This window comes from Lactobacillus xylocopicola, from assembly GCF_033096005.1.
In the GTDB taxonomy this organism is placed as follows: Bacteria; Bacillota; Bacilli; order Lactobacillales; family Lactobacillaceae; genus Lactobacillus; species Lactobacillus xylocopicola.
On record NZ_AP026803.1, the window covers coordinates 867,499 to 982,841 of the forward strand.

Consider the following 115,343-nt stretch of genomic DNA (forward strand, 5'->3'; position numbering starts at 1 on the left):
AAAACAGTAAAAAATTGAGCTCTTTTTCCATCGAAGAAATAGTTTGTGAAACTGCTGATTGAGACAAGTTCATTTGTAAGGCAGTGCGCGAAAAGTTTAAGGTTTCAGCTAAATTTACAAAAACAGCTAAGTGGTCATAATTCATTTTGGTTACCTTCTACATCCTATATATCAGTAAAACTTATAAACAATCATATTCTTGATTAATTGTGCTCCTTTAACCAATGTTATATTAAGATCATAAATATTAACAGAACAATTGCAACTTTTTAAGGAGAAAAATTATGAAAAAATTGCGAGCTGGACGTTACGCTGTTATTGCACAAGAATATGAAAAAGAAACGATGCCACTAGAAGTTGAAATTACTGATAATCAGATTAGCCAGATACTTCCACAGGAGCCAATGATTCCTGGCAGTTTGGAAGAAAGTGTTTTTACTAAGGTACCCCAAGAAATCATTCAAAAGCAAAGTATTGACGTCGATGCGATTACTGGTGCAACCCATTCCGTTAACGGCTTAATTCAAGCCGTGAGCACTGTAATTGAACAGGCCGGAGGAGATCCTGCTGACTTTAAGTTACACTCAAATAGCAAAAATAGTGACCCGTCATCAAAAACACCAGATTTAGCTGATCCGCAAAAAACTTTTGCTAGCTGGCGTAATAAACCTGAACAAGTCGTAAAAGAATATCATACCGATTTTTTAATTGTTGGTGCTGGTATTGCAGGACTTGCAGCAGCAGTTCAAGCTCGTCAATTAGGAATGGAAACAATTGTAATTGAAAAAAATGGCTTTGTCGCTGGCAACGGTGGCGGAGTTGAAGGCATTTTTGGGATTAACACCAAAATGCAAGCAGCCGCTGGAATACATGCCGAACCAGAAGACATTATTACCAAAGAAGCAGAACTAGGACAATACCGAGCAGATGGCTCTTTTTGGGTTGATTTAATTAATAATTCCGCTGCCAATATTGACTGGCTAGTAGATTTAGGGGTGCAATTAACTAATGTTGATGATTACCACGGCACCTGCATGTTTCCAACTTTTCACTGGTTTAAGGGGGGCTTTGCTTCAGTTGGGTATGCCCCTTACATGAAAAAACAGGCTGATAAACTCAAAGCACAATTCTTACTTGAAACAGCTGCTACCAGTATTATTTACGAAGATGGCATAGTCAAGGGCGTCTACGCTAACACACCCGCAGGCAGCATTAAAATTAGTGCCAAGGCTACCCTGCTAGCAACTGGTGGCGTAGGGCACAACCCTAAATTACTCGAAGCCCAAGGCTGGTCGACTAAAAATATTCATTATTGCTCCATGCCCAGCAACACAGGTGACGGTTATCAAATGGCTATGTCCGTTGGCGCAAAAGACTTTTTAAAAGAGTCACCCGAGTTTATGATGAACTATATTCAAGCTCTGCCACACGAAGGTGTACACTTGTACATTGATCCAATTAATGGCTTTATGTCTCTACCAGCAGGTGGACCAGTTGTGTTCGTTAACCAAGACGGGCGCCGTTTAGTTAACGAAAATGTCAAAAAAGATAACCTGCTCTACCAACGAATGGCAATTAAATCAACTCGAGTTACGTATGAAATTTTCACCCAGAAAATTTATGATCAAATTACAAAAGACGTCCCTAAGGCAGACCAAATACTAGCCCAAGCAGTTAAAACAAACGATGGTGATTCGCTCTTTAAAGCAGATTCATTCGCTGGTCTAGCGCAAGCCGTTGGCTTACCAGAAAATGTTTTAGTTGAAACCATGGAAAACTACAATTCATACTGTGAGCGTGGACACGATTTGGAATTTAACAAGGATAAAGATATGCTGCTGGCGATGAAAGAAGGCCCTTATTACATCGCTCGCCTTGATCCCTCAAACTTAATCGGGATTGGTGGAATTGGTTCAAATCAAAAATTCGAAGTTATTACTAACGACTTTACTAAAATCCCTGGTTTATATGCTGCCGGAATGGATTCAACGATGCAATATCGGGATGTCTATACGATTACTTTAGGTGGTTCAGCCTGTGCCCATAATGTTAATTCTGGCCGACACGCTGCCATACATGCGCAAGAATATCTTAAGCAGAATAACTAATTTAGCTAAAAAAACCTAGAAAAAAGTCTAATCTACCCAAAAAAGACTGACATATCACGTTAACAAACGTTGAATTGTCAGCCTTTTTAAATTGTGGGATTTTTTTGTTTAAGTTAAAAAGCACTTTTCTCCCAGACTCTTTTCTAAGCTTTTTTAGTTGCAACCAGCCTGGTGCCATGTAGTTGTTCTACATTTAACCTGTTTGCAATAGTAGCGCAATTGGTAGCCGTAATACCACCACCCGGTAAGATTGCAATGCGCTGGCCAGCCCATTCCATAATTTTTTTTAAGTGTGGTATTGTGGCTAAAATTGGTTGATCCAGACTCCCGCCATGCGTCAAAATACGACAAACGCCACTGGTTACCAACCAGTTGAGTGCTGCTTGCTGATCTGCAGCTGGAATGGCATCAAAGGCCATGTGCATGACAACCTCAAGGCCCAAATTTCGTGACAAGTTAATCAAGCGTTTCATTTGAAGTTGGTTGAGCTGGCAGTCCTTAGTCAAGCAACCAAACGTGACCGCGTCAGCCCCGGCCAAACTGGCAACTTGTATGTCACTTACCATGATGGCAAGTTCAGCTTCATCATAGACAAAATTACCACCTCGCGGCCTAATCATCACCACAACCGGAACGTTATGGTGGTGGGCGTAATCAACCGTTTTCTTAATCAAACCAAATGATGGCGTTGTTCCGCCAGTACTTAAGTCACTATTTAGCTCAATTCGTCCAGCGCCAGCTGCAATCATTTGAGCAGCGCTGGCAAAATCTTCAACACAAGCTTCTTTCAACATTTATCTTTTCCTTCTGTACTAGTTATGCAACTTAACCGTCACCTAATCAAGGCTAATCCCATTTTGCTTTTCATACTCATCAAACCACGCTGATGAAACTGCTTTGATTGGGGTTACTCCTGCTTGACCAGGCTGGGCAAAGTAAATCTGAGCTCCCCCTTCAGCCGTGGCCACGCAGAAAGGAAATTCCACATTCGTGGCCACGCCCCATGCGCCCTGCTTATTCAGCGCAATCAAGGAGATAGCGCCAGTCTGACCAGAGCGTTTTTTTAGCTTGGCAATAAAGTGATAAAGGGTCGCATCACAAGCTGCTTGCGGGGACTTGCCCTCCGCCATCTGCCTAACAATTTCATAAGACAAGCAGCCCTTCATAATATCCTCGCCTAAGCCAGTAGCCGCAGCGCCGCCAATTTCACTATCAACATAAAAGCCTGAACCAGATAACGGAGAATCGCCCGTGCGACCGCTCTTCTTCATAAACAGACCAGAAGTAGACGTGGCTGCTGCCATCGAGCCAGCCTGGTCAAGTATAATGGCACCGACCGTGTCGTGACCATCATAGGGCTTTAAGTCTATATTTGGTGTTGACTTGCGCCTGTCTTGCCAGCTTGCTTTAGCCGCTGTGGTTAGCATGTTAGTCATTTCAAAACCAGCCTGCATCGCAAATTTGGTCGCTCCTGGCCCCACTAAAAAGCTGTTAGTCTTGTTTTGGCTTAGTCGGCGGGCAACTGAAACGGCATGCTTAACATTCTCAAGTGCAGCTACTGCTCCTTGAGCTAGAGTATCGCCGTCCATAAAAGCCGCATCTACTTGAACCACCCCTTCTTCATTGGGCAAGCCGCCATAGCCGACTGACTTATACAAGGGATAGTCTTCTACGGTATTAATTAATTTCTCAACTGCGTCTCCAGCGCTAACTCGATCATTTAGTTGCTGACTGGCTGCTTGTAGACCATCATACGACATTCTCCAAGTCGATATCGCTGCCCATGTATTCATCTCTGTACTCCCTTGCTTTTATTACCTAAATCTTAGCCTAGGCAAGTAAATCCCACAAGTGGCAAAAATTATTTTTACCTAAAAAAACTTATGTACCTTAATTAAAATTAAGGTTGATTCAAGCTTGTTCTTTGTCAATTCCAACTTGAATTAGTGTCTTGTAATTCATTTCCATTCTTTGATAAATATGCTAACGATTTATTGAACGCATTCACTATAAAATTTCGAATAATCGATAGCATACATTTACCCTACCTACTCAAGAAACGCGCATAGCCAATAATTGTAACTGTGTGAGTAACAGGACACTCCCGCTTACGCGGGAAACACTTAAATAATTAAACCGATTATTAACGCAATAATAAATAATTTAAATGACTCATCACCGGTAATTGTTCTAATATTTGTATGAAATACACTATTTGTAAAAGGTACAAATGCCTTATTCCAACCATAGTATAAAATCAAACAGGATAGCCATACGCAAAATGCGACAATTGCACAAATAACTAAAAAACCAACAAAAAGTTCCATAACTTTACCTCCACTATTACTTTTCTCTATCGTTTTTAAATAGGCTCTGAATAAAAATAAACAGAATACCTAGTAAAAAACCACCCCAAAGATTAATCGTATTCAACGTTACACCAAAGATAAAATGTGCTAAGTATACTATCACGAAATTCCATAGTACATAAAATTCTAAACTTAATATAGTCCCAAGCACTAGCATAATCGTTAAACATGATAGCTAACATTTCAAAAATATGTCTACAACTCCTATTTTACTATATGCTTATGGTGTTATCCGCAATAGTATCTGTTACTATTTTTTGCGTAATATCATCTGCAGAAATATGTTCCCTATTAAACACAGTACCAAAAGCATAGAAATTATCTAACTTTGTTTCTGATATATGTTCTCTCTCCTCATTCGACATTTTTGCGCTCTTATCCCTACTCTGTTCCCTATGTACAATATTGGGGTTACTATCAATAAGTTTATAGGTGTGGACAGGATCACCCCCGCTTACGCGGGAAGCACAAATAATCAACGATCTCTTGTATTATTGCGAAGGGATCACCCCCGCTTACGCGGGAAGCACTCATAGCGAGGCTGATATGGCTTTTGCCAACGAGGATCACCCCCGCTTACGCGGGAAGCACATGCTGAAAATGCCTTTAGTGGCGTTAAATACGGGATCACCCCCGCTTACGCGGGAAGCACTTAACCTGCTTGGCAATTTGCTCGCCAAACTTAGGATCACCCCCGCTTACGCGGGAAGCACTAACCGTCAAAAGACATTTAACATTGGCCAAGGGGATCACCCCCGCTTACGCGGGAAGCACTATCATTTTCTGCAATCATAAACTGGTCACCTGGGATCACCCCCGCTTACGCGGGAAGCACATGCCGGCTGGAAAATAAGCTATTCTGGCCCGAGGATCACCCCCGCTTACGCGGGAAGCACCCCTGCATAGAAAAGCCCTACGTACCTTTTAGAGGATCACCCCCGCTTACGCGGGAAGCACCCATACGCTATGGACTTTTCTACTAATGTCAAGGGATCACCCCCGCTTACGCGGGAAGCACGTCCAACCATGCCGCGTTCATGAAGAAACGCAGGGATCACCCCCGCTTACGCGGGAAGCACAAAAGAAATCATACTGAAAAACGGCGAAAAACGGGATCACCCCCGCTTACGCGGGAAGCACTTCTTTTCAGTGTTCATTTTAATTCTCCTATTAGGATCACCCCCGCTTACGCGGGAAGCACCATAATCTTCACTTTTATCATAGTATTCACTTAGGATCACCCCCGCTTACGCGGGAAGCACACCGAGCCTGCCAAGTTTTGCCGCGTTTTGTGAGGATCACCCCCGCTTACGCGGGAAGCACCGTCTTTTTCTTCTTTTGATTTAAAAATCCCCAGGATCACCCCCGCTTACGCGGGAAGCACTCAACAGGTGTAGGTACATCTACACTAGTTGGAGGATCACCCCCGCTTACGCGGGAAGCACTTGGCGATTTGTCTACATTGATGAGCCTTCAGGAGGATCACCCCCGCTTACGCGGGAAGCACCTTGCTAATATTTTCATCATTGGCTAGATTGTAGGATCACCCCCGCTTACGCGGGAAGCACACACTGGACACTAATACCTAAATTACTAGAAGAGGATCACCCCCGCTTACGCGGGAAGCACTGATTGCCATATTTATTTCCCCTTTGATTTTTGGGATCACCCCCGCTTACGCGGGAAGCACTTGCGTTTATCAGGCTTCTTGTTTTTTTAGTCGGGATCACCCCCGCTTACGCGGGAAGCACAAGAGAAAGCTGATACCGGACTAGATAAAGTTAGGATCACCCCCGCTTACGCGGGAAGCACCAGTTGGCCACACCCTCGTAAATGTCGGTCTCAGGATCACCCCCGCTTACGCGGGAAGCACTAGCTTATACTGAAGCAACAAGTTGTTTACTAGGGATCACCCCCGCTTACGCGGGAAGCACTACCAGAATTGTTTGATAATGATGAGCTACCTAGGATCACCCCCGCTTACGCGGGAAGCACAAAGCTAACCTTGACGGATAGTGATCATAAATAGGATCACCCCCGCTTACGCGGGAAGCACTTGGTGAATTCCTTAAAGACATCAACCTTGGCCAGGATCACCCCCGCTTACGCGGGAAGCACCAGTACTATCTGCCACCTGAATGTTGCCTGCTGGGATCACCCCCGCTTACGCGGGAAGCACTGGTAGATGACCCCGCGCTGTTTGAGCTCCTGAGGATCACCCCCGCTTACGCGGGAAGCACTATTCGTCAGCAACAGACACAGCTTTGGATCGAGGATCACCCCCGCTTACGCGGGAAGCACATATTGCGAAAAAATATTTACAAGATCATGGTAGGATCACCCCCGCTTACGCGGGAAGCACAAGTTCAATCGAATTAGTAACCTGGTCTGTGTAGGATCACCCCCGCTTACGCGGGAAGCACACAGTCTTGGGAAGATGCTTTAGAAGATTTGAAGGATCACCCCCGCTTACGCGGGAAGCACCTAGGTACATCGTTTCAAGAAGATTGATTAGTGGGATCACCCCCGCTTACGCGGGAAGCACAAAACCGGTAGACCTAGACCTGACCAAATTAGGGGATCACCCCCGCTTACGCGGGAAGCACTTTTTTAGTTAGCTGTTTATTTTAAGCTGTTAGGGATCACCCCCGCTTACGCGGGAAGCACTGTCCTGACGTAAATGCAAATAAGCCAGTACCAGGATCACCCCCGCTTACGCGGGAAGCACAGGAAATACTAGTAATAAGAAAGAAGATGATGAGGATCACCCCCGCTTACGCGGGAAGCACTTTTTGGTGTTCAATGGAATTCTTTAGTTTTTGGGATCACCCCCGCTTACGCGGGAAGCACCATACTATAATACCTTTTGTTCAGTAAGTGAAGGGATCACCCCCGCTTACGCGGGAAGCACAGTGTAATTATACTAGTTAGAAATTTATGCCTGGGATCACCCCCGCTTACGCGGGAAGCACCACATGGATACAGGATAACTAATCATGGTTTGAGGATCACCCCCGCTTACGCGGGAAGCACGAGGACAAGCATAATGGCTAAAATCAAAGTAAAGGATCACCCCCGCTTACGCGGGAAGCACAACGAACTAGGTCCTTCCGCTCCCCACACATAGGGATCACCCCCGCTTACGCGGGAAGCACACATATTAATCCTCCTAGTCTAATATTTTGATAGGATCACCCCCGCTTACGCGGGAAGCACCATTAATGAGATGTGTATTGCGGGAGCTGATTAGGATCACCCCCGCTTACGCGGGAAGCACACCAATTCTTTCTCAATTAAGGGCAATACGCCAGGATCACCCCCGCTTACGCGGGAAGCACACTAAATAGATCCCGTTAAATCAGCATTCCTAAAAATGAAGATCTTCGTTTTTAATTAGTTTTTCTGCAAGACTCAAAGTTGCTTCAGCGTCTGATCTTGCTTCATGCGGTCTTGAATTTTCGATTTTGTATTTTTCCAATACAGTACCTAACTTATAATCATCTAGAAATTTGTTTTTCTTTTTTACAATTGGCATTAAGTCAATTAATTTATTAGATAAACCTTCTTCATTGATAGTCTTAAAACCCGTCGAGATAAACCTATCATCAAAGGACAAGTTATAGCCGATAAGCGGTAATCTTTCAACAAATATTTTCAGCCCATGCAGTGCTTTGCTTAATTCAATACCTTGATCCTTTAGACTTTCATTTGAAATGCCGGTTAGCTTAACAATGCTTTCGGGGATTCTTTGGTCAATTTTAACAAAAGCATCGTAATGTTCTTTGGTTCCGTCAGCATTTCTTTTAACAGCAGAAATCGAGATTATTTGATCTTTCGTTGGATCTAAACCCGTGGTCTCGATGTCAAGGGTAACGAAACGGTCTTGACTTTCTATACTATAATGTTTTTGCATACCGGCTTTTGCTTTGCGCCATTTCGCAGCCTTACTAAAGCCATGTTTAACAGGAACATCTACCCGGTTTAATCGTTTTACCAGCGGAATTCCTTCAAAATCCCTAACCTGATAATCCGGTCTAGTAGTTTTAACTTGATAGCCAAATTCATTTTTAGCATTGAAGGCCATAGTTGCCTGACCATTACCGATGTCACGCATAATTCGGTCCCATAATAAATCACGGATCCTCGCGGTCACATTACCAACATAAACACCGGTCTGAATTTCTTGACACCACTTGGTTAGGTCCCCTCTAAGTGAAGGCGGAACTTTAGTTAAAGTAATAACTATCATTAGTCTGCGCCTTCGTCACGTTCAGAATACTGTACGCCATATTTTTGAAGGCCCGTTTTGTCATCCCACAATCCCAAACTTTCAACTTCTTGGTCATCTTCAGCGTCTAATAAAAATTTCAAATCTTTAACCATCCGGATCATTATTTTTCCATCTACAAATGCATCACGCATAGCCAATCTGGTTCGCGAACCAATATCTTTTTCATCATCATCTTCAGCTGCCATTTTAAATGCGATTGGAATTGAAATTTCAGCCTTGTACAAATCCGCAAAATCATAAACAAAAGACAAATCATGCCCTGTATGTACAAATCCTAAAGCTGGCGAAGCTCCCAGAGCAACAATAACACTATAACTAAGGCCGTATAAAGCCTGATGAGCAGCGGTCAAAGCTTTATTAATTGGAGTGCCTGAATCAAAATCATCGTGATTATATTCACGCCGACTCCAAGGAACCCCCGTTTCTTTTGAAAGTTCTCGGTAAACTTGGCGAATTCTCGCTCCTTCTTTTCCGCGCAATTCTTGCATCGTTAAATTCGAAAAATTTTCATTCGGAAAACGCATTTGATACATTTTTCTTGCAACTGCTAGTCTTGAACGAATATTGGATACCAATTTGGCTTGTCTCTCGATTAATAAAGATGAATGATTCAACGTCCGACCATGGGCGTACTGGCGAACTCCCCTTTCACCAACCCAGACCACACTCATTCCAGCATCACCGATTAATTCCATTGCCCGATGGGTAATATCTACTCCAGGTCCCAGCATTAATACACTAATGATGCCTGCCGGAACAAACACTGTACCTTTACTATCTGCAACGACAATCGCACTATCTTGGCGGTTTAATTTGGCATGTTCTAAATAAAGGAAAGTAACTCGGTCTCTAACTCGACTTAACTCAACCAGGTCGGGCTTTTTAGCACCAACATTATGCTTCATTTTGCTTAACCGGAATTACTGTCATTAAGCCCATGCCATAAGCTTTCTTTCGACCTATCCCGCCAATTAATGATTTTTTGAACATCTCTAAGTCCGTTATTTTAAGGATACCCTCAAAAGAAACCCGACTTAGGTGAACTTTCCTTTCATTCTTATGTTTTAAAATTGGATGATCACGCTCAACCACATCAAACAAATAATGATCGGAATTTTCTTGTTTCTTTACGATCTGAAAACCGGTCGTTTTGGTTTTTTGGATAAGCCAGTCTTTTTGTTGGTCAACCGTCACATGCGGAAATACACGGCCTCTTTTTTCGCCAGGTGTAATTACCGAATGAGTCGGATTGGCGGTTAGCCGAAAGCGCAGATATTGTCCGTTCTTTAGTGAATTTAAAAAGTTGTCATATGATTTAATTAATACTGTTCCTGCGACCCCATACTTTACAAGAACCGCTGGATCTGGCTTAGTTTCACTTAATACAATTAAATATTTTTCTTTTCTTAAGGTATCAATCCGCCATAATTTGCGGCTGCGGCTTTGTTTCTCAACTTCGTCGGGAAAACTCTGCTCAACCCAATTATGGTAAGCGCCTAAATGCGTTAAATCCTTGGTTTTTTGCCGATTGTTAACATCGATCATTACCCTCGATAAGTACATTTTGCTCCTTTCTTACAACGCCGCAAATGGGTCGTGTTCGCTACTTGTTTTAAACTTTGGATTAGTTACTTTTTTCCAAACACGGACAACTGGCCGGTAATCGAAATAGCGATTACGTTGATCAAAAGAACCAACACTATCTTTCACCATGAAGTATTTTTCGCCAGCTAAGAGTTTAGCATCAGCAAACAATTCCACATTGATTATCTCTTCCTGTGATTTTTTCTCTTGATACCAATTCGCTGCCTGCCAAGGCAATTTGGATAGGACTTCTACTGGATTAGCATCAGCAAATACAGCTATTTGTAAAACCCCAGCTGGAGCATTTGAACGCCGACCGAGGAAAAGTTGAAACTTGGGATGGTGCAGCGCATATTTGATTTTATCAATTAATAGGTCATTTTCACTACTAATCGCAAGTACAAATACCGCATCTTGGATATAAGCCCGGTAAGTGACCTTTCGCGTGCCTTTTTTCCATTCTACGGTTTGATAATCGGTTAAAAGGGTGCCCGGTTGATCGACTCTAACCGCCAAATCAAGTTTATTAAAAGCTTTGATCCGCTGATCGTCTCTTTGATAGCCAAAAGCAGCAGCAATCATCCCAATGATCGCACTTTTGGACGGATGGGCAGCTGTTGTGCGCTGATTAAAGCTCGCTTCATTCCCGTAAGATTGCAACGGTCCCGTTAATTTAATCGTGATTGTTTTCATCTTGCACCACTTGTTCAAGTTCAGCGGATACTTGCTGGAGTAACTCATTTAAAGTAGCTACTTGATAATCTGTTAAAGAACTATCATCGTCCAATGACAAGATCCATGTTTTAACCGGCTTGTCGACCATTTTGCAGGTATTCTCATACTCTTTTTCAATTCTTTCAATTGAAGCTTTAACATAGCCTTTATTCGAAGTCACTGCTTTTTCAAATGCCGAAACCAAATTAACCGGCGTGTCAGTTCTTAACGTAATCATGACATAATTTGGCAGAGTTTTATTAGCAAAAGTATTTTGTTTACCGGTTGGCATTGATAACAAGAACGATTTGATAAACTCAACTGTTCCTTCAACTGCCGTCTCTGAACCTAAATTATGGACCAATTCAGGGAAATTCAGGTTGGCATAACGATAAAGTGTAGAAGAATTATATTCAATTGTTCCCAGCATTGCGGCTCCCGTTGTATCTTCTTTTTGGAGATCATCAAGGGCCGTAAAGTAATCAAATTCAGGAACCACTTCATGGGTCGAGATTGCGTGCGCTACCTGGGCTGAGCCTTCAACATTGAGTTCAGGATTATCAGCAACCATGCGCCCAAATAAAGCCAAGTCTACTGATTGGTCGCTGTTGAACAAGCGCTTTAATTCCTTTTTATCAATTGTATCGTGATCTAAAACATATTGAGCAATCTTTTCGACCTGTCCCCGACTTATTAAAAGCAAGGCTCCTGTTTTGCCGTCCTTATCCAACTTAATGCCAGTACTCTTAAAAACTTCCTTAACTTTAGCTTGCACATCTTTTTCGGGCAAAGAAGAATCTAATTCCATGATTTTTTCGGCTATTAATTGAGCTAATTTTACAGTTCTTAAGCCTGCACCCAAGTCATGTCCATTAAATTCTTGGCGCATTGCCCGTTTCCAGCTTTGCGATGAAACCCTTGACCTCATTACCCCGCCATAAAGCGCTGTTTTGGGAGCTCCAGTGTCGTCGCGATTAATGTTTGAAGACGGTACCGCCTGTAACGCGTGAAGATCGATGTAAAAGTTTTTATTATTGTTCATTGTTTTCTCCTTTGGTTTTTTTATTGTATCCATAGTATTTCTGACCCCAATCGAGTCTAACCTTATTGGCTGATTCATAACTCATTTGAAAGCGATAGAGGTCTTCAGCAAGTTTTCCGTAATCAATCTTTACCCTGGAATTATTTGCTTTAATAATCCCAATCAGATGATTAAGCGAGTTAATGACGCTATTAACGTCGGTAGTTGCTAACGTTTGTCTAACCCGTCGATCTAAAGCTACTTCTAAATTTTCGTTTTTCCTTAGTTCTGCCAAAGCTGTAAAGAAATCGCTTCCTGCTTCCTGCTTTTTGGTAGAATCCGCTTCTACCTTGTCAGCAGCTTTTGCATTGAGCTTATTTTTACGTTGAATGTGACCATAAACCAATTCATCTTTTCCTTGCTGATGAATGGCATAAATTCTTAAAGCTGCATAAATTGCTTTTTCAGCATATGAGGGCTTACCATTTTTACTCAACATATCTGTCTCTAAAGTTTCCATCATTATCGGCCAAACAGCTTGCGCCTTAGGGCTGGCAAAACTCGCAGCGCCGCGCATACTTGCAAGTACCCCGCGATAATTCCCAGACTCATGCATTTGCATGATCATCGAGCTGGTCTTCATACCTATTTTATTCATAACTTAGCTCACCACCTAATTTTCAATTTGTTAGAAACGCTTCCTAACAACTTATTCTTTGCCACAAAAACATTCAGTAAATTCTTCTGATCGTCTACGATTCCCGTAATATCACGGGATGTGCTATTTTTCATAAAATCTTCTACTTCAGAATTAACAATTTTCCATAATTCTTTCTTCCATTCGTTAATCTTTAGATCCCGATCATCTTGATTGGTCAATTGGGATAACCAGGTTTTAAAAGGCATGTTCAACTGATCGTAAAATTTATCCATTAACTTTTTGTTCAATTCTTTAGAATCAAGTTTACGAATTCTTGCTAAATCATTGACAAATACCCAGTAGCTTTTCCCAACATCTTGGGTCAAATCAATCGTATCTTCGATTCGTTTAGGCCAATAATTTTCACTATCATCAAAAAGTACATTGAGGTCCAAGGTCAAATCATCTGAAACTTCAGCATAAGGTGATTGAGAAGTGGCGTTACCATCACTCACTAAGGCGACTGAGACCAATGAAATGCGTTTTTTGCGCTCAATTATTTTCTCGTTTTTAAGTTCATTAAGCCAACTGACTATTCCCGGTCGATGAACATCATCAGCCTTGTTGGGATTGACATAATCACCAAATTTGCGCCACATTGCCAGACTTAATGCCTGTTTTCCTTTAACCGCAGGAATAAACTCATTATCTTTGGCTTGGCGGCTTTTTTTCCAAACTGTCATCGGTTCGATAAAAGCATTGCTTGAACTAAATATGGGAATGCCAGCACTATAAATCGTTGGCAGCATGTCGCTTGACCACTCAATGTGAATAATTCGCGACCAGGCTGTGTAGAGTGCAGCTCGATTATCGGGTAGCAATTCCGTTTTACGCCACTTAATGTATTCGCCAATCTCATCATATTCCCAAACTGGTCGTTCTTGATAATACTCATCACCTGTCAAAACCAAATTCAACAGCAAGGATTCAAACATGTTCTTTCCATTGGCATAAACGGGATTTAATTTATACAGCCAGCCGGCGGGAGTTGAAAACTTCTCAGCAGTTTCAACTTTTGCTTTATCGGTAACTCCCGTAAAATTCTGATAACAGATGAGCCAACGTACCAATTCAGCCAAATCTACGTCATTTTTAGAATCGGCAATTTTAGGCGAAAAAAGATCGGGTGTGTTGTTACTTTCTGAAATCCGGCGATTCATTTGCTTAATCGCAACCGTCCCCGTGCCCTTGGCTATTTTGTATTTATCAAGGACGAACCGGTCGTATTCTTCCTTTGTCACCTGATAAAAAGGATGTTCCCCAAATAAATCAAAGCGATCTTGATTTTTCTTTAAGTATTCCACCACCACTTGGGTGAAATTACCGCCTTGGTATAAGCTCTCCCACGTATCAAGCAAATCATCTTCGTCGTAATCAGTAACATCTGTTACTTGAAATTTCTTGGGGTCAACCGTTAGCCAGCCATAAGACTTATCCTCGGCATTAAAGCGAGAATAAACCGTCTGTAAAACCGCTAACAAAAATCGCATAATCGCCAGATCCTGTGAGCGCATCTCACCAGCCAGCTGGCGATACTGCTTGGCATTTTCGAATAATTCGACCATTGATACTGTTTGAGTTTTTGCATTAAGATCAATTACTTTAATCCACGGATCAATGACTAAATTAAAATGCTGATCATTCATTAACTTCCTCCTTTATTATTTTTAAACCAAATTTAGCTGAATAATTTAGCAGCCAATTATGCTTCTTATGCTTCAAGTGAATTGTGGCATTGTTATTGCCATCCAATACAACTGCTAGTTCCCCTTTTAACCACTTATCTGACTGCCAGGTAGGAAAATATTTCCCTGTAGTTTCTTCCAAAACATCAATAATATCGTTAACATCAAAACTAACTGCTGCCGGCAAGCGAATAACTTGCCCAGCGAGCTCTTTAGACTGACAAGTCTCAATTGGTCGACCGTCAAGCAGAAAGATTTGGTGATTTTTTTCTTGTAAAAGCAGCACATCAAGCGTTTCCTTAATATCGCGGACCGCAGCTTGGGCTTTTTGCTCATCCACTGCACTATGCGACCGATCTAGCCAACCATGCAAGGTTTTTCTCTTCTTATTTATTGGAGCCGCGATTCTAAACGCCTTAGCTTTAATCTCCGATCTTTCCAGGTCATGTGCAAATTCAGCTTTGGCTGCTGACAGACCTGCAATTTCGGGATCATTGTTTTCATCGTAGGTCTTTTGGACAAGGTTAGATATATCATCCGGTAAATGAATCTCATCATTTAAATAGTAATCTGTCTTCATGAGGAGGTACTTCTCGTAAACCGCCTCATTTGCGGCACCATAACTACCCATCGCTTCAATTCCCATCACAGATAGCTTGGGAGCTCGAAACTTTGGTGGACGTTCAATTAAATGACGATGAAGTCGGCCCGCTCGTTGCAACAAGAGATCCATTGGTGCAATATCAGTGTAAAGCACGTCAAAGTCAATATCTAACGACTGTTCAAGCACTTGGGTGCCTATCACGATCATTTTGTGCGGCCTTTTTGCCCCTTTACCAATTTTAGTTTGCAGCCGCTCTTCAATCTTGATCCGCTCGGGCGCAAGGAAGGCCGAATGCAGCACAATCAATTCAACAGTTTCGTCATCAACCAGCTTTGCCAACTCTTGTGACCTTTTAACCGTATTAACAATTATTCCAGCAATACCGCCGTCATTAATTGCAGTTAAAATTGACTTGATTAACTTGTCACTTTCGAGGTTGATTCGTTGTACTTTTAAACTGACCGGTTTTTGATCTGATTGTCCCGCAAAATGTGAGACTTGTTTGACCTCGCTTCCATCTAAAATAGTTAAGAGCGGGTATGCTTGAGATTCGACCCATTCAGCATCTGTTGTTAATTTTTTTTGATATTTACCATGATAATAGGATTTTAAGAGCTGCACCCTTTTATCTTTAGGTAAAGTTGCAGAGAGCAGCACTAGCGGTACCCGATAAGCGCCTAACCATTCAATCGCGCGATAAAGATACTGGTTCATGTAGGCGTCATAGGCGTGCACCTCATCAATCACGATTACCTTATCGCTGAATCCGAGATGCCGTAAAAATAAGTGCTTCTGCTTGAGGGCCATTAACAACAGCGTATCAATCGTACCAACCGCAAACTTTGACAAAATGGACTTTTTACCCGTGAACCAGCTGTTAACTACAACTGCACCAGCATCTTCAACGTTACTGGCATTGGGCAAATTTGCATATTCCTGATTAAATTGCGCCTTGCCGTGCAACAATTTAATGGCTAGGTGATCGTTCTGCTCATCTGCTATCTCGCCGAGCCAGGTGTTAACGCGGGTAAACATAGCGTTGCTCGTTGCTTGGGTAGGTAGCCCCCAGAACAAACCATCACGCTGAGTCGCATAAGCTAATTGTTCAGTGGCAATTAAAGATGTTTCTGTTTTCCCCAGCCCCATCGGTGCTTCGATGATAATCATGCCGGGATCACTGGTATCCTCAATCGCCTCTGTGATTACTCTTTGTACGGGGCGAGCCGTAAAGCCCCAGCGCTTTTTGTAAGGATCCTGCGTCACGTCAACTTTTTCAGGAATCCAATCACCACTAATGTCCCAGGCTTCAACTGCTGCTTCGAAGCGACCTTCTAAATCCAGATCATCGAATGTGAGATCCAAAGGAATCAACGGAAATAATTTTTGGTTGGGATCATCACCTAAAAATTCACTTGAAGCAAACCAATCTGCCGTGATCAAGAGTCCTTCTAAAATAACCGCTTGAGCTTGGTTGACCGCAGGTATTTCTGCAACAGAATGATATCCAGCGAGTTTTAAGCCATATTCAAAAATTTCTTTTTGAATAGCTTGCCAATTTTTCCGCACCGCTTCAGCATCAGTCGCAGAATTACCCGTGTCATACTGTCGATAATTATCCGGATAGTCATCAAGCTGCTCAGCCGGAAAGACTGGCCCGGCATCACCATGATGTCCGCCAATAATAGCTCCGATTGAATCTGGGAGTCCCAGATCTTCTAGCAAAGCCTCCCCTGCCTTAGCGTGAGGAGAATATTTTCGAGATGAGCCAGTATAATCGTTTAACTTTGTAAATCCCGAATCAATCAGATTTTCGATTAACTTCTCGTCCAGGTCATCGTCGCCGCTGTACGAACTTTTAGTCTGGAATGCTGGTGTGGCTTTGCCAATATCGTGATTAAACCCTAAAAATTTAACTAACTTGCGTAATTCTGTTTCTCCGCCAACATTTTCGCTCAGCCATTTTTTTGTGCCTTCACAAACTTTATGACTGAGTAACCAATTGATTACATTGGCCGTATCAATCAAATGAGCCAGCAAGGGTAGCCAGAGCTGTTCGCCGTTGTCAGTCCTTTTTTTCGCCCAGAGCGCCTTTACTTCTTTATCCATTTTGCTCCTTTCTTTGGTACTTATTAATTTTTAAAAACTTATTTATAGAATATTATAGTTTTTTGTTTTTGGCAAGTGGTTTTGTTAAATATTTTAGCTTTTTGAGTAAATTGATAAATAGGTCTTCACTAAAATCCACAAAAAAAGTTAGTGGCTGGCCACTAACTTTCGTCCTTTCCCCTGCTTATTGCAGGAAACACTAGATTTCAAAGAATCTTATAGGGATCACCCCCGCTTACGCGGGAAATAAACTGTAAAGTTATTATACACTTTCAAACAAATTACGAAACTATTGAACTATACAATATTTCACCTTCCACTAACAGTAAGGATCTATCCCAGAATAAAGAATAGCGGTCAGCTGATAATAAATTAGCAAACCCATGACGTTTAACTTTTTAGTTGCACTTCATTACCTTTATCGATGGTTTAGTTTTACCACATACCGATAACTTTGGTCCAGAGCAGACCGCCGCCCAACCAGATGACGTTAAGTACAACACCAATGATTGCACTTAACTTCCACCAGTCCTTGTTAGAGACATATCCGGTTGAAGAAAGCAGCGCAGCCGGACCAGCTGAATAGGTTGAAGTTGACAAATAGAGTGAACCGTCTAAGGCCAACATTAACGCAGCCATGATTGGCGGCACACCAGCACCAATCGCAATTGACAAAAAACCTGCATACAGGGCCGAGATTTGTGTCGAAACACTTGGAAATAGGTAGTGCAAGTAGAAGTAAGCCAGGTATAGGATGACCAACACCCAAACCCAATTCAAACCTTGCAAACTGCTTCCCAAGGTTTTTGAGAACCACGGGAAGAAGCCTAATTGCATGAGCTTTTGTGACATTAACATAATAATTGACAACCAAGTTAAAATATTCCAAGCAAAACTCTGTCCGAGAATGTCCTTGACGTTAATTACGCCACAAATCAACAGCAGTGCGACTGCAATGAAACTAACCATTGTTGCATCAATCCCAAATTTAGAACCGATTAACCAAAGTACAACTGACATGACAAAAACCACGGCCATAATCTTTTCAGCGGCGGTCATCTTACCAATTTCCTTTAATTTGCCATCTGCCCAGGCGTGAGCGTTTGGCGTTTCCTTAACTTTAGGTGGGTAAATTTTGTATAGAATCAGTGGCACTACTAAGAGTGAAATCAGTCCGGGGACGATTGCCGCTACAAACCACTGCATCCATGAAATGGTAATGTTCTGTGTTTTGGCGATACCCAGTGCAACCATATTACCAGCCAATCCAGTTAAGAACATAGTTGAAGTGACAATGTTAACTTCGTACTCGTTAAAGACCAAGAACGACCCAATATTACGCTCTGTCCCCTGCTTAGGATCAGAACCCATTTCTTTTGAAAGGTTATCAATAATTGGGTACATGATGCCGTTAACCCGGGCATTATTACTTGGAATTCCAATTGCTAAGACCGTTTCAACCAACGACAAGGCGTAAGCAAGTCCTAGAGTCCGCTTGCCAAAGGTCTTAACAAAGAAGTAGGCGATGCGCTTCCCCAAACCGGACTTGATGAAACCGGCAGCAATAAACATACACATCGCAACCATCCAGGCGGTCGAGTTACCAAAGCCAGCAGTTACTTCTTCCATCTTAAAGATACCAGTAAGGGTTGCAATTACGATAGCAATGATGGTGGTTGCCATCATGGGCAGCGGTTTAGTCACGCAAGCAACAATTGTTGCAATGAAAATGGCAAACAAGTGCCAGGCCTGAACATTAATTGCAGCTGGTCTAACCGGCGTCAATAACCATAAGATAATACCGATTGCAAGTGGCATTAACCACTTTTTCCATTCAAATTTATCTAACATTTTTCTCTCCTTTAAATCACTTGTTAGCTTGCTTAATAGCGGCCTTTACGGCTTCTTCTAGTGCCTTAGTGGTCATCGATGCCCCAGAAACAGCATCGACTTCGGTAGAATTTTGCTTGACCATTTCCCGTGGCAGCTGCTCAAGCGCTACAGCTCCAATACCTTCAGTTTCATGATTTTCCAAGACTTCAACCTTTTTAATCTTCTTATCTTCATAGGTAACACGGACTAGAATGCGGCCACCGATTCCAGCTTCAGAAGAACCTAGGTATTGGTTAGCTTCCAGTTTAATCCGCTCTGCCCGATTACCGTCCACCAGATCATTAATACTGGGAACTTGATTAACTAAGTCAACTTCTTCAGCAGCAGGTGTCAACTTGGCGACGGCCTCGCCCGCAATCTTGCCAAAAATCAAGCACTCCGCCAGATTGCCTCCACCTTGGTAGTGGTTAGCGCACATGCCGCCCAGTTCCCCTGCCGTATAGAGCCGCTTAATCGGTTCGCCTTGTTCATTAAGAACACGGGCATACTCATCATGTTGTGGTCCCCCTTGGGTGTTCAAAACCGCTGGGGCCAACTTGATCGCATAAACTGCCCCATCCGTTGAGAAGAGCTCAAGCGTTGCAGGAGCACGCTCAAATTCCAAATCGCACCCGTTTTTAGCAAATTCGTTGAAGCGTTGTACCGTTTGGATTAGGTTAGTAGCCGGGACATTTAGCTTGTCGGCAAGATCAGATAGTGAAGCAGCCTTAACTAGCTTGTCGAAGAATTTCTGATACTTTAATTTACCTTGCTGCTGTTCTTGAACAAACTTATCACACTGCTTTTGGTCAAAAACTAGCCAGGCATTGTCATAGGCATGCGGCAAAAGGTAGTCACCATGCTGATAAATATGCCCATGGCGGAACTTAGCGTCTTCACGCATAAAACGACTGCCGTCATCAGCAACAGCAAAAATTGAACCAGATTTAACGTTCTCCCAACCACTAATTTGGCGACCACGCTCATTTTCCGTTTCCGCAATCACATAACTCGGGACGATTCCTAATGATTCATAATTGCCCATATGCCACATCTTGGCACCAACTTCACTCGCCATGCTAATTCCATCGCCCTTGTTATAAAGCGTGCCAAGTGGCGTCAACTTAGTAATATGCAGGTAATCCTGCTGCATTTGGGGATTATTTTCAAATCCACCAGTGGCTAACACTACTCCGCGCTTAGCGTGCATGTAGTATTGTTTATGGTTACGAGTAATCATAGCGCCACGGATTTCTCCAGTTTGAGCATCCGTTAGCAGATGCTCAGCTCTTGAATTCAACCAGATGTCAATGTTCTCTGCCCGTACCACTACTTCCTTACGAATAACCTTCCATAATTCAGCATCAAAGTCGCGATTATGAACCATGGCGAAGTCGAAGGTATCAGCCCCTTCATACTCAGGATATTCACACAACTGCTTTTTGCGGGCAACGTGATCACCCTCTTGGTAGTCACGGGACCAGATGTAGGGCTCAATGCCAAAGTACTTCTTGAAGTATTCCGGTATCTCGACAAAGCCGTCTAGATACGCCTCCATGGTTTTGGCATCGATGGCAAAGGGTGCAGTCAACTGCTTAAAGTAGGTCTTGATTTTTTCTTGATCGTGTCCCATTGCAACATGTTGGGCTGAATAGCGTGTATTCCCGCCCTCATGTCCGTAGGGTGCTACATCAACTAAGAGTACCTTGGCACCATTATCGGCTGCGAACCGAGCCGCAGTTCCGCCAGCACCACCAAAGCCGAGGACGATGACATCATAGTCACCATTCCACTTAGTTTGCGCATTAACTTCCATTTTATTTTGCTTTTCCTCCTTTGGCCTGTTCGATTGCTTCGTCCACAGCTTCCTTAAAAGCCCTACTGGTAGTGGTTGCACCGCTAACTGCATCAACTTTAGTCGTTTGCTTATCTAACATCGCCTTGGTCAAAACAGGAATTGCCTTACCTCCAAGATAGGGCGTTTCTTTTTGCTGCAGGGTTTCAATGTTGGCAATCTGATCACCGTCCATCGTTACCCGAACCACAATTGGAATATCATTAATGCCATTTTCACTACTACCAATTCCCTGGTTAGCACCGGCCACATACTCCTCCGTGGTGGTCTGTGCCTCTGATTGCAGGTCAGACATTTGGGAAACAGCATTGGCTGCGAATTGCTCTAGCTTTCGCTTGGGCCAAGCAGCATTTTCACCGGCAATCTTACCTGAAATTAGTAAGTCGGCAATGCTGTTAGCACCAATGTACTTGGTTGCAAAAATATCACCCAGCTCACCCGCTTCATAGAGGTGGGGAATTACGTTATTTTCTAAATCAAGCACCTCACACTTTTCGTTGCGGCGGGCTCCGCCGTGAGTGTGTAAAATATTGTGTCTAATGGCAATCGCATAGAACGGGCCGTTGCCAAATGCTCGCATAGTTTCAATCTGGCGGTTTAAGACCAAGTCGCGCTTTTGACCGCTTAAAAAGTTAAAGTCAGCGACCGCTTCACCTAATTTAGGTGCGGCGATCTTTTTAGCTAGCTCGGCAATTGAACCCGCCTTAATTGCATATGACAAGAGTTGCTTGATCTGGTCAGCCTGAGCAGACTCATCGCTGGCCAATTGATCATATTGGCGTTGATCCATAATGATATGGGGGTGATTCTGGTTAGGCAGCATAATCCAGTTACCGTGATTATACTTATAACCATGCCGATCCTCTTCGTCTTCACGGTAGTAGCGTGTTCCATCGTCACCGGCTACAAAGATACTGCCATTAAACAAACTCTTCCAGTTAATCATGTAGGCAAACTTTTCTCTGGGCTGACCTTCATTTAAGGAAAAACCGTGTGAGTCATAGTTAGCCATATGCCACAGGCGGGCCCCAGCTTCAACGGCTAAGTCAATGCCTTTCCCCTTGTTGTAGAGCGTACCAATTGGTGCAAGCGCCCCCTGACCCAAAAAAGTTTGAACCATGTCCTGGTTATTTTCAAAACCACCACAAGACAGGATGACACCATTCTTAGCAGCCACATTTCGGATAATACCCTCATGCTTGATCTGTACGCCAAGAATTGTTTGGGTCTCTGGATCTTGAATCAAGTGCTCAGCGGGACTAGCAAACCAAATATCAATCTGATCTAAGCGCTCATATACTTGCTTGCGCAATAACTTCCAAAAACCTCCATTGTACATACCAGCTGTCATACTTTGCGACCGCATCGTATCAGCATGAGCATATTCGGGATACTCGCCTTGGGGCCGTCTGCCGGTATATTCTGCTTCAATGCCAAAATATTTTTGAGCATACTCCCTCATCTGCAAAACATTATTAACAAAAGCGTCTAAGGCTTTAGGATCATATTTGAACGGATAATAGGTCTGCTGATAATAAGCACGCAAGTCGTCAAAACTGTCGCTCCAGGCGAAAGCACCACCAGCATAACGGGTGTTACCACCCTCCTGTCCTTCTGGTGCTGAATCAATTAACAAAACTTTGGCCCTATTGTCCGCTGCAAATCTTGCGGCAGTGGCGCCAGCACCACCAAAGCCAACCACCACAACATCGTAGATTGCATCCCACTTAAGTGTCGAATTATAAATCAAAATATCTACCTCCACTTTCCTAAATAATTCTTACTATCTGCAATATATCCCCTAAACTTTTCTTAGTCTAATAAATTTTTGCTTACCTAATTTATAAATAAAGTGTGAGAGTTTTTGTAACTCAAAGGATTCTGGTATTTTTTAGGAAATTTAATATAATTAAAAAAGATATACTTATAAATTATTTTTATTTTAGGAAGTTAACATGAACGAAAAAGATCTTTTGTACTTTTGTAAACTAGTCGAAACAGAAAGCTACACTGTTACTGCTTCCGCCTTTGATGTCACTCAACCAACCATTTCGATGGCGGTCAAACGGCTCGCCGAAAAGTTTGGTGACCCGTTAATTCTTCAAAAAAATCGCAAAAGTAAAATCTCGCTAACCGATGCCGGCGACCTCCTCTATCAGAAGGCCAAAATCCTACTGCACGACATTGCCAGTATTAACTACGACGTTAAGCACGCTAGTGATAAAAAAATCCGGATTGCCTTTTCTGGTGAGGCGGGAAGCCTATATATTCCCGACATTATCCAAAAATTTCACCAAGCCGGTATCAATAACCTGCTTGAGACTCACTTAGAAAGGTCTGCCAATGCTTTTTCTGATCTAACTAACGGCGACGTTGATGTGGCTATCTACTCTTGGATGCTCCCCATCAACGATCCCGAATACTTCATTCACAACCTCCAAAAAACCGAGCTAGTAATTATTACTAGCCGGCAAGATCCCTGGAAAGAGATGCATGAAGTCGGAGCTGCCGACTTGCGTAACCGCCAATTTATTGCCCGCAACCGGGGCTTTTTAACTAGAGAATGCCTAGAACGAGAAGCAAAATTGGGTGCATTCACACCCAATGTGATCTATACCGCTTCTTCAATGAAGTTAATGATCGATCTCGTGAAGCGCAACGTGGGCATTGCATTGGCAATGGAAAGTAGTCTCACTGACTTAACCGGACTCCACATTATCCGGTTAAAGGCGGGACAAAAAATTTGGGCCTACATGCAAATTGCAATGCGAAAAAGCTTTATTCCTAATAAGTATCAACGCCAAGGAATCGACATTTTACGCCACTTTAAACCCTAAAAACTGACTCAGCTTTTGTTTTTTTCGCAAAAAAAGGCCCCATAGTTGAACTACAACCATGGGGTCTTTTTAAATACTTTAAGCTAAAACTGTAAATAATAAGCCGGCAATCGTGCCACCAGCAAGTGGAGCAACGATGGGAACCCAGCTGTAAGCCCAATCTGAATCACCCTTATTAGCGATTGGCATAAATTGGTGAGCCAGTCTTGGCCCCAAGTCACGAGCGGGGTTCATTGCAGCACCAGTCGGTCCGCCTAATGATAGCAGTACGGCCGCAATCAAAAACCCAGCGAGGAGTGGATTCAGTCCGGGGGCAAAAGGCGTCTTGCTCATCGCCAACAGACCATAAACCAAGACAAAAGTCGCCATTAACTCCGTAACAAAGTTCCACAAATAATTTCTGATTGCTGGGACAGTGGCAAAAGTGCCTAAAATCGCGCTTTGGTCATCGGTTTCCGCCCAGTGTGGGTAATAGGTCAACCAAACTAGGATGCCGCCAACAAAGCCACCGGCAACTTGCGCAAGCATGTATGGCAAAACTGCTGACCACGCCGTCTTATGTGCAATTGCCATGCCCAACGTTACTGCTGGGTTGAAATGACCCGGAGACAACCAGCTAACACAGTACACCCCAAAGGTCACGGCAAAGCCCCAACCTAAGGAAATGACAATCCAGCCACTAGCTTTGGCCTTCGACTTGTTCAAGTTGACACTGGCACAGGCGCCGTCGCCAAGTAATATTAGAATAATGGTGCCGAAGAACTCGCCCACTAATTGCATTGTTAAACTATTGTTCATTTTCTATTCTCCTACTTCGATTATCAAGTTGTATAGTAGACTCTTAAAATAACTTCAGTAGTAAACTATTCCCAATTCGAATATACAACTATTCTAGTTCAGTGTAAACCATTTCTTGACTTTCACGAAAAATAGCTCTTACTCACAAGAGCAAGAGCTATTTTTAATTATAGTACTATTTATTTAGTTCTTTACCACTTTTATGGTCTAAAGCTGACCACTTAATAAAGTCCTTACTTGTAAAGCCCACCAACTTAAGGCCGCGCACCGTCTTGGTCTTGTGAACTAGCAAAGTCTTGCCCTTTGGTACGTAGTAGCCAGTTCTAAGTTTACCCTTGCTGGTATATACGTCTGCCCTTTTCTTTACCTTATAACTGACCGCTTTAAATACTTTAACGTTCTTAGCCTCAACGTATTGGGCCTTGGTCTGTTTGCTACTAGAATTGGGGTTGAGAAATTGCACTAAGGTCTTGTTCTTAACGGAATTAATCCCGCCGGTGATGTAGAGCACTGTACCCTTCTTCATCTTAGCTTTTTTAGCTACTTTCCCACTCTTATCGTAAACCGCACTCGCCTTGGTGACTTTAACATATTTGTTATTCAAAGCCAGTGCTTTGGAAATATCATTTGAATTACCGTTAGTCGTCTTACTTGGCGTTGTTGTCGAAGTAGTTGGCTGGTTAGTTGCTGGACTTGTAGTCTCTGCCGCGAAAACTGGTGCCGCCGCGCTCATTACCAGCGATAGCGAAGTGACTCCGACAAAACTTAATAACATTTTTTGCTTCATTTTAAAACCTCATTACTTCATATTATTTACTATATAATTATTTTACTACAATCCTTTGACGATTTCTCGCCTTTCAGAAAACTAATTTTGCTTTATACTATTAAGTAAAGTAAGCAAAATTCAGTCGTTAGGATGGTCTAAATGACAAGTCGAAAAAAAGCTGTAATAGAAATCCTGGTCACAATCGACCAAAATTATCTCAAACCACTAGAAGTAATGCTGTACTCGCTCAGGCTCAACAACCCTGGAGAAGACTTTCGAATTTGGGTACTTCACGATAATATCCCAGCCCGTGCTTTAGCTGCACTTCACACTTATAGTATCAAAATTGGCATGGAAATCGCCCCCATGGCTATGGACAAACATTTCGACTTTCCTGCTTCTTTGCTTAACCTGCACGACTATCCCAAGGAAATGTACTTTAGACTGCTAGCTGGTCAAGCGCTGCCAGCATACCTGCATCAGATAATCTACCTAGATCCTGATATTTTAGTGATTAACGCGCTGCGGCCCCTTTGGGAAACCGACCTGCAGGGTAAAATGTTTGCTGCAGCAGTTCATGAGGGTTTAACTGACATCATGAGTTCAATTAACAACATTAGACTAGGTACCGACACAGCCTACTTTAATTCTGGAATCATGCTCATGGACCTAGACCAGATGCGACAAAAAATCAAAGTCGTAGAGATTGCTGCAGCAATTCAACAGCACCATGATACGCTAATTTTACCTGACCAAGACATTCTTAACTACCTGTACGGCGAAGACATCTTAAAAATCCCAGAAACTCGGTGGAACTATGATGCTCGTGCTTATTCTATCTACTTCACCCGTAGCGGCGGCAATATCAACACTGAGTGGGTTATGGAAAATACAGCCATCCTGCACTTTTGTGGCAAACCCAAGCCTTGGGAGCGCGAAAAACACTCGCACTACTCACGCTTCAAACCACTCTATCTGAACTATCAACAGATGGTTAACCGGATCTTTCAGCAGCAAAAATAATAAGATATTTCGCTTTTTTCTATTGAAGGACCAGCCAACTGTGATAAAATAAGAAAAGTTGCCAGATATCATGCAACGCAATGACTTACCTAGTCTGCGTATATGCCAGATTAGCGTGATACTTGTTTATTCATTTTTTAGAAAAGAGAAGGAAAGATATGGCCTCAATTAACAAATCTGAACTCACTAAAGAAGTTTCAGCGAAGACAGAACTTAAGCAAAAAGATGCTGAAAAAGTTATCGATGCTTTAATTGAATCAATTAAGGAAGACTTAGCTAAAGGCGAAAAAGTGCAAATCATCGGCTTTGGTTCATTTGAAGTTCGCAGTCGGGCAGCCAGAAAAGGTAGAAATCCCCAAACTGGTAAAACTTTGACTATTCCTGCTACTAAGGTACCTGCTTTTAAACCAGGTAAGGCCTTAAAAGATGCTGTGAAATAAGTTTTCATACCATCGAAAAAGCCAACAGATCTAAGATCTGTTGGCTTTTTCTTCGTTTAAAAACTTTATTTTTGATGGTTCAGTCGCCGGGCACAGAAGTCGCCGACAATTTGCACAATAAAGATTATAACTACGACCAGAAATGTCGCCGCCAGAGTAACGTCATCATCAGACCTTTGGTAACCATAGACGATTGCTGTGTTGCCCAGTCCCCCTGCACCAATGGCTCCAGCCATCGCGGTTAGCCCAATCAGACTAATCAGGGTCACCGTTGATACGCGAATTAATTCTGAACGTGACTCGCCCAAATAAACATCAAAAATAATGTCCCAGTTGCTAGCACCCAGACTCTGCGCAGCCTCTATCTTGCCATTGTCGACACTCTCCAGGGCCACCTGAACCTGGCGCGCATAAAACGGAAATACCCCCAGGGAGAGCGGAACTAGTGAGGCCGTGAGGCCAATCTCGGTGTGCACAATTAACCTGGTCAGTGGTGCAATAAAAGCTAATAAGATAATAAAGGGAATAGCCCGAAAAATTGAAACAAACTTGTCAAAAATGTTATACCAGAACTTGTTGGGCATAATACCATCGCTTTTAGTTAGGACCAGCAGGACACCAAAGATAATGCCGAGAATCCCACCAAAAATAGCTGACCAAAAGGTCATATAAAATGTCTGACCGATGGCTGACCCCCAGCCATAGTCACCCTGCCAGCCCAAATTCACTACATTAGGAAAAGTCTTGCTAAACCAACTAATCATATAATTTCCCCTTTTCATTTAACCGTGTAACTGCTACTTTTTCTGCGGTCAAAAACCGTCGGGTCTCTTCCTGTTTAGTCGAATCACCCTTAACTAGGACCAAGAGCGTGCCAATCGGTTCATCATTAAGCAATTCAACGTTTCCATAAAGCATGCTAGTTTCAACCCCAATTTCGCGGTAAAGGTCAATAATAATTGTCTTAGTGACATTAGCCATGCTGTAAACTAGCTGGTAAATCGCCTCATTGGCTCCCAACTTGTCCAAGTGGAGCGACTTCAACGTATTAATAACTTCACGTGAACCACCGACAAAACTTTGCGTCAGCTCATTCTGCGGATGCAACACGACCTCCCGCAATGAGCCCTGTTCCACAACTTCACCATGCTGCATTAGCACGACCTCATCACAAATCTTCTTAATTGCCGCCATTTCGTGAGTGATTAAGACAATCGTTAAGTTGAGTTCTTCCTTCAGCCGTTTCAGTAAGGCTAAAATCTGCTGAGTATTTTGCGGATCTAGTGCACTAGTTGCCTCATCCGAAATCAAAATATCGGGTTCATTGGCCAGTGCACGAGCAATTGCAACACGTTGCTGCTGTCCACCCGAGAGCTGGCTAGGGTAAAAGTTGGCCTTATCTCTTAGGTCAACTAAGTCAAGCAGTTTTAAACATTTTTCCTCAACCTCTTGGTCCTTTAAGTTAGCATGCTTTAACGCAAAAGCAACATTTTCAATCACTGTGATCTCATTGAGCAGGTTGAAATGTTGAAAAATCATCCCGATTTTTCGGCGAGCCAGTTGAAGCTTTTTGCCACTAATAACCTGCTGGCCATCCTTAACAAAGTCAATACCGTTAACCCTAATACTGCCCGCTGTCGGTCTTTGCAAGAGATTGATGGTTCGGACCAAAGTCGACTTACCCGCCCCAGAAAAACCAACAATACCGAAGATACTGCCCTTTTCAATGGACAGACTAACGTCGTTTACTGCCTGTACCGTCTGGCCTTTTTGGTCTGGAAAATCAACCTTAACGTGTTGTAATTCAATAATCCCCATTGCCTACTTCTCCATTCACTAAAACTTTAAATCCCAAGCCGGTATTTCCATGTCACCATAATATTTCTTATAAAGGCGCTTAGTTTCGGCTGTTTGAAAGGACTTAACTACCGCCAGATAGTCCTTGTTCTTTTCTTCACCTTTCCGCGCCCCAATAATGTTTACCCACTGCAGGGAGTCCTGGTTAACCGGTTCGATATAGATTGTTTCCTTAGTACCAAGACCAGCCGGACTTGCAAAGTCATTATTGACCACTGCGGCATCAACTGAGTTAATTACCCGGCCCGCCTGATCAGCATTAATTTCTTTGATTTTAAAATTCTTGGGATTCTTAATAATATCTGCAGCGGTGACTAAAGCCTGTCCCGGACGTAATTTAATCAGCCCCGCATTCTTTAAAACAAAGAGCGCCCGGGATTCGTTACTGGCGTCGTTGGGAACGGCAATCGTTGCACCTTTAGGGAGTTCACTTAACTTGTGGTACTTCTTAGAATAAAGCCTGATGGGCGCAATCTTAGTCCGCCCAATTGCCACCACGCCGCCATGATTTGCCTTGTTCCAGGCTTTCAAAAAGGCATAGTGCTGAAATGCATTGAGGTCAATGTCACCATTTTTAACTGCCTTATTAGGTTGGTTGTAATCAGTGAAATTCTTGATTTTTAGCGTCACCCCATACTTTTGTTTAGCGACGATTGCAGCCTGCTCCCAAATTTTTTGCTTCGCTTTAGTTTCGCTGACAATCCCCACTGTCACCACGTGGTCTTTTTGGTCATTATTTTTCTTTGGTCCAAAACTGAACCAGGCTGCCGCTACAATGACCAGGGCAGCAACTAGCCCGATAATAATATTTCGCTGTTTTTTTCTTCTCATTATTTTTACCTCCAAAATTGCAAATAAAAAAGCACTCATCCTATCTACTAAGGACGAGTGCTTCGCGTTACCACCTTTAAATTTGTTCATTACTCACGTAATAAACCTCACTGGCTGTCAATCAACAGTCTGCAATCATAACGGATGCAACTCCGCCGTCAGCTAACTATCACTGCCGGTCATCACTCCAAGCCCATCTTCATCATCCCTTGTTAACTGACTCTCACCACCACGTCAGCTCTCTTTACTAACAATAAAACGACTACTCTGCTTTTCAAGATGTATTAATTATTTAATTGTTTATTAATTTAGCACCTCAAATAAATTCTGTCAACTAAAATTATCAATTTATTTATCTGCTAGGTCATTTTTGCGCAGATAAGTTTTAAAAACATAGGGGTACTTGTTCTGCTCATCAGGCTGGTGCGCTATTTTTTTGATTAACTTAAACTGGCTGTAATCCAGCGGCGGCATCACTGTATCTCCAGCAAAACTGGCCTTGATCTCGGTTTTTTCAAGACAATCAACGCGCTCCTGCAGTGCTTCAAACACCATCGCCCCACCAATGACAAAAATCTGGTCGGCTGAATGGTCCGCCAGCCAGGTGTCTAACTTAGCTAACGTCGGTAATATCAGGACTTGCTGATGAGCCGCATACTTGCTCTTCAAGTCCTTGCTACTACTCAGCACAATGTGCTGGCGCTGCGGCAAGATGGTGGGCAGGCTGATAAAGGTCTTGCGCCCCATGACAATTGGATGTCCTAGCGTTAGTTCCTTGAAATGCTTCAAGTCGTTGGGCAAATGCCATGGCAGGTGCCCAGCCAACCCAATCTCGTGTTTTTGATCTTCTGCCCATATATAGGTAATCATTACTTCAGCCCTCCTACTGCAATTATACCGGTTAAGGCTCAGCTTTTGCTGGTAATTAGATTCAGCTTTTCAGATTTCTCTATAGAGGTTAACGCGCCTAGAGCTGAATGTGCTATAGTAATTAGGTAAAACCACCGGCAGTAAGGAGAAAACATGAATAAGAAAACTGATCAAATTACCGCAAAAAATTACAATAAAATGAAGGAGACCGAGGCTGATTTAGTCCGTGACTTGCAAGCCGTAGTCAAAGATGCAAGTAAGGAAGCTAGCCTTAGTGACGAAATTTTTCAAAAGCACCAAGACTGGCTCAAGTTAATCATGCCCAACTACTCTCCTGAAATTCACTTGGGTATCATTAAGGGCTATGAAAACATTGAGCGTTATCAGTCATATTACGACAACAAGGCCGGTAAAGGTGCCACCAACATACTAATTAAGATTGTCAAAGCGCATTTGGCAAAATAAAAGGTGAAGTTCCGCTCTGTAAAAGCAAAACTTCACCTTTTTTAATGAAACCAGTGGGTGTGCTTGTCGGTGAAAGCCAACAAGTCATTACTAAGGTAAAGGAGATAGGTAATGAACAGGGTCAAATTGGCATCGCCTTGAAAGGCCGTCACTCCCCAAAGGACTACCGACATGATACCCTGAATCGTCCAAAAATAGTACTGCTCGCGAAAGCGCAGCGTGCACAGTATCGATCCAGTGACGCCGATTGCGCCAGCAGTCGCATCAATCCAAGGCCGCGGACTAATAAAAACCTGGGTATCCATAAAGTAAAGTAGCCCCAGTACTACCATAAAGAACAAGAGCGTCAAAAACCACTGGGAAATATTCAATCCGCGAATATGCTTTTCCGCATTTTTAGACCAAGCTGGCAACAATAAGACCGGTAAATCTAACAACAAGATATAGGAAGCCTGTAAAACCACATTGGCATAATTTTTGGCATAAATCGAAACAATAATGTAAATAATTGCAGATAGCAAGCCCAAGATCCCGTTAATTGGCTTGGCATTAGTAATGGCCAGCGTACAGGTAAAGCCCATAACTGCAGCAATCATCGTTATTAAAGCAAGCGCGTTTAGGGGCGCGCCCACCGTGGTCCCAATAATAATCCCAATCCCTAGCATTAACAACATGTAGGTTTTGAAACTCCATCCTCGCATCTGGTCAAGATACCAACTAAGTCTGAAAATATTAGTATTCGGCTGTAATTTCATCTATTTCTGTCCCATCCATTCAATAATTTAGCATTTAAAAAATACGCCTTTCATCATAGCATTTTTCTGGCTAAATTTTCTAAAATTTTTTTGCAGGTTACTAGCTCAACTATCAGTTATTTTTTGGAATTGAGCAACCAGCGCAGCAAGAAAGGCGCTAGCAAGGTCGTCATGATGATTGACCCAACGACCACAGAATAAGCTTCTGGTGCTAACAGATGTTGCTGCAACCCAAGCTGAGCAACTACTAGCGCCATCTCCCCTCTTGAAACCATTCCCGCACCAATCGTTAGTGCTTGCTGATTAGCAAATCCAGCAAGTTTGGCCCCTAATCCTGCTCCGAGCAATTTCGACATGACCCCGCCCAGAAACAGCGTTAAAAATAAGGTGCCGTCCTGGAAAATTCCCGTCAGCGACATCTTTAGACCGATGCTGGCAAAAAAGATGGGGATAAAACTGCTGTAGCCAAGCACCGTGAAGTTTTTTTGCAATTCAACTTTTGCGGAGCTTCGACCCAGTGCTAACCCGGTTAAAAAGGCGCCCAGGACACTACTGAGACCGACTGCCTCTGCTAACCAGGCCGCGGCCAAAACTAGCAAAAGACTGACCAGAGTCGTAGGAACCGGTAGCGTCAAGCGTCGACTTAAGGTAATTAGTCGCGGCATGAACCAAATGCCAGTGAGGGCCAAGAGGCCAAGATAACCCACTTGTAGTAGGAGCGGCTTAACTAGTTGTAAGGCAGCTGTTGTTCCGCCGTTTGCAGCACTCATCAAATTGCTGGTAACACTTAATAAAATAATCGCCAGCAGATCATCAACCACAGCTGCACCTAGAATAGTCATCCCTACCTGACTGTTCAGCTGGCCCATTTCTTGCAAAACCGCAACTGAAATGGAAACCGAAGTCGCAGCAAAAATCAAACCGAGAAATAAACTTTCACTTTTAGCAAAATGAAACATAATACCGGTCAAATAGGCCGTGATAATTGGCACCACCATCCCCATAGCCGCTACTAAGACGCTCTGTCGCCATAATTTTTTCAAAATTGCTAGGTCACTTTCTAAGCCCGCCAAAAACATTAGTAAAACAACGCCCAGATCAGCAAAACTAGCAAGCAAATTACTGGGGCTTACCCAGTTTAAAATTGCGGGACCAATGACTATTCCTGCCAGCAACTCGCCTATTACTGCCGGTAGGTGGCAACGAGTACTTAGTTGCCCGCCAATTAACGTAAATAATAAAACTACCACTAGTGTGCTTAAAACTTGCATTTCTTCCTCTTTCAACTAAAAAAGCCTTCAACAATTGCCTAGGCAACCCAAACCTAGAAACAATTCTTGAAAGCCAATAGCTCCAACCTTATCTTTTTATTTACTGATAGTTTATTATAGCCTAGTTAGGAATAAATTAGCCAGTCATTTATACATAACCTATATTCTGTTACATTAGCTAGAATGCTTTTTCAAAAACGAATTGTCTACTTACCCTATTAGATGTAAGATAAAGGTGGTTAACTGCCAGCATTTTTAAGGAGATTATTTATGAAAGCTAAAAAAACACTGTCATTATTCATCGCTAGTGCCATAGCCTTAACCACCGGTAGCGGAATTGCGATCAGCGCAACTAATACTAACGTTCAGGCCAAGCAAGTAACCTTATCTAAAGGTACCTACAAGGTTAGTGCTAAGGGCAAGATTACTCCAGGTCGTTATCGGATTGAATCAGTCCAAGGCCACGGCGTGGTCTCGTCAATTAGAAAGAAGCCGGCTGGGTTTTTCTCTGAACTAATTGGTGATGCTGCCGCCCGGAATGATTCCAGCACTTATATCTCATCATATACTACAGACCTAGGCAAGGGTAACAAGCTTGAATTTACTGGTACTGGCACCTATAAATTAATTAAATTGTCGCGGAAAAGACATTACCGCACCACTCTAACTGCCGGTCAGTGGAAAGTCGGCCGGGACATTAAGCCGGGCAAATATACCTTTACTGCAATTACCGGTCAGGGCAATGTGGCTACCGATTCTTATGGCAGTAAATATTTCTTTACCCAACTACTAGGAACTGAAAAAAAGGCAAGTAGCGGCCGCGTCACAAAATTCACCAAAACATTAGTTAAAGGCGAATATTTAAGTACTGGCGTAGAAAAGATCAAGTTAACTAGAAAATAGAATAGAATAAAATAACCACCGGAGATTTTTCCTGGTGGCTTTTTATTTAAAATATTTGAATAAGTCTACCCCATTGTCTGAAGCCATTTTTAGAGTTTCTTCCATATCGTAACCATAATCTGTGATCGTGATATCATACATAAAATCGTGAATTTCGTCAGGCTCTGCTGTTTTACTAAACGTGAAAAAAGCTCCAATAAGACCTAGCCATTGCAAAACAATTAAAAAATCTTCATCTGAATAGACCAAAAAATATATGCTATTATCGATTGATTTTTCCAAATGGTATGTTATTTTTCTTTCTCCACTGAGATACCTAAAATAAACGATTAAATTCTCTTGTTTTTTTTTGTTCACAATTAAAAAATGTTACTCTCTCCGTCACCATTTGCTTAAAGCTGTTTTTAAAAATATTACCATATTTTTGGATTATTTAAGCGATATTTTGTTTTTAAAATACTAGCTAGATATTGAAGATATAAAAATGACCTATCGATTAATTTCAGATAAGTCATTTTTAATTACTTTGGCGAACATTTGACGAGCATCTATATTTAAAATGCTGTTATATCAATGCCTTCAAGCACTATATTAAGGAGAGTACAGGATTTGAACCTGCGCGCCGGTATAAGCCGGTTCGCCGGATTTCGAGTCCGGTGCATTACCACTCTGCCAACTCTCCGCAACGGATACCATTATAACCTACTAGTCCAAATTTTCCAACCTAATTACGTATAAAAATAAAGTAGCGCGGCAGCACTTTCGGTTGGATTGTCTGGAAAAATCCCCTGTTACTTCCCTAGACCATCATTAACCTGACTACTGCTACCACAACAACTAAACATTGAGGCCGAGACCACAATGTTAGTTGCCAAGTTGACATCACCATGCTAGGTCGCAGCAAAACGGTCAAAACAGCAACGGTAGGCGTTGCGACTTGAATAATTAAAATTTTATAGAAGCTGGGCAGCATCGCCCGTCCAGCTGGTGCACCGAGATAAATCAACGTCGCAATGATGGGCGCTAGGTCATAGTAGTCGTAATTACAATTGCTAAGACGCTTTGAATTAATGGCCCCCAAAAACTATATCCTACCTAATTCTTTTAACAAGTTTTTATGTTAAACAGTCATTTTGCTTTATGCTTAAATCATGCCAGCTATTTTTAAAAAGCCACCTCTTGACAATCACATCTTCACATTTCTTAAGTTTTACTCAAGAGTGACGGTAAACGGATCTTAGCTTTAACTACTTTTGATAGAATAACAGGCAAATAGATTGCTTTAGGTGGGATTTGACCTTGTACACAAATATTGGGCTTACAGCAATATCAGCTCTTATCTTGTTGCTACTCATTTATAATATCAGAAATTCACGCCGCTTTAACCTGTTTGACCACTGGCTACACCATAAGTTGATTCGACAGCATGACGGCTGTGGCTGGCGGGTAATTGCCTTTTTAAATGACCCCAAGCTGCTAGTGGTCTGGGATATTTTTCTGGCTAGCTTTTTGATTAATGAAAATAAAAATTTGCTGGCACTCTGGGTTTTAACTACACTTGGCTTTGCCGACTTAACGGGGATCATGCTCAAGCGGTGGATGCACAGAAAGCGGCCCCGCATGCATTCCAATCTTGAAGCTGGCTACAGCTTTCCCAGTGGTCATGTCCTGGGGATAACGGTAATGGTTTTAATCATTGGGCAGCTTTTTACCAGTATGGGGACAGGGCTGATCGTGATTCTGGCCGCCACCTGGCTGCTTGTAGTTACCTCCCGCATCAGCCTAAAGGCTCATTACCCATCTGATATCCTTGGTGCTACATCACTGGCAATCTTTTGCTTTAGCCTTTGTCAGCAACTTTTTTCCGCTTTTATTTAGAACAAAGGCAGTTTCATCGCGTTGAAGCTGCTTTTATCTTTCAGCAAAACCAACCATCAGACTCCCGTCTTCTGCATAAAAACTGCACAGGCCGCGTTCAGGGCGAATATCCACTTCCGCTTGCGGATAGATGGCAATAATATCATCCCTTAAGGTCTCCGCGTCTTTTTGGTTGCGGCAATGATCAATGACTACCCGGCCACCTTGGTAGTTCATCTCTTCCATCAAGCGGATAATTTCTTTGAGGGCCCGCTTAATCCCACGAGCTTTGCTAATAGGCTCCAGTTTTCCCGCAAGATTAGCAGTCCCTACTACATTAATCTTCAAGGCTCTAGCAACTTTCGCTACCGCCAGATTAATGCGACCACTTAAAGCAAGATTATGCAGCGATTGTAACATCACTAGCAGGTGGGTGTGACTTTTATATTTTGAAATTTGCTCTTCTAAGTCAACAAAACGGATCTGGCTAGCGAGCAAGCGCCTAATTTCACCTAAAATAACGGCCATTTCTGGTCCAGCAGATCGTGAATCAGCCACGACAATATGACTGTCAGGATGTTCTTTTTCATAAATTTGCTTAGCTTGAAAGGCAGACGAGTAACTGCCACTCAAGCCGCTGGTAATGGTCATCATAACCGCTCGCTTGCTGCCTTCAAGGGCCCTAAGCCAGTCATCAATACTGGGACAAGAGGTCTTACCCGCTTCCTTATTTTGCGCCATAGCGTCAATGAAGTCGTCCATATTCAGTTTTTCATCATCAATGAAGTCCTTACCAGCAATCGTAATAATCAGTGGCACAACCGTTAACTGGTTATTTTGTCGGGCATTAGCGCCAGAATCAACAATTAATTTTACATCTTCCATATACTATAAATTCCTTACCTAAATATTATAATCGAATCACAATAATGTATAGCTAAATAATAAATCAACTTCTGTGAAAAAGCGACTAAATTTTTTTAAAGATTTTTAACTTTAGAAATCGTTTACAAATGTTTACATAATCACAAACTTAGGCTAAAATTTGTCATGGAGTGTTGGAGCGCAGGCTCCACTAATGTATGTACTAACTTTTAGTACAGCATTTATTTTTAGGAGGTTTTTAGATGTTAAAATCAGTCATTGAAAATGTTCATGCACTGGAAATCTATGATTCACGTGGCAACCCAACTGTAGAGGCTTTTGTCACTCTTTCAAATGGTGTTGTTGGTAAGGCTGAAGTTCCATCAGGTGCTTCAACTGGTGAAAATGAAGCAGTTGAATTGCGTGATGGCGGCAAACGGGTTGGCGGCAAAGGTGTGGCCAAGGCAGTTGCCAACGTTAACAATGAAATTGCTAAGGCTTTAAAGGGTTTGGACCCACACGATCAAGCAAATATTGACCGTGTAATGATTGAATTAGATGGTACTCCAAACAAGGCCAAGCTTGGTGCTAATGCTATCTTAGGTGTGTCAATGGCAACTGCTGCTGCTGCTGCTAAAGACAGTCACCAACCTTTATACCGTTACCTGGGCGGAACTGACCTGGAAATGCCACAAACTTTCCACAATGTAATTAACGGTGGTGAGCACGCTGACAACGGTATCGATGTTCAAGAATTCATGATTACCCCAGTTAAGAAGACTTCATTCCGTGATGGTTTTGAGAAGATCGTTAACACCTACCACACTTTGAAAAAGGTGCTAGAAGACAAGGGTTACGAAACTGGCTTAGGTGATGAAGGTGGATTTGCACCTAACATGAAGAACTCAGAAGAAGCTCTTCAAGCTCTTCACGATGCCATTATTAAGGCTGGTTATAAGCCCGGTGAAGACATTGCGATTGCCTGTGACTGTGCTGCTTCCGAGTTCTTCAACAAAGAAGACGGCAAGTACCACTTTGAAGGCAAGGTTTTTGACGGTGGCCAATTAGGTGCTTACTATGACAAGCTGCTTAATGAATTCCCTGAATTAATTTCAATTGAAGACCCATATGACGAAAATGACGTTGACGGCATGATTAACTTCACCCAAACTCATCAAGATAGATTGCAAGTTGTTTTGGATGACTTCATTTGTACTAACCCTCAGCTTTTGACTAAGGCTATCAAGGAAGGTGCCGGTAACGCTTCATTAATCAAGCTGAACCAAATCGGTACTGTGACTGAAACTTTAGAAACTATCCGTCTTTCACGTAAGAATGGCTACAATACCATGATTTCTCACCGTTCAGGTGAAACCGGCGACACCTTTATTGCTGACTTTGCGGTTGCAATCAACGGTGGTCAACTTAAGACTGGTGCCCCTGCCCGGTCAGAACGTGTTGAAAAGTACAACCGTTTACTTGAAATCGAAGAAGAACTCGGTGATGGTGAGCGTTTGGCTACTTTCCCAGACAGCGTTGACAAGGATTAGTTTTAGCTAATCTTAAAAAGCTTGCAGCTTTGCAAGCTTTTTTTGTACCCTAAATTATCATTAGTCGGACTTATCAACCGCCTTTAAGAATTTCTGCTTTGAAATGTAGTCAATCTGGCGTACATACTGGCCCTTGTGCTCAATTGCAATGTATTGTCTACTTGGATCGTATCCTCCAACCCGCTTGAGGCGGTACGGCAGTTCCTTGCCGGTTGCGGGATCAATTATCCGGACATTGCGGTAATCTAGATTGCTTTTTGGAACTTTGGCATAACTAACTGTTTCCGGGAGATCTTGCTTAATGCGATCCGTCACCGAATAATTGTCGAAAGCCACCCGCCCGACTGCAATTTGCAAGAGAATGTAAGCAGTAATTAAGATATCCTTTAACATAACTTTTCTCCTCCACACTATCAGCTCTTAATTCGTAGCTTTAAGCTTAGATTTTTGATTTTCTAAAATCATTTTATTCTAATCTTACTGTTATTAACAAGGCTCTTTAAATAAACTTAAAATTGCCTTTTTGCCTGTCATTACTTAAAAGCACTACTTTGCTGGTCAGCGTTTCATTTGCTAGAAAAAAGGCGGCATTTGTGCTAATTTAGATGAAGTATTAGTAATAAGGAAGGAAAACTATGTCAGCAAAAATTAGTGGCTTGAGTCAAGCCGAAGCAGAAAAACTTCTGACCAAGAATGGCTTAAATGAGGTGCCAGAACCGCAATTTAACTTTTTCAAGGAGTTTTTATCGAAGTTATGGAACCTATCTGCCTGGATTTTAGAAGCGGCCTTACTTTTAGAATGTATCTTGGGCAAATGGATTCAATCATTATTCGTGTTGTTAATGCTATTGTTTGCGGCTTGGAATGGTGCGTCGAAGAAAAAGCAATCACGACGTGTGTTGAACAATATTTCGCACAAGTTAACGCCGACAGTCTCAGTTGAGCGTGATGGCAAGTGGCAAAATATTGATTCAAAATACCTGGTTCCTGGCGATCTAATCAGTGTACAGGCCGGCGACGTCCTTGCCGCCGATTTGCGGCTAGTTGACGGGCAAATTTCAACTGACGAAAGCTCCATTACGGGTGAAGCCAAGACAGTCCGCAAGAACCCGCAAGATCCGGTCTACGCTGGCACAACGGTCACTGAAGGCAGCGGTCTGGCCCTTGTTACCGCCACTGGCTCTAATTCTCGGTCTGGTAAGACTATCAACCTAATTAATAACTCTGCAGCTCCTGGCCACTTGCAGCAGCTACTTACCAAGATTATTTACTACTTGTGTGTTCTTGATGGCGTTTTAACCTTAGTAATTATTATTGCTTCCTTCTTTAAAGGCGGCGACCTCAAGAACCTTATCAATATGCTTCCCTTCTTGGCCATGATGTTTATTGCCTCAATTCCAGTTGCCATGCCTTCCACCTTTGCCTTATCGAACTCCTTTGAGGCGACCAGGTTAAGCAAGGAAGGAGTTTTGACTTCTGACTTAACGGGCATCCAAGATGCAGCCAATCTCAACCTGCTGCTGCTGGACAAAACTGGCACGATTACGGAAAACAAGACCGCCGTTGCTAGCTGGACTAACTTTAGCAAACTAGACAACAAGCAAGTTTTGGGACTGGCATCCGCCGCTACGGACCAACGGAACCAAAAGATTATCGACAGTGCAATCGATGACTATGTTAAGAGTCAAGGATTGTCGGTTCAAAGCGCCAGTGACTTCACCCCCTTCACTTCTGCTACTGGTTACTCCATGGCAACCGCTGCTGGCCACAATATTAAACTGGGTTCCTTTAAACAGTTGTCCCTGATCGACCCTAGTGCTAGCGCTAAGGTTAAAGAAATTGACTTTGGGGCTGGCCGTTCTGTTGCCCTGTTAATCGATGATAAACTGGCCGGGGTCTTCATTCTGCAAGACCAGGTTCGCCCTGATTCCAAAGAAGCTTTGGCCGAACTCAAAAAACGCGGCGTTTTGCCAATTATGTTGACTGGTGATAACCAAAAGACTGCAGCTGCCGTAGCTAAGGAAGTCGACTTGCGCGGTCAAGTGATTTCCATCCACGATTTCTCTGATGAAACCGACACTAGCAAGTTAGCTGGTATTGCCGACGTCTTACCGGAAGACAAGTTGCGCATGGTCAAGTTCTTCCAGCAACAGGGCTATATTGTCGGCATGACCGGCGACGGCGTTAACGATTCGCCTGCCCTGAAGCAAGCCGAGGTCGGTATCGCCGTTTCTAATGCCGCTGATGTGGCCAAACGCTCTGGTAAAATGGTTTTACTAACTGATGGCCTTTCCTCAATCGTTAAAATCCTCGATGCAGGCCACCGCGTCTATCAACGCATGACCACCTGGTCACTGACCAAGCTAGCCAGAACGGCCCAGCTAACCATGATCCTTACCTTTGGTTACCTCTTCTTCGACTACATTCCAATGGCCTTAAACGCAATGGTCATCTACACCATCATGAACAATATGGTCACGATGATGATTGGAACCGACCGCGCTCAAATTACTTACAAGCCGGAAAACTGGAACATGGCTAAGCTGGCCAAGATCGCCTTTTCTCTTGCTTCCGGCTGGACCATTATCGGGATTGCCGCAATTGCCTACCTGAACACCCATGGCTGGTCGCACGGCACTATTTCGACTATGGTCTATGTCTTCCTCGTCCTCAGTGCCATGTTCATTATTCTGATCACCCGGACCAAGCGGTACTTCTGGCAGGATTATCCGTCTAAGGCGGTGGCCTTGACCCAGTTAGGAGACATTATCCTAACCGTGATCCTCGCCCTCTGCGGCATCGCCATGACTCAGATCAACTGGACTAACTTGGGAATAACCTTCGTAGTTGCCCTACTTGCAGCTATTGTCATTGATCTTTTCTATCAGCCGATTATGAAGAATAGATAAATAAAAAACGCTCAAAATACTTTTGAATCAACGTATTTGAGCGTTTTTGCGTGTGTTAAAATCAGCTCGCTTTGAAATTTGCTCCTCTTTCTTGGTCTCAAAAAAGCCGTTATTGTCGTCTGCTTTTATAAATAATTAACCTATAATTTCTTTTAAAGAATAAATGGGTCTTCGTAATAACTCCTGCAGTGATTTCAAATCTTCTTTTGAAAGTGAAGTATAAGGGCAATCTAAATCCGTGTGACAGTCAAAATCGTTATAAAAAGCGAAAGCATAGAAGACCTCGGATTTTGCTGGATCAAATAATGCTGGCCAATCTTCAAAATAACCCTCTAAACTGCACCAAGTTAAACTCGCCCCCCTGTCTGAAATAAAGGAGGTTTCTCTTCATCGCTTTCCGCCAGTCTGGAGGAAATTTACTCACTTTTAAATCCCAGACCCAAACCACCCGATCATCACCAAATAATTTATATTTTTTGGCAGTTGTCTCCTTTTCCCAGAAACTAAGTGAAAAATCAAGATTACTATCCTAAACATAAAAAGTTTGATCGGGCACTCGCCCGCTAACCGAATTCCAATAAATCGTCAAAAGATCTTTGGTAATTTTGCTCGTCTTCAAAAGATATTACTCCTTGTTGTTAACTGAGTTTTCACTTTTTTGTTAAGCCGAGCATTATCTTGTTCACTTTCTGCACAAATCAATTCTAAAAATAAATATCAATGAGTGATCGCATTTATTTTTCTTCCTTTAAGTAACCATTATAGCAATGAAATTCATCAGCTACACGGCCAGCCAACAACTGCAGACTACGTATGTTCTAGACGAGCTCAAGCAAGTTTTTACTAAAAGGCCGTATACCAATTAGCTAGTGGAATACGGCCTTAGCGACCATGAAATAATCTTAAGGTCTAATTCTAAACTTTGATTTCAAAAGCTATTGTTAGAACTGTGGATCTATCTATTTACACTAATTGATATGGATGTTACGCTTATATATGCAGAGATTTTAAGTGTAGGAGATATTAAAATGCATTCTAAATTATTGCCAGCTTTTTTAAGTATAGCATCACTATCTTTATTAGTAATGGCTCTTATGCAAACTAGACCAATAACATCCATAATTCTTTTAGCATTAATCATAGTTATTTGTATAGTTGGAATTATAAATATTAAAAAATAGTACAGTCCTAACACATGAAGTTAACCCACTAGCTTGAATCTAAATCAATCTAGTGGGTTTTACTGTGGTTAAAGTTGCCGTCTAACGAAAATCAAAAGGAACTAACTTGATTAATAGTGGCTACAGCAGCCGCTCTATGGCCCAAATAATTGGTACTGGATCACACCAAACAATTTATACTAGAGTTTTGACAAAAATTAAAATTCAGCACACATCAAACTTATCGTGGTCAATTTAGGCTTCAGTCTTTAACTAGTGGATAGAACATGACTAGACCAAACAAATACCGTTATTTTCTTCAAAATTGCCACTTTAAAAAAATGTTTCATGAAGGCGGACTTAATTGCGCTCTTTGCCCAGCGAGGCCGACCTTCGATGAACAAATCGCCTAAAAAGGTTGAAGACATAAATCAGCTGGACCAACTTAGATATTACCTTTCCAGCAACATTAATTGCTGCTATTGACATTTTCCTCTTCTATCAGCCAATCGTGAAGAAAAAAATAGATAAAAGCATCTCTCTACAAACTAATTTCTTTGATTTTATATCACATTCTACTATTTTCTGTGCTCAATTTTCGCGAAAGTTTTTGTCCCCTCAACTTGCCCACGAAGAACTGAAATCAAAGTGCTTATTTTTATTTGATTATTCAACTGTTTTTTTATAATTCGATTGAAATTGTCCTCTATTTCGGTAGTTCCTATAAGTGTTTTTTTCCCTTTTGAGGTTAAATAAATATTATTTACCCGAGTATCAGTTGAATTTTTCTTTTTTCAATCATACCTTTGTTTAAAAGACGTTCTACAAGCCTACTTGGATTATCAGAACCACATATAAGCATATCTCCAATTTGAGCGATAGACAGTCCATTATTTTTCGATAAAATTTTCAGAATTTCATTTTGACTGGGTGTAACGTCTAGTGGAACTAGCATACGAGCAAATTGGGCTTCACCTTCTTTGTCCGCTGCCTTAATTAAATACCTCAACTCTTCAATGTTATTCATTTAAAATTCAACCCTCTTTAGTTACCTTGTTTTTTTCATTATATTATATACCATCTTCGCCATTGCCTTTCTAGGTAGCATTCTGGGCAAAAACGTACTAGTAAAATAGTTGTTAGCTCCATCTATCTTGGATATTTTTCCTTTGCGAAGTGCTTTTATTGTTTCCTCGACTACGTGTTCTGGAGTGCGCAGCTGTCCGTAAGCAACTCCCTTGCCAGCTGAGAAAAAGTTGGTATCAGTTGCTCCTGGACTCATTGCAATGACTTGAATATGATTATCCTTAGTTTCAATAGCTAGTGCTTCAGTAAAAGACAAAACAAAAGCTTTACTTGCTGCATAAACAGCCATACTAGGAATTGGATGGTAAGCTGAACTAGACGCAATGTTAATTATTGTACCTTGATTATTTTCTTTCATTGTTGACAAAAAAAGTTTTGTTAAGTCAAATAAGGACAACACATTTACTACTATTTGATTATGTTGTTCATTATACGCAATGTCATGAACCAATCCATTTAATCCAAAACCTGCAGCATTAACTAGTGTATCTACATTAATATTTAATTCCTTTGTCAAATCAAACACTTTTTGAGCAGCACCTGGAATAGATAAATCTTGAGGTATTACCACAATCTCTATTCCGTATGTGTTTTCCATTAATATTTTAAATTTATCTAACTTATTTTTTGATCTAGCTACTACAACCAAAGAACAACCTTGTCTTGCATAATATTCAGCAAAAGATTTTCCGATACCTGATGAGGCTCCTGTTATAAGGACATATGATTTCATTTCTAAACTCCTTTATGTGATCAGACATTTATATCTAGTCACATATTGTCATATTTTTATTTAAGTAAGACAGGTTTTTTGGTGAAAAGCTTTATCTCGGTCTATCTATACTATTAGACGTTTTTTGGGTCATTCAACGACACATTTCTCAGCAGCATTCATATCCACTTGGATATCAAAAAAGCACTCTCACGAGTGCTTTTCTATTTATCTTTGCTTAGATAGTTAAAATAAATAAGCAGATTTTCTTATCCATTTTTTTATTCATAAATAAAAATTTGCGCCTGGTTTTCAAATAATTCAATTCTCTAGGAAATAAATTCCTGAATCAACTTGAAATTCCAAGCAACTATCTTTTTCACCTATGCTTCTTCTGATTTTTGTTGTTCTTCCATTTTATCGAAAGCCCTTTGGAGAGTTTCAATACGGGGCGCTACTTTCCCCGCTGATTTTTCTAAGGTATAGCCTTCAACCATAAGCTCATGTATCAGAATGATCTTTTTGATTTCGTAGTAATCAAATTTTCTGGTTTTATTCGGACCTTCATCAACACTGTTGATGATCCATTTTTCTTCCCAATAGCGTAATTTTCTGATTGGAACACCGGTAATGTTAGCTGCTTCATCAATGGAAACAGACATTTTTTAAGTAATGCAATATCAATCAGCATACGTATTCTCCTCGATATTTTTCTAAATGTCAGCATATCTCAAGAAGGAACGAAGTTGACAATTTGTGCCATAAATGTATAATTGATGTATATTATCTACAAATGTATATCATATACAAATAAAGGAATTATATGCCAACCGAGAACAAGCGATTAATTGTCAGCAAATATCTCAACTTTTTAATCACCACAGCAATAATTTCTTTGGTATTGACATTAGTCAATGCTAGAGGATAGAGTTTTCCTCTTATAAATTGGCTTAGATCTTGGCTCATTGCCTTCTGCGTCATTATTGTTTTAGCTACGTTTTTACTAAAACTTGTGTCAGCCATGGTTTCGAGATTGCTGATAGATAGAAAATAGGCGACGGCAATGTCATGTTCTTGCATTCCGGCCACCTGCACGCACCCCCAAGTCGAACTCTGATACTGTTATAAAGCTATTTATCTCTATGTTTTTGCTATTCTCAATAGTTTGTTAACTTTTTTAAAGAGCTTGCATCACGATAACTTCAAAAATATCCGGTAGTGCAAAGGTCTGTGCGCCTTATTGTCTGATCACTGCCTGCTTCCCTGCCTTACTTAATTCCCATTGAGCCAGTTGAACCAGGCTAGTAGGTCTTTGAACTTATGCTCGCCTTGGCCTGAGTATCTCCATATCTCGGGCTCTGCAGGATTATTCCACACAGCAAGCGTGTAATCACCCTCATCCTGGCTCATCACAGAGAGAAGCGATAAACGACTGTCAGGATACATGGCCGGAGCGGAACTCTCCCAATTGTCCCTCATGGATGCAACCCAATCCCTAAAGTGAGGTTTATCGACCAATTCGGCCATCTCATTAACGCTGATAAAGGTCTCTCCGATGTCTTGCCAGGAACCGGCATACAAGAACCTCTCTTTCAAGAGCAGGGAGGCTGCTTGATACACGCCCGCATCCAGTGTTGGTATCCTATCCACCACCGAACCGGGAAGTATCCGCTGTTGTATGTCGCTTTTAGCTTCTTCCTCCGTCATACCGTATGAAAGATATTCTTCAACAAAGGCTTGAGACAGACTATCAAAGCTGTTCTTATACTTATCGAGAGCCTCTTTTACGGACACCTTGCCACCCCACAATAGACTTTAGGAAAGTCTCCTACTGGTTTCATCTGAACAATAAACTAAGAAAATCCCCCTTTAATGCGATCAGGAACGATGTAATTCACTTATCCATTCCCGAAAATCCTCTTCTGTATATAAGTAGTTTCTATCTGAGGATGGTGAAATCCACCGCGCCTAACATTTCCAAATAATTAGATATCATTGGGTCTGAGATTCTTAAAGAATCATCATTATAAATATCAAACGCCCACTCAGAAACAGTTTTCCTACTTTCATGTCCCGATATTAGATTCTGCATCTTTGTAATTAAGTCACTTTTTCTAGGGATTTCTCTCATAGTTACCTTCGCTATTCGAATTGCTGTATCCGTGAGCACCAGAGAAGGTTTACTTCCATCAGTGTCAGATAAATATGCCAATCTAACATTCAATCACTTCCAATGATGATGTTTCTATATCGTGAGATTTACGCCACTGCTTAAGCGGATCCAGATCAAGAGATAATCGAGTTTTCCTTGCATAGTTTATAATATCAGACATTGCGAACAATGCAGTAGTTTTATTCTCATAGTCGTTAGTACCCAAAAACATTTGCAATAGCAATCCCCATAAATCACTTATTACACTTTTTGTTTGATAAGAAGATGAGAATAGGTCGTCAACAGAACCTATTACATCAAAAAAATCAAAGTCCTCATCATATAAGTGACTTTTGATTTCATTCATTTTATGAGCGATAAACGTATCTTGTTGCCCATGACTAAGTTACCTTCTACCTTGAGAAAACTTTTTTCTTTGGCATAAGCAAAATCTGAAGCGTCAATCCTGCGGTTTTCATCATCAATCCAGCCGTTATTCCTAAAAGTTTTGGATACGATCCTCTTTGCTTTTTTATCCATTGTTTTACCTCGCAATGTAATGCGTGAGTGCCACACTGTAAATATCGATCATTGGTGCCATTAAATGTAGCCGCGGCACCAGGAAAGGCATAAAAATGACTTATAGGTTTCTCTGAGACTTTATCTGTTGCTGCGTCAACAAAATAAACTTGTAGGGCATTTTTCTAACTAGTTTCCAGACTGCTTTGACCAATTTGTCTGTTTCTGAATAATACTCTGAATTATAACTGCTGCATCCAATTGTATCGTGCATGCTATCCAGCTAAAGATTACTCTGCAGGACCAAATCCAACCTTGATATGGCGGTATATTTACTAGGCTAATTACAGCTATGCCTTGCTAGCAAAAATATGTTGAAATAGCTTTTATAAAATATCAGTTTTTATATTAATATTATTTTATAATTATCAAGATGTCAAACAATCTCTAGCCCAATAGCGCTAGGGTACAAAAAGGCATTGAACAAGGTACCTTGTTCAATGCCCTTTTGCTTTAAGTATTATTTAGCTAGCTCATAGACGTAAGAAATTTCCTTTGGCCGATAAACACCGTGAAGCGTACCGACTTTGGTGAAGCCCATCTTAGCAATTAAGTGCTGCATCGCGTGGTTGTCTTCGTGCGTATCAATCCGAATCGACTCAACATCAGCTCGCTTGGTCTTGATATTATCAATAACCGAACTTAATAGTTGGGTTGCATAGCCTTTACCAGCATGCTGAGAATGAATAGCTACCCGATGGATGACCACATACTGGTCAGTATTGCTAAGCCACTCACCATTTAACTGGTCGTAAGCCGGGTCTGGGGCATCAACGATTGCAATGGCGCCGACGGTTTCTTCATCAGCTGAGAGGGCCAAATAGGCCCAACCATGCTCAATATCCTCTTTAACCTGGTTCAGGGACGGATAATCGCCCTGCCACTGGTCAACACCGCGCTCAGCTAACTGGTTGGCTCCGTCTTTTAAAATGGTGATAACTTGGTCAAAATCAGCCATTGTTGCTTTTCTTAATTGCAAATTATTTTACTCTCCCTTTTTGAAATACCGTACCATTATATATACTTGTATGAGAATTGTAAAAAAATTTGACCTAATACTACTATAATTTTTTCTAGTAAAAAAGATTGGCTAGTCGCCAATCTCCAACTTTTTCAACAAAAACAGTGCCTGATAGTAAATTTTTATGCTCCATGAAACTTGGTCAGGGAATAAATATCAAGTCCAGGCAATTTTTCCTTGCCTTTTAAATCTGGTAATTCAATATAAAAAGCTGCACCAACCAGGTTCCCACCTAAGTCTTCAACTAATTGCTTGCAGGCCCGTAGTGTACCAGCAGTAGCTAACAAGTCATCACAGATGACCACTCTTTGCCCTGGCTTAATTGCGTCTTTGTGCATTTCTAAACTGTTTGAACCATACTCCAAGTCATAGGAAGCACGTTCAACCTCACGGGGCAGCTTATGCGGTTTTCTAGCGGGCACGAAGCCTATCCCCAATTCAGTTGCTACGGGACACCCTACAATAAAGCCACGAGCCTCAGGTCCAACAATAACGTCAGCATTTCTGCTCTTAACGTAATCAGCTAACTTGTGTGTGGCCGCTTGAAACAATTTTCCATCTTGTAAAATGGGCGTAATGTCCCGAAAAACAATCCCCTGATTGGGAAAATCCTTAACACTTGCAATATGTTCTTCAAAATCGTTTAACATAAGAAGAAAAAAACCTCCAAAACCTTTATTGCCTGCTTGAACTTAATCATTCTAACAGACTTTTGCCCTAAAAGCATTAAATGATTCAAATTAATGCAAACGTAATTGCTGGTTCACGTACATTAATAACTTAGAGCTGGCCATTTGCCGTAATTCCTGGGCGAAGTTGACTTGTGCACTCACTCCCAAAAAGTACTTAGATGCGGTCAATGGTCTAGTTGGCGGATTTTTAACTCCCATGATTTTATCCTGGTCTAAGCGGATAAAGTTTAATTCAAAAAAGACCCGTAAAATGAAAAGCACACTGTTATAGGCAAGTCCCAAAAACCGGGCCACCTGGCGGAAATCGTCAATTGTCAAGCCGGGGTGCTGATAGACATAACGTAAAACAGCAGCAAAGGCCGACTTAGCTGGAATGCTTTGAACAGGCAAACGATCAAGCAAAAAACGCAGGTAAAGCTGACCGTAGTCCTTGGTCAACGCCTCATCCAGCTCTTTTTGATTATGGGGAACATCTAGCAAGACTGCCATTTCTCCCTTACCGTCATAATCACTAATGGGCATGATTTTTGCTGGATCCAAGCCATACATACTGCTAGCAAGTGTCTGATTTTGCTTGTCAAATAACAGATAACTATCTGCAAAACCCATGACGTATTTTTCGTGACGCAGGTCAACCACTGGAGTGGTCAGACTAACTGCCGGCGCCGTAAAGCTAATTCCCGTCAAGATGCCCTGCAGTTTGACCTGCTTGCGGTAGCTATTCTTACCTAGTTGGATGAACAACTGGTCAAGATAGGTTAGTAGCACCCGGGTTAGGTCCTTTTGGTTAAAACCAACCACTTCCAGATTGCCACCGTTTTTAGCAACAGTCAAACGAATATGGTTCTTCTCCTGGCCCATATAAAAGCAACTAGCAATTTCTGGCTGCGAAATACTAAAAATCGGCTGGACGTTATCGGTACCAAAAGGGCCAGCTGTTTCGATGTCTGTAATTGTTTCAAGACTGAGGCCCGCCAATGGCAATTCAAAGTCATAGTACTTGGTCGGAAGCTCTTTCGTACCCTTGAAGCTAGCTTCAAAAGCTGCTCTAAATGGTGAAATTTTGTCGGCTTCCATTGACAGACCACAGGCAAAGTCATGGCCACCAAACTTAACCAAATAGTCCTCCTTAAGCGGGTTCAACGCATCAAAGACGTTAAAGCCGGGCAATGTCCGCCCTGAGCCCTTAACCAGGCCCGCCTCGTTTTTAGTTAAAATAATTGTTGGCTTGTGAACCTCTTCGACAATCTTATTGGCCACTAACCCGAGCACCCCTTCATGAAAGTCAGGATCATAAATGACCAGGGTATTCTTGGACTGCCAACCATTACGCTTAATCTGTTTCAGGCATGACTGATAAACTCGCATGGTTAAGTCTTTGCGCTCTTCATTTAGTTTTTCAACCTGGTCTGCGATTGTTTGGGCTTCTTCATCATTTTCACATAACAGTAATTCGACAGCTAAACTTGCATTAGCAAGACGTCCCACTGCATTAAGCCGCGGCGCAACGTTAAAGCCAATATCAGTTTCATTAATCTGTCCTATTTTCAAACCAGCATTTTTGATTAGGGCGCGCAAGCCAGGCCGCTCCGTCTGATTAATTATTTCCAATCCCCGCTTGACAATGATGTGTCCTTCACCGGAAACCTTGACCATGTCTCCAATGGTTCCAATCATTGCTAGCTCCAAAAGTTCAGGCATTGAATCCTGCATTAGCGCACGGGAAATTGTGTAGGCAACACCAGCTCCGCAATAATCATCAAACGGATAATCCTGCCCCGGATAGTTACAATGGACAATCGCATAACTGTCTGGAAGCTCTGCTTGAAACTTATGGTGGTCGGTAATAATGGTATCAACCTGTTGGCTATTCGCATAAGCAACTTCATCAAGCCCAGTTATTCCATTATCAACCGTAATAATCAACTTAGTACCATTTGCCACAATCCTCTGATAGGCTTCCATATTAGGACCATAGCCATCCTTAAAGCGATCAGGAATAAAGTAATGGACATCTGCTCCAAGAATTCCCAGTGTCTCCACCATGATACTAGTGGCCGTGATACCGTCTGCATCGTAATCACCGTAAATAGTAATCTTTTCGCCTTCATCTATAGCCCGGTTAATCCGTTCTACCGCCTTATCCAGGTCATGCATCAGGCTGGGACTAGCCAGGTCTGTTTCGTTAGCATTAAGCCAAAAATCCAACTTTGGCGCGGTATTAATTCCGCGCAAAGAGAACAACTTAGCCGTGATGGGGCTAAGTTGATACTCTGCTACTAATTCAGGAGCTAATTCAGTGCCTGAGCGCTGCTTCCAATCTATCATCTATTCAATTAAGCCCTTTTCTTTTAATTAGCTTGTTCACAGCAAGCTCTCTCTAGGCTACTTGCTGTTGAGGTCATCATCATTCATCCTCAAAACCGCCATAAAAGCATCCTGAGGAACTTCAACCCGGCCAACAGACTTCATTCGTTTCTTGCCCCGCTTCTGTTTCTCCAACAACTTGGCCCGTCTATCCGGGTCACCAGTATGAATTTTCCACGTAACGTCCTTACGATATGGTTTAACGGTTGCCCGCGAAATAATCTTGGCACCGATTGCGCCCTGAATATCAACCTCAAAGTTCTGCCGCGGAATTAACTTCTTCAGCATTGACGTCATTTGCCGAGCGCGCTTCTGGGATTCGTCACGGTGAGCAATAAAACTAAGGGCGTCAATAACCTGCTTATTCAGCAAGATATCAATTTTGACTAAATCAGTGGCACGGTAGCCCGTGATTTCATAATCTAGCGATGCATAACCCTTGGTCGACGATTTTAAATCATCAAAAAAATCATAAATAATTTCCGCTAGGGGCATATTATAAATCACGTTAACCCGGTATTTATCCAAGTAGTCCATGGTAACGAAGTCGCCGCGCTTGCGTTGACAAAGTTCCATTACCGGACCCACAAAATCATTGGGCACCATTACCTCTGCTTTCACATAAGGCTCTTGGACTTCCTGATATTCACCCGCCGTTGGTAAGTCAGCTGGATTGTCAATTACCTTGGTAGAACCATCGTTCATCATCGCGTGATAGTCAACCGATGGTGCAGTCATGATCAAATCCATATCATACTCCTGCTCCAGTCGCTCTTGAACCACATCCATGTGCAGTAAACCCAAGAACCCGCACCGGAATCCAAAGCCTAAAGCCGTAGAAGTTTCCGGTTCAAATTCTAGCGCTGCATCATTTAACTGGAATTTTTGCAGTGCTTCTTTTAAGTCGTCATACTTAGCATTATCAACTGGATACATTCCTGAATAAACCATCGGCGGAATCTGCCGATAACCTGGCAGTGGTTCTGCAGTTGGATTTTCAGCTGCTGTGATGGTATCACCGACTCGCGTTTCACGCACAGACTTAATGTTAGCAGTTAGGTAACCAACATCCCCAGCAATTAGAATATCTTTTTTGACTGGGTGGGGACTTGAAACACCCACCTCTGTAACCTCATACTCCTTGCCCGTATTCATGATCTTAATCTGGTCGCCGGGTTTAACCGTGCCCTCTTCAATCCGTACAGACAGCACTACCCCGCGGTAGTCATCGTATTTAGAGTCAAAGATGAGGGCCTTTAAAGGGGCAGTGAGGTCGCCGGTTGGCGCAGGAATATTTTGCACAATATCCTCAAGCAATTCGGCAATGCCCTGCCCGGTTTTGCCGGAAACTTCAGCCGCATTGCTGGCATCAATCCCAAGCATTTCCGTAATTTCTTCTTTGGCCTGGTCCGGATCAGCTGAAGGCAAGTCAATCTTATTAATTACGGGCAAAATCTCAAGGTCATTATCAATCGCCAAGTAAGTATTAGCTAGGGTTTGGGCCTGCACGCCCTGGGAAGCATCGACAACCAAAAGTGCACCTTCGCAGGCAGCAAGCGACCGCGACACTTCATACGAAAAGTCAACGTGCCCCGGTGTATCAATCAAATGAAAAATATAATCGGCGCCATCCTGAGCCTGGTACTTGATCTCAACCGAGTTCATTTTAATCGTAATGCCCCGTTCCCGTTCGAGTGGCATATCGTCCAGCATCTGATTTTTTAACTGACGTTCTGATACCGTATCGGTTAGCTCTAAAATACGGTCAGCAATAGTCGACTTACCATGATCAATGTGCGCTACAATCGAAAAGTTACGAATATGTTTTTGATAATCTTGTAATTTCTTAATGTCCATAAAATCCTTGCACCCTTTATCTATATCACCCTATTATAGCAAATTCACCAGTTGGATAAAATCAAATAGGACGAATCTTTCCCTGATCCATGGATCCAAAAAGGACTCACTGTAAGTGAGTCCTTAATTAAGTTCAGTCTTTACTGCAGCTTTTCCTTTAGTCGTTCAAAAAAGCCTTTTTCTTGTGGTGAGATCGAGCCCCCACCGGCCTTGACAAAGTCAACTAAAGCTTCCTTCTGCTGTTCATTAATTGATTGCGGAATCTGCACCTGAACGGTTGTCACCTGGTCACCATTACCATTGCCCCGCAAATAAGGTACACCTTCACCGCGCAGGGTAAACTGCTTGTTGGGCTGGGTGCCGGCCGGAATCTTTAACTCCTTCTCGCCATGTACCGTCTTAACCTTGATTTCATCACCCAGAGTGGCTTGAGCAAAGGAAATCGGCACTGTGGTATAAATGGTCGTACCATTACGCTCAAAGTCCTTGGACGGTTTAATCTGGTAACTGATGTACAGATCACCATAAGGGCCGCCGTTCTTACCTGCTTCGCCTTGACCCTCATAGCGTAGCTGTTGCCCGTTATCAATGCCGGCTGGGATGTTGACTTCAATTGTATTCTTGCCTTGGACAACGCCTTGGCCGTGACAAGTCTGGCAAGGATGTTCGATAACCACACCGCGGCCGCGACACTTGTCACAAACCGTTTGCCGGCGAATGACGCCAAGAACAGATTTCTGCGTAACCGTCATATAGCCACTCCCGTTACACTTGTCACAGGTAACAGGATGAGTACCCTTTTCGGCCCCCGAGCCCTGGCAAGTCTGGCAAGTCTCACTACGGGTGTATGATACCTGCGTCTTTTTACCGGTAATCGCATCCATAAAATCGATTGTCAATGTGTAGTCAAGGTCTTCACCGCGCGCGGGTGCAGTTGGATCGGCCCGGCGCTGACCACCTCCACTAGCACCACCAAAGAAGTCATTGAAAATATCACCAAAGCCGCCAAAGTCATTAAAGTCACCATAACCTTGACCACCACCAAAGCCCTGGCCATTGACACCGGCAGACCCGAATTGATCGTACTGGGCCCGTTTTTGCTCGTCATGCAATACCTCGTAGGCCTCGTTGATTTTCTTGTATTTCTCTTCGGCTCCCGGTTCATGGTTAATGTCCGGATGGTACTTCTTTGCTAGTTTCCGGTAAGCAGAGTTAATTTCCTTATCACTGGCATTGCGGTCAACGCCCAGCACGCCATAATAATCTTCCTGTGCCATCTAAACGCTCCTAACTCTCAAAAGAAAAGAACTACTTCGCGGCAGTTCTTTTCTGATTTATTCAATTATAAACCCTTTACTTGTCTGGGTCTACCTTATGGAACTCACCATCACCAGTTGCACCATTGTTTGCATCACCTTGGGCGCCTGGATTCTGTGGACCTGCTTCAGGTCCAGCCTGACCAGCAGCTTGGTCACCGCCATTAGCTTGGTAGAGCTTAACCGCCAGGTCTTGAGCAACCTTAGAAAGTTCATCCTTCTTAGACTTCATTTCTTCTAAGTTATTATCCTTTTGGGCCTGCTTCAAAGCATCAAGGGCTTCTTGAACCTTCTTGGTATCTTCTTCAGATACCTTGTCCTTAGTGTCCTTCAGTGTCTTTTCCGTTGAGAAGATCAGTTGGTCAACTTCATTGCGCAAGTCGACTTCTTCCTTCTTCTTCTTATCCTCTTCAGCGTGTTCTTCGGCCTCTTTTTGCATCTTCTGAATTTCTTCGTCGGACAGACCAGATGAACTCTTGATGGTAATCTTTTGTTCCTTGCCAGTCCCCATGTCCTTAGCCGAAACATTCACGATCCCGTTCTTATCAATGTCGAAGGTAACCTGAATTTGTGGTACACCACGTGGTGCAGCCGGAATGTCTGTCAATTCAAAGCGCCCTAAGGTCTTGTCGTCAGCTGCCATTGGCCGTTCACCTTGCAGAACGTGCACGTCAACAGCTGGTTGGTTGTCAGCAGCAGTTGAGAAAATTTGACTCTTAGAAGTCGGAATAGTCGTATTCTTTTCAATTAACTTGGTGAAGACGCCGCCCATTGTTTCAATTCCAAGTGACAGTGGTGTAACATCAAGCAAAACGACATCCTTAACGTCACCGGAGATAACTCCCCCTTGAATTGCAGCACCAAGGGCCACGGCTTCATCTGGGTTAATGGAGTGATCAGGCTCCTTGCCAGCCCACTTCTTAACGGCTTCTTGAACAGCTGGAATACGAGTTGAACCACCGTTTAAGATTACCTTGTCGATGTCACCGACAGTCAGCTCCGCATCCTTTAAGGCATTATCAAATGGGACCTTGGTCCGGTCAACTAAATCGGCGGTTAATTCATCAAACTTAGCCCGGGTTAAGTCGGCTTCCAGGTGGAGTGGACCCGCTTCACCAGCTGAGATGAACGGCAGTGAGACGTGGGTTGAGGAAACGCCGGACAGGTCTTTTTTAGCCTTTTCAGCCGCATCCTTGAGCCGTTGCAAGGCCATCTTGTCCTTGGACAAGTCAACGCCATTTTCGTCCTTAAAGTTCTTAATCAGCCAGTCGATAATCTTGTTATCAAAGTCATCCCCGCCGAGCTTGGTATCACCATTAGTAGAAAGGACTTGGAAGACGCCATCACCCAGCTGCAAAACGGAAACATCGAAGGTACCACCACCGAGGTCATAAACCAAGACTTTCTCATCTTCAGCATCCTTGTCAAGACCGTATGCCAAGGATGATGCAGTTGGTTCGTTGATAATCCGCTTAACCTCTAGGCCAGCAATCTTACCAGCATCTTTAGTTGCTTGCCGCTGTGCGTCATTAAAGTAAGCTGGGACCGTAATAACTGCTTCTGTAACCTTTTCACCTAAGTAATCTTCAGAAAACTTCTTGATGTATTGCAAAATCATTGCCGAAATTTCTTGCGGTGTATAAGTTTTATCAGCAATCTTGACCTTGTAATCGGCCTCACCCATGTGTCGCTTGATGGATGAAATTGTGTTAGGGTTAGTGATCGCTTGCCGCTTGGCAACTTCACCAACCTGAATTTCACCATCTTTAAAAGCGACTACAGATGGAGTAGTCCGATTACCCTCTGGATTAGTAATGATTTTTGGTTCTTTACCCTCTAAAACAGCTACTGCTGAGTTGGTTGTTCCGAGGTCAATTCCGATAACTTTTGACATTGATAAACTTCCTTTCACCTATTGTGCAACAACGACCATTGCTGGTCTTAAAGTTCGATCTTTATATAAATAGCCTTTTTGTAAGACTTGGACAACGGTGTCCTTTTGATCATCATTTTCCGCTTCAACTGTTTGAACAGCCTGGTGTAATGTCGGATCAAATTTGCCGCCTGCTGCCGCGATTTCGCTGATACCATGATCCTTCATGGCTTTAACAAGTGCGTCAAGGGTCATCTGTACCCCTTTTTTGAGCTGCTTAGAGGCCTCATCATCAACCTTGGTCGACAGGGCCCGCTCCAAATTATCCATTGCTGGCAAAATATCCTTAGCTAAAGATTGTGACTCATACTTAATCAGCTGGCTTCGCTCATTATTGTAGCGATTTTGCATGTTCTGCATTTCCGCCTGACTGCGCAGGAACTTGTCTTCTAAGTCCTGATTTTGCTTTTGGGCCTTAATCAATTCTGCTTTTACCTGCTCAGCAGTGGTCTTGGGTGTTTGGTCCGTTGCCGCCGCAGTTTTAGCTTTAGCCGTAGCGGTTTTTTTGACCTTAGCCTGCTCTGGCTGCCCTTGTTTCTGTTCTTTAGCACCAGTGTCTTTTTCTTTATTCACGGCTAACCTCCTTTATTTAAATCGACCATAATACTCCAGTAGCTTCTTAGCTAGCTCATTCCTAAAATATTCTAATAGTCCTATTACCTGCGAATACGGCATATTGTTAGGACCAAGCAAGGCGATTACCCCCTTGCCATGTGTTCCAACACTGTATTCTGCCGTAAGCAAACTGTAGTCCTTGAGCAAGTCATTTGAAAGCTCCGAGCCCAAACTAACCCGGATGGGATGTTGGCCAATTTGGCTACTAGTCCGCTGGTCAACTAAGCTGGAAATCAACTCATTATGATCAATCAGCTCATAAAGTGACCTCAAATTGGCCACATTACTTAACGATGAGCTGTTGAGCAAGTTAATCTGCCCGTCGACATACATCTGTTCACTGGCCGCATCATTAATAACCTCTTCAACCAGTTCCAACAAGTCACCAGCATGGTTGCTGGTCAGCTTCTTGCCTAGACTATGATTAAGCAAGGCAGGCGTTACCTCATTCAAGGTCTTTCCTACCAGCTCATCATTAATCATCCGTACAGCTTTCTCAATTTCATCGCCATGAATATTAGTTGGCAAGCTATAAACTTGGTTATGGACGTTGCCGTCACTAGTCACCAAGATCGCCATAATCTGTCTACTAAACAAAGGCACAATCCGGAAACCCGTGATAGTCAGGTCACTACTCTCTGGCCCTTCCGCAAATGCCGTATAATTAGTCAAATCCGAGAGAATCTTGGCTGCTTCCTGAACTATTTCATTAACCTGGTGAAACGGCTGATCCAGCTGATTGACAATCCGCTCATAGACAGAAGACGGAATTTGAAGTGGTTCTACCAGATGATCAAGGTAATAGCGGTAACCCTCAGTTGATGGCACGCGGCCACTAGACAGGTGCGTTTTTTCAATTAAACCTTGGTCTTCTAAGACCGCCATCTCGTTGCGAATCGTCGCACTCGACACCTTAATTGGTAACTGCATCATCACCGTTTTTGAACCAACCGGATCATTAGTCTGGGTAAAATCATTAATAATTGTTTTTAAAATTAATTCTTGACGTTCGGTCAACATAGATATCGCCCTCACTTTTAGCACTCTTATCAAACAGGTGCTAACAGTTATTATGATACTAGTATTTAGCAGAAAGTCAAGCCGAGTGCTAAATTTTTTCCGATAAAATCATTAGACTAGTGGCGATGAGCAAAATATGCCTTGATTTCCGCCTCATCTTTGGCCATCTGGGCTCGTAATTCTGCCAAATTAGCAAACTTAATTTCGCCCCTCGTGTACTTGTACCATTTAATTACCATTTCTTGGTCGTATGCTTCTTCATCAAATCCAAATAAATTAGATTCGATAAAAATTTGCCGCCCTTCCTGAATGGTCACATTGTAGCCTACGCTGGTCATTGAGTCGTACCACTTGCCCTTAAGCTTGGTCTTGGTGGCATAAACCCCAACCTTCGGCACAACCTTGTGCTCAGTCCATACCAAGTTAGCCGTCGGATAGCCCAGTTTATGACCATTACGCAGACCATGGCCAACGATTCCGGTCATTGCATAGGGCGTTCCCAGCAATTCGGTCGCCAGTGCCATTTCACCAGCCTTTATCGCATCCTTGATTTCGGTCGACCCAATCTTTTGACCGTCATATGACTGCTGGGGAACTTCGATAATATCAAAGCGCCCCTTAGCAAAATGGGGAAAGTTTTTCATGTTGGCGACAGCTCGGGGCCCGTAAGTATAATCAAACCCAGCCACTACGGTATCCGCCTGCAGCTTAACCACAATCTGGTCGACGAACTCTTGGGCGGTCAGCTTGCTAAAACGATCATTGAAATGCATCACCAGCAAATAGTCCACCCCAAGCTTGCGCATTTTATATGCTTTTTCATTCAAACTATCGATGTAAGTTACCTCTGCCTTTTGATATACCTCTTTGGGATGGCCGTTAAAAGTCATCACGACCAGTGGATGCCCCTTCTGCTTGGCCTGCTCTTGCGCAATCTTAATCAATTGTTGATGACCACGGTGAACTCCGTCAAAAAAGCCCAGTACCAGCACAATTGGTCCCGGGATAAGATTTTCTTTAAGCGGATAAGTTAAATGAATAATTTGCACGATAAGACCTTCATTTCACCTAATTATTTTGTAAAAGCATTAATTCAGGACGGTAGTTATAATCATCTTTTTGATAAATTGCCTTAACCCTACCATTGTACCGTAAGACCACCTTTTTTGCATTCGTTTTTAGTGTAATGGCCGCCCCATTGTTGACTTTAAGCCACTGACTGGCACTAAGTTCAACCTGCTGGTAATCCTTAAAAAAAAGGTCAAGGGGTTGGAGAAAGTCTGGGGCCTGTGCTGGATTGGCAGCTATGAAATCAAGTTTAACAGCCTGACTGAGGTCAAAGCCTGAGCTAGCCGTGCGGCGCAAACTTTTCATCACTGCCGGAACGCCCAGTGCCGTTCCCAAATCATTGACCAGTGAGCGCACATAGGTACCCTTACTGCAGGCAATTTTAAAGTTAAAAGTGACTTGGCCGCGCTGCTCATCAAAGGTTGGCGCGCCAACTAAGTCATACGCTGAAACCGTTACTTGTCTACGGGGTCGCTCTACCTCAATGCCCGCCCGCGCATATTCATACAGGTGTTTGCCCTTAACCCGAACTGCAGAATAAATTGGCGGCACTTGTTCAATCGTACCCACAAATTTTTGCATGGCCTTTTTAAGTTCATCAGCGGACACTGCACTGGTTATCTTTTTTTCGTTTAAGACTGTTCCGCTGACGTCATACGAGTCGGTCGCAAAGCCTAAGATGCCAGTTCCTTCATATTCTTTGCCTTTGGTATGCATTAACTCAATCAACTTGGTGGCCTGGCCCACTGCAATTGGCAAAACACCGGTTACATCAGGGTCTAAGGTTCCTGCATGGCCAATCTTTTTGGTATGCAATATTTTCCGTAACTGGCAGACCACATCACTACTGGTCATGCCCTTATCCTTATCAATTACTAAAATTCCATTCATTATTTTACCTTGCCCATTAAAAAAGCGCTAAACAGCGCTTTGCTTAATTGTTACGATCCGCATCCTGTTTCTTTAGTTCAGCAATCAGATGATCAATTTTGCTACCATACTTGACTGAGTTGTCCCGTTTAAAAATTAATTCAGGAACCTTATAAACGGTCAAGCTTTGTCCAAGCAAGTGCCGCATCATTCCTTTTGCTTTTTCTAAACCAGCAGCAGCTTCTTCTTCTTTTTGCCTATCTTCAGACAGAATACTGTAATAGATGGTGGCATACGACAGGTCATTAGTACATTCCACCGCCGTAATGGTAACATCATTGACACGTGGATCACGGATATTTTTCCGCAAAATTTTAGTTAATTCACGGAGGATTTCTCCTTCAACACGACCAATTCTATGCTTCATGTTTTCCTCCCAGGATAATTACTTAGGCTTTACTTCCTGCTGTTCAACTGCTTCAAGTTCGTCACCGACCTTGATGTCATTGTACCCTTCAATCGTCAAGCCACAGTCGAAACCTTGCTTGACTATCTTGACGTCATCCTTAAACCGCTTAAGTGAAGCCACCTGACCAGTATAGACAACCACACCATCGCGAATGAGGTTGACTTCTGAATCACGTGAGACGTAGCCATTATCAACAAAAGCACCAGCAATTGTGCCAACTTTAGAAACTTTCCAAGTTTCACGCACCGTCAAGTTACCAACGACCTTATCTTCATAGGTTGGCTCAAGCATTCCTTGCATAGCTGCCTTCACGTCGTCAATTGCCTTATAAATGATGCTGTATAAGCGAATGTCGACCCCATCGGCTTCAGCTTGAGACCGGGCGGTGGCAGTTGGACGCACGTTAAAGCCAATGATAAAGGCATTTGAAGCAGCAGCCAGCGTAACGTCCGATTCATTAACCGCTCCGACCCCAGCGTGAATGATGTTCACCCGGACACCTTCAACTTCAATCTTTTCAAGTGATTGTTGCAAAGCCTCAGCTGATCCTTGAACATCGGCCTTTAAGACTACGCCGACTTCCTTCATGTTTTCCTTCTTCATCGTGTCAAACAGGTTGTCTAACGTCACGTGCTGCACGTTTTCACGTGCATGTTGTAAAGCTGCTTGGGCCCGTTGTTCACCGACACTGCGCGCGGTCTTTTCATCATCAAAGACTACAATCTTATCAGCAGATTCTGGAACATCATTTAGTCCGGTGATTTCAACCGGCATCGATGGGGTAGCCTTCTCAACTTGACGACCACGATCATTCGTCATCACCCGCACGCGCCCGAAGCGGTTACCAACAACGATTGGATCACCGGTATGAAGCGTACCTTGTTGCACGAGCAAGTCCGCAACGGGACCACGTCCCCGCGATAGGTGGGCCTCAATTACCGTACCAATGGCCTTTTGAGTAGGGTCAGCTTTAAGTTCCATCACATCTGCCTGCAGTAAGATCATCTGCAATAATTCGTCAACATTTTCACCTGTTTTAGCAGAGATGTTAACGAAAATGGTCTCGCCACCGTAATTTTCCGGAATCAAGTTGTACTTCATTAATTGTTCTGTGACGTGGGCAGGATTGGCACCAGGCGCATCCATCTTGTTAATTGCTACAATAATTGGCACCTTAGCACTTTTGGCATGGTCGATCGCCTCAATAGTTTGCGGCATGACCCCGTCGTCGGCGGCAACAACCAAAATAACAATATCAGTAACTTCAGCACCGCGTTCACGCATGTTAGAGAAGGCAGCATGGCCTGGTGTATCCAGAAAGGTAATTGGCTTATCATCAATCCTTACTTGGTAGGCACCAATCTTTTGAGTAATTCCACCTGCTTCATGCGCAGAAACGTGAGTATGGCGTAAGCGGTCAAGTAAGGTTGTCTTACCATGGTCGACGTGACCCATGATGGTCACAACTGGTGGACGTTTAACCTGATGTTTGGACTGCTTTGACTCATCCATGAGCTTATCATACATGCTATCAATATCAGAAATATCTTCATGAACTTTTTCTTGTGCGTCAATTCCGTATTCAGCAGCAACGAGCTCAATCGCGTCCTTGTCAAGCGACTGGTTTTGATTGGTCATTACGCCCAACATAAACAGCTTCTTCACAATTTCGGCTGGTTCCCGGTGCAAAAGCTTACCTAAGTCCTGGGCATTCATCCCAACTTCATAAACTAATGCATCTGGCAGAGGACGTTCTTTTCTCTGAGTTGGTTGCTTTTTAGGAATTGGATCAAACTGCCGCTTCTTATTCTTATTCTTGCGCTTATCTTGATGCTTGGCATAGTTATTATTGCCACCGAAGTTCTGATTGCTTCCTTTCCGGCCCGGCTTGCCAAAATTACGCGTATTATGTCCATTACCGCGGCGCTTGTCTTCCTTGACAGGCTCAGGTCCGCCATTAGTCTTAGCCATTTCAACCTTTGAAACTGGAGCGACTTCTGGACTCGACTTCATTCTAGCTGGTGATGGCTTAATGATTTTAGGACCAGAGACGGTCGCTGATCCTGTTTCGGTCTTAGCTACCTGCTTGACGGTATGCTGGCTTGGTTTGGTCTGTTCACTGGATTTTGGCGTTTGCTTGTCCTCATTATCTAACTTACGTGTTTCTGCGGCCGGTTGGGTCATCGTGCTTTGGTCAACACGTTGCTTTTGTTTTAACTGTTTGAGCAAGTCTTGGGCGGCCGGCTTAGGACTTTTTGGTACTTGCTTTGAAGTGGTTTCTTGACGGGCCTGGTCTTGTCTAGACCGCGACCGATTTGACCGCCTATTTCTGTTATGACCGTTGTCCCGCTCTTTTTTGCTGTCATCCTGATTTTTCTCATTTTTTCGGATTGAGGTTACAGAGATCTTGATTTTACCGCCCTTTTTATCGGTTTTTGCTGGTTTTTTTACAGGAGTGGGGTTATTAAAAGTACCCTTCAATTGACTCACTTGCGAATCTTCTAGTGATGACATATGGTTCTTAACATCGAATCCAAGCTCATTTGCCTTATTGACCACAACTTTATTTTCGATGCCTAGTTCTTTTGCAATTTCATAAATTCTTTTTTTAGCCATCCAATCACACTCCTTCATTAATCTTTTGTACTAATGCTTTGAAGAAACCGGTATCGGTCAGTCCTACTACCTTACGCTGCTTGCCCACGGCATGCGAGATTTCACTGCTAGTAAAGTTAGAAATGATTTCTATATCATTCTGTTTAGCGAGCCTAGTAACCTTTTCGCTGGTATCTGCATGACTGTCATTAGCCAAAATAACTACTTTTACTTTTTTTGCTTTTAAGCCTAGCAAGACTAGCTCTAGTCCTGAAACCAGCTTCCCTGCTCGTTCTGCTAGCCCTAGCAAATTTAATGCCTTTTGTCTATTTTGCAAATTTACTGATCACCAAACAATTCTTTCCTAGCCTTTTGATGGTCAACATAGGAATATAGTTCTTCATAAAATGATTCTGGCACAGTTGCACCCAGACTGCGCTCAAGTACGCCCTTCTTCTGAGCCCGCTTAATCTCTTCTGGATTAAGCGAAACATAGGCACCACGCCCCGACTGCTTACCAGTGGGATCGACGGCGACCTTTTTTTCCTTGTCGATTACAATACGAACTAATTCCTTCTTGGGTTGCATGGTATTAGTCAGTAAATCTTTTCGCATTGGAATTTTCCTCTTTTTCAAAAAGAACTCACCCCTTGCCTATTCTTCGTCAGTATTGCTACTTTCAACCTCTGCCAGATCAGCTTCTTCGTCCTGCACCTGGTCTTCAGCAGCAGTCAAATCAACTGCTTCATCAGGTGTCTCTGCTGCCAGCTCTGTGCCTTGAGTCTCACCAAGCGCTGCTTCGTTTTCTTCGTTGACTTCCTCAACGTCTTCATCAACAAATTCAACTTCAGATTCGGGTCTAATATCTATCTTGTAACCCGTCAGCCGGGCTGCTAAGCGCACATTTTGGCCCTTCTTGCCGATTGCTAAAGACAGCTGGTAATCCGGAACGATCACCAAGGCACTCTTCTCATCTTCTTCATCGCCAAACTGCACAGCGATAACTTCCGCTGGATTAAGGGCATTAGCGATAAAATCAGATGGATCTTCTTCATATTTAACAACGTCAATATTTTCGCCGTCAAGTTCGTTGACCACATTTTGAACCCGTGCACCCCGTTGGCCAACACAAGTGCCGACCGGATCAATACTAGGATCGTTAGACTTAACCGCAATCTTAGTCCGGTCACCAGCTTCGCGAGCAATCGAAACAATTTCCACCGTCCCATCAAAAATTTCTGGAACTTCTTGTTCAAAGAGCCGCTTGACCATATCCGGTGCAGTTCTGGAAACCGTAATTTGTGCACCCTTAGAATCAGATCCCACATGGGTTACCAACACGCGAATTTGATCTTGGGGATGATAATTTTCATTGGGCAGCTGATCATTACGAGGCATCACCGCTTCGACATCACCAATTTTAACATAAACGAAGCGATTATCGTGCCTTTCAACCGTACCAGTGATTAATTCATCCTCATATTGTGAGTATTCATCAATAATATGGTTTCTTTCCGCTTCCCGCAAGTGTTGCATAATAACCTGCTTGGCGGTTTGTGCAGCAATCCGCCCAAAATTTTTGGGAGCAACTTCAAAGCGGATTTTGTCACCAAGTTCATAAGCCTTGTTGATGGTTAAGGCATCCTTCAGACTGATCTCAAGCCGGTCGTCATGAACTTCTTCAACCACAACCTTCTCGCTCATCAGCTTAAAGTCACCTTTGCGCTCGTCAAACTCGACTACCACATTGGTGGCCTGGTTATAGTTTTTCTTATAAGCTGCAATTAAAGCTGCCTTAATTGCTTCAACGATAACGTCCTGTTTAATTCCCTTAGTTTTTTCTAAAGTCGTGAACGCCTCTAGCATTTCTTTAGACATAAGTTTTAATCGGCCTTTCTAAAATTCAACTGCAAAACGAATGCTTGCAACTAACTTACGCGGAATGGATAACTTTTTCCTGCTTGTTTTGATCTTTATTTCCAACTCAATTTGATCGTCATCATATGAGTTAAGTGTCCCCTCATACTCCTTTTCACCATCAAGTTTTTGGTAAAGACCAACGTGAACGTAGTTATCCAGCGCCTTTTCCCAATCTTTAGCGGTTTTAAGCGGTCGCTCAATACCCGGTGAAGACAATTCCAAAACGTAAGGATCTGGAAAGGGATCGGGTCTGATTGCATCTAGCTTAGTCGAAATTAGTTCGCTTAAGCCTGCAATTTCATCCATGTCAATTCCATTTTCACGATCAACATATATTCTTAAATAATTTTGACCCTTTTCTTTTACGTATTCTGCATCAACCAGATCATCATTACGCGCGGTAACAATGGAACTAATTTCAGCGAGAACAGAATCTGCAACTTTCGCCAAGTACTTTCCTCCGTAATAAAAAGAGTGAGCATAAGCTGCTCACTCCGAATTATTTATTCGAACTTCTTCAAGAAGTATATCACATTTATTCTTAATCTGCAAAATTTTAAAAGAGGGAGAGTTGATTTTGGTCAGGCATCCCTGTCAACACACCATTATCCTCTAGGTATTCCATAATTGTCTGTGAAACTTTACCCCTTTGGGCCAGATCTTCTTTAGACAAAAACTCCTGCTCAGCTCGCGCCGCTACTATTTGCTTAGCAGCATTATTACCAAGTCCTGGCACCGCGTTAAAGGGAGCTAAAATCGTGTGCTGATCAATAATCTTAAAGTTCAACGCCTCTGACTGCTTAATATCGACCATCTTAATTTTGATGCCCCGTTCCAAACACTCATTAGCAATTTCTAAGACTGTCAATAAACTCTTATCCTTGGCCGAGGCATCATTGCCCTGCTTTTGAATATCGGCCATCGCCTTTTTCACGGTATTCTTGCCGTGACTCATGGCTACCAGGTCAAAAAGACTGGCACGCACGGAAAAGTAGGCAGTGTAATAGATCTCCGGATAGTAGACCTTAAACCAGGCGATCCGTAATGCCATTAAGATATAGGCTGTGGCATGGGCTTTGGGGAACATGTACTTAATCTTAAGACAGGATTCAATATACCAGCGAGGAATTTTGTCGTTTTGCTGTAACACTTTCATGTCCTCTTCGCTAATGCCGCGGCCATGCCTTACGGATTCCATCGTCGAGAACGCTACTTCCGGCTTCACCCCCCAGTGAATCAAGTCCATCATGATATTGTCCCGACAACCAATTACTTCTTTCAGCACACAGGTCTTATTGTTGATCAATTCCTCAGCATTGCCCAACCAGACATCGGTTCCGTGCGAGAGCCCAGAAATCTGTAGCAGCTCTGAAAAGGTCGTTGGCTTGGTCTCTTCCAGCATGCCCCGCACAAACCTAGTTCCAAATTCAGGAACACCCAGTGTGCCCGTTTTAGAATCGATCTGTTCTGGCGTTACCCCCAAAATTTTAGGGCTAGAAAACAGTGACATCACGCCTGGATCATCCGGTGGAATGGTCAGCGGGTCAACACCAGAAAGGTCCTGTAGCATCCTGATCATCGTCGGATCATCGTGCCCCAGAATATCGAACTTAAGAATATTGTCGTGAATCGAATGAAAATCAAAGTGCGTCGTCTTCCAAGCCGCATCGACGTCATCCGCCGGATACTGCACCGGAGTGAAGTCATAGATATCCATATCATCGGGTACAACCACAATTCCGGCAGGGTGCTGGCCGGTTGTCCGTTTAACTCCAGTTACACCAGCAGCCAACCGGTCAAGTTCGGCGCGCCGCAGGTTCAGTTCTTTTTCATCATCATAATGCTTAACGTAGCCATAAGCCGTCTTGTCCGCAACCGTGGCAATTGTGCCTGCCCGGTATGAATTCCCCGGACCAAACATTACTCGGATAAAGTTATGGGCAACTGGTTGGTAGTCACCCGAAAAGTTCAAATCAATATCGGGCACCTTATCCCCGTGAAAGCCTAAGAAGGTCGCAAACGGAATATCCTGTCCATCTTTAACCAAATTACTACCGCATTCAGGGCATTTTTGATCAGGTAAATCATACCCGGAACCATATTCACCGTTTTCAAAAAACTGCGAATATTTACAAGTAGGACAGCGGTAGTGCGGCGCCAGCGGGTTAACTTCGGTAATGCCCGACATTGTGGCCACCAGACTTGAACCAACTGACCCCCTCGAACCAACTAGGTAGCCGTCCTTGTTGGACTTGGCAACCAAACGCTGCGAAATTAGGTAAATAACGGCATAACCATTCGAAATAATCGAGTGGAGTTCCATTTCAAGCCGATCCTGAACAATTTTTGGCAACTCAGCCCCATATAGTTCATGCGCCTTGTCATAGGTCAAGCGCTTCATTTCTTCATCTGCATTTTCAATGTGCGGCGGGTACAGCCCGTCTTTAATCGGAGCAATCTCTGCGGTTGAGGCCGCGAGCTGGTTAGGATTGGTAATCACAATCTCCTTTGCCGCCGCTGCTCCTAAGAAGTCAAATGCAGCCAACATCTCCTGCGTAGTGTAAAAATGCATATCAGGCTGCTTTTTGTTGCGATTGGGGTTACTTCTTTGCGCAGAAACCAAGATTGTCCGGTAAATTGCATCGTGCTCTTCTACATAGTGCGCATCTCCGGTAGCCACAACTGGCTTACCTAACTCCTTACCTAATTTGTAGATATTAGTCAAAATTTCTTCCAATTCCGCCTCATCCGCAATTAGGTGGTCCGCAATTAATTCAGCATAGTTAGCCGGCGGCTGAACTTCCAAGTAATCATAAAACTTCGCCTTTTTTCGAGCCTCATCATAGCCCTTTTGCATCATTGCAATGAAGACCTCACCCTCAGAACAAGCCGATCCATATAGCAGTCCCTCGTGATTCTTGACTAAGTCAGACTTAGGTGTTCGCGGAATACGGTAAAAGTATTCCGTATTAGCCAGTGATACCAGTCTGTACATATTTTTAAGACCAGCTTGGGTTTGGGCTAAGATAGTCATGTGCTGGGGGCGGGCGCGCTTAAAGACCTGCCCGCGAGTTGCATAGTCATTCATCTTGCCGAGGTCATCTTCACCGAATTTTTCTTTAAAAGCATCTAACAGCTTAAACATCAAATAACCAGTAGCCTCGGCATCCTGATTGGCCCGGTGATGGTGCTCTAAAACCACATTGTACTTCTTGGCCAATGAGTCCAAAGTATGCCGCGTCTGTTCTGGGTGCAAAAGACGTGATACTTCTAGTGTATCAACCACTGGCTGGATAACTTCTGCTAGACCAGAGCGGCGCAAGGCAGCGTTAATGAAACCAAGATCGAATTGCACATTGTGGCCGCACAGCGGCCGCTCACCATAAAAGGCTTGAAACTGCTTGATGACAACCTCCTCGTCAGCTGCAGCACTGACCATTTCATCAGTAATTGAAGTCAAGTTAATGGTTTGTTCACTTAGCGGATGGTGTGGATTGATGAATTCATCGAAGCGTTCAATGACCTCACCATTTTTCATTTTAACCGCTCCAATTTCGATAATTGTATCGTAGACTGAGGAAAGACCGGTCGTTTCAACGTCAAAAATTACAAATTCTTGATCTTCATAGGTCAGTGGTGCCGGATTAAGGACTAACAGGGCATGATCATCAATCATATTGGCCTCAAGGCCATAAATAATCTTCACCTGGTTCTTTTTGCCTGCATTGTAAGCCTCAGGAAAGGCCTGAACGTCAGCATGATCAGTGATGGCAATTGCTTGTTGCCCAAATTTTTTGGCTGCCTGAACATAGTCAGTTGCCGTATTGGTGGCATCTAACTGGCTCATATTGGTGTGCAAGTGCAATTCGACTCGTTTGGTGGTGCCAGTATATTGTTCTTGCCGACCCAGGTGTTCAACTACTTCAAAGGCGGAAATATTGAACACAACGTCATGGTCCCACTGATCCTCAGCTGCGCTTCCCTGCATTTTAGCCCAAACGCCTGGCTTTAAGTCACTGATGCTCTTCATCTGTTCTTTGTCCGAGACAAACTTTTTAAAACCAATTGAATCTGAGTAATCGGTAATCTCACCCGTAAAAATGATTGAACCATTTTTTAGTTCACGCGTGCTGACGTTGAAAATATTTCCCTCAATAACTACGTTACGCGAACCGTCAGTTACCTCCTTAATCTGGGTAACAGGTGACTTTTCATCTAGCTTACGGTTGCCATAGCGGGTTTTTTTGGTGGGGTATGACGGCGATTTCACTTTTTCTTTGGGAGGTGCCGCATTATAGGCCTCCTGCATAATCTGCTCGTGCTCTTCTTGCAGTTGTTGCAGACTGGCTAGGTTACTTTGTGAATTAGCTTCGTCGATCTCCGTGACAAATTTTAAGTTAAAAAAGCCATAATTACGCATTTCTTCGGCCAATTGATCAAGCATTTTTTGCTCTAGCAGCCCATCTACAACCAGGTTATCAACCGGAATGATCCAGCGTCCCTGGTCTTTTTTAGGTTGATGGTTGGAGATGAATTCGCGGGCTACCTGCTGTAAATATTGCGAATGCTGCACGGCATAGTTCCAATATTCACATAAATATTCATCCGCACCATCTTGAGATCGAACAAACAAGCGCGTTTCTACAAAAGCCGAAAAGTTAGCACTAATCGCCTTGTTCAAAGCATCATAAGTGGCGAATTTCAACGGTGTAGTAAAAAGAACATGAATATCCCACCTATGTTCTTTAGCGTACACATCCACGTTCTCAATTTCACCTTGTTGCAGCAAGTCGTTATCCTCAAACTGATCAGGAAAGTTAATTTGTTGCAAAAGTTGTAAGAAAAGTTCGTTTTTATTAGTCACGAAAATTATCCTAACTCTTTATTAATCAAAGCAGCTAATTCACTGGTTGTTACTTCAACCGCCCGCTCATCGGTTGGGCGTTTAACTTCCACAACACCTTCAGCGGTTTTTTTACCGATAGTAATCCGAATCGGCGCACCAACCAGGTCAGCGTCCGCAAACTTAACGCCAGCCCGCTCATTACGGTCATCATACAAGACGTCATAGCGGGCCCCGTATTTTTGTTCCAAAGCTTGGGCTAGTTCAGTCTGCTTATCATCCTTCATCTTCATCTGCACAATGTGAATAGCAAAGGGAGCAATTTCTTTTGGCCAAGCTATTCCAAACTTAGTGAGGTGCTGCTCCATCACCGCCGATAGTAACCGGGTAACACCAATTCCGTATGAACCCATGATCACCGGTTGGGCCTTGCCATTCTGATCGAGGAAGTCAGCCCCCATTGTTTTGGTGTAATAAGTACCCAGTTTAAAAATGTGACCAACCTCAATTGAGGTGGTAAATTGCAGCGGCAAATGATCAACGGGATCTGGTTCACCCTCATTGGCCACCCGGATATCGCCATAGTGGTCTACCTGAAAATCACGGTTGAGATTAGCATTCTTGTACTGGTAACCGTCCTTGCCAGCCCCCACAACTACATTAGTCAGGTCCTTGACAGTGTCATCCGCAATAATTTGGTCAGCCCAATCTGCTTTAACTGGACCTACACTACCTTTATGAACTCCAGTAATTGCCTCTAGCTCAGCATCTGTTGCTGTTCGCAAAGCATCGGCGTCAAGCAAGTGAGTGAGTTTAACTTCATTAATCTGCTTGTCGCCGCGAATTAAAACTAACACGTGTTCTGCTTCATTCACAATATACAAGACACTCTTAACTATTCTAGTCTCCGGTACCTGTAAAAAGTCCGCCAATTCGGCAATCGTTTCTTGTTCCGGACTGGCTACCTCACTAAGTTCGGCAGCCGCTTCTTGGTCTGGCGTGAAGGTATCAAGGCTGACTGCCATTTCCAAATTAGCTGAATACGTGCCGGTTTCATTAGTGGCAATGGTATCTTCACCGATTGCTGCTGGAGCTTGGAATTCGGTTGAATTCTTACCGCCCATTGTTCCCGAGTCAGCAATTACCGGCACCACTTTGACTCCGCAGCGCTGAAAAATAGCCTCAAACGCCTGCTTTTCATCATCAAATTGCTGATCTAATTGTGCTGTCGTGGCGGCAAAGCTATAGGCATCAAGCATAATGAATTCACGGGTACGCAAAAGTCCAAAACGCGGTCGATTCTCATCACGAAACTTATTTTGAATTTGGTAAAGCGCAATCGGCATTTGTTTATAGCTTTTAAGACCTTTCGCCACAATTTCAGTAAAAGTCTCTTCGTGAGTTGGCCCTAGCATGCTTTGGCGGTCGTGCCGGTCTTTCAGCTTGAACATCTCGGGGCCATACTTCTGCCACCTACCTGATTCTTCCCAAAGCGTGGCGGGTAACAATTCCGGCATAATCATCTCTGGCACATTGATCTTAGCCATTTCTTCACGCATAATCTGTTGAACCTTGACCAGTACCCGGAAGCCCAACGGTAAGTATGCGTACACACCAGCAGTCACCTGGCGGACATAGCCTCCCCGCAGCATTAACTTATGGCTTGCAGCGACTGCATCCGATGGTGCTTCCTTCAAAGTTGGCATAAATAAAAAAGATTGACGCATAATTTTCTCCTCACGAACAGTGGTTTTTAAAAATTTTATTTAATAAAGTAGCGGTAGATATCATTACCGGTTACCGCAATAATTAAGACTAGCAGTAAGCCAAAGCCAACCAGCTCTACCATTGCCTCATGGTCCTCAGAAATTGCTTTTCCGCGGACAATTTCAATTAGGTTAAGCAAGAACTTGCCCCCGTCAAGACCGGGAATCGGAATCAAGTTGACAATCCCCAAATTAATTGAAATCATCGCCAAAAAGGCTAGCAGATAAGAAAAACCCATCTGTGACACTTGGGAAGTTTGGGAGTAAATACCTACCGGGCCAGACAACTTATTTAGACTGAAGTGTCTGAATAAACCACCGACCGCGTTAAAAATCATTCCCGTTGTCGACACTGCCGTATCCCAGCCCCGCTTAGCCTTTGCACTAGCACGCTCATCTCCACGTGCCTGGATACCAATTTGGTAGACCGTCTGCTTTTGCACCTTAACGGCTTGGGGACGGACATTAACCCTTTCAGTGCGACCAGCCTTGACCAGGTCTATTTTTAGGGTTTTACCCTTACTTTGGTCGATTTGTTGTGAGATCTCATCAAAGTTCATGGTCTTATGCCCATTAATGGCTGCAATCCTGGTACCTGCTTCGATATGAGCAGCCGCAGCTGGCGAATCCGCCACAACCTTACCGATGGTTGTAGTGGCCGGACCCGGAACTGTAAAAGTCCACATCATGAACACTACAAAACCTAAGATGATATTCATCAATGGACCGGCCACATTAGTAGCCAACTTCTTCCAGACATTGGCTTCCTGAAACTGGGTGTCCCGCGGCGCAATAACGAGTTCAGTCTTTGATTGATCAATCATCGTCGCATTGCGGGCTACTTGATAAGTGACTTCATTTTCTTCATTGCCATTCTCATAACCGGTGATTGTCAGATCATCAACTAAGTCAACCTGAGTAACTTGCATAGGAATACCCTCAATAGGTAAATCCGATTCTGAAGCATCAATCCTGACCACCTGCTTTTGCTCATTCAGCTGCAGGATAACCGTCGTCCCGAGATCGATTTTACTTTCATCATCCTTATTGGCAAGGCGCACATAGCCGCCCAGAGGTAACCAGCGAATCGTATAAGTGGTGGGATTGCGTCTGATTTGCAACAATTTTGGCCCCATCCCAATCGAAAATTCACGCACCAAAATACCACATTTTTTGGCAACAATAAAGTGGCCAAATTCATGCACAAAAACCAACAAGCCAAAGACGACTAAAAAAATCAGTATACCCTTCAATTATCTTCTCCTAGTGCACGATTCCTAATAATGCGGCAAAAACCGGCAAGACAAACAGCATGCTGTCAAAACGGTCTAGAATACCGCCGTGACCGGGCAAAATCTTGCCAGAATCTTTTACGCCATAGAAACGCTTGTAGGCAGACTCAACCAAGTCGCCCATTTGACCAACAATTGATAAAACGACCGCAATTACCACCATTTCAACCAAGGGGTAACCAACATTAATAAAGTAAACATAAATTGCGGCACAAATAACCGCACAAATAGTACCGCCAATTGAACCCTCCCAAGTTTTGTTAGGGCTAATTACCGGCCACAACTTATGTTTACCAATCTTGCGACCAATCATGTAGGCCCCAGTATCAGTTAACCAAACAACCACAAAGACATAGCAGAGCAGTGCTAGACCATTGCGACTGTTTCTAATTCCGGCCATGTAGTGAAAGCCGGTCCCGATATAGAGTGAGGCAAGTGTATAGACACTGACATCATCAAAGCTGGTCTTGTTTTTCGACAAGACCGTCCAACTGAGCATCAACATGACTAGCCCAAAGTATACCCCGTACTTAGACCAGTTAAAGGGCGCGCCCTTAAAGAAATTATCGGGAACAGCCCAGGTAACAGTTGCTAAGAGTGCCAGCAAAAAATTGACTGAAATCAAGATCTGTTTTTTCATTAAAAAGATCTCGCTGATGCCTACCGCTGCAAAAGCTACGGTTAGCCAGTCCATCCACAATCCACCCATGATAACAATGGGAATAAATAAGATTAAAGCAATAACTGCTGTAATTACACGTTGTTTCATATCATTACCTAACTATCTGATTCGTCAACTTTACCAAAGCGACGATGGCGCTGTTGAAATTCTGTAACGAATTCTTCTAAGTCTGATGCAGTAAAATCCGGCCATTTTTTCGGGCTGAAGGCTAGTTCAGAATACGCTAACTGCCACAGCATAAAGTTGGACAACCGCTGTTCACCGGATGTTCTAATTAACAAGTCCGGATCTGGATAATCACCCAGCTTAGCACTCATCAGTCGCTCAGAAATCATTTGTTCATCAACTTGCTCACTACTAATTTCACCGGTCTCAACCATTTTGGCAAGAGCTTTGACCGCCGAAGTGATTTCATCTCTTGCCCCATAATTAAAGGCAAAATTTAAAACTAAACCCTTATTTTCAGCAGTTTGTGCCATGGCTCGCTCCACCACTTGATGTGTCTTGCGCGGTAAGTCGTCCAAGTATCCCATAATATTAACTTTGACCTTATTTTCCATCAAAGTCGGCATGAACTTGTCAAAAAAGCGCACGGGCAAGTTCATCAGATAGGCCACTTCTTCTTTAGGACGAGCCCAATTTTCGGTTGAAAAGGCATAGAGTGACAAAACTTTCACACCTAATCGATCTGCCGCTAAGGTGATGCGCTCTACATTGTTCATCCCCTCATAATGTCCAGCAACACGGGGCTTGCCCTGTTGACGAGCCCAGCGCCCGTTACCATCCATAATAATTGCCAAGTGGTTAAGCTGATTTTTATTCTCTGCCATTTACTTAGCCTTGCGTAATTTCTTTCCGCTTTTGGTCGGCCAGTTGGTCAATTTTTTGGGTTGCAGCATCAGTGATTTTTTGAACTTGCTTTTCTAAATTGCGCTGTTCATCTTCAGTGATTTCATCATCTTTTTGTTGCTTCTTAAGACTGTTCATGGCATCTCGGCGGACATTTCTGACGGCAATCTTACCCTCTTCGGCTTCCTGGTTCACTTGCTTAGCAATTTCTTGGCGGCGCTCACCTGTCAGCTGCGGAATTACTAGCCGAATAACCTTGCCATCATTTGCAGGTGTCAAGCCCAGATTTGATGCCATCAGCGCATGCTCAATATTATCAAGACTGCTTTCGTCGTATGGTGTAATCAAGAGTACCCGTGGTTCAGGAATGGTCACGCTAGACATTTGGGTCAGGGGCGTGGGTGCGCCATAGTAGTCAACCTGGATACCGTCTAAAATCGCTGCATTAGCCACGCCTGCCCGGATTGAGGCAAGATTTTTTTCAAAAACAGTGATCGATTTATCCATATTTGCTTGGGCTTTGTTTATTACATCGTTATTCATTATTTTTCTCCTTCAATTACTGTACCAATCTGCTCGCCCATGACAACTTTTTTGATGTTACCATCGGTGTTCACGTTGAACACAATTAGGGGAATGTTTGTATCCATTGAAAGTGAGCTAGCAGTTCTGTCCATGACTTTTAAGTTTTTCGAAATAACGTCTAACTGGGTTAGTTCCTGATACTTGATAGCATTAGGATCAAGCTTAGGATCAGCAGAGTAAACTCCGTCAACTCCGTTCTTAGCCATCAGGATCACATCCGCATCAATTTCGGCTGCCCGCAAAGCAGCGGTTGTATCAGTTGAAAAGTAGGGATTACCAGTGCCTCCACCCATAATGACCACCCGGCCTTTTTCAAGGTGGCGGATTGCCTTTCTCCTGATATAAGGTTCAGCGATTTGCCTCATTTCGATGGAAGTTTGCAGTCTGGTGGGAACACCTACATGCTCTAAGCCATCCTGAAGGGCTAAACCGTTCATGATCGTAGCGAGCATGCCCATGTAATCAGCTTGCGAACGTTCCATGCCAAGTTTAGCACCGGTCTCGCCCCGCCACATATTACCGCCGCCGCAGACGATTCCAATGTCAACTCCTAAATCATGCACTGACTTAATTTCTTTAGCTAAGTGACCGATGACCGTGGGATTGATTCCACTCCCCTTTTCACCAGCCAGAGCTTCACCAGAAATCTTCAAAACAATCCGCTGATATTTAACTTTAGACATGACAACCTCCTCTATAACTTTAATTATTCTAACATAGAAAGCAGGCAAATGTGGGCATCCAAAACAAAAGACAATTACTTTTAATATTCGCAACTTTTTCAAGCGCACTTCTGCTTTTAAATACAATTATTTTGCCGATATTAATTATAATCTTGTAGCACCGCTGGTTTTGTTGTTTTAAAAAAAGCCCTGTTAACTACAGAACTCTTTTAAACTGATACTCTATCTTTAACTCTGCTATCTTTTTGCTCTTACTAATTAATATTAGTCTAAATATCAACTAACCGTTATTCCAATCACAACTATTATGGCTATGGCGAAATTCGCCGGTTTGCAGCAAAAAATAAAAATAAGGTCTACAAAATTTCAAGACCTTATTAACTTAATTAATTTTCAGCAGCATTTTTACCCGCTAAACGACCAAAAGTTTGTGCATGACTAGAAGCTAGTCCCGGTACACGATCATTGTATGATCCCCAGAAAAAACCACCTGAATCATTTCCACCAGCATATAAGTGTCTGATTGGTTGATGATTTTCATCAAGTACTTCCATTTTGGTATTTACCCTTAAACCATCAAATGTACAAAGAATCCGTCCACCTAAAATACAGCCGTAATATGGCGCCTTTTTAACGGGAGTTAATCTGTAAGCTTCCTTACCAAACTCTTGGTCATTGTGGCTAATGACTGACTTATTGTTATTAGTGATGGCTTGTTTCAAAGCATTTATTGGTAATTTGAGCTGCTCTGCCAGCTCTTCAACCGTATCAGCCTTTACTACCAATCCCTTTTCTACATAAGATTCAGTATCTTTTACAAAAGCTGCTTTATCTGTCATATAACCGGGGAAGCCATACCGGGCACAGCCCAGCATATGCATTTTTTCCAGATATTCAGCGTAATTATCATCCCAAACCATTGCGTACAAGTAGCCTGGCTCTTTACTAGCCGCATTCACAATAAATTGGTAAGGAATCGACTCATTGGCAAATCTTTCTCCACGTAAGTTGACCTTCAAAAAGGGATACGAACCAATCCACAACCAGTTATCATAACTATCTGTTTGATAGTAAAGATCTTCAGTTTTTGTTCCAATCGGTACTAGGCCACGATCAAAAATACTTTCAGCTGGCTCCTCGTCACGTTTGGCACCTACATTCAAAGCAGCGGTAATACCTGCACCGTTAGAGCGCGGAGAATCATTATAAACATTCTTCTTTAAGGACAATGCATTCCATTTTTGAAGCAAGTCTTTATTGGCCGAATATCCACCGGTTGCAATAATGACCCCTTTTGATGCCCTTATTTCATAAAATTCGTCACTACCAAGATCCTTAACAATTGCACCAGTCACAGTATCTTTTTCTTTGAGTAATTTAACCAAAGATGTTTGGTAACGAATATCGATTTTATGTTCTTTTTGATATTTGACAAACCAATTGCCATAAGAAACAAATGATTCATCGTCAATGGTTGGATCATTTTCTGTTGGAAAGCCTTGGTATGCCTTATTAGTCATCATTGCATCGGGCTCTGACTTAAAGTGTGCACCATTCGGTTTTAAAATTTTATCTTCTAACCAATTAACACTTTCAGCACTGTTGTCGACCCAAGTTTTTAATAAACGTTCATCGACATTGTGTTGCGCAAATGAAGCTAAAGACTCAACTAACTCTTGCTTATTAATAACTGTTCCAGCACGCTTTTGAGCATTACTGCCGACACTCGCAATCCCTACTCTCATCAAGTTAATCGTTTTTTCTTTTTCAATTAGAATAACCTTGGCTCCTTTTTCTTGCGCAGCTGCAGCGGCCATCATACCAGCATTACCAGCCCCAACTACCAAGACATCTGTTGAGATTAATTTAGTGGCAGTAACCTCATCTACCTTGTAACCATCCACATTAGGATATTTGTTCATGCTTTTCTCCTTTTTCTTTTAATAACGTTTTCAGTTATAATAATATCATCTCAAAAAACAAATACTTATCAATTATCTTATTACTAATAACTATTTATTATCAGGAGAAGGCAATGAATCTCGACCATCTAGAAATATTTGTTGATTTAGCAGAAACTTTAAATTTTCGTAAAACAGCTTATCACAAAAACCTTTCTCAGCCCGCCATTTCCCAAGCTATTAACTCAGTGGAAAACGAAATTGGCGAGAAATTATTTAAACGATCACGCAGAGGTGTTGAAATTTTACCAAAGGGAAGACTTTTTTATGAAAGTATTAAGCCACTTTTAAACACCTACTACAAATCGATTCAAGAAGTGCAGCAAACCTATGATGAGCATTATGCGTTAACAATCGGCATAACTAACTCGCCTCATGAAGACGAAGTAATTCCGCTAATAATTCCTAAATTTCAAACTATTTATCCAAGTATCAAAATTTTTTTGCAAAATTATGATCATACTCAATTAAAGCGCCAGCTTGTAAACGGCGATTGCGACTTAATCTTAACTACAAAAGATGACATTGCGGATATAAAAGATGTACTTTTTCGGGAACTTTTTACGGGAAAATTTTGTGCAATTGTACCACGTACAAATTCATTATCAGAACAGAAATCACTTTCTATTTCAGATTTTCAAAACCAAAGTATTATTCTTTTAGACAATAACTGGTGCCCGCCAGAACAGCTGCGCTTACAAGAAATAATTCGGAAACAGAATACTTCTAAAAATATTTCATACGTAAACAATGTCAATACTGCCAACATTATGAGCAAATCAGGCCTGGGCAGTACATTTGCACCTGATTTTATTTGCGGCCCCGAAAATAACTTTATTAAGCCTGTCCCACTTAATTACGAAGTAAAACTAAGTTACGGAATTGCCTCTTTAAAAAGTAATAAAAAGGCTAGTATTACTTACTTTACCAACTTTGTTCAAAACGAAAGCACTTTTCAAACTTAAATGTGGTTAAAATTAAACATTATTTTTAGCAACAATAATAAAAAGGACCTTGTCCGCGGAGATAAGGTCCTTTTATTTTGACTTTTCTTATTTCATTTGTTCCTGAACTTCAGCAGCAAAGTCTTCTTGCTTCTTTTCAATGCCTTCGCCCACTTCGTAGCGGTTAAAAGCAACAACTTCGCAGCCCTCTGACTTAGCATATTCAGCTACTGTCATGTCACCATCTTTGACGTATGGTTGATCAACTAGACAGATTTCGCTCAAGTACTTGTTAACCCGGCCTTCAACAATCTTAGGAATAATGTTGGCAGGCTTGCCCTCATTTTCGGTTTCCTTAGTGAAGACAGCTTTGTGGCGGTCAAAGTCAGCCTTTGGTACAGATGCTTTATTCAAGTATTCTGGGTTAATTGCGGCAACGTGCATCGCAATATTCTTAGCCGCTTCTTCATTGTCACCCTTCAAGGTAACAACCGCAACAATTGCACCACCGTTGTGCTTGTATGCCCCGAATACTTCATCATCGTTCTTGGTAATCAAGTCAAATCTTCTCAAAGTGATTTTTTCACCAATAACAGCCGTTAAGCCAGTAATTGAGTCACCAATTGTGGCATCACCCATTGGAGCCTTCAAGGCTGCTTCAACGTTAGCCGGTTTAGCGGCCAAAATAGCCTTGGTTACACCATCAACTAACTTAATAAACTTGTCGTTTGATGAAACAAAGTCGGTTTCTGAGTTGATCTCAACTAAGACTGCAGTGTTACCACTAAAGGCAAACTCAGCCAGCCCTTCAGCGGCAATTCGTCCGCTCTTCTTAGCAGCTTTAGCAATGCCGCTCTCTCTTAAAATATCAATTGCCTGCTCGATGTCCCCATTAGCTTCAACCAAAGCCTTTTTGGAATCCATCATTCCGGCACCAGTACGATCACGTAACTCTTTAACTTGTTTAGCAGTAATATTTGCCATTGCTGTTTCCTTCCCAATAAAAGCTGATAATAGAACTAGTCTTCGTTTGAGCTCTCTTCAGTTGCAGCTGTTTCTGCTGCAGTATCAGCAGTTTCGCTAGCCTTAGTCATTTCCGCTTCAGCACTTGCACTGCTGTCGTCTGCACCTTGCTTACCTTCAATAACAGCATCAGACATTGCACCTGAAATCAGGCGAATTGCACGAATTGCATCATCATTTGAAGGGATAACTACATCAACTGGATCTGGATCAGTGTTGGTGTCAACCATGGCTACAACTGGAATACCTAAGATGTTAGCTTCATGAACGGCAATCTTTTCCTTCTTCGGATCAACTACAAACAAGACGTCTGGGATTCTTGGCATATCCTCGATACCACCTAAGAATCTTTCCAGCTTGTCCATTTCTTTTGTCAGCAGAGAGGCTTCCTTCTTTGGTAATACATCAAAGGTACCGTCTTCTGACATCTTCTTTAAGTCTTTTAATCTTTGTACCCGGCTCTGGATGGTCTTCCAGTTAGTCAAAGTACCGCCAAGCCAGCGTTGGTTAACAAAATATTGACCAGCACGGGTTGCTTCTTCAGCAATTGCGTCTTGCGCTTGTTTCTTCGTACCAACAAAGAGAATAACGCCACCGTCTTGAGCAACGGCTCTAACGAAGTTGTAAGCGTCATCCAGCATTTTGATGGTTTTCTGCAGGTCAATGATGTAAATACCATTTCTCTGCGTGAAAATGTAGGGAGCCATCTTGGGATCCCATCTTCTCGTTTGGTGACCAAAGTGGACACCTGCTTCAAGCAATTGTTTCATCGAAACTTCTGACATAATAATTCCTCCTATGGTTTTAATCCTCTCAAGCGGTCACTTCAACGTTCCACCATTGTGTGGCACCAAAACGCTGATCGCCCTTGATGTTTTTTACGAGTGTGGCTAATAAAGCACACCTTAAAATCATACTAGATTTGACTTTAAGATGCAAGGCTAAAAATCAATTGCATGGCTGTGTAAGAACTTTTCCTTCCACGTTCGCGGATGATGCTTGAACCAATACTCCCGCTTCATTGCCAGTTTTTTATCAGTAAATTCTTCATGATAAATCAGCCGGACTGGCCGGCGTGCCTTGGTGTACTTGGCGCCCTTACCACTATTATGTGCCTTCAGCCGCTTATCTAAATCATCGGTAAAACCACCATAAAAGCTGCCGTCCTGACACAAAAGCACATAAAAATAGTAAGGCTTTTGCTCTTGTCGCTTCGTTTTTTCTTCCGGCACTTCCCGGATAATTTGCTGAATTGGTGGCAAGTAGTTGCCCTCTTGGTCATGCACCACAATGGCGTCTTTCAAAACCAAACCGTCACTCGCAGTATGCTTAACAGCTTCAACAACAATTAGGTTACTGTCTTCGCCGCGGTGCGACACGTAAGGCTGCACTACTTTTACACTAAGATCATGCTTCAGACAAAAATGAGCTATTTCACCCAACCGTTCAGGACGGTGTACCATGAACAGTTTTCCTTTCATTTTTAACAGACTACTAGCGACCATAATTATTTCTTTTAGATTGATCAAAAGTTCATGGCGAGCGATGGCTTTTTGGGGGTCAGGATTAACCTTGTGGTCTTTGGCGACTTTAAAATATGGTGGATTAACCACCACCACGTCATAAGTGTCTTTACGCAAAAAGCTGGTACAGTCTTTGACATTATCTTGAAAAATCTGAATTCGATTTTCCATTTGGTTTAACTCCAGCGACCGCCTCCCTTGAGAAACGGCCTGCGCTTGAATCTCCACTGCGTCATACTTGGCCCGGTTAAAATAGGCCATGTACATCGTAGCCGCGCAGTTGCCCGCACAAAGGTCGGCGACCTTCGACCAATCCCGGATTGACTCCTTTGCGGTTGCCGCCAATAGCAGCGTATCAAGCGAAAAGCTGAAGGAATCTTGATCCTGGATAATTCTCATGTGGTCACTGTACATGTAGTCAATTCGTTCATTTTTTTGCAAATTGTCCATAAAAATTTCATCCTCTCCCCAAGCTCTGCTATAATATTTTACATCAATTGGAGGAATTTATGTTTTATTATTTCATTCGTCCCGTTGCCCGCTTCATTGTTTGGGTACTTAACGGACACTTACACGTCAACCATCAAGACCGGATTCCAAGTGGAAATTACATTCTCGCTGCACCCCACCGCACCTGGTGGGAACCGATTCTCTTTGCTTTGGCTGCCAGTCCCAAGGAATTCATGTTTATGGCCAAGCGAGAATTATTTAAAAATCCCTTCTTACGCTTTATTTTAACTCATGCGCATGCATTTCCGGTCGACCGTGACAATCCCGGTCCCTCAGCGCTCAAAATCCCCATTACCGGACTAAAAAAAGGCAACTATTCTTTAATTATTTTCCCTTCAGGAACGCGGCATTCAACCGAGCTTAAGGGTGGTGCCATTGCCATTGCCAAACTTTCGGGTAAACCGATTGTTCCCGCTGTTTACCAGGGGCCGTTAACTTTCACGGGGCTACTCAAGCGACAACCTCTGGAAATTTGCTTTGGTGATGCCATTCAAGTTGACCGCAAAGTTAAGCTAACCCGCGAAAATGAACAAAGTTTGGACGAACAAATGCAGAATGCTTGGGCCCAACTTGACTACGAGCAAGACCCCGACTTCCACTATCAGCCAAAATAAAAAGATTGAATTTTGATTGAATTCAATCTTTTTTATAGTGTTAAAATAACCATGCAATAGTTGATATGGAGGAAAACAAAATTGTTAGAAAAAACATTCTATAAAAAATTACTGAGTAAATCATTTCCCTTTCCAGTAAAGGTAACATACTGGGATAATAAAAGCGAAATTTATGGAAATGGCCATCCTGAGATTGAAATTACTTTTAATGAAAAGATTCCGACCACGGCTATTCTAAATAACGCATCATTAGCCCTCGGTGAAGCCTATATGGACCAAAAAATCGAAGTCAAAGGAAGCATGCAAAAGTTGATTTGTGGAGCTTATGAAAGTTCAAACAGCTTTTTACGATCAAGTAAATTTCGGAAATTTATGCCACATGACAAGCACACCAAACAACAAAGCGAAAAAGACGTACAAAGTCACTACGACATTGGCAATGACTTTTATGAATTGTGGCTTGACCCTACCCTCACCTATTCTTGCGCGTATTTTGAGGAAGATAATCAAGACGATTTGGAAAGGGCACAGATTGCCAAAATCTATCACATCCTCGACAAGCTGCATCCCCAAAAGGGCAAAACTTTGCTAGATATTGGTTGCGGTTGGGGTACATTAATGTTAACTGCGGCCCAAAAGTACGGTTTAAAGGTTACCGGGGTGACCCTCAGTGAAGAACAGTATAAACTAGTTCAAAAGAAAATTTACGATCAGAATTTACAAGACGTGGCCGAAGTCAAGCTGGAAGACTACCGTGAATTGGGCAACCAAGAATGGGATTACATCACCTCGGTTGGGATGTTTGAGCACGTCGGCCAAGAAAACCTAGATCAGTATTTTGCCGATGTGGCCAAATACCTTAAAGACGACGGAGTTGCACTCATTCATGGCATTACCCGGCAGCAGGGCGGAGCAAGCAACGCTTGGCTTGACAAATATATTTTCCCAGGTGGCTATTTGCCAGGGCTAAGTGAAAACATCAACCACATTGTGGCTAACAACCTGCAAATTGATGACCTGGAAATGCTGCGGCGCCATTACCAACGAACAATTGAAATTTGGGATCGTAACTTCAACCAGCAACGCCCAGTCATCGAAAAGAAGATGGGTGAACGCTTCACCAGAATGTGGGACTTATACCTGCAGGCCTGTGCCGCCTCCTTTGAGTCAGGCAACATTGATGTTGTCCAATACCTGTTAACGAAGGGCCCTTCCGGCAAGAATTTGCCAATGACTCGGGACTATATGGTAGCCCAATAATAGCTCACTTGAAAGCAAAAGAGGATAACTTTAACGTCATCCTCTTTTTTAATTTAAACTATTATTTAAAAATCTTGCCTGGGTTGAGGATAGTATTCGGATCAAACAATCCCTTAACTTGCCGTAACAATTCAGTATAATCATGACCATAAAAGTCTTCATAGTACCCAGCCCGGGCATAGCCGATTCCGTGCTCTCCGGACATGTTACCGTCAAGCGCCTTGGCAGTCTTGTACAATTCAGAAATAACCTTATCGCTAGTCTTAGCATACTCCTCATCATTCATTTCATCGGAACAAAGGTAAATATGCAAGTTGCCGTCGCCGGCGTGGCCAAAGTTTGGAATACGGATATGTAGCTCATTTTCCAGCTCTTCAATCCGGTTTAAGACATCAGGAATGTGGTCGATTGGAACACAGACGTCAATTTCATCCATCTTCGGCGTTGACTGCTGGATTGCCAATAACAACTGTTCCCGGCACTGCCAAATCTTCTTGGCTTCGTCCGATTCTGCATCCAAGACAATTGCGCTTTCCGCCTGGTAATCTTTTACCGCTGCTAGGGCCTGCTTCAATTCAGCTTGCCATTCCTCATCGGTGAAGGAGTCAAAGCCTAGAATGATAAAACCATTACCATTTTTAACTGGGAATTCTTGCCCAGCAAACTTCTCCCACAAGTCAATTACCGTGCGTCCCATGAATTCGACGGTTGTCGGTACTACACCTGAAGCCAAGATAGCTGGAACCGACTTAATTGCATCGTTCAAGCTTGGGTATGGAATGACCGCATTGATGGACTTATGCGGTCTTGGATAGAGCCGCAGAGTAACTTCTGTAATAACTGCCAAAGTACCTTCAGCACCAATTACTAAGTCCTTGAGTGAGTATCCCGACGAAGACTTAACCGCCTTTGAGCCAAACTTGTACAGTTTACCGTTAGTTAAAACGACCTTCAATTCACGAATATGTTCCCTCGTAACGCCGTATTTAATAGCCTTCAAGCCCCCAGCATTAGTGGAAACATTGCCGGCCACCGTGGCCCAGTGCATGGCTGGAGCTGGCATATAAGCAAAAGGCTTGTCTTCGAGGTAAGCATCGAGATCATTCAGTCTCAAGCCGGCTTGCACCGTCATGGTTAGACTATCCGGATCATAACTCAAGACCTTGTTCATCTTGATCATATCCAGTGAAATGCCACCATCAACAGACAGGTTGGCACCCATCAATCCGGTTGAATTGCCTCGTGGTACTAAAGGAATGTGATTATCATTGGCATACTTAACCACGTGCATCACTTCTTCATTGTTTACCGGCTGAATGACTAGGTCAGGCTTAGCTCTAACTGTGCCAAACTGGTCATGGTCCCAGTGGTCGTCGGGCTCAGTAATAAAGCGGTCTGGGTCAGAGACGAACTTACGCAACTTGTCCAAGTCAGTTTGATTAATTTGATGATATTCCATAGAAAAATCTCCCTCTTTATTGTTCAAAAATATTTTAGCTGTTTTTCTAATACAATAAATTTACTCTTTTATGTAAACGTTATCAAGAAATTTTTCAATAAAAAACACGAATTTTTAAAAAATCCGTGTCTTAGCTTATTTTTGACTATTCTGCAAGGTATAAAGGTTGTAATAGTAGCCCTTTTGCGTAAGTAATTGCTCATGCGTACCGCGTTCAACAATCTTGCCCTCATCAAGGACAATAATTTGGTCAGCATCAACAATTGTCGACAGTCGGTGGGCGATTGCCAGTGTGGTTCGGCCCTTACGCAAACTCTTTAGTCCTTGTTGAATCAGCGTTTCCGTTTCGGTATCAACATTTGCCGTTGCTTCATCCAGCACTAAAATCTTAGGGTCAGTTACCAGGGTACGCGCAAATGAAATCAGTTGCCGCTGGCCTTGACTAAATTCACTGCCGCCTTCGCCCACTTTGGCATGATATTTATCGGGCAGGTTGGCAATGAAGCCATCAGCTTGAACGGTCTGTGCGGCAGCTTCAATCTGCTGGTCGCTAATCTGGTCATTATAGAGTCTGATATTTGAATTGATATCCCCATAAAACATGAACGGTTCCTGCAAAACCAGTCCTAATTTTGCCCGCAACTCTTCTTTAGGATACTTTTTAATGTTCACGCCATCGATCAAGACCTCTCCCTGATAGAACTCATAGAAGCGCATCATTACGTTAATAATCGAGCTCTTCCCCGAGCCAGTATGACCAACAATGCCCAGTGTTTCACCCGGATTAACAGTAAAGGAAATGTCATGCAGAATTTCATGCTCGCCATCATAAGAAAAACTGACGTGTTTAAATTCGATCTTACCTTGGGTGATGGTTAGACCCTGCTGGGCCTCTTGCGCTGGCTCGTAATCGGTATTATCCAAAATCCGAAAGATTCGCTTGCCGGCAACAATCCCGTCCTGGAAGAAAGTCATCTGATCCATCATATTAGCAATCGGATTGAAAAACTGCGAGATGTACTGTGAAAAGGCGTAAACCACTCCGGCTGGTACAAAAGTTTTCTGCAAGGGAAAGCCAAAGTACATTAAAGTAAGGGCCAAGGCCAAGGAATACAGGAAGCTAGTCAAGGGTGACAATAAAAGTGAGTTCAAATTGATCATGGCAAAACGCGTCTTCATCAGCGCAGCATTTTCCTGCTCAAAGTTAGCGGTCATCCGCTCCTCTTGCTTAAATTGCTGAATTAAAGCAACCCCTTCAATTGACTCATTTAAATTCGTATTAATTCGACTAAGGCGCTCGCGATAATTGCGATAGAGCTTAGAACTGCGCTTAGAATACTGCCAAATAATTAGTAAAAGTAATGGCAGAAAAGCTAACACAATTAACCCCGCCAAAAAGTTGGTAGTAAACATGGCCACTAAAGCAGAAAAAATCGCGAAAAAGGACATCACCACACTGGACAGCACCGTTAAAAAGTTACTCAGCGTCATCGTATCATTGGTTACTCGCGATACGATTGAGCCGGCTGGCGTCTGGTCAAAGTAGCGCATTCCCAGTGTGTGCAACTTTTGATATAGTTCACCGCGCAAACCTTCCAGCGACTTCTCTGAACCCAAGGCAAAAAAGTACTCATAGGTAAACTGTAAGCCCCCCTTAAGCAAAGAGCCCAAGGCATAGAGCAGACCGGCAAATAAAATCACCTGGCTAGTGACATCAGTCTTAATTAAGTAATTGTCCAAAAAATACTGCAACCCATAAGGTAGCAACACATTAATGACACTAACTAGAAAGGCACCAATACCGGCAATCAGCATTTCTCGTTTAAAGTGCATGACAAAGCGTAGCAGCCGTTTAAAGATACTAAGCTGCTCTTTAACGGGAATTTCTTGCGACCACACCGACTGCATATGTTCATTGTCCATCCTTACTCACCTACCTTTTCTTCTAGTTCCTGACGTTGCCACATGTCCGCATACCAACCTTGCTGAGCCAGCAACTGCTCGTGGGTACCACGTTCGACAATTTGCCCATCTTTTAGCACCAAGATCAGATCCGCCTTCATCACTGAAGTCAACCTATGGGTAGCAATCATAGTCGTCTTGCCGGCCCGCTCTTGCCGCAAGGACTGTAAAATCGCCTGCTCTGTTCTGGCATCAACAGCTGATAAGGCATCATCCAGAATCAAAAGTTGACTCTGCTTGAGTAAGGCACGCGCAATCGACATGCGCTGCTTTTGCCCACCTGAGAGCGAAACACCGTTTTCACCAACCAAAGTGTTATAACCACCCGGCATTTGCAAGATATCATTGTGCAGATCACTCTTCTTTGCGGCGGCCACAACCGCATCCTCAGCTGAATTAACCTTAGAAAAGGCAATGTTCTTTTGAATACTGGTTGAAAACAAGTAGTTATCTTGGGGTACATAAGAAATGGCCCGCAATAAGACGTTAAGAGGAATCTCGCGAATATCGTGTCCATTTAGGGTGATTTGCCCCTCATACTGGTCAAACTCACGAAGCAAGAGCTGAATAATGGTCGTTTTGCCTGCACCTACTTTACCAACTAGGCCAAGTGTCTGGCCCGTTTTAAGTGTGAAGTCCACCCCATGCAAAACCGGTATCTGCGGTTCATCAGGATAGGCAAACGACTTAATATGAAAGCTCAAGTCCCCGTTAATAGCAGCTGCATCAAGTTGCGGATTAGCATGTTGATCCGTAATTGCCGGCTGTTCATCGAGAAGCTTTTCCACACGATCATAGCTGGCACTTCCCCGCTCCAAAATATTAAAGAGATAGCCGATGGCAAACATCGGCCAAACCATGTTGCCGATATAGGCAATAAAGGAAACTAGCTGGCCAATCGACAACACCTGGTTACTGACTAGCAGGCCACCATAAATAATCGTGATGGTATAGGTCAGACCTATCAGTAAGGTCCCCAGTGGATCAAACAGCGAATCCCACTTGAAGACCCGCTTGTTAATATTAATCGTTTCAGCCGTCATCTGTTGAAAAGCGGCGGTATCTTCCTTACCTTGACCAAAGGTCTTCAACACTTTAATTCCTGACACAGATTCTTGAGTTTTGTTGTTTAACCGTGAGAAAGCCGCTTGCGACTGGTCGAAGGCGTCATGCAACTGGTCGCCCAGTTTCCAAGCGCCCCAAGCCAAGAAGGGCAAAGGAATAAGCGCTACAACGGTCAATCGCCAATCGACAAAAACAATCATGGCGACCATCGTTGAAACACTCATAATCAGTGAATCGACTAGCGTTAAAACCCCTTCTCCAGCTACTTCCTGCACCGCCGAAATGTCATTGGTGGCGTGGGCCATGAGGTCACCGGTCCGGTGCCGCTGGTAAAAGGTGCGGTCCATTTCCATAAAGTGAGCAAATAGCTTTGCTCGCAACTGCAACTCTAATTCAGCTGAACCACCCCAAATTTGGCGGCGCCAAAAATAGCGGAAACCATATAGTAGTAATGCCGCCAGGATAATGGCCAGAATTAACATCCCATACTCCTGCCAGCTAATATGTCCCAACTCTAACTGATCGGCCATCAGGCCCAAAATTCGCGGTGGCACCAAGTTAACGATCGAAGTCAGAGCCAAAAAGGTCACACCGACTAAGTACCGCTTACGTTCTTTTTTAAAGAACCAACCCAATTTAAAAAAAATTTTCATTTTTCACCTATCTTACATAAACAAAAAGGCGGAGATAGCTCCGTCTTTCTTTTCAATCTAGCAAGATGCTTATTTTTGATGCTTCATCATGCTCATCACTTGGTTTACCTTCTTGGCTGAAGGTTTCTGTCCCATCTGTGACATCATGGCAACAATCATCTCTTCACTGATTGGCGGATTATCCTTAAAGTACTTCTTCATATACGTTCTAGCACCAAAGAAGCCACCTACTAGGCCCAATACTAACGCTAGCACGATTAAAAAGATCGCTAATCCTAAATTCATAAATATCACCTCATATCCAATAGATATATCTTACCTAAAATCCAGCTAAAATCAAAGAGCAAAGTTAATCTTTTCTTAAACCTTTTTGACGTTGCGCCTGCTTGGCTTTTTCCGATGTGACTTCCTTACCATTTTTGTCAACAATTACCAGATTTTCAACATCTTGCTTAAAGCTGGCCCGAAAATTCTTGATAAATTCCTGATGCAGCTCAGCCCGCTCTTTTTCTTCTGCAGCGGTCAAACCCGTCGACTTCTTCTTATGATATAGCTCGTTGATCCGGTTAATCAGCTTTTTTTCATTATCTTCAGTCATTTTTTCCACCTCTTACCTAAAGCAGTCTACCTTATTTTTACCAAGAAAAAAAGTTCAAAATTCTTAGAACGCTTGTTTGCACTAATCGAAAAAATCTGCTAAACTTAACTTAACCAAAAAATCGTCAACTAAGGGAGCACAATCATGACTATCAGACAAACTAATAAACAACTGGAAATTTTACGTTATATCTATGATACCGTCCAAAAACGGGGCTTTCCGCCAACCGTTCGGGAAATTTGTGAAGGGGTTAACCTCTCTTCCACTTCAACGGTTCATGGCCACCTTTCAAGGCTCGAACGCAAGGGCTTAATCGTTAAAGATGCCACCAAACCACGCGCTTTGGAAATTACTGAGGAGGGTAAACAAGCCCTAGGCATTAAGCCGACCGAAATCCCCATCGTCGGTGTAGTCACTGCGGGGCAACCAATCTTAGCGGTTGAAGATATCGACGACTACTTCCCTCTGCCACCTGATTTTGCCAATGAAGCGGGCGAGCTCTTTATGCTCACGGTTCAGGGCGAGAGTATGATTAATGCCGGTATTTTGAATGGCGACAATGTAATTGTGCGCAAGCAAAATTCAGCCATTAATGGCGAAATTGTCGTGGCTATGACCGACGAAAATGAGGCAACGGTCAAGCGCTTTTATAAGGAGCGCGGACATTACCGCCTGCAGCCCGAAAATGATACCATGAGTCCGATTATCTTACCCAGTGTCAAGATCCTGGGCAAGGTCATTGGCCTCTACCGCAACCGCATCATTTAACGGTTACCTTGCGGACGATTTTTAACTTTTTGGACTAATAAATAATAATAGAACTGTCCCTAGCACTTTAACCAATTAACTTAAAGGCTGGAGGGATGGTTCTTTTTTTGCAAAATAAACTTAAGTTCCTGCAACTTAGCCTGTCTTTGCTTGAGTTGCTGCAGTTCTTGGGTGGTTTTTTGCAATTCAGCATTGACCAGCTGCAGATTTTTAACCAATTGGTAATCCGTCCCACACGCCAAGTCATGACGGTTTTTGATGGCGTGGATTGTCTGCAAAGAAAAACCCAGCTCCTGCAATTCTTTGATCTCGCTGAAGTCATCCTGGTCCTTCGCCGTAAACCAATAATTTTTGCCGCGCCGCGTCGGCGTCAGCAGGTTCAAGTCAACATAGTGCCTGATTGTGTCTCTAGTTGCCCCCGTTTCCCTGATGAAGTCATTTAAAAACATTTTCTCATCTCCTTGACGTCGGGTCGACCCCCGATGCTTTAATTTGGTTAGGAGGAAATTATCATGATTTATCTAACCAAAATTTTAACCATTCTCTACGGTGTCGTGATGGCCCTAGCAACAATTAGTTCCTACCATGAGCTACCCGCCTGGCTCACGCTGTTAAACTTCCTTAGCGGCCTATGCTTAATAGCAGCTAATCTGTTTAACCAGCAAGTTATCACGATTTCCTTTCTGGGAATCCTGCTGCTTGTGGCACTTGCCAACGGTTTTGCCCTTAATGGTCAGGTCAACTGGTTTCATTGGCTACTACGCCTTTTCTTAACTGCTATCTTAGTTTGGCTAAACTGGCCGCAGGGCTAATTCCTTGTCCCACTTGTAAAGGGTAATTTTCCACATGGATTGCAGAAATAAGCTTCACAAGCTTTTTCAGAGTGGTTAGCTTTTATTACGCTGGTTTATTTGTACTTGATTGCAACTTTGTGAAATAACCGACAGTTTCACTCGAGTTCCACAACAGTTTATTTCACAAAGTTGCGCTTAGAGTTTAGCTAGAACTTGCCCAGCTAGTGTTAGTGCACGCCCGTGAGCATCTTTACCCCAGCCCCTTGCTTCATACTCTTCCGGCTTACTTAAGGAATCCGCTGTGAACAAAAGCTGCGCAAAATCAACCTGGCGAAATTGTGCACACGCTGCCAGTGCAGCACATTCCATCTCTACACAAGCTGCCCCTAACTGCTTGAATTGCTGCACCTTGTTGGTGGTCTCCCGGAAAAAGCCGTCGGTCGTCCAGGTGGTCACTTCACGAACCTTAAAATTAATTTCACTCAGCAATTTTTTTATTTGCGCTAAAAAGGGAGATTGCAAGTCAACAAAGTTACCTGGAGCAAGGTAATGAAAAGACGTGCCCTCATCCCGAATCGCCCTGGTTGGAAGCAAAAAGTAGTTCTCCGGTAGTTCAACCAATGCACCAGCTGAGCCAACGGCCAGAACTTGCCGAACTCCATAACTAATTAACCAATCAAGCAGCATTGTAGCTGCAGGAGCCCAAGCTTGGCCTGACAGAAAGTTATTTTTTCCTGGTTCAATTCGACCTCATAAATGGGAATCTTACCCCCAAAAGAGTCGAAATAGCCCCGCAAGCAATGAGCGTGTGTTTTTAAAAAAATGGCAATCGACTCGCTTGAGGTAAAGGCAAACAACAACTTCGGCTGAAACTGATAACCTAATTCAGCTTGTTCGTGGTTGGGCTCTAACACTGCACGTGGATTCTGATCAAAGTCCGTCAAAAATAACTCAGCCATAACTTAGCTCCTCCTAAATATATTGTTAACGATTTTACCATAGAGCAAAAAAGAGAACCATCCTTTTTCAAGGATGATTCTCTTTTAAGTGAATTAACGACGCTTTTCGGCAATACGTGCAGCCTTACCATGACGGTCACGCAAGTAGTAAAGCTTAGCGCGACGTACACGACCATGCCGCAATACTTCTAGCTTAGCGACACGTGGGTCGTTAACCGGAAAAGTACGCTCAACCCCAACACCAGAAGCAAGCTTACGAACAGTGTAAGTTGCAGCAATGCCAGCACCTTTGCGCTTAATTACGACACCTTCAAACATCTGAATACGCTCGTGCGTTCCTTCAACCACCCGAACGTGAACACGGACAGTGTCACCGGCCCGGAAAGCGGGAATATCATCACGTAATTGTTCTTTGGTCAATTCTTGAATTAATGGATCCATTGTATTTCTCCTTCTGCGGCCTTCATTAACGCTCCTTGGCGCCAGCGGAACACCCATAACTATTAGTGCAGTTAAATTCGCACCTCAATTATCTTAGCAAATAACTGCTGGCAAATCAAGCTTGCTCTTCTTCTTTGATTTCAGCCAGCATTAGTTCCTCTTCTTTAGTCAGCTCATAACTTGCAAGTAAGTCGGGCCGCTGCAAGTAAGTTACCCGCAAGGCTTCCTTGTGCCGCCACTGGGCGATTTTTTGGTGATTACCCGAAAGTAAGACTTGCGGCACTTTCATGCCAGCAAAATCTTCTGGTCTGGTGTACTGGGGGTATTCCAATAAGCCACGAGCAAAGCTCTCATCCACCGGAGAAGCTGCATTACCCAAAATCCCGGGTACAAGGCGGACCGTGGCATCAACCATACTCATGGTTGGCAACTCACCACCAGTTAACACATAGTCGCCAATTGATACGACTTCATCAGCCAAATCGTAAATACGCTGGTCAAAGCCTTCATAGTGACCACAAATAAAAGTTAGATTTTCTTCCTGAGACCAGCTTTGGGCGCGCTCTTGGTTAAAGGTCCTACCCTGCGGTGCCGTGATGATTACCTTACCCTGATCTTCTAGTGAATCAAGTGCTTTTTTAATTGGCATTATCTGCAAGACCATTCCAGCTCCACCACCATACGGTGTATCATCCACATGGTGATGAAAATCGGTCGTAAAGTCGCGAAAGTTGACTAGATTAAGTTCCCACTTTCCATCTTCAAGCCCTCGGCCCAGCATTGAGGTAGTCAGGGGCGTAAACATATCAGGAAAAAGCGTCAGTACATTAATCTTCATCGCGCAAGCCCTCCAGTAATTCGACGTAGATCTTTTGCCCAGGAACATCAACTTGCTTAACGACCTCATCAATATAAGGAATTAGGTAAGTATGGCCATTTTTCTCGGTAACTTCCCAGACATCATTGGCTCCTGGCGACTCTATTCCGGTAATCTTACCAAGCGGAGCACCACTTTGCTGGTCTACAACCGTACAGCCCAAAATATCGTGGTAGTAGTACGCATCTTCCGGCAGTTCGTGCTGGTCCGCTTCGCTGACCACTAGCATCTTTCCCTTCAGCTCCGCTGCCGCAGCAAGTTCAGCAACTTCGGCAAAACTAACGAGCCAAAATTGTTGGAACGGCCGGCTGCTTGCAACCGTCAAAATCCTTTCCGGGTCATCTTTTAAGGCCAGCTGCTGGCCGGGGGTGAAACGTTCCGCCGGAAAATCAGTTACTAATTTAACCTTTAATTCACCCTTTAAACCATGTGTTGTCAATATTTGTGCAACATCATAAAATTGCATCTTGTCTCCTAATCCAAAGAAAAAAGTTTGAAGCATGCGGCTTCAAACTTTTAACTAACCTGTTCACTACTTGGTGAATTTTGATTCATGCAGCTTCTTCATTAAGCCGGCACCCGAAAGAAGTGACCGCACAGTATCTGAAGGTTGTGCACCCTTCTTCAACCATTCCAAAATCTTGTCTTCTTCAAGCTTCAATTCTTTTGGCTCTGAAATTGGGTTGTAGTAACCAACTTCTTCAACAAAACGACCATCACGAGGCATTCTTGAGTCCGCAACAACGATTCTGTAGAATGGTTTTCTCTTGGCACCCATCCGGCGCATCCGAATTTTTACTGACATATTTAGTTTCCTCCTCAAAGTTACGAATATTAATATAGCATCTTTTATTTTAGGTGTAAAGTGTTTTTACTTAACAGCTGAAATTAGCTCTACTTTAAGAACGGAAACGCTTGACTTTCATCCTTTTCTTTTTATTTTTCTTAAACTTCTTACCCATGTGGCGCATTGCCATCTTGGCCATCGGCGAATCCATGCCTGGCAACTGGTCCATCCCCTTAAGGTTGCCCTTAGTGATCTTGCTCATCATGTCCCGGGCCTGCTTAAACTGCTTGATCATCCGGTTAACTTCCACGATGGGCCGGCCTGAACCGGCTGCAATTCTACGTCGCCGGCTCGGATTTAGTAATTCTGGGTCCTCACGTTCCTGCTCGGTCATCGAGGAAACAATGGCCTTAACGTAGGTGATTTGCTTTTTATCAAAATTGGCGTTTTTGAGCTGCGGGTTGTCAGCCATGCCAGGAATCATCTTCATAATCTGGTCAAGTGGTCCCATCTTCTCAACCTGTTCCAGCTGGTCGATGAAGTCATTAAAATCGAAGGTATTTTCCTTCATTTTCGTTGCAACCGCTTCAGCCTTCTTAGCATCGTAGTCCTGCTGAGCCTTCTCAATTAGCGTCAGCATGTCGCCCATACCCAAAATTCGCGATGCCATCCGGTCTGGATAGAATTGTTCCAAGTCGCTGAGCTTTTCGCCCTGACCAGTATAGATGATTGGCTTCCCTGTGACAGCTCTAATTGACAGCGCAGCTCCGCCCCGAGTATCACCATCGAGTTTGGTTAAAATAATCCCGGTAATATCCAACCGACTATCAAAGCCTTGCGCTACATCAGTGGCTGCTTGACCAGTCATTGCGTCGACAACCAACAAAATGTTGTCAGGTTTAGCTACAGCCTTGACTTGTTCCAGCTCTGCCATTAACGGTTCATCAATTTCAAGCCGACCAGCAGTATCGATAATTACATAGTCATTCTTGTTTTGGTCAGCTTGCTTAAGTCCGTTTTCAACAATTTGGGCAACGTTCTTTTGGTCTTGTTCACTATAAACGGGTACCTGCAGCTCCGTCCCTATCTGCTGAAGTTGTTCAATGGCAGCCGGCCGGTAAATATCCCCAGCAATGAGCAACGGACGAGCCTTTTCCTGTTTAATCAACTGGTTGGCTAGCTTACCAACCGTCGTTGTCTTACCGGTACCTTGTAACCCAACCATCATAATAATCGTTGGAATATGTTTAGACTTGGTCAAGGTGGTGCTGCTAGTTCCCATCATCTTAGTTAATTCATCATTAACTATCTTGATGACCTGTTGACCTGGATTCAGACTTTCCTGTACTTCCTTGCCTAGGGCCTCTTCTTTGATCTTCTTAATAAAATCCTTGACCACTTTAAAGTTAACGTCGGCTTCAAGCAATGCCAACCTAATTTCTCGGCTGGCCGTGTTGATATCTTCTGCCGAGATCTTACCCTTACCGGTTAAATTCTTCAGTGCCTTTTGAATTCTTTCACTTAAATTCTCAAAAGCCATGGCTTATTCTCCCCTCATTCTACTTAATAATTCATCAATTTGGTGCATTGCCTGGTCTGGCTCGTCCTGCCTTAGCGAATTGGCAATATCGGTTAGTTCTGCTTCAATCACACCGAATTCCCTTTTTAGATGCAGCTTTGCTTCATAATTGGCCAATAACTTCCGACAACGGCGCAGGTTGTCATAGATTGCTTGGCGAGAAACACCATGGTTGTCCGCTATTTCACCTAAGGAAAGATCATTATAGTAGTAATCTTCAAAATAATCCTGCTGGCTCTGCGTTAAGAGCTTGCCATAGTATGCGTAGAGGTCACCCAGGGCCTCATTTTTTTCGAGTTCGTTCATAACTTTCACCTTGAACCAGTATAGCAAAAATGCAGTCAGTTGACGATTGGGAAAGCACTTATTGACAAATTTAACATTAAGATACTTGTATATGATATTTGTTTTTATCAAGAAATTGATTATAATAACCATAGAAATAAGTTATTCAATTCGTCTAATTGATTTTAGGGTACCTAAGCATTTTGACCTAAGTACCCTTTTTAAGTTGGACAAGTGCTAGCAGGCTGTGCTGTGAAGAGATCTTATCTCTAGATAAATTAACCAATTTAAGGAGAAACATCGTGAGTTTATGGAAAACAATGAATCGGAAAGAGGATCCCGGCAGATACCAAAAAAAGGACGGACACCTCGTTCGGACACTAAAAGTACGGGACTTTCTAGCGCTTGGAGTTGGAACTATTGTATCAACTTCAATCTTTACTCTGCCCGGTGAAGTGGCCGCTCTACACACGGGACCAGCCGTAGCAATTTCCTGTGTGGTCGCCTCCTTGGTTGCTGGTCTAGTTGCCTTTGCATATGCCGAGATGGCCGCAGCAATGCCTTTTGCCGGCTCCGTTTACTCCTGGATTAACGTCATTTTCGGCGAATTTTGGGGCTGGATATCTGGTTGGGCACTGTTGGCCGAATATCTAATTGGAATGGCCTTTATTAGTTCCGGCCTTTCCGCAAATTTGCGGGCCCTAATTGCTCCTTTTGGGTTGAGATTACCAGCTTGGCTGTCCAACCCATTAGGAGTCAATGGTGGTCTCCTGGATCTCGTTGCCTTAATTGCAATTGTAATTGCTGCAGTACTAGTGAGCTTTGGCGTGTCTAAAGCTTCCCGGGTCGAAAATATTTTGGTGGTGGTCAAGGTATTGGCCATCCTGCTCTTTGTCGTGGTTGGTCTAACTGCGGTTAAACGGGCCAATTTCACCCCCTTCATCCCTTCATACCGCTTCACCAGTCATGGTCCCTTTGGTGGTTGGCAAGGCATCTATGCCGGTGTTTCCATGATCTATATTTCTTTTTTGGGTTTTGATACTATTGCCTCTAACTCGGCTGAGGCAGTCAATCCCCAAAAGACCATGCCTCGGGGTATTATTGGCTCACTACTCATTGCTGTTGTCCTCTTTGTTGCTGTCAGTCTAGTACTCGTTGGTATGGTACCATACCAACAATATCTCAACTCGGCCGAGCCAGTAGGCTATGCATTAAGACAGACCGGGCACGGAACTATCGCTTTAGTCGTACAAGCTGTCGCCATTTTAGGGATGTTTACTGCACTCATTGGCCTCTGCTTAGCCAGTTCACGGCTAGTCTACTCCTTTGGCCGCGATGGCATGGTACCTCGCACATTAGGCAAGTTAAACCAAGTCCACCGACCTGCAAATTCCTTGTGGACGGTAGCAATCATCGCCATCGTTATTTCGGCCTTTATCCCCTTTTCATTTTTAACCCAGTTGGTTTCCGCTGGTACCCTGATTGCCTTCATGTTTGTATCAATGGGCATTTACCGGTTAAGACCACGGGAGGGGCGCGACATCGCTGATCCAGCTTTCAAGATGCCATTCTACCCCCTTCTGCCAGCCCTAGCCTTCTTAGGTTCATTTGCCGTCTTTTGGGGTCTAGACAGTCAAGCAAAAAAATACATGGGAATCTGGACGATTATCGGATTACTGATTTATTACTTGTATGGCATTCAGCACTCTGCACTTAATGACCAATAGTTAAAGCTCTAACTTCTATACTTAAAGTAAGAAGCTAGAGCTTTTCTTTTACTTATTTATCTTAGACACAAATTGAGTATTTAACCGGCTGCCTTAGTCCAATTCCAGTGGTTAGTGAGGTTAATTTGCTCGCTCAAGACTTGCAGCGTCCAAAAGGCGATTGTAAAACCAACAACAATTAGCATGGACTGACCAAATGCTTGGTAAAACTTGGCATTGAAATTTACGGTGTTACCAATTAAATTGTTGTTTTTCGTAAACCAATAAACTGGCGTAAAGCAAGCAATTTTATTAACGAAACTGGGCAGCAAACTGCTAGAAACAAAGACTCCGCCTAAAAAACAACTGCCTAAACCGTAAATGTTTTCAAATCCATTTAAAGCTTGTACGTTTTTAAATAAACTAGTAATTAAGCTCGAAAGAGTGACAATTGAAAGGATAAAGAGCAAAGAATTAAGCATAAATAGCAAGGTCACTTTATTCGGATTTAGCCCCGCAGAAATGAAAATCAGAAACAAGAAAAGCGTACTCGTCGCCATCAGATAGGTCGACAAGCCTCGATTAATCTGCGTGGATAATGCGCGCGGCTTAAGCGGTGAACACTGGTTGCGTACTTTAATTTCCTGGCGATTAAAGACTAAATTCACCGTACTAAAGGCTCCAAAGATAATAATGAAAATTCCATAAGCAACTAGATTGTAAATAGTTGCTGCACCGCTTTGTTTTTCTCGCCTTTCATAAGATTCATCAAGTTTAACCTTTCCTTGCTTGCTTAGAGTGTGGCTCGTCTTAGTTAAAAGTTGATCCCATTTTAAATTGGGCAATTTTGTTTGGTACAGCCGCAAAGTATTTAAATATTGATCAACGTTACTGTCGACCAACTCCTTGCTATAAGTACCAGGACGAACTTGTGTTTTGAGTGCAGGCTTGCGACCTGACTTTATTTGCGCTTCAAAATCTGCCGGCAAGTACAAAATGTAATCCGCAGTTTGAAAAAATAGCGCATCATCAATTCCTTTTTGACTCTGGTCTTTGATATTGACAACTTTTTGCTGGTGGCTTAAATATTCGGTTAAGGACTTAGTGAGCTTACTTGATTTAGTTGTAATTACCGCAACTTTGGCCGCTTGACTGGCAGAACTCTTTTGTTGAAAGGTAAAAATCAACAGCATCACCATCGTAACTCCCAAAGCCAAGATAAGTTCGCCGATATTTTTGAGTAATATTTTTAAAATCGTCTTATAAACTGTCATATTGCACCCGCCTTTCAAATCGGTAATCCAGTAAAATAAACAGGACTGTCAGTCCTAAAAGCCAAGCTAAATTCTGATAAAAAGTCGATAGTGACTGGTAAAAGAACAATTGATAGATACTATCGCTGATTAGATTAATCACATTTAGCTTGCCTAAAAGGGGCAAATTAAGGTCGATCCAGTATTTGATTTCTTGGGTCCCCATCATCCCGGCAAGTAAAGACAACAATGAAATGATTAGAGTAGAAAATCCGATTTTTTGTGAATAGCTGCGCTTACTCATTAAATTACCGGTTAGCTTACCTAAACAAATTTGCAAAATGCTCCCCATTAAGCAAACCAGGAGAATCAGCTCCCACCGGTTGCCAAAGTCAATTTGATATCCCCAATGGAAAACCGCTAGCACAATCAAGACGATCGCATAGAAGACAATTAACGCTGCAATTAAGTTGCTGATGACCACCATCATTTTAGGAACCGGCGTTAAAGCAAGGCGAATACCATTTTCTGATTGATCGGCCTGTTCGTCCTCGGCATTACGCAGGCCAAATTGTAGGCCATAACCGATTGTCATCGCAATTAAAGTAAAGAAATAAAAACTCATGATGCTAAAATTACGACCTTGGACCTGATTAACGGTGTAGTGCTTATCGGTCACTTTTAAACTAGCTAAATTCACCTTGCCCGATTTTGCCAATTCCGTAAACAAGGCGCCATTTTGCTCATAGCGGCTTAAAATTTCTTTTAAAATGCTTTGATCGGCACCGTTCTCGGCAATCACTAATTTAATTGGCTGAGCATTTGTATCATAATAGCCGGCCAATTCTCCTGCTGCTAACTTCTTTTGCGCAGCTGCCAGGCTCAAGTGGCTCACCTTAAAAACTGGCTTGTTTTTATTTTTCACTTCAGTTAAGCCGCGCCGCAATTCTCGGTCATTTCCCACCACGGCAACTGGCGTGCTCTTGTCTAACAACTGCATTTGGTCTAAATTACTGAAGACCAGTTTAAAGAAAAATCCCATAATCAAAGGAAAAATCAGGGTCCAAAAAAGCAAGTTTCGGTTACCCAGCAGAACTTTAACCCGGTAATAAATTAAGTGTCTCATCATGCTTCATCCCTCAGTTCCCGACCGGTGATTGTTAAGAAGACATCGTTTAATGTCACTTCTTTAGTATGAAGATCGGCATAGACAATTTTATTTTGTTGCAAATATTCAAGGACCGGCAGCATCGTTTGTTGCAAGTCGGTACTAGTAATTGCTAAAGTTTGATCACCGTAATTAAGTTCCTGAACCGCTGGCATGCTTAACAAAGTAGCTTCTTCTGCTTTAGTAAGCAAAGGAACTGTTATGACAATCTGTTCATTAGCTTTGACCATCGCCTTAAGTTCAGCAGCAGAACCCTTAGCAATGACTGAACCATGGTCCAAAATCACAATTTGGTTACACAAAAACTCAACTTCTTCCATGTAGTGAGTTGTGTAAACGACGGTCGCCCCATTTCGGTTCAATTCTTTAATGCTCTCCAAAATTCGATTGCGACTTTGCGGGTCTACGGCAACTGTCGGTTCATCTAGAAAAATCAATTCAGGCTGATGAGCAATTCCGCAAGCAATATTAAGGCGCCGGGCTAAGCCCCCACTAAGCTGCTTGGGATAAAATTTAGTAAAGTCCTGCAAGCCAACTAATTCAATCGTCTGATCCACATTCTTTGCTACCTGCGCCCGATCTTTAAGATATAAACCGCAATAGTAACTAATGTTTTCCTGTACCGTGAGCTCTTTAAAAAACGCCAGGTCCTGGGGAACAATCCCAATGCGCTCTTTAATTGCGTAGCTATCTGCCTTCATCGCTTGATCGAAAACTTTGATTTCACCCCGATCATAACTAAGTAGTGCTAAAATACAGTTAATCATCGTTGATTTGCCACTACCATTTGGTCCTAACAAGCCAAGAATGTCACCTTTTTGAACTTGCAAATCGACGTGATTAAGTGCCGTCAACTCGCGATAGCGTTTGACTAAATTCTGAACATCAATAATCATTTTGAACTCCTCACCTTAATCTGATATCTTCTACTATATAAACTTGTTCCTAAGTTGCCCAGTGACTTTGGGCTAAAAATAGGTGACAAATGTCATGAAACGGATTCAATTATGAAATTAACAAACCATTTTTATTTAGAAATCAGCTTTTTAACTGCTGGCGGAATCGTCTTAATGTGCAGTCAGAGATTTGACCCGCTAATGATTCGAGTCGTGTTAATTAGCATTATTAGCCTTAATCTCAGTTTCTGGATGCCGGCCGGAAACCTCCTCATGACCCTTTTACTGGCAGGTCTAGCTCTTTTTGATCCCAGCTTTATCTATTTTTTTCCAGTCATTGTCCGCGTAACACTTTTACAGACAAAGTCGCACAAGTTGCTTTTGCTAGTTATTCCGCTGCTGATTCAGCTTAACTGGTTAAAACTATTAGTTCTCTTGGCTTGCCTGCTCGCCTGTTATTTTGCTTACGAAGACCGTGAACTTGACCGGGCCCAACAAGAAAAACGCCAGCTCCAAGACGATAGTTTTGAACAGCTCCTTACACTCCAACAACAAAAACTTGACCTTGAGACTAACGAACAAACAAAATTAATGCTCCAACTAGCTAATGAGCGCAACCGAATTGCTCGTGATATTCACGACAATGTTGGTCATCTCTTGTCTAGTAGCATTATCCAACTCGGAGCGGTGACACTACTGAATCAGGATGCAAAACTTACCAAGCCGTTAACTGAGCTTAACACCACCGTTAATCGCGCCATGGATAGTATCAGAAATAGTGTCCACGGCATTCAAGCAAAAGCCTTAACTTTGAGCCAGGCTCTCAAACCAATTATCGCTGACTTTACTTTTTGCACGCTTCAAATCGCAGGCCACCCATTTGATGAAACCTCTTTTAAGCAAAACCAAATTATCGTGATGACGGTCAAAGAAGCCTTTACCAATGTGCTTAAACATTCTAACGCCAGTCTGGTCACGCTTAAATTTCAAACCCTACCAGCTTTTTACCAAGTGCAAATTGCTGACAATGGAACAAGCAAAGGCTCGTTTTCACGGGGGATGGGGTTAGCAAGTATGCAGCAAAGAGCCGAGGAAGTTGGAGGCCAACTTCATTTGTATCAGGGTAACAAGGGTTTTAGCATCACTTTAATTCTACCCAGAAAGGAAGAAAATGTTAAAAATAGTCTTAGTTGATGACGATCATCTGGTTACTCAAGCACTAACCACAATCATTGCGGCTGAAGCTGATTTGGAAGTGGTAGCCTGCGCCCACCAAGCAAGTGCTGCCGTGGACTACTATCAGCAATATCACCCCGACGTCATTCTCCTTGATATTCGCCTGGGTAAATCGTCGGGCCTAGCCGCGGCCCAACAAATTCTGCTGGCCGATCCCGCCGCCAAAATACTATTGTTGACAACTTTTAGCGATGACGAATACCTCGCAAAATCGATACAGCTCGGGGTCAAAGGTTACTTAATTAAGCAAAATCTAGCTGCGATTGTTCCCGCAATTCGAACAGCAGCTGCTAATCAAACCGTTTTTAGCCCCGAAATTATGGAGAAATTGCAAAGTAGCTACACCCAACTTGAAGCTGAAGTAGACCTAACGCAACGTGAAAAAGATATTCTGACCTTAATCGCCCAGGGACTTAATAATAAAGAAATTGCTAAACAATTATTGTTAAGTGAAGGCACCATCCGTAACTACATTAGCCAATTGTTAGACAAGTTAGCCCTCCGCGACCGCACGCAACTTGCGATATTTTACTACCGCCATTTTAAGCATTAAAAAAACTCAATCATTGATTGAGTTAAAGGCTAATTGCCATTAGTAGTGAATTGGTTAGATGATATTTTTAAACAGTTACTACTCTAAAAAAACGTTTCCTCAACAAAATCGCGAGAAAACGTTTTTAAATTTACTGCCAAATAATACTAATAACCTTTAATTACAAATTAGCATCCATATTAAAAGTCAACTTGGACATGTTGATGGAGTCAATCATCATTTGTGCCCAGAGTTTTTCGGACCGCTTGCGCGTGTATGCGACAGTCTCTTGGTTGGCCTTAGTCAAGTAGGCCGTGAGCGCAGCCCCAGCCTTGCCCTGTGCACCAGCAAGCACATCCTCAACGCGGCGGCGGTAGTACTGGTTGAGCTCATTCAAGTAAACCGTATCTAGTTGAACGAACTGCGGATAGTGACTTTCAACCAGTGCCGCAAGTGATTTATAGTACCACCACGCATCATTCATATTATAGTCCATTGAAGTGTTATTATAGGATGGATCCGTGTCGCTCATATTACTAAAGAACGGCACGAAGGGCGTAAAGGTCGGCCCACCAATACAGAGCCACATAACTCCGGCTCGGTCATTTGGTACATCATTTCTGATTTGCAAAATATGAGCATTCTGAGTCCGGTTCAAGCCGATTGGACGGAAACGGTGCTTCTCCTCTTCCGTGCCCTTACCAAAAGGATCGTAAGGTGTATTTTGGTAATGACTACCCAGAACGAATTCAATATCTTCCCGGGTAATCTTCTTAGCAGCCCGGCGGATAAAGGGCAGGTCACCATCAGTTGGATCTTGCTCTACTTCAGGATTAAAGTACTTTTGGCCGTACCAAACCCGGTTAGTATTATAGTAGCGGTCCTGCTGACTGTAAGTACCAAAAATATGACGGAAGTTCCAGCCTTCATGGTCAACGTTTAAGTGGTGCTCCGTCACGAAATTCTGAATTCCCTCACTCCACATAAAGTTAGTGGGATCGTCAAAGTCCACCTGCTCAATTGAAACGCGGTTGGCAGCAACGGCATAGGCATCATCGGGAATGCGTTGGGCTACCCAGTGGTGACCGGTAACAATTTCCATGTACCAAATCTCATCTTTATCTCCAAAAAGAACCGAGTTACCCGCAGGCGAGCCGTATTTTTTAATCAACTGACCGAGATATTCTACGCCGCCCCGCGCCGAATGGATATATGGTAGAACCACTGTCTGCATGCAATCCTCGTCCAAACCGTCCTTAACCAAGGGATCAAAGGCCAGAGCACGTTCATTGCCGTAGGTTGATTCGGTACAGGACATGGCCACATTCTCCTGGTTAATCCCACTCTCATCGTAGTAGCCCCGATGCTTGTAGTCAACATTAGGAACAGCCGGAACCGCTTGAGCGTCCTCTGGTAGGTCCATCCTAAATTCGTTGAGCCATGACTTAATCTGCCGGCCCTGCTTGCCCTTGACTGCAGGTTCAATCACGAACTTCTGCGGGGTAATCGGACGGAAAGTATCATCGTTGCGGGCAATCATTGTTGAGCCGTCAACTGAAGCTTTTTTACCAACTAAAATGGTTGTACATGCGCTATATTCTTTCATTAATGTAAACTCCTTTTTATCTGTTTAAACTAGATCATGGAAAAGACCCACAGCATAACTAGCGGCGTCAAAGTCAGCTAGATCACTGGACTTTTCTCCTAGTCCAACTAACTTTACGGGCAACTTCATTTCGTTCCTGATGGCTAGGACCACCCCACCTTTAGACGAGCCATCAAGTTTAGTTAGAACTAATCCGGTCAACTTAGTCGTCTTATCAAAATCCTTGGCTTGAAGCAATGCGTTCTGACCAGTTGAACCATCTAAGACCAACAGGGTTTCTGTCGGTTCAGCTGGTGCTTGCTTTTTGATGGTACGCTCAATCTTTTCTAGTTCACCCATCAAGTTCTTCTTATTCTGCAGGCGACCGGCTGTATCGATTAGCAGGTAATCGACTTGATCGTGCAAAGCCTTAGTAGTCGCATCAAAGACCACCGAGGCGGGATCAGCCTGATCCTTACCGGTCACCACTGGGACATCTACGCGCTTGCCCCATTCAACCAACTGCTCCACCGCACCTGCTCTGAAGGTATCAGCAGCAGCTAGCAGGACTGATTTGCCTTCATCCCTAAAGCGTTTGGCCAACTTACCAACCGTGGTAGTCTTACCGGCTCCATTGACGCCAACAAAGAGATAAATGTTAGTCTTACCGTCCTGATGGACTCGCAAGTGTTCATTGTCTGTATCGCCATTTTTATCATATAGTTCAACCAGTTTTTCAACGATCACTTTTTTCAAGTCATCACGCGACTTAGCGTTTTGCAACTTCGCTTCGTTCCGTAGCTCCGTGGTCAAGTCTGTGGCAGTTTCATAACCCACGTCAGATTCGATTAGGAGCTCTTCCAGATTATCGAAAAAGTCCTCATCGACCGTACGGAACTGGGCAAAGAATTGGTTGAGTCGAGCCCCAAAGCCCTTATTAGTCTTTTCCAGGCCTTTCTCATACAATTCTTCCTGGCTAAGTGACTCTGCTGGGACGGGGTCATTAATCGCCTCTGCTTGCTCTTCATCTGCTGCATGCCCAGCAACTGGTTCAGCGGCGGCAGACGGTTCTTCTTCATCAGTCAGTTCTTGATCGGGCTGTTCTGCCCGGATTGTTTCAGGCGATTCCTCAGCTTTTTCTGCTGGGCCAGCTTCGAGCTCCTTGGCCTCTTTTGCTTGTTTTTCTTCGTCGGGTTTAGCCTCTTCTTCGCCAAACAGCGACTTTTTAATTTTATCAAATAAGCCCACTTTTAACTCACCTCATCTTTTAATTCCTTTAGTGAAACCGACAGCACCTGCGAGACGCCTGACTCTTGCATCACCACGCCGTATAGTTGGTCGGCACGTTCCATTGTACCTCGCCTATGCGTAATGACAATAAACTGGGTATGCATGTCGTATTTTTCCAAAAACTCAGCAAACCGGGTCACGTTCGCATCATCTAATGCAGCTTCAACTTCATCCAATACACAAAACGGAACAGGCTTGACCTTGAGCATTGCAAAGAGCAAGGTGATCGCCGTCAGGGCACGCTCGCCGCCAGACAGCAAACTTAAGCGCTGCAACTTTTTGCCGGGTGGCTGAGCAACAATTTCCACCCCTGTGGTTAAGAGATCCTCAGGATCAGTTAGTACTAACCGGGCACTGCCACCGCCAAAGACCACGGGATAGAGCTCAGCAAAACTCTTAGCAACCGCATTGAAAGTCTTGTTGAAGCGGCTACATACTTCAGAATCGAGCTCAGCCATCGATTCGCGCAGGTTGTCGCGACCTTTAAGGAGGTCTTCCTGCTGACCAATCAAGAAGTCATACCGTTTTTTAACATCTTCATATTCGTCAATTGCCTGCAAGTTAACCGGTCCAATATCGGCTAGAGATAACTGATGCAGTCTAACGCTCTTTTGCAAACGGGCTCGCGTTTCATCATTGTTCTCATCCTCAGCCTGCTTAAGGGCCGCCTCAAAGGTCAAAGCATATTCCTTACGCAATTTTTCCAAACGCTGGTCAATTTTGCCAGCCAGCTGGGCGATTTTAACCGAAAGGTTCTCCTGCTCACTAGCAGCAGCCTTGCGCAAATCATAATTCCGGCTGGCCACCTGGTCAAGTTGCGTAATTTTTGCATCGTACTGGCCCAGTTTAGCACTCAGATTACCAAGCTCCCTTTCTAAGTCTTCCTTGCGGGCCGACTCCTGCTTGATTTCGGCATTCAGCTCCTGCTTCTTCTCCTGGTCCATAGTGCCCGTTTGTTCAAGGGCGGTTAGCTTCTCCGTAATACCCTCTATCTGTCTTTGACACTGGGTTAAGCTATGCTCTTTTTCCGTTTTTTGCTTGGCCAAATTTTCAAGCTTGTTGGACAAGACGGCCAATTGTGGATCTAGTTCAGCCAGCTTGTCTTGAACCTGCTGGTTGAGGGACGTATAGTTCTTAATCCGGTCTTGGATATCACTGATAGCTGCCTTCTGCTTATCAATCTGCTGCACGAAGCCTTCCTTCTGGTCTTCGGCTTTCTTAATTTTAGTTTGTAATTCGGCTACTTGCTTGGCTCGTTCAGCTTGACGTGATTCTAGGAGTTCACTTGCAGCTTTTAAGCGCTTGACTTCCTTTTCCTGGTTTTGGTAAGACAAGACCGCTTCACCTAGTTCGCGGTTATATTCTTGTTCCTTGAGCCGTACCTGATCGATTTCTTGATCAAGACTTGCACTTGCTGCAGTTAGTTGGCTGAACTTGGCTTGGTCCGTAGCTAATTTTTGCTTTAGGATCTTAATATTCTGTTTCAGTTCATTCAGCTCTGCTACTGTCTGCAGCGGTGAGTTATTCTTCTGGTTACGCGCACCACCAGTCATCGACCCGCCCGGAGCAATCACGTCGCCATCAAGGGTAACAATGCGGTAGCGAGCAATCCGCTGGCGCATATTCAGAGCATGGTCAATTGTATCAACGATGACTGTACTACCTAGCAAGTAGTTGATCGCAGGACTGATATCTTCAGTTGTATTACTGGCAACTAGCTCACTGGCGATACCCTGAAAACCATCATACGATTCCATAATCTTAACGGTAGAAGACGGAATTGAATATTCACGTAGTCCATCAAGGGGCAAAAAAGTCGCCCGCCCGGCACGACTAGACTTGAGTTGATTAATTGCATCTCGTGCGCTGACACGGCTAGTTGTGACTAAATCCTGGACACCACCGCCAAGCGCAGTTGCCATAGCTGCTTCTAATTTAGCCGGAAAGGTAATTAGTTCACCAATAGCACCAATAACGCCAGGATAATCTGGCAAATGATTAAGGACATTCTTAACCCCATAATAGTAGCCTTCATGCCGTTTACGGATGTTTTCAAGTGCTTCGTAGCGCGCCTGCACTTGACTGTATCGTTGATTGTTTTTATTTACGACCTGCTGTAAGTCAGCCAACTTGGCTTGTTTTTGGGCCTGTTCTGCGGTTAGAGTAGCCAACTTAGACTTTTGTGCCTGGTATTTTTCCTTGAGCGTAGTGCCTTGCTTGCGCAAGCGTTCAAGTTCTGCCGTTGACTGGTCAAGCTGCTTGCTTACATCATCATTTTGATAATCATCATCATTGCCAGCACGATTCAATTCGGATTGCAGGTAGACAATCTCATTATTGTTGGATGTCTGATCCTGCAACAACTGAATATAAGCGGCCCGTAAATCTTCCAGCTGCTGGTTTAATTGCTTGGGATCTGAGTCCAAACGTTTGGTTAAACCCCTACGCTGATCTTGGAGCTGCTTTTGCTCCTTGGTTAGTTCTTCTGCTTGCTTCTTTAAAGTAGCACATTCTGCCGCTAAACTGCTGGCTTGTTCCTTCAAGTCAGTCAGTTCCGTGCGGTATTCCTTCTTAGTTGCCTCGCTATACTGCTTGCTTTGTTCCGCCACCTGCAAATTAGTGTTAATGTCAGAAAGCTTCTTAGTCAAGACCAATAAGTCATGCTGAATCTGTTCACGTTGCGTGCTGATCTGCTTATACTCATCACGCTTAGCTGCAACTGCACTTTGAGACTCCTTTACCTCACGATCAAGCTTTGATAAGAGTACCTGATTTTGATCTGCTTGCTGCTGTACCCCCTGCTTCTGCTGGTTCAAATCCTCGATTTCAAACGCTAGCAGAGTTTTCAAGTCATGGTCGAGACCTGATTTTTGAAATTGATATTCCTTCGCCAGCGAACTCTGCTCATGAAGTGGCTCAATCCGTTGCTCCAGCTCCTTCACCAGGTCATTAATCCGCACCAAATTTTCCGTAGTCTGTTCGAGTTGCGCGCTCGCTTCTTCCTTTTGCTTTTTAAAGTGCAAAATACCGGCTGCCTCTTCAAACAGACTCCGTCGGTCTTCGGGCCGGGAATTTAAAATTTGGTCAACCCGTCCTTGCGAAATGATTGCCAGACTGTCTTGGGAGATACCCGAATCCATGAATAAGGCCCGTACGTCACGCTGGCGCACGCTATGCTTGTTAATCAGATATTCGTTATCACCAGACCGTAAGATACGCCTAGTCACTACCACCTGGTCGGCGTCAAAGTTCAGTTCATGTTTCTTGTTGTCAAAAACCAGCGCGACCTCAGCATGAGTGGCCGGTTTACGAAATTCACTGCCGGCGAAGATGACATCTTTCATGTTTGATCCCCGCAGTGACTTGGCACTTGACTCACCCATTACCCAACGAATCGCTTCTGTAATATTGCTCTTACCACTGCCGTTGGGACCAACAATGCCAGTGATACCACTGTCAAACTTGATTTTAGTTTTTTCGGCAAATGATTTAAAACCATCAATCGTTAATTCTGTTAATGGCACACACTTATCCTCCTAGTTGAGCTTGGTTAAGGCAGCCTTTGCGGCCTCTTGCTCAGCTGCTTTTTTGTTGTGACCTTGCCCCTGCGATAGTACTTGGTCATTTACTGCCAATTGGACGGTGAACCGTGACGGCGTCTGTTCTTCCTGCAATACAGTGTATTCAATCTTCACGGGTCCGTCTTGCTGCAGCAATTCTTGCAGATCCGTCTTATAATCACGCGAGGCATCGAACTTACCTGCATCAATCAAGGGAAACACGGTCAAGCTCAAAAAGTGTTTTACTGCATCCATGCCCTGATCAAGGAAAAGCGCCCCATTGAAGGCTTCAAACACATCTTCCAGAAGTGTTTTGCGCGCCCGCGCACCCGCTTTTTCCTCACCATGACCTAGATTAATTTGCTCTGGAAAGCCAAATTTTTGCGCAAATTCAGCAAAGCCCTCCGTATCAACGATATTGGATCGCATACGCGTCAATTCGCCTTCGTTCAACTCGCTAAAATTGCGGTATAAGTATGCAGAGATTGCTAATTCAAGCACTGCATCCCCCAAGAACTCCAGTTTTTCATAGTCTCGAATGCCAGCTTCCGGATGCTCGTTGGCGTAAGACGAATGAGTAAACGCTTCTTCCAATAATTTTGGGTTGTCAAAGTTAATTTTGTATTTTGTGCTTAATTGATCAATAAATTTTGTACTAACCATCTTATCAGCCCCTTTATCTTATTAGATTATACCAGTTTTTACCTGGTAAATTAAAAAAACTACTGCAGGACTGTGCAATAGTTTTCTTAAATTTAAGTATTTGTTGATGTTTACAATATGGTTTATTTCGCAAAACCAATTTGGTAAAACAGCTTGTTACCTTCAGAAGGCTTTCTTGAGTAACCTGTTACTTTGTTATTAACCGCATCAATCTCGTACTCATTGTACGTTGGAACAACATAAGCCTCATCATTCATGTACTTTTGCCATTCATGGAATTTTTCTACCCGATACTTGTGGTCAAAGGCTTTCTGTGAATCCATTTCTTCAATCAGCTTAGTATTCTCTGGTGTGACAAAACGAGAATAGTTAGACATGGTTCCTTCGCTATACATCTGCTGCTGCGATGGTTCAGAAGAAAGCGACCAACCGCCAAGAAACATGTCTACCTTCGGATCATCATGCTGCACCTTGTCATAGAAAGAATTAAATTCAGTCAGACGATTACCCACGAGTTTCACATTCAGACCAATCTTATTCCACTGCTGGATATAGTTTTGCACTATTGGACCATCAATTGAAGTGTTTGACTTAGCCAAAAGGTTGATTGTTAATGGTTTACCATTTGGTTGGGAACGCCACTTGCCCTCCTTCTTATAACCCGCCTTGTCTAAAATTTCATTGGCCTTCTTAATATTATGAGTATAGCCCTTATTGCCCTTGTCGAAGTAATCACCAAACTGTTCTGGAATTAGGGTTGGGATTTGGAAACTCAAGCCATCCGTATAGTGCTTGTAGACTGCATCAGTGTTCATTGCATAAGCCATCGCCTGACGCAGTGACTTATTACCCATCTTGGCATTTGGATTCATCACATTCTTTGATTGCTTATTGTCCCATTTACCAACCTTAAAGGCGAGATACCGATAAGCTAGGGGAATTTTTGCAATAAAGTTAACCCCTTTAGTTCCCTTAACTTGCTTCCATTGGGCATTAACTACCCGCGCAACATCGAATTTGTGACTCTTAATTGCCTGAGTAGCTGAATTCGGATTTACAACTTGATAAATAATCTTATCTAGCTTTGGCTTACCGCGCCAGTAGTACTTGTTAGGTACCCAAGTGACGGATTGGCCCCGAACAATATGGTCTACCTTGTATGGGCCGAAGTATAACGGCTTCTTCCTAACTTGGTCTGATGCTTCTAACTTGGCAAACGGAATGTCCTTTAAGTAATGATATGGGGCAGCATATTCCCAGAAATAGCCATTACCACTATTGTACATTCCCGGCTTCAATTCTGTACAGTGAAAAACCGCTACCCGGCCATTCTCTCCATCTGGCATCTCAATTCCGGAAATAGTCTTGGCTTTACCTTCATGATATTCTTTCATGCCCTTAATAAGATTAAATTGACTTGAATACCGCTGTGATTTGGTTGCCTTATTGGCAATAATCTCATAAGCAAATTCAATATCTTTAGCGTTTACCTGGTGACCATCCGACCACTTAACCCCCTTCTTGACAGTCATTGTGATCGTCTTGGCTTTACGGTCCAACTTCATAGTGGCTGGTCCCTTATCATTGATCTTGTAATGATCGTCCGTATCAAACAATGCTTCCGAACCCGGGCTGGCAACATCCGCGTCGGGCTGACTCATTTGTAACTCTTCGTTGAAGATACCAGTAAACGGCGTGTCAGTTTCTTCAGCAATCTTTAATGTTCCACCTTGCTTAACTTCTTTCACTGGAGTTTCAATCGGAAACTTGCTGGCACTTTTTGCACCTTCATTACTATTATTTGAACTTTTACCACAAGCCACTAAGGTAAGAGCGGCAGCGGTAACCAGACCGACCGAACTAAATATTTTTCTCTTCTTCATGGTAGATAACTCCTCTATATATTGTTAGCTAAGTTATTAAAACAAGTTAATGATTAAATATTACCACATTAAATTAAAATTGCAATATTATTGTTAATTTTAATTTAATTTAATATCTGATAAAGTTTAATGTTAACAAAAAATCTCAAGCTTTTGCTTGAGATTTAATCGTCTTAGATCAACTAATTATTTTACAAAACCGACTTTATACCAAGCACTGTCTTGTGATGGTCTTCTTGAATAGCCAGTTACCTTGTCGTTGACCGCCATTACCTTGTATGCATTATACATTGGAATGACATAGGCTTGGTCAAACATATATTTTTGCCACTCATGAAATTTCTCAACACGATACTTATGATTGAAGGCTTTTTGTGAGTCCATTTCATTAAGCAATTTTGTATTTTCTGGTGTAACAAAGCGCGTCATATTAAATGGGGCACCTTCTTTATACAAATCAGCTGGGGATGGTTCAGAAGATAGACCCCAGGCAGCCATGAACATGTCAACAGACGGATCATCATGCTGGACCTTATCATAGAATGAGTTGAATTCTGTCAACCGCCCGCCAACTAGGCTAATATCTAAGCCTATCTTGTGCCATTGTTGCAGGTAATTTTGTACAATTGGCTCCTGAATAGAAGTACCTTGCATTGCCATCAACTTAATTTTCAAAGGTTTACCATTAGGTTGGACACGCCACTTACCCTTCTTCTTGTAACCAGCCTTATCCAAAATTTCGTTGGCCTTTTTAAGGTTGTATGTATAGCCCTTAATACTTTTATCAAAGTAATCACCAAATTGTGCTGGAATCAGAGTTGGCACCTGGAAAGAAAGGCCCTTAGTATAGTGCTTATAGACCTGATCAGTATTCATGGCATATCCAATGGCCTGACGGAGAGACTTGTTACCCATCTTGGCATTAGGATTCATTACATTCTTATCCTTCTTACCATCCCATTTACCAACTTTAAAGCCTAAATAACTGTAGTAAAGTGGAATATTTGCGACGAATTTAACATCCTTTGTGCCCTTAACTTGAGACCACTGAGCATTGACTACGTCCGCAATATCAAACTTGTGACTTTTAATAGCTTGCGAAGCAGATTCCTGCGAAACAACTTGGTAAACGATTTTATCCAGCTTCGGCCTACCACGCCAATAGTTCTTATTTGCCGTCCAAGTTGCAGATTGTCCACGAACTAACTTACTCAAAACGAAAGGACCGTAAAAAAGTGGGCTCTTTCTAATTTGATCAGAGGACTCAAGTTTTTTGAATGGTACATCCTTTAGGTAATGATATGGAGCAGCATGCTCCCAGATGTAACCATTACCACTGTTAGTCATTCCTGGCTTCAGTGTATCATAGTGCAGGATCGCGGTGAGACCAGTTGGACCATCTGGCATTTCAATGCCAGAGATGGTCTTAGATTTGCCCTCATGATATTCCTTTAAACCTTTAATAGTTGCTAATTGGCTAGTGTATCTTTGCGATTTAGTCGCCTTGTTAGCAATGATTTCATAGGCAAATTCGATGTCTTTGGCAGTAACTTGCTTGCCATCAGACCATTTTACACCCTTCTTCATGGTAATTGTAACCGTATTATTCTTACGATCTAGCTTCATGGTAGCTGGACCCTTATCATTAATGCGGTAATCATCATCGATATCGAAAAGCGACTCATTACCTGGAGAGGCAACATCACTATCATATGCTGTAATAGCTAATTCGCTAGAAAAGATACCAGTAAATGGTGAATTTGTTTCTAAAGCAACCTTAAGCGTACCGCCTTCTTTAATCTCTTTTTTCGGCATGTCTGTTGGGAACTTACTTGCCGTCTTAGCCTCATTGGTATTATCGTTATTGGACTTGCCACAGGCTGCTAGAGCCAGGGCTGCCATACTTACAACTCCAAGTGAACTAAATAATTTTGTTTTCTTCATCAAAAATGACTCCTTCTCATTAAGTAGTTAAGTGAAGTTTCTAAAACAAGTTAATAATTAAATATTAGCACATTTTATTAAATTTTCAATAGATAGATTAATTTTTACCTAATATAGCCAAGTTTTCAACAAATTTTTTTAATCAGCAAAAAAAGCCTCAAGTAGACTTGAGACTTTTTTGACTTATTTAATTTTTACTTTACTTAACAAAACCAACTTTATGCCACAATTGGTGACCATTAGAATTGTCAGAAGGTTTAGTGGAATATCCAGTAACCTTGTTATTAACTGCAATTACCTTGTAGGAATTTTCAACTGGAATGACGTAAGCTTGATCATTCATGTACTCTTGCCATTCGTGGAATTTTTGAACACGATAGTTATGGTCGAAGGACTTCTGGGAGTCGATCTCTTTTAATAACTTAGTGTTCTCGGGAGTAACGAAACGGGTGTAGTTCATTGGTGCCCCCTCACCATACATCGAAGCAGGCGATGGTTCACTCGCCAGACCCCAAGCGGCAAAGAATGCATCTACTTCTGGATCATCGTGCTGAACCTTGTCATAGAACGAGTTAAACTCAGTCAAACGACCACCAACTAATTTGACGTTCAGGCCAATCTTGTTCCATTGTTGGATATAGTTCTGAATAGTTGGCTCCTGAACAGAACTACCAGTCATGGCTAAGAGGTTAATTGTTAATGGCTTACCATTAGGCTGAACACGCCATTTGCCCTTCTTTTTATAACCGGCCTTGTCCAAAAGATCATTAGCTTTCTTCAAGTTGTAGGAATAACCTTTGGCATCCTTGTCGAAGTAATCGCCGAATTGCTTAGGAATTAGGGTAGTAACCGGGAAGCTCAAGCCAGAAGTATAGCGCTGATCAACCGCAGCAACGTTCATAGCATAACCCATAGCCTGCCGAAGTGACTTATTACTCATCTTGGACTTAGGATTCATGACGTTCTTGTCTTGCTTGCTATCCCATTCTCCCACTTTGAAGCCTAGGTAGCGGTATTGCAATGGGATCTGCGCAATAAAGTTAACCCCCTTGGTATCCTTAACTTGGTCCCATTGCGAATTAATTACTTGAGCAACATCGAACTTATGACTCTTAATCGCCTGAGATGCTGAATTTTGTGAAATAACCTGGCAAATAACTTTGTCTAACTTTGGCTTACCGCGCCAGTAGTACTTGTTAGGTACCCAAGTTACAGATTGACCACGGACGATCTTCTGAACCTTGAATGGACCAAAGTACATTGGCTTCTTCCTAATTTGATCAGAAGACTGTAACTTCTCAAACGGAACGTTCTTCAAGTAATGATATGGGGCAGCTGATTCCCAGAAATAGCCATTACCACTGTATAGCATTCCTGGCTTCATTTCCTTGAAGTGTAGAACTACCGTCCGGCCGTCTTCACCTTCTGGCAGCTCAATTCCAGAGATAGTCTTAGACTGGCCATTGTGGTATTCTTTGACTCCTACAATATCTTCTAATTCGCTGGTATAGCGTTGTGACTTGCTCTTCTTATTAGCAACAATTTCGTATGGATATTCAATATCCTTGGCAGTAACTTGCTTGCCATCAGACCACTTCACACCCTTCTTCACGGTGATAGTAATCGTTTTGGCCTTCTGATCCAACTTCATTGTTGCAGGACCCTTATCAGTAATCTTGAAGCTGTCATCGGTATCAAATAATTCTTCTTCACCAGGTGAAGCAACATCAGCGTCCAAAGAACCCGTATATAGCTCATCTGAAAAAATACCAGTAAACGGGGTATCAGTCTCAATCGCATACTTGAGCGTCCCACCCTGCTTAGCCTCCTTAGTCGGAACAGCCTCAGGGAACTTACTTGCGACCTTCGCATTTTCATTGTTAGCTGTATCGCTACTCTTACCACAAGCAACCAGTGTCAACGCTGCAGCAGTTACAATGCCGACAGAACGAAGCAATCTTGTCTTCTTCATAATTAAAAAAATACTCCTATCTATTAATGCTAAACATTAGTATTTTGGAATAAGTTAACATCTTTATTCTATCATATTCATTTCTAATTATTAGTTTTTAGCTATCACAAAATAATAAAAATATAATTAAAACAACACAAAAAAACATTGCTTTTTTTAGCAATGTTTTTGATAAATCTAATTTTCTCTTTGTCTTGCGTCGCCCGCACGTTGCAGTGCCCGTCCAACATAGTTAATACTTAAGGAGATCGCTAATAGTAAAACTGTCGCTGGTAGCCACAACCAAGGTCGGCTGACCACATTGACCGGATCATTGGCAAAGTTGATTAACGTACCAAGAGATGGCACATCAGTAGGCAGTCCATAGCCAATAAAGGACAGAGTAGTTTCAATCCCGATATTACCTGCAACCGTAAGTACCACGTCGATAATTAACATTGAGGTAATATTCGGAAGAACTTCCCGGAACATAATCTTCAAGTCCGATGAACCTGAAGTCTTAGATGCAAGCACATAGTCGCGACCACGTTGAGAGAGCACAAAGGCCCTCATT

General features: G+C 43.0%; 101 protein-coding genes, 1 tRNA gene, 1 pseudogene, 1 CRISPR repeat array and 1 other annotated feature (2 of these 105 only partly in view). Of the genes and pseudogenes, 17 read left to right on the forward strand and 86 right to left on the reverse strand.

Annotated features, from left to right (window positions below):
- Window positions 1-145 carry the start of a LysR family transcriptional regulator gene (locus R8389_RS04375; RefSeq protein WP_317636827.1) on the reverse strand. It extends 752 nt beyond the left edge of the window, so 145 of the gene's 897 nt are visible here — the first part of the coding sequence; it begins with the start codon at window positions 143-145; its stop codon lies off the left edge, out of view.
- A 139-nt stretch (window positions 146-284) separates the two neighbouring features.
- On the opposite strand from R8389_RS04375, the gene R8389_RS04380 reads away from it, so the two are divergent.
- Entirely contained in the window at window positions 285-2,108 is a 1,824-nt protein-coding gene (locus R8389_RS04380) for an FAD-dependent oxidoreductase (protein WP_317636828.1), read from the forward strand.
- A 143-nt stretch (window positions 2,109-2,251) separates the two neighbouring features.
- Here the strand turns inward: R8389_RS04380 and R8389_RS04385 are convergent, their stop codons facing one another.
- The 14 genes from R8389_RS04385 to R8389_RS04450 form a co-directional block, all read right to left on the reverse strand.
- The gene (locus R8389_RS04385) at window positions 2,252-2,902 is read right to left on the reverse strand and encodes a copper homeostasis protein CutC (protein WP_317636829.1); all 651 of its coding nucleotides are present in this window, start codon (window positions 2,900-2,902) and stop codon (window positions 2,252-2,254) included.
- 42 nt (window positions 2,903-2,944) lie between these two features.
- The gene (locus R8389_RS04390; RefSeq protein ID WP_317636830.1) at window positions 2,945-3,901 is read right to left on the reverse strand and encodes a glycosylasparaginase; all 957 of its coding nucleotides are present in this window, start codon (window positions 3,899-3,901) and stop codon (window positions 2,945-2,947) included.
- Window positions 3,902-4,231: 330 nt separating this feature from the next.
- Window positions 4,232-4,435 (reverse strand): hypothetical protein, encoded by a 204-nt coding sequence (locus R8389_RS04395; RefSeq protein WP_317636831.1) that lies wholly within the window; start codon window positions 4,433-4,435, stop codon window positions 4,232-4,234.
- 483 nt (window positions 4,436-4,918) lie between these two features.
- Window positions 4,919-7,815: a CRISPR direct-repeat array (repeat unit 28 nt; unit sequence GGATCACCCCCGCTTACGCGGGAAGCAC).
- A 29-nt stretch (window positions 7,816-7,844) separates the two neighbouring features.
- The gene (gene cas2e / locus R8389_RS04400) at window positions 7,845-8,726 is read right to left on the reverse strand and encodes a type I-E CRISPR-associated endoribonuclease Cas2e (RefSeq protein ID WP_317636832.1); all 882 of its coding nucleotides are present in this window, start codon (window positions 8,724-8,726) and stop codon (window positions 7,845-7,847) included.
- Window positions 8,726-9,673: a type I-E CRISPR-associated endonuclease Cas1e gene (gene cas1e, locus R8389_RS04405; protein ID WP_317636833.1), complete on the reverse strand. Its 948-nt coding sequence runs from the start codon at window positions 9,671-9,673 to the stop codon at window positions 8,726-8,728. Before cas1e ends, cas2e begins: the two co-directional genes overlap by 1 nt.
- On the reverse strand, window positions 9,663-10,331 hold the full coding sequence (cas6e, locus tag R8389_RS04410; protein WP_317636834.1) for a type I-E CRISPR-associated protein Cas6/Cse3/CasE: 669 nt from the start codon (window positions 10,329-10,331) through the stop codon (window positions 9,663-9,665). The genes cas1e and cas6e overlap by 11 nt, the downstream gene beginning before the upstream one ends.
- A 12-nt stretch (window positions 10,332-10,343) precedes the next feature.
- A complete protein-coding gene (cas5e, locus tag R8389_RS04415; protein ID WP_317636835.1) occupies window positions 10,344-11,045 on the reverse strand; it encodes a type I-E CRISPR-associated protein Cas5/CasD in 702 nt (233 codons plus the stop codon).
- Window positions 11,026-12,108, reverse strand: coding sequence for a type I-E CRISPR-associated protein Cas7/Cse4/CasC (gene cas7e, locus R8389_RS04420; protein WP_317636836.1), 1,083 nt, complete (start codon window positions 12,106-12,108; stop codon window positions 11,026-11,028). Before cas7e ends, cas5e begins: the two co-directional genes overlap by 20 nt.
- Window positions 12,098-12,745 carry a type I-E CRISPR-associated protein Cse2/CasB gene (gene casB, locus R8389_RS04425; protein ID WP_317636837.1) on the reverse strand — a complete coding sequence of 216 codons (648 nt, stop codon included), beginning with the start codon at window positions 12,743-12,745 and terminating at the stop codon, window positions 12,098-12,100. The genes cas7e and casB overlap by 11 nt, the downstream gene beginning before the upstream one ends.
- A gap of 8 nt (window positions 12,746-12,753) precedes the next feature.
- Window positions 12,754-14,433 (reverse strand): type I-E CRISPR-associated protein Cse1/CasA, encoded by a 1,680-nt coding sequence (locus R8389_RS04430; RefSeq protein ID WP_317636838.1) that lies wholly within the window; start codon window positions 14,431-14,433, stop codon window positions 12,754-12,756.
- On the reverse strand, window positions 14,426-17,182 hold the full coding sequence (cas3, locus tag R8389_RS04435) for a CRISPR-associated helicase Cas3' (protein WP_317636839.1): 2,757 nt from the start codon (window positions 17,180-17,182) through the stop codon (window positions 14,426-14,428). Before cas3 ends, R8389_RS04430 begins: the two co-directional genes overlap by 8 nt.
- A 435-nt stretch (window positions 17,183-17,617) precedes the next feature.
- A complete protein-coding gene (locus R8389_RS04440; RefSeq protein ID WP_317636840.1) occupies window positions 17,618-19,033 on the reverse strand; it encodes a DASS family sodium-coupled anion symporter in 1,416 nt (471 codons plus the stop codon).
- A 16-nt stretch (window positions 19,034-19,049) separates the two neighbouring features.
- A complete protein-coding gene (locus R8389_RS04445) occupies window positions 19,050-20,870 on the reverse strand; it encodes an FAD-binding protein (RefSeq protein ID WP_317636841.1) in 1,821 nt (606 codons plus the stop codon).
- 1 nt (window position 20,871) lies between these two features.
- On the reverse strand, window positions 20,872-22,659 hold the full coding sequence (locus R8389_RS04450) for an FAD-binding protein (protein WP_317636842.1): 1,788 nt from the start codon (window positions 22,657-22,659) through the stop codon (window positions 20,872-20,874).
- Window positions 22,660-22,864: 205 nt separating this feature from the next.
- Between R8389_RS04450 and R8389_RS04455 the strand changes: the two genes are divergently transcribed.
- A complete protein-coding gene (locus R8389_RS04455; RefSeq protein WP_317636843.1) occupies window positions 22,865-23,746 on the forward strand; it encodes a LysR family transcriptional regulator in 882 nt (293 codons plus the stop codon).
- 78 nt (window positions 23,747-23,824) lie between these two features.
- Here the strand turns inward: R8389_RS04455 and R8389_RS04460 are convergent, their stop codons facing one another.
- Together R8389_RS04460 and R8389_RS04465 are read right to left on the reverse strand one after the other, a co-directional pair.
- Window positions 23,825-24,544: an MIP/aquaporin family protein gene (locus tag R8389_RS04460; RefSeq protein WP_317636844.1), complete on the reverse strand. Its 720-nt coding sequence runs from the start codon at window positions 24,542-24,544 to the stop codon at window positions 23,825-23,827.
- A 175-nt stretch (window positions 24,545-24,719) separates the two neighbouring features.
- Window positions 24,720-25,331, reverse strand: a complete 612-nt coding sequence (locus tag R8389_RS04465; RefSeq protein WP_317636845.1) for an SLAP domain-containing protein — start codon at window positions 25,329-25,331, stop codon at window positions 24,720-24,722.
- Window positions 25,332-25,472: 141 nt separating this feature from the next.
- Between R8389_RS04465 and R8389_RS04470 the strand changes: the two genes are divergently transcribed.
- Both R8389_RS04470 and R8389_RS04475 read left to right on the forward strand, forming a co-directional pair.
- Window positions 25,473-26,336 carry a glycosyltransferase family 8 protein gene (locus R8389_RS04470; protein ID WP_317636846.1) on the forward strand — a complete coding sequence of 288 codons (864 nt, stop codon included), beginning with the start codon at window positions 25,473-25,475 and terminating at the stop codon, window positions 26,334-26,336.
- Between the two features lie 158 nt (window positions 26,337-26,494).
- A complete protein-coding gene (locus tag R8389_RS04475; protein ID WP_317636847.1) occupies window positions 26,495-26,776 on the forward strand; it encodes an HU family DNA-binding protein in 282 nt (93 codons plus the stop codon).
- Window positions 26,777-26,841: 65 nt separating this feature from the next.
- On the opposite strand, the gene R8389_RS04480 is transcribed toward R8389_RS04475, so the two are convergent.
- The 4 genes from R8389_RS04480 to R8389_RS04495 all read right to left on the reverse strand — a co-directional run bounded on the left by R8389_RS04480 (window position 26,842) and on the right by R8389_RS04495 (window position 30,334).
- A complete protein-coding gene (locus R8389_RS04480; protein WP_317636848.1) occupies window positions 26,842-27,540 on the reverse strand; it encodes a methionine ABC transporter permease in 699 nt (232 codons plus the stop codon).
- Entirely contained in the window at window positions 27,533-28,594 is a 1,062-nt protein-coding gene (locus tag R8389_RS04485) for a methionine ABC transporter ATP-binding protein (protein WP_317636849.1), read from the reverse strand. The genes R8389_RS04480 and R8389_RS04485 overlap by 8 nt, the downstream gene beginning before the upstream one ends.
- Before the next feature lie 18 nt (window positions 28,595-28,612).
- Window positions 28,613-29,464: a MetQ/NlpA family ABC transporter substrate-binding protein gene (locus tag R8389_RS04490; RefSeq protein WP_317636850.1), complete on the reverse strand. Its 852-nt coding sequence runs from the start codon at window positions 29,462-29,464 to the stop codon at window positions 28,613-28,615.
- A gap of 46 nt (window positions 29,465-29,510) precedes the next feature.
- Window positions 29,511-29,751 (reverse strand) — a binding site (T-box leader).
- A gap of 61 nt (window positions 29,752-29,812) precedes the next feature.
- A complete protein-coding gene (locus tag R8389_RS04495; protein ID WP_317636851.1) occupies window positions 29,813-30,334 on the reverse strand; it encodes a dihydrofolate reductase in 522 nt (173 codons plus the stop codon).
- 153 nt (window positions 30,335-30,487) lie between these two features.
- On the opposite strand from R8389_RS04495, the gene R8389_RS04500 reads away from it, so the two are divergent.
- Complete coding sequence (locus tag R8389_RS04500; protein ID WP_317636852.1) at window positions 30,488-30,799, forward strand: TipAS antibiotic-recognition domain-containing protein; 312 nt, start codon at window positions 30,488-30,490, stop codon at window positions 30,797-30,799.
- Window positions 30,800-30,840: 41 nt separating this feature from the next.
- Here R8389_RS04500 and pnuC read toward each other — a convergent pair whose 3' ends face one another.
- Complete coding sequence (gene pnuC / locus R8389_RS04505; protein ID WP_317636853.1) at window positions 30,841-31,554, reverse strand: nicotinamide riboside transporter PnuC; 714 nt, start codon at window positions 31,552-31,554, stop codon at window positions 30,841-30,843.
- Window positions 31,555-31,670: 116 nt separating this feature from the next.
- Window positions 31,671-32,825 carry a cation:proton antiporter gene (locus R8389_RS04510; RefSeq protein WP_317636854.1) on the reverse strand — a complete coding sequence of 385 codons (1,155 nt, stop codon included), beginning with the start codon at window positions 32,823-32,825 and terminating at the stop codon, window positions 31,671-31,673.
- A 270-nt stretch (window positions 32,826-33,095) separates the two neighbouring features.
- Between R8389_RS04510 and R8389_RS04515 the strand changes: the two genes are divergently transcribed.
- Window positions 33,096-33,728 carry a hypothetical protein gene (locus R8389_RS04515; RefSeq protein ID WP_317636855.1) on the forward strand — a complete coding sequence of 211 codons (633 nt, stop codon included), beginning with the start codon at window positions 33,096-33,098 and terminating at the stop codon, window positions 33,726-33,728.
- Window positions 33,729-33,770: 42 nt separating this feature from the next.
- Here the strand turns inward: R8389_RS04515 and R8389_RS04520 are convergent, their stop codons facing one another.
- The 3 genes from R8389_RS04520 to R8389_RS04530 all read right to left on the reverse strand — a co-directional run bounded on the left by R8389_RS04520 (window position 33,771) and on the right by R8389_RS04530 (window position 34,809).
- Window positions 33,771-34,085 (reverse strand): hypothetical protein, encoded by a 315-nt coding sequence (locus R8389_RS04520; RefSeq protein WP_317636856.1) that lies wholly within the window; start codon window positions 34,083-34,085, stop codon window positions 33,771-33,773.
- A 237-nt stretch (window positions 34,086-34,322) separates the two neighbouring features.
- Window positions 34,323-34,410: transfer RNA gene (locus tag R8389_RS04525), tRNA-Ser, on the reverse strand.
- 117 nt (window positions 34,411-34,527) lie between these two features.
- Window positions 34,528-34,809 carry a hypothetical protein gene (locus R8389_RS04530; protein ID WP_317636857.1) on the reverse strand — a complete coding sequence of 94 codons (282 nt, stop codon included), beginning with the start codon at window positions 34,807-34,809 and terminating at the stop codon, window positions 34,528-34,530.
- Window positions 34,810-35,027: 218 nt separating this feature from the next.
- Here R8389_RS04530 and R8389_RS04535 point away from each other — a divergent pair, with 218 nt between their 5' ends.
- Entirely contained in the window at window positions 35,028-35,606 is a 579-nt protein-coding gene (locus R8389_RS04535) for a phosphatase PAP2 family protein (RefSeq protein ID WP_317636858.1), read from the forward strand.
- Between the two features lie 33 nt (window positions 35,607-35,639).
- On the opposite strand, the gene R8389_RS04540 is transcribed toward R8389_RS04535, so the two are convergent.
- Window positions 35,640-36,470, reverse strand: coding sequence for a DegV family protein (locus tag R8389_RS04540; protein ID WP_317636859.1), 831 nt, complete (start codon window positions 36,468-36,470; stop codon window positions 35,640-35,642).
- 242 nt (window positions 36,471-36,712) lie between these two features.
- Here R8389_RS04540 and eno point away from each other — a divergent pair, with 242 nt between their 5' ends.
- Entirely contained in the window at window positions 36,713-37,999 is a 1,287-nt protein-coding gene (gene eno / locus R8389_RS04545) for a phosphopyruvate hydratase (RefSeq protein WP_317636860.1), read from the forward strand.
- A gap of 60 nt (window positions 38,000-38,059) precedes the next feature.
- Here the strand turns inward: eno and R8389_RS04550 are convergent, their stop codons facing one another.
- The gene (locus R8389_RS04550; protein WP_317636861.1) at window positions 38,060-38,392 is read right to left on the reverse strand and encodes a hypothetical protein; all 333 of its coding nucleotides are present in this window, start codon (window positions 38,390-38,392) and stop codon (window positions 38,060-38,062) included.
- Between the two features lie 242 nt (window positions 38,393-38,634).
- Here R8389_RS04550 and R8389_RS04555 point away from each other — a divergent pair, with 242 nt between their 5' ends.
- The gene (locus tag R8389_RS04555) at window positions 38,635-40,908 is read left to right on the forward strand and encodes an HAD-IC family P-type ATPase (RefSeq protein ID WP_317636862.1); all 2,274 of its coding nucleotides are present in this window, start codon (window positions 38,635-38,637) and stop codon (window positions 40,906-40,908) included.
- A gap of 1,923 nt (window positions 40,909-42,831) precedes the next feature.
- Here the strand turns inward: R8389_RS04555 and R8389_RS04560 are convergent.
- The 31 genes from R8389_RS04560 to R8389_RS04710 form a co-directional block, all read right to left on the reverse strand.
- The gene (locus R8389_RS04560; RefSeq protein ID WP_317636863.1) at window positions 42,832-43,095 is read right to left on the reverse strand and encodes a winged helix DNA-binding protein; all 264 of its coding nucleotides are present in this window, start codon (window positions 43,093-43,095) and stop codon (window positions 42,832-42,834) included.
- A gap of 21 nt (window positions 43,096-43,116) precedes the next feature.
- On the reverse strand, window positions 43,117-43,887 hold the full coding sequence (locus tag R8389_RS04565) for an SDR family NAD(P)-dependent oxidoreductase (RefSeq protein WP_317636864.1): 771 nt from the start codon (window positions 43,885-43,887) through the stop codon (window positions 43,117-43,119).
- Window positions 43,888-44,249: 362 nt separating this feature from the next.
- On the reverse strand, window positions 44,250-44,528 hold the full coding sequence (locus R8389_RS04570; protein ID WP_317636865.1) for a MerR family transcriptional regulator: 279 nt from the start codon (window positions 44,526-44,528) through the stop codon (window positions 44,250-44,252).
- Between the two features lie 157 nt (window positions 44,529-44,685).
- Complete coding sequence (locus tag R8389_RS04575; RefSeq protein ID WP_317636866.1) at window positions 44,686-44,946, reverse strand: hypothetical protein; 261 nt, start codon at window positions 44,944-44,946, stop codon at window positions 44,686-44,688.
- Window positions 44,947-45,138: 192 nt separating this feature from the next.
- Entirely contained in the window at window positions 45,139-45,660 is a 522-nt protein-coding gene (locus tag R8389_RS04580; protein ID WP_317636867.1) for a hypothetical protein, read from the reverse strand.
- Window positions 45,661-46,079: 419 nt separating this feature from the next.
- On the reverse strand, window positions 46,080-46,385 hold the full coding sequence (locus R8389_RS04585) for a hypothetical protein (protein WP_317636868.1): 306 nt from the start codon (window positions 46,383-46,385) through the stop codon (window positions 46,080-46,082).
- Entirely contained in the window at window positions 46,382-46,558 is a 177-nt protein-coding gene (locus tag R8389_RS04590) for a hypothetical protein (RefSeq protein ID WP_317636869.1), read from the reverse strand. Before R8389_RS04590 ends, R8389_RS04585 begins: the two co-directional genes overlap by 4 nt.
- 499 nt (window positions 46,559-47,057) lie before the next feature.
- Window positions 47,058-47,555 carry a GNAT family N-acetyltransferase gene (locus tag R8389_RS04595; protein WP_425604668.1) on the reverse strand — a complete coding sequence of 166 codons (498 nt, stop codon included), beginning with the start codon at window positions 47,553-47,555 and terminating at the stop codon, window positions 47,058-47,060.
- A gap of 185 nt (window positions 47,556-47,740) precedes the next feature.
- On the reverse strand, window positions 47,741-48,268 hold the full coding sequence (locus R8389_RS04600; RefSeq protein WP_317636871.1) for an adenine phosphoribosyltransferase: 528 nt from the start codon (window positions 48,266-48,268) through the stop codon (window positions 47,741-47,743).
- A gap of 90 nt (window positions 48,269-48,358) precedes the next feature.
- Window positions 48,359-50,635 (reverse strand): single-stranded-DNA-specific exonuclease RecJ, encoded by a 2,277-nt coding sequence (gene recJ / locus R8389_RS04605; RefSeq protein WP_317638252.1) that lies wholly within the window; start codon window positions 50,633-50,635, stop codon window positions 48,359-48,361.
- A gap of 60 nt (window positions 50,636-50,695) precedes the next feature.
- Complete coding sequence (gene lepA / locus R8389_RS04610) at window positions 50,696-52,534, reverse strand: translation elongation factor 4 (protein WP_317636872.1); 1,839 nt, start codon at window positions 52,532-52,534, stop codon at window positions 50,696-50,698.
- Between the two features lie 140 nt (window positions 52,535-52,674).
- Window positions 52,675-53,811: a molecular chaperone DnaJ gene (gene dnaJ, locus R8389_RS04615; protein ID WP_317636873.1), complete on the reverse strand. Its 1,137-nt coding sequence runs from the start codon at window positions 53,809-53,811 to the stop codon at window positions 52,675-52,677.
- 76 nt (window positions 53,812-53,887) lie between these two features.
- On the reverse strand, window positions 53,888-55,744 hold the full coding sequence (dnaK, locus tag R8389_RS04620; RefSeq protein ID WP_317636874.1) for a molecular chaperone DnaK: 1,857 nt from the start codon (window positions 55,742-55,744) through the stop codon (window positions 53,888-53,890).
- Window positions 55,745-55,762: 18 nt separating this feature from the next.
- A complete protein-coding gene (grpE, locus tag R8389_RS04625; protein ID WP_317636875.1) occupies window positions 55,763-56,356 on the reverse strand; it encodes a nucleotide exchange factor GrpE in 594 nt (197 codons plus the stop codon).
- Between the two features lie 12 nt (window positions 56,357-56,368).
- Complete coding sequence (gene hrcA / locus R8389_RS04630) at window positions 56,369-57,418, reverse strand: heat-inducible transcriptional repressor HrcA (protein WP_317636876.1); 1,050 nt, start codon at window positions 57,416-57,418, stop codon at window positions 56,369-56,371.
- A gap of 116 nt (window positions 57,419-57,534) precedes the next feature.
- Window positions 57,535-58,467, reverse strand: coding sequence for a riboflavin biosynthesis protein RibF (gene ribF / locus R8389_RS04635; RefSeq protein ID WP_317636877.1), 933 nt, complete (start codon window positions 58,465-58,467; stop codon window positions 57,535-57,537).
- A 19-nt stretch (window positions 58,468-58,486) separates the two neighbouring features.
- On the reverse strand, window positions 58,487-59,380 hold the full coding sequence (gene truB, locus R8389_RS04640) for a tRNA pseudouridine(55) synthase TruB (protein WP_317638253.1): 894 nt from the start codon (window positions 59,378-59,380) through the stop codon (window positions 58,487-58,489).
- 40 nt (window positions 59,381-59,420) lie between these two features.
- Window positions 59,421-59,783, reverse strand: a complete 363-nt coding sequence (locus tag R8389_RS04645) for a ribosome-binding factor A (protein WP_317636878.1) — start codon at window positions 59,781-59,783, stop codon at window positions 59,421-59,423.
- 18 nt (window positions 59,784-59,801) lie between these two features.
- Window positions 59,802-62,441 carry a translation initiation factor IF-2 gene (gene infB / locus R8389_RS04650; RefSeq protein ID WP_317636879.1) on the reverse strand — a complete coding sequence of 880 codons (2,640 nt, stop codon included), beginning with the start codon at window positions 62,439-62,441 and terminating at the stop codon, window positions 59,802-59,804.
- A 4-nt stretch (window positions 62,442-62,445) separates the two neighbouring features.
- The gene (locus R8389_RS04655) at window positions 62,446-62,757 is read right to left on the reverse strand and encodes a L7Ae/L30e/S12e/Gadd45 family ribosomal protein (RefSeq protein WP_317636880.1); all 312 of its coding nucleotides are present in this window, start codon (window positions 62,755-62,757) and stop codon (window positions 62,446-62,448) included.
- A gap of 2 nt (window positions 62,758-62,759) precedes the next feature.
- Window positions 62,760-63,056, reverse strand: coding sequence for an RNase P modulator RnpM (gene rnpM / locus R8389_RS04660; protein ID WP_317636881.1), 297 nt, complete (start codon window positions 63,054-63,056; stop codon window positions 62,760-62,762).
- 18 nt (window positions 63,057-63,074) lie between these two features.
- Window positions 63,075-64,298: a transcription termination factor NusA gene (gene nusA / locus R8389_RS04665; protein ID WP_317636882.1), complete on the reverse strand. Its 1,224-nt coding sequence runs from the start codon at window positions 64,296-64,298 to the stop codon at window positions 63,075-63,077.
- Between the two features lie 18 nt (window positions 64,299-64,316).
- Window positions 64,317-64,790, reverse strand: coding sequence for a ribosome maturation factor RimP (gene rimP, locus R8389_RS04670; protein WP_317636883.1), 474 nt, complete (start codon window positions 64,788-64,790; stop codon window positions 64,317-64,319).
- Window positions 64,791-64,896: 106 nt separating this feature from the next.
- Window positions 64,897-69,204, reverse strand: a complete 4,308-nt coding sequence (locus R8389_RS04675; protein WP_317636884.1) for a PolC-type DNA polymerase III — start codon at window positions 69,202-69,204, stop codon at window positions 64,897-64,899.
- Between the two features lie 5 nt (window positions 69,205-69,209).
- Complete coding sequence (locus R8389_RS04680; protein ID WP_317636885.1) at window positions 69,210-70,910, reverse strand: proline--tRNA ligase; 1,701 nt, start codon at window positions 70,908-70,910, stop codon at window positions 69,210-69,212.
- Between the two features lie 35 nt (window positions 70,911-70,945).
- Window positions 70,946-72,202, reverse strand: coding sequence for an RIP metalloprotease RseP (gene rseP, locus R8389_RS04685; protein ID WP_317636886.1), 1,257 nt, complete (start codon window positions 72,200-72,202; stop codon window positions 70,946-70,948).
- A gap of 10 nt (window positions 72,203-72,212) precedes the next feature.
- On the reverse strand, window positions 72,213-73,010 hold the full coding sequence (locus R8389_RS04690; protein WP_317636887.1) for a phosphatidate cytidylyltransferase: 798 nt from the start codon (window positions 73,008-73,010) through the stop codon (window positions 72,213-72,215).
- Between the two features lie 8 nt (window positions 73,011-73,018).
- Window positions 73,019-73,753: an undecaprenyl pyrophosphate synthase gene (gene uppS, locus R8389_RS04695; RefSeq protein ID WP_317636888.1), complete on the reverse strand. Its 735-nt coding sequence runs from the start codon at window positions 73,751-73,753 to the stop codon at window positions 73,019-73,021.
- A 4-nt stretch (window positions 73,754-73,757) separates the two neighbouring features.
- Window positions 73,758-74,315, reverse strand: a complete 558-nt coding sequence (gene frr / locus R8389_RS04700) for a ribosome recycling factor (protein ID WP_317636889.1) — start codon at window positions 74,313-74,315, stop codon at window positions 73,758-73,760.
- Window positions 74,315-75,040 (reverse strand): UMP kinase, encoded by a 726-nt coding sequence (gene pyrH / locus R8389_RS04705; RefSeq protein ID WP_317636890.1) that lies wholly within the window; start codon window positions 75,038-75,040, stop codon window positions 74,315-74,317. The genes frr and pyrH overlap by 1 nt, the downstream gene beginning before the upstream one ends.
- Before the next feature lie 386 nt (window positions 75,041-75,426).
- A complete protein-coding gene (locus tag R8389_RS04710) occupies window positions 75,427-76,962 on the reverse strand; it encodes an FAD-dependent oxidoreductase (protein ID WP_317636891.1) in 1,536 nt (511 codons plus the stop codon).
- A gap of 113 nt (window positions 76,963-77,075) precedes the next feature.
- Here R8389_RS04710 and R8389_RS04715 point away from each other — a divergent pair, with 113 nt between their 5' ends.
- Window positions 77,076-77,966 carry a LysR family transcriptional regulator gene (locus R8389_RS04715; protein WP_317636892.1) on the forward strand — a complete coding sequence of 297 codons (891 nt, stop codon included), beginning with the start codon at window positions 77,076-77,078 and terminating at the stop codon, window positions 77,964-77,966.
- 87 nt (window positions 77,967-78,053) lie between these two features.
- On the opposite strand, the gene tsf is transcribed toward R8389_RS04715, so the two are convergent.
- The 3 genes from tsf to R8389_RS04730 form a co-directional block, all read right to left on the reverse strand.
- Window positions 78,054-78,929 (reverse strand): translation elongation factor Ts, encoded by an 876-nt coding sequence (gene tsf, locus R8389_RS04720; RefSeq protein ID WP_317636893.1) that lies wholly within the window; start codon window positions 78,927-78,929, stop codon window positions 78,054-78,056.
- A gap of 35 nt (window positions 78,930-78,964) precedes the next feature.
- Complete coding sequence (gene rpsB / locus R8389_RS04725; protein WP_317636894.1) at window positions 78,965-79,753, reverse strand: 30S ribosomal protein S2; 789 nt, start codon at window positions 79,751-79,753, stop codon at window positions 78,965-78,967.
- A 156-nt stretch (window positions 79,754-79,909) separates the two neighbouring features.
- Window positions 79,910-80,941: a GIY-YIG nuclease family protein gene (locus tag R8389_RS04730; RefSeq protein ID WP_317636895.1), complete on the reverse strand. Its 1,032-nt coding sequence runs from the start codon at window positions 80,939-80,941 to the stop codon at window positions 79,910-79,912.
- Between the two features lie 59 nt (window positions 80,942-81,000).
- Here R8389_RS04730 and R8389_RS04735 point away from each other — a divergent pair, with 59 nt between their 5' ends.
- Window positions 81,001-81,615 (forward strand): lysophospholipid acyltransferase family protein, encoded by a 615-nt coding sequence (locus R8389_RS04735; RefSeq protein ID WP_317636896.1) that lies wholly within the window; start codon window positions 81,001-81,003, stop codon window positions 81,613-81,615.
- An 81-nt stretch (window positions 81,616-81,696) separates the two neighbouring features.
- Window positions 81,697-82,875 carry an SAM-dependent methyltransferase gene (locus tag R8389_RS04740; RefSeq protein WP_317636897.1) on the forward strand — a complete coding sequence of 393 codons (1,179 nt, stop codon included), beginning with the start codon at window positions 81,697-81,699 and terminating at the stop codon, window positions 82,873-82,875.
- 61 nt (window positions 82,876-82,936) lie between these two features.
- On the opposite strand, the gene R8389_RS04745 is transcribed toward R8389_RS04740, so the two are convergent.
- From R8389_RS04745 to R8389_RS04765, 5 genes are all read right to left on the reverse strand, one after another.
- Complete coding sequence (locus R8389_RS04745; RefSeq protein ID WP_317636898.1) at window positions 82,937-84,334, reverse strand: FAD-binding oxidoreductase; 1,398 nt, start codon at window positions 84,332-84,334, stop codon at window positions 82,937-82,939.
- A gap of 135 nt (window positions 84,335-84,469) precedes the next feature.
- A complete protein-coding gene (locus R8389_RS04750) occupies window positions 84,470-86,257 on the reverse strand; it encodes an ABC transporter ATP-binding protein (protein WP_317636899.1) in 1,788 nt (595 codons plus the stop codon).
- 2 nt (window positions 86,258-86,259) lie between these two features.
- Window positions 86,260-88,014 (reverse strand): ABC transporter ATP-binding protein, encoded by a 1,755-nt coding sequence (locus R8389_RS04755; protein WP_317636900.1) that lies wholly within the window; start codon window positions 88,012-88,014, stop codon window positions 86,260-86,262.
- A gap of 69 nt (window positions 88,015-88,083) precedes the next feature.
- Window positions 88,084-88,299, reverse strand: a complete 216-nt coding sequence (locus R8389_RS04760; protein WP_317636901.1) for a YneF family protein — start codon at window positions 88,297-88,299, stop codon at window positions 88,084-88,086.
- 64 nt (window positions 88,300-88,363) lie between these two features.
- Window positions 88,364-88,612, reverse strand: coding sequence for a DUF896 domain-containing protein (locus R8389_RS04765; protein ID WP_317636902.1), 249 nt, complete (start codon window positions 88,610-88,612; stop codon window positions 88,364-88,366).
- A 144-nt stretch (window positions 88,613-88,756) separates the two neighbouring features.
- Here R8389_RS04765 and lexA point away from each other — a divergent pair, with 144 nt between their 5' ends.
- Entirely contained in the window at window positions 88,757-89,380 is a 624-nt protein-coding gene (gene lexA / locus R8389_RS04770; RefSeq protein WP_317636903.1) for a transcriptional repressor LexA, read from the forward strand.
- An 80-nt stretch (window positions 89,381-89,460) separates the two neighbouring features.
- Here the strand turns inward: lexA and R8389_RS04775 are convergent, their stop codons facing one another.
- Window positions 89,461-89,829 carry a MerR family transcriptional regulator gene (locus R8389_RS04775; RefSeq protein ID WP_317636904.1) on the reverse strand — a complete coding sequence of 123 codons (369 nt, stop codon included), beginning with the start codon at window positions 89,827-89,829 and terminating at the stop codon, window positions 89,461-89,463.
- Window positions 89,830-89,892: 63 nt separating this feature from the next.
- Between R8389_RS04775 and R8389_RS04780 the strand changes: the two genes are divergently transcribed.
- Window positions 89,893-90,192 (forward strand): hypothetical protein, encoded by a 300-nt coding sequence (locus R8389_RS04780; protein WP_317636905.1) that lies wholly within the window; start codon window positions 89,893-89,895, stop codon window positions 90,190-90,192.
- A gap of 177 nt (window positions 90,193-90,369) precedes the next feature.
- Here R8389_RS04780 and R8389_RS04785 read toward each other — a convergent pair.
- The 7 genes and pseudogenes from R8389_RS04785 to ylxM form a co-directional block, all read right to left on the reverse strand.
- A pseudogene (locus R8389_RS04785) lies at window positions 90,370-91,133 on the reverse strand (nucleoside phosphorylase).
- 93 nt (window positions 91,134-91,226) lie between these two features.
- Window positions 91,227-91,574 (reverse strand): 50S ribosomal protein L19, encoded by a 348-nt coding sequence (gene rplS, locus R8389_RS04790; protein ID WP_317636906.1) that lies wholly within the window; start codon window positions 91,572-91,574, stop codon window positions 91,227-91,229.
- A gap of 115 nt (window positions 91,575-91,689) precedes the next feature.
- Window positions 91,690-92,412: a tRNA (guanosine(37)-N1)-methyltransferase TrmD gene (trmD, locus tag R8389_RS04795; protein ID WP_317636907.1), complete on the reverse strand. Its 723-nt coding sequence runs from the start codon at window positions 92,410-92,412 to the stop codon at window positions 91,690-91,692.
- A complete protein-coding gene (gene rimM / locus R8389_RS04800; RefSeq protein ID WP_317636908.1) occupies window positions 92,402-92,917 on the reverse strand; it encodes a ribosome maturation factor RimM in 516 nt (171 codons plus the stop codon). Before rimM ends, trmD begins: the two co-directional genes overlap by 11 nt.
- Window positions 92,918-92,983: 66 nt before the next feature.
- On the reverse strand, window positions 92,984-93,256 hold the full coding sequence (gene rpsP, locus R8389_RS04805) for a 30S ribosomal protein S16 (RefSeq protein ID WP_317636909.1): 273 nt from the start codon (window positions 93,254-93,256) through the stop codon (window positions 92,984-92,986).
- Between the two features lie 94 nt (window positions 93,257-93,350).
- Window positions 93,351-94,778: a signal recognition particle protein gene (gene ffh / locus R8389_RS04810; RefSeq protein WP_317636910.1), complete on the reverse strand. Its 1,428-nt coding sequence runs from the start codon at window positions 94,776-94,778 to the stop codon at window positions 93,351-93,353.
- Window positions 94,779-94,781: 3 nt separating this feature from the next.
- Window positions 94,782-95,123 (reverse strand): YlxM family DNA-binding protein, encoded by a 342-nt coding sequence (ylxM, locus tag R8389_RS04815; RefSeq protein WP_317636911.1) that lies wholly within the window; start codon window positions 95,121-95,123, stop codon window positions 94,782-94,784.
- A gap of 281 nt (window positions 95,124-95,404) precedes the next feature.
- Between ylxM and R8389_RS04820 the strand changes: the two genes are divergently transcribed.
- Window positions 95,405-96,829 (forward strand): APC family permease, encoded by a 1,425-nt coding sequence (locus R8389_RS04820; RefSeq protein ID WP_317636912.1) that lies wholly within the window; start codon window positions 95,405-95,407, stop codon window positions 96,827-96,829.
- Window positions 96,830-96,909: 80 nt separating this feature from the next.
- On the opposite strand, the gene R8389_RS04825 is transcribed toward R8389_RS04820, so the two are convergent.
- Genes R8389_RS04825 through R8389_RS04835 form a run of 3 tightly spaced genes read right to left on the reverse strand, consistent with a single transcriptional unit; the run spans window position 96,910 to window position 100,125 of the window.
- Window positions 96,910-98,082, reverse strand: coding sequence for an ABC transporter permease (locus R8389_RS04825; RefSeq protein WP_317636913.1), 1,173 nt, complete (start codon window positions 98,080-98,082; stop codon window positions 96,910-96,912).
- Entirely contained in the window at window positions 98,069-99,190 is a 1,122-nt protein-coding gene (locus R8389_RS04830) for an ABC transporter permease (protein ID WP_317636914.1), read from the reverse strand. Before R8389_RS04830 ends, R8389_RS04825 begins: the two co-directional genes overlap by 14 nt.
- The gene (locus R8389_RS04835) at window positions 99,187-100,125 is read right to left on the reverse strand and encodes an ABC transporter ATP-binding protein (RefSeq protein WP_317636915.1); all 939 of its coding nucleotides are present in this window, start codon (window positions 100,123-100,125) and stop codon (window positions 99,187-99,189) included. The genes R8389_RS04830 and R8389_RS04835 overlap by 4 nt, the downstream gene beginning before the upstream one ends.
- A gap of 111 nt (window positions 100,126-100,236) precedes the next feature.
- Between R8389_RS04835 and R8389_RS04840 the strand changes: the two genes are divergently transcribed.
- Complete coding sequence (locus R8389_RS04840; protein WP_317636916.1) at window positions 100,237-101,319, forward strand: sensor histidine kinase; 1,083 nt, start codon at window positions 100,237-100,239, stop codon at window positions 101,317-101,319.
- Window positions 101,297-101,914 carry a response regulator transcription factor gene (locus R8389_RS04845; protein WP_317636917.1) on the forward strand — a complete coding sequence of 206 codons (618 nt, stop codon included), beginning with the start codon at window positions 101,297-101,299 and terminating at the stop codon, window positions 101,912-101,914. Before R8389_RS04840 ends, R8389_RS04845 begins: the two co-directional genes overlap by 23 nt.
- A gap of 160 nt (window positions 101,915-102,074) precedes the next feature.
- Here the strand turns inward: R8389_RS04845 and R8389_RS04850 are convergent, their stop codons facing one another.
- From R8389_RS04850 to R8389_RS04885, 8 genes are all read right to left on the reverse strand, one after another.
- Window positions 102,075-103,499 carry a C69 family dipeptidase gene (locus R8389_RS04850; RefSeq protein WP_317636918.1) on the reverse strand — a complete coding sequence of 475 codons (1,425 nt, stop codon included), beginning with the start codon at window positions 103,497-103,499 and terminating at the stop codon, window positions 102,075-102,077.
- 24 nt (window positions 103,500-103,523) lie between these two features.
- The gene (gene ftsY / locus R8389_RS04855; protein ID WP_317636919.1) at window positions 103,524-104,726 is read right to left on the reverse strand and encodes a signal recognition particle-docking protein FtsY; all 1,203 of its coding nucleotides are present in this window, start codon (window positions 104,724-104,726) and stop codon (window positions 103,524-103,526) included.
- 2 nt (window positions 104,727-104,728) lie between these two features.
- Window positions 104,729-108,292 (reverse strand): chromosome segregation protein SMC, encoded by a 3,564-nt coding sequence (gene smc, locus R8389_RS04860; protein WP_317636920.1) that lies wholly within the window; start codon window positions 108,290-108,292, stop codon window positions 104,729-104,731.
- 12 nt (window positions 108,293-108,304) lie between these two features.
- Window positions 108,305-108,991, reverse strand: a complete 687-nt coding sequence (rnc, locus tag R8389_RS04865; protein ID WP_317636921.1) for a ribonuclease III — start codon at window positions 108,989-108,991, stop codon at window positions 108,305-108,307.
- A gap of 122 nt (window positions 108,992-109,113) precedes the next feature.
- Entirely contained in the window at window positions 109,114-110,874 is a 1,761-nt protein-coding gene (locus tag R8389_RS04870) for an oligopeptide ABC transporter substrate-binding protein (RefSeq protein WP_317636922.1), read from the reverse strand.
- A gap of 186 nt (window positions 110,875-111,060) precedes the next feature.
- Window positions 111,061-112,818, reverse strand: coding sequence for an oligopeptide ABC transporter substrate-binding protein (locus R8389_RS04875; protein ID WP_317636923.1), 1,758 nt, complete (start codon window positions 112,816-112,818; stop codon window positions 111,061-111,063).
- 199 nt (window positions 112,819-113,017) lie between these two features.
- Complete coding sequence (locus R8389_RS04880; protein WP_317636924.1) at window positions 113,018-114,790, reverse strand: oligopeptide ABC transporter substrate-binding protein; 1,773 nt, start codon at window positions 114,788-114,790, stop codon at window positions 113,018-113,020.
- 177 nt (window positions 114,791-114,967) lie between these two features.
- On the reverse strand, window positions 114,968-115,343 hold the final stretch of the coding sequence (locus R8389_RS04885) for an ABC transporter permease (RefSeq protein ID WP_317636925.1). 545 nt of this gene lie beyond the right edge of the window; the window shows 376 of its 921 coding nt (coding positions 546-921); its start codon lies beyond the right edge, outside the window; its stop codon occupies window positions 114,968-114,970.

Bases quoted from the DNA above. Each gene is read 5' to 3' on its own strand.
- R8389_RS04380 (WP_317636828.1), top strand. From the start codon at position 285: ATGAAAAAATTGCGAGCTGGACGTTACGCTGTTATTGCACAAGAATAT.
- R8389_RS04385 (WP_317636829.1), bottom strand. From the start codon at position 2,902: ATGTTGAAAGAAGCTTGTGTTGAAGATTTTGCCAGCGCTGCTCAAATG.
- R8389_RS04390 (WP_317636830.1), bottom strand. From the start codon at position 3,901: ATGAATACATGGGCAGCGATATCGACTTGGAGAATGTCGTATGATGGT.
- R8389_RS04395 (WP_317636831.1), bottom strand. From the start codon at position 4,435: ATGGAACTTTTTGTTGGTTTTTTAGTTATTTGTGCAATTGTCGCATTT.
- cas2e (WP_317636832.1), bottom strand. From the start codon at position 8,726: ATGATAGTTATTACTTTAACTAAAGTTCCGCCTTCACTTAGAGGGGAC.
- cas1e (WP_317636833.1), bottom strand. From the start codon at position 9,673: ATGAAGCATAATGTTGGTGCTAAAAAGCCCGACCTGGTTGAGTTAAGT.
- cas6e (WP_317636834.1), bottom strand. From the start codon at position 10,331: ATGTACTTATCGAGGGTAATGATCGATGTTAACAATCGGCAAAAAACC.
- cas5e (WP_317636835.1), bottom strand. From the start codon at position 11,045: ATGAAAACAATCACGATTAAATTAACGGGACCGTTGCAATCTTACGGG.
- cas7e (WP_317636836.1), bottom strand. From the start codon at position 12,108: ATGAACAATAATAAAAACTTTTACATCGATCTTCACGCGTTACAGGCG.
- casB (WP_317636837.1), bottom strand. From the start codon at position 12,745: ATGAATAAAATAGGTATGAAGACCAGCTCGATGATCATGCAAATGCAT.
- R8389_RS04430 (WP_317636838.1), bottom strand. From the start codon at position 14,433: ATGAATGATCAGCATTTTAATTTAGTCATTGATCCGTGGATTAAAGTA.
- cas3 (WP_317636839.1), bottom strand. From the start codon at position 17,182: ATGGATAAAGAAGTAAAGGCGCTCTGGGCGAAAAAAAGGACTGACAAC.
- R8389_RS04440 (WP_317636840.1), bottom strand. From the start codon at position 19,033: ATGTTAGATAAATTTGAATGGAAAAAGTGGTTAATGCCACTTGCAATC.
- R8389_RS04445 (WP_317636841.1), bottom strand. From the start codon at position 20,870: ATGGAAGTTAATGCGCAAACTAAGTGGAATGGTGACTATGATGTCATC.
- R8389_RS04455 (WP_317636843.1), top strand. From the start codon at position 22,865: ATGAACGAAAAAGATCTTTTGTACTTTTGTAAACTAGTCGAAACAGAA.
- R8389_RS04460 (WP_317636844.1), bottom strand. From the start codon at position 24,544: ATGAACAATAGTTTAACAATGCAATTAGTGGGCGAGTTCTTCGGCACC.
- R8389_RS04465 (WP_317636845.1), bottom strand. From the start codon at position 25,331: ATGAAGCAAAAAATGTTATTAAGTTTTGTCGGAGTCACTTCGCTATCG.
- R8389_RS04470 (WP_317636846.1), top strand. From the start codon at position 25,473: ATGACAAGTCGAAAAAAAGCTGTAATAGAAATCCTGGTCACAATCGAC.
- R8389_RS04475 (WP_317636847.1), top strand. From the start codon at position 26,495: ATGGCCTCAATTAACAAATCTGAACTCACTAAAGAAGTTTCAGCGAAG.
- R8389_RS04480 (WP_317636848.1), bottom strand. From the start codon at position 27,540: ATGATTAGTTGGTTTAGCAAGACTTTTCCTAATGTAGTGAATTTGGGC.
- R8389_RS04485 (WP_317636849.1), bottom strand. From the start codon at position 28,594: ATGGGGATTATTGAATTACAACACGTTAAGGTTGATTTTCCAGACCAA.
- R8389_RS04490 (WP_317636850.1), bottom strand. From the start codon at position 29,464: ATGAGAAGAAAAAAACAGCGAAATATTATTATCGGGCTAGTTGCTGCC.
- R8389_RS04495 (WP_317636851.1), bottom strand. From the start codon at position 30,334: ATGATTACCTATATATGGGCAGAAGATCAAAAACACGAGATTGGGTTG.
- R8389_RS04500 (WP_317636852.1), top strand. From the start codon at position 30,488: ATGAATAAGAAAACTGATCAAATTACCGCAAAAAATTACAATAAAATG.
- pnuC (WP_317636853.1), bottom strand. From the start codon at position 31,554: ATGAAATTACAGCCGAATACTAATATTTTCAGACTTAGTTGGTATCTT.
- R8389_RS04510 (WP_317636854.1), bottom strand. From the start codon at position 32,825: ATGCAAGTTTTAAGCACACTAGTGGTAGTTTTATTATTTACGTTAATT.
- R8389_RS04515 (WP_317636855.1), top strand. From the start codon at position 33,096: ATGAAAGCTAAAAAAACACTGTCATTATTCATCGCTAGTGCCATAGCC.
- R8389_RS04540 (WP_317636859.1), bottom strand. From the start codon at position 36,470: ATGGAAGATGTAAAATTAATTGTTGATTCTGGCGCTAATGCCCGACAA.
- eno (WP_317636860.1), top strand. From the start codon at position 36,713: ATGTTAAAATCAGTCATTGAAAATGTTCATGCACTGGAAATCTATGAT.
- R8389_RS04550 (WP_317636861.1), bottom strand. From the start codon at position 38,392: ATGTTAAAGGATATCTTAATTACTGCTTACATTCTCTTGCAAATTGCA.
- R8389_RS04555 (WP_317636862.1), top strand. From the start codon at position 38,635: ATGTCAGCAAAAATTAGTGGCTTGAGTCAAGCCGAAGCAGAAAAACTT.
- R8389_RS04560 (WP_317636863.1), bottom strand. From the start codon at position 43,095: ATGAATAACATTGAAGAGTTGAGGTATTTAATTAAGGCAGCGGACAAA.
- R8389_RS04565 (WP_317636864.1), bottom strand. From the start codon at position 43,887: ATGAAATCATATGTCCTTATAACAGGAGCCTCATCAGGTATCGGAAAA.
- R8389_RS04570 (WP_317636865.1), bottom strand. From the start codon at position 44,528: ATGTCTGTTTCCATTGATGAAGCAGCTAACATTACCGGTGTTCCAATC.
- R8389_RS04575 (WP_317636866.1), bottom strand. From the start codon at position 44,946: ATGCAAGAACATGACATTGCCGTCGCCTATTTTCTATCTATCAGCAAT.
- R8389_RS04585 (WP_317636868.1), bottom strand. From the start codon at position 46,385: ATGAATGAAATCAAAAGTCACTTATATGATGAGGACTTTGATTTTTTT.
- R8389_RS04590 (WP_317636869.1), bottom strand. From the start codon at position 46,558: ATGGATAAAAAAGCAAAGAGGATCGTATCCAAAACTTTTAGGAATAAC.
- R8389_RS04595 (WP_425604668.1), bottom strand. From the start codon at position 47,555: ATGGCTGATTTTGACCAAGTTATCACCATTTTAAAAGACGGAGCCAAC.
- R8389_RS04600 (WP_317636871.1), bottom strand. From the start codon at position 48,268: ATGTTAAACGATTTTGAAGAACATATTGCAAGTGTTAAGGATTTTCCC.
- lepA (WP_317636872.1), bottom strand. From the start codon at position 52,534: ATGGACATTAAGAAATTACAAGATTATCAAAAACATATTCGTAACTTT.
- dnaJ (WP_317636873.1), bottom strand. From the start codon at position 53,811: ATGGCACAGGAAGATTATTATGGCGTGCTGGGCGTTGACCGCAATGCC.
- dnaK (WP_317636874.1), bottom strand. From the start codon at position 55,744: ATGTCAAAAGTTATCGGAATTGACCTCGGAACAACCAACTCAGCAGTA.
- hrcA (WP_317636876.1), bottom strand. From the start codon at position 57,418: ATGTTGACCGAACGTCAAGAATTAATTTTAAAAACAATTATTAATGAT.
- R8389_RS04645 (WP_317636878.1), bottom strand. From the start codon at position 59,783: ATGAAGCATAGAATTGGTCGTGTTGAAGGAGAAATCCTCCGTGAATTA.
- infB (WP_317636879.1), bottom strand. From the start codon at position 62,441: ATGGCTAAAAAAAGAATTTATGAAATTGCAAAAGAACTAGGCATCGAA.
- nusA (WP_317636882.1), bottom strand. From the start codon at position 64,298: ATGTCTAAAGAAATGCTAGAGGCGTTCACGACTTTAGAAAAAACTAAG.
- R8389_RS04680 (WP_317636885.1), bottom strand. From the start codon at position 70,910: ATGCGTCAATCTTTTTTATTTATGCCAACTTTGAAGGAAGCACCATCG.
- R8389_RS04690 (WP_317636887.1), bottom strand. From the start codon at position 73,010: ATGAAACAACGTGTAATTACAGCAGTTATTGCTTTAATCTTATTTATT.
- uppS (WP_317636888.1), bottom strand. From the start codon at position 73,753: ATGGCAGAGAATAAAAATCAGCTTAACCACTTGGCAATTATTATGGAT.
- frr (WP_317636889.1), bottom strand. From the start codon at position 74,315: ATGAATAACGATGTAATAAACAAAGCCCAAGCAAATATGGATAAATCG.
- pyrH (WP_317636890.1), bottom strand. From the start codon at position 75,040: ATGTCTAAAGTTAAATATCAGCGGATTGTTTTGAAGATTTCTGGTGAA.
- R8389_RS04710 (WP_317636891.1), bottom strand. From the start codon at position 76,962: ATGAACAAATATCCTAATGTGGATGGTTACAAGGTAGATGAGGTTACT.
- R8389_RS04715 (WP_317636892.1), top strand. From the start codon at position 77,076: ATGAATCTCGACCATCTAGAAATATTTGTTGATTTAGCAGAAACTTTA.
- tsf (WP_317636893.1), bottom strand. From the start codon at position 78,929: ATGGCAAATATTACTGCTAAACAAGTTAAAGAGTTACGTGATCGTACT.
- rpsB (WP_317636894.1), bottom strand. From the start codon at position 79,753: ATGTCAGAAGTTTCGATGAAACAATTGCTTGAAGCAGGTGTCCACTTT.
- R8389_RS04730 (WP_317636895.1), bottom strand. From the start codon at position 80,941: ATGGACAATTTGCAAAAAAATGAACGAATTGACTACATGTACAGTGAC.
- R8389_RS04735 (WP_317636896.1), top strand. From the start codon at position 81,001: ATGTTTTATTATTTCATTCGTCCCGTTGCCCGCTTCATTGTTTGGGTA.
- R8389_RS04745 (WP_317636898.1), bottom strand. From the start codon at position 84,334: ATGGAATATCATCAAATTAATCAAACTGACTTGGACAAGTTGCGTAAG.
- R8389_RS04750 (WP_317636899.1), bottom strand. From the start codon at position 86,257: ATGGACAATGAACATATGCAGTCGGTGTGGTCGCAAGAAATTCCCGTT.
- R8389_RS04755 (WP_317636900.1), bottom strand. From the start codon at position 88,014: ATGAAAATTTTTTTTAAATTGGGTTGGTTCTTTAAAAAAGAACGTAAG.
- R8389_RS04760 (WP_317636901.1), bottom strand. From the start codon at position 88,299: ATGAATTTAGGATTAGCGATCTTTTTAATCGTGCTAGCGTTAGTATTG.
- R8389_RS04765 (WP_317636902.1), bottom strand. From the start codon at position 88,612: ATGACTGAAGATAATGAAAAAAAGCTGATTAACCGGATCAACGAGCTA.
- lexA (WP_317636903.1), top strand. From the start codon at position 88,757: ATGACTATCAGACAAACTAATAAACAACTGGAAATTTTACGTTATATC.
- R8389_RS04775 (WP_317636904.1), bottom strand. From the start codon at position 89,829: ATGTTTTTAAATGACTTCATCAGGGAAACGGGGGCAACTAGAGACACA.
- R8389_RS04780 (WP_317636905.1), top strand. From the start codon at position 89,893: ATGATTTATCTAACCAAAATTTTAACCATTCTCTACGGTGTCGTGATG.
- rplS (WP_317636906.1), bottom strand. From the start codon at position 91,574: ATGGATCCATTAATTCAAGAATTGACCAAAGAACAATTACGTGATGAT.
- trmD (WP_317636907.1), bottom strand. From the start codon at position 92,412: ATGAAGATTAATGTACTGACGCTTTTTCCTGATATGTTTACGCCCCTG.
- rimM (WP_317636908.1), bottom strand. From the start codon at position 92,917: ATGCAATTTTATGATGTTGCACAAATATTGACAACACATGGTTTAAAG.
- rpsP (WP_317636909.1), bottom strand. From the start codon at position 93,256: ATGTCAGTAAAAATTCGGATGCGCCGGATGGGTGCCAAGAGAAAACCA.
- ffh (WP_317636910.1), bottom strand. From the start codon at position 94,778: ATGGCTTTTGAGAATTTAAGTGAAAGAATTCAAAAGGCACTGAAGAAT.
- ylxM (WP_317636911.1), bottom strand. From the start codon at position 95,123: ATGAACGAACTCGAAAAAAATGAGGCCCTGGGTGACCTCTACGCATAC.
- R8389_RS04825 (WP_317636913.1), bottom strand. From the start codon at position 98,082: ATGACAGTTTATAAGACGATTTTAAAAATATTACTCAAAAATATCGGC.
- R8389_RS04830 (WP_317636914.1), bottom strand. From the start codon at position 99,190: ATGATGAGACACTTAATTTATTACCGGGTTAAAGTTCTGCTGGGTAAC.
- R8389_RS04835 (WP_317636915.1), bottom strand. From the start codon at position 100,125: ATGATTATTGATGTTCAGAATTTAGTCAAACGCTATCGCGAGTTGACG.
- R8389_RS04840 (WP_317636916.1), top strand. From the start codon at position 100,237: ATGAAATTAACAAACCATTTTTATTTAGAAATCAGCTTTTTAACTGCT.
- R8389_RS04845 (WP_317636917.1), top strand. From the start codon at position 101,297: ATGTTAAAAATAGTCTTAGTTGATGACGATCATCTGGTTACTCAAGCA.
- R8389_RS04850 (WP_317636918.1), bottom strand. From the start codon at position 103,499: ATGAAAGAATATAGCGCATGTACAACCATTTTAGTTGGTAAAAAAGCT.
- rnc (WP_317636921.1), bottom strand. From the start codon at position 108,991: ATGGTTAGTACAAAATTTATTGATCAATTAAGCACAAAATACAAAATT.
- R8389_RS04870 (WP_317636922.1), bottom strand. From the start codon at position 110,874: ATGAAGAAGAGAAAAATATTTAGTTCGGTCGGTCTGGTTACCGCTGCC.
- R8389_RS04875 (WP_317636923.1), bottom strand. From the start codon at position 112,818: ATGAAGAAAACAAAATTATTTAGTTCACTTGGAGTTGTAAGTATGGCA.
- R8389_RS04880 (WP_317636924.1), bottom strand. From the start codon at position 114,790: ATGAAGAAGACAAGATTGCTTCGTTCTGTCGGCATTGTAACTGCTGCA.